Origin of the sequence: Paenibacillus sp. FSL H8-0168, from assembly GCF_038592955.1 — a bacterium.
GTDB lineage: Bacteria > Bacillota > Bacilli > Paenibacillales > Paenibacillaceae > Paenibacillus > Paenibacillus polymyxa_B.
Map to the genome: position 1 here is coordinate 4,377,892 of NZ_CP151948.1, position 115,343 is coordinate 4,493,234.

Sequence of the window (115,343 nt, forward strand, 5' to 3'; positions counted from 1 at the left end):
GAACCGATAAAAACCGTAGGTTTATCATTAGTCTTTTGCAGGGCTTGAGCCGCTTTTATCGCCGCTGCTTCATTTCCTTCAAGTACCTTCACCCGATAGCTGTCTACACTAAAACGAGCCGTACTGTCTGGCAGTCCCATCCAAGTTTGAAAACTGCCCCCACTGTTCTGTCCAACACTCAGACCTCCTGATGATTTCAAGGTTACAGCGGGGACTGTCGCTTTATATTTGCTACCTAGATCCGCAAAAATCACTACACGAATATCCTCTTGGGCGGCAGCAGCGTGAACGCCCGAAGACCAAGGTATGCACACTGTGGCTAATACCATAATCGCTGCTGCTCGTTTGGCCCGGCCCATCCATGCACCGAAATTACTTTTTCGGTTAAATGCTTCTCCACTCATTTCTGGCTCCCCCAATCTAGCTGTCTAGCACTTATATTGCGTAATTTATCGGGATCTCGACCCTTGTCTATCCCTTTAAATACATCGGCGGAATAAACCAAAATATGAACCCGCTCGAATCTTACTTACACTCTCACTTCCCTCAATCATCCGTCAGCCGATATCGTATTCACCATACTTGCGTGTAATCATGCAATGATTTTTTGAAAAGTGCATCATGTTTCCTAATCACCGTGGATCCGTTGGCATTGGGATTCCAAGGTGGCCATATGCCGCCGGAGTCACTGTTCGTCCCCGAGGTGTTCTTTGTAAAAGGCCAATTTGTAACAAATAGGGCTCGTACACATCCTCAATTGTCTGGCTCTCCTCACCAATGGTTGCAGCAATGGTGTCCAATCCTACAGGCCCGCCCCGGAATGAATGAATCATGGCCTTAAGCATTTTATGATCAATTTCATCCAGTCCGAGTGGATCTATTTGAAGTCTCTTTAGCGCCTCTGCAGCCAACTCAGAATGAATAATACCGTCTCCGGCAACCTGGGCAAAATCACGCACCCTTTTTAACAGTCGGTTAGCAATACGCGGGGTCCCCCGTGAACGCAATGCGATTTCCTCCGCCGCATCCCCAACAATCTCAATCTCCATAATATCCGCATTCCTGGACACGATGTAAGCCAGCTCGTCTGTCGTATAAAACTCTAATCGACTAATAACACCAAACCGGTCACGCAATGGCGCAGAGAGCAGCCCAGCGCGCGTAGTGGCCCCTATAAGGGTAAAGGGTGGCAAATCCAGACGGACCGAACGTGCACTCGGGCCTTTACCAATCATAATGTCCAGCGCAAAATCCTCCATCGCCGGATACATGACTTCTTCCACCGTACGATGAAGGCGATGAATCTCATCAATGAACAAAACATCACCCTCTTGAAGATTGGTCAGCAATGCTGCCAAATCTCCCGGCCTTTCAATTGCAGGACCTGAAGTCGTACGCAGATTAACCCCCAGCTCATTAGCGATAATATTAGCAAGAGTTGTTTTACCCAACCCAGGCGGTCCGTACAACAGTACATGGTCCAACGCTTCTTTACGCATTTTGGCCGCTTCAATATATACTTTCAGATTTTCCTTAACCTGATTTTGCCCGATATATTCATTTAGATAACGGGGGCGAAGGCTCAGCTCCGCCGTCTGGTCTTCCATCATCAAATTGGCGGAAATAATCCGGTCATCCATATTCCATCGCTCCTCTTTTCACCAGACATTTGTTAACGGACATCATCGTCCTATCCGGCAAACAACAGTTGCAAAGCCCGCTTCATCAAAATATCGGCAGATTCATCAGGTTTCGCATCTTTTTTCATTCTGCTCCATACCTTATCCAACTCAGCATCAGTGTAACCCAGCGCCTTGAGCGCCTCACGGGCCTCGCCCCAATATGAACCTTCGCCTTCTTCTACAACAGGCTCAGCAAACAATCCGGTTGCCATCCCCAACGAGCCAATACCGTCCAGCTTGTCTTTCAAATCCAGAATCATACGTTGTGCCGTCTTTTTACCGATCCCCGGTAACTTGGTGAGAAATGTGATATTCTCCTGATAAATCGCCGTTACCACATGAGCAGGCGTACCGCCTCCTAAAATACCAAGCGCAACACGCGGTCCAATACCAGATACATCAATCAGTTTCCGGAAAAGCTGCTGCTCCTCACGGGTCGCAAAACCGAACAGTAAAATAGCATCTTCCCTTACATGATGATGAATGTAAATAACCACTGGACCTTCAGTTTTGGCGAACGCGTAAGGATTCGGACAAAATACCCGGTACCCTACACCCTGCACATCTAAAACGACATATTCATTTTCCAAATGGGCCACAGAACCACGCAAGAAATCTATCATTTTCGCAATACCTCATTTAATTTTGAATTTAGTCCATAGGAGTGCGCATGACAAATAGCCACCGCCAAAGCATCCGCTACATCGTCCGGTTTGGGCACAACTTGAAGCTTTAGGAACATTCTAACCATTTCTTGTACCTGCTTCTTCTCAGCCTTACCATACCCTACAATAGCCTGCTTTACCTGCATCGGCGTGTATTCACCTATAGGCAAATTACGTTGTTTTGCAGCTAATACCAGCACCCCACGTGCCTGACTTACAGACATAGCGGTTGTAACGTTGCGATTAAAAAAGAGCTTTTCCAGTGCTACCGCATCAGGCTTATATTTATCTATTAATTGCAACATGCCTTCGTACACATGAAGCAGCCTTTCTTCTTCCGGTGTATGAGCCTCCGTCTGGATACAGCCATACTGCACAGGAACTACTTTACTGCCAATCTTGTCTACAAACCCGAAGCCCACAATGGCAATACCCGGATCAATTCCTAAAAAACGCAAAAAAATCTCTCCCCTATCGCTCAAACATGGCGTACCCAACCAAAAGCCAGCGTTATCCTGAATATAATTATGGTCAAATACCATATAAAGCGAACATATGTGTCGTTCTTTTCATTATAACAAAACTTTGTATCTAATAGAGGAAAAAATTTAAACGTGAGTAAAAACATAAAAAGAGACGCTTCAAGCCTCACCACATGGGCAATGCCTAACGTCTCGTAGTTGTAATCAATAGTGCTGCTTTAATACCCTTTGTGTTCGCTCCAGGGCAAAGTCACTAAAAGTGGAGATTACACTGTTATACTCATTTATATCCTGTACACGTATTCCCTGCTGAAGTTGTTTATATACCCCTTCTGGTAAGGCCGTCTCCATGGAACCCACATCCAATTGAAAAAAAGTGCGGATAACTTTTTCCTTTTTAGGTAGCCCTTCATACAATGTAAGCTGCCCGTCAGTGCTTAACCCCATGTATCCATGCTCTTTGCATGACTCTGACAAGTCTTCCACCCTGCGCTCCAGCCACACCTCTCCTTTGGTATTAAGTCGTCCCTTCCAATCGGGATGTTGCTTCAGTAAGGTCTCTAGCTGCTGTGAACTTAGCGTTCCCAAGGAAAGTGTTTCCGTACCACACACGTAGGTGGTTAACAGACGGGTCTTCCTGCTTATACCGGAAGCACGAATACTTTGCAATAGTTGCATCTGTGAGGAGTGATCTTCAGTTGGACTCAGATGTGGAGCCTCCTCCATGCTCTCCTCTGCCATGACGGTAGTAGCGAGTGGCTGTGACAACATAGCCTGCAAATAATTCGAAAACAGAATACCCAACCCTGCCAGCAAACAAGCCGCACCAAAAATGCTACAAGCCCACACTGTTCTTCTCCACTGTTTCCAGCGCCGTTTCATCTGTTTTTTCCAACTTAATCGCTTCACAGTAATCCCTTCCGTCCCACTTTTTGTGTTAGTGTGACCTGAGGATTACTGATTTATACAAAAAGATATGAATATAAAAAAAAGCCGCTGCTTCCAACGACTTTCCTTTTGAATCGGGATGACACGATTTGAACATGCGACCCCCTGGTCCCAAACCAGGTGCTCTACCAAGCTGAGCTACATCCCGAAATAGATGCCGGTGAGAGGACTCGAACCTCCACGGTTTCCCTCACGATTTTGAGTCGCGCGCGTCTGCCAATTCCGCCACACCGGCTTATGAAGTTAATGGCGCGCCCTGAGAGATTCGAACTCCCGGCCTTTTGATTCGTAGTCAAACGCTCTATCCAGCTGAGCTAAGGGCGCAAATATGGAGCGGACGACGGGAATCGAACCCGCGACCCTCGCCTTGGCAAGGCGATGCTCTACCGCTGAGCCACGTCCGCAATATCATTATATCCATGACATATAAGTTCATGAATGGTGAGCCATGAAGGACTCGAACCTTCGACACCCTGATTAAAAGTCAGGTGCTCTACCAACTGAGCTAATGGCTCCCAACAGGGTAATATAACTTTGTAAAAATGGCGGAACTGACGGGATTCGAACCCGCGATCTCCTGCGTGACAGGCAGGCATGTTAGGCCTCTACACCACAGTTCCATAGCAGTTTACATTCAAAAGTTAATTGGTTGCGGGGGCAGGATTTGAACCTGCGACCTTCGGGTTATGAGCCCGACGAGCTACCGAACTGCTCCACCCCGCGATAATATTAGGTACTGCTTTTTAAATAAATGGTGGAGGCTGAGGGGCTCGAACCCCCGACCCTCTGCTTGTAAGGCAGATGCTCTCCCAGCTGAGCTAAGCCTCCATACTACTTATGACCCGTAGGGGATTCGAACCCCTGTTACCTCCGTGAAAGGGAGGTGTCTTAACCCCTTGACCAACGGGCCATACAATAAAATAATTATGGCGGAGAGAGAGGGATTCGAACCCTCGAGACGCTTTTGGCGCCTACACGATTTCCAATCGTGCTCCTTCGGCCAACTCGGACACCTCTCCATATGGCTCCCCGAACAGGACTCGAACCTGTGACAACTCGATTAACAGTCGAGTGCTCTACCAACTGAGCTATCAGGGAATATTAATCATAAAGCTCTGCTTGGCGACGTCCTACTCTCCCAGGACCCTGCGGTCCAAGTACCATCGGCGCTGGAGGGCTTAACGGTCGTGTTCGGGATGGGTACGTGTGGAACCCCTCCGCTATCGCCACCAAACATGAATTTACATCGTAAATTCTACCGTACGGTTATTCAGTTCATCACTTATCGTGTGAATGAATAGCCATGCGCTTGTTGTATGTATTTCTACATACCTTCAAGGTTACACCCTGAAAACTGGATCCGAAACTCATTTGCGTTTTATTCTTAGGATAAGCCCTCGACCGATTAGTATTGGTCAGCTCCATGCATTACTGCACTTCCACCCCCAACCTATCTACCTCGTCGTCTTCAAGGGGTCTTACATACTGGGAAATCTCATCTTGAGGGGGGCTTCACGCTTAGATGCTTTCAGCGCTTATCCCTTCCGTACATAGCTACCCAGCGGTGCTCCTGGCGGAACAACTGGTACACCAGCGGTACGTCCATCCCGGTCCTCTCGTACTAAGGACAGCTCCTCTCAAATTTCCTACGCCCACGACAGATAGGGACCGAACTGTCTCACGACGTTCTGAACCCAGCTCGCGTACCGCTTTAATGGGCGAACAGCCCAACCCTTGGGACCTACTTCAGCCCCAGGATGCGATGAGCCGACATCGAGGTGCCAAACCTCCCCGTCGATGTGGACTCTTGGGGGAGATAAGCCTGTTATCCCCAGGGTAGCTTTTATCCGTTGAGCGATGGCCCTTCCATGCGGTACCACCGGATCACTAAGCCCGACTTTCGTCCCTGCTCGACTTGTAGGTCTCGCAGTCAAGCTCCCTTCTGCCTTTGCACTCTTCGAATGATTTCCAACCATTCTGAGGGAACCTTGGGGCGCCTCCGTTACTCTTTAGGAGGCGACCGCCCCAGTCAAACTGCCCACCTGACACTGTCCTCGCACCGGATCACGGTACCAAGTTAGAACCTAGATACGATCAGGGTGGTATCCCAAGGATGCCTCCTCTCAAGCTGGCGCTCAAGATTCTACGGCTCCCACCTATCCTGTACAGATCGTACCCAAATTCAATATCAAGCTGCAGTAAAGCTCCATGGGGTCTTTCCGTCTTGTCGCGGGTAACCTGCATCTTCACAGGTATTAAAATTTCACCGGATCTCTCGTTGAGACAGCGCCCAAGTCGTTACGCCATTCGTGCGGGTCAGAATTTACCTGACAAGGAATTTCGCTACCTTAGGACCGTTATAGTTACGGCCGCCGTTTACTGGGGCTTCGGTTCATAGCTTCGCCCGAAGGCTTACCACTCCCCTTAACCTTCCAGCACCGGGCAGGCGTCAGCCCGTATACTTCGCCTTGCGGCTTCGCACAGACCTGTGTTTTTGCTAAACAGTCGCTTGGGCCTTTTCACTGCGGCCCCCTCGGGCTATTCACCCTACCGAGGCACCCCTTCTCCCGAAGTTACGGGGTCATTTTGCCGAGTTCCTTAACGAGAGTTCTTCCGCGCGCCTTAGAATTCTCTTCTCGCCTACCTGTGTCGGTTTGCGGTACGGGCACCTTCTCCTGGCTAGAGGCTTTTCTTGGCAGTCTGAGATCATGACCTTCGCTACTACAATTTTCGCTCCCCATCACAGCCCAGCCTTAACGATGTGCGGATTTGCCTACACATCAGCCTCACTGCTTAGACGGACATCCATCAGTCCGCGTCACTACCCTACTGCGTCACCCCATTGCTCATAACGGATTACGGTGGTACAGGAATTTCGACCTGTTGTCCTTCGACTACGCCTATCGGCCTCGCCTTAGGTCCCGACTTACCCTGAGCGGACGAACCTTCCTCAGGAACCCTTAGGCTTTCGGCGGATCTGATTCTCACAGATCTTTTCGTTACTCATACCGGCATTCTCACTTGAATGCAGTCCAGCGCTCCTTACGGTACACCTTCAACCCGCATTCAACGCTCCCCTACCCCTGATGCAAGCATCAAGCCATAGCTTCGGTGGTGTGTTTAGCCCCGTTACATTTTCGGCGCAGAGTCACTCGACCAGTGAGCTATTACGCACTCTTTCAATGGTGGCTGCTTCTAAGCCAACATCCTGGTTGTCTGTGCAACTCCACATCCTTTCCCACTTAACACACACTTGGGGACCTTAGCTGATGGTCTGGGCTGTTTCCCTTTCGACAATGGATCTTAGCACTCACTGTCTGACTCCCGGAACTAAATCTATGGCATTCGGAGTTTGACTGAGCTTGGTAACCCTTGCGGGCCCCGCACCCAATCAGTGCTCTACCTCCACGATTCTTTTTTCCGAGGCTAGCCCTAAAGCTATTTCGGGGAGAACCAGCTATCTCCGGGTTCGATTGGAATTTCTCCGCTACCCCCACCTCATCCCCGCATTTTTCAACATGCGTGGGTTCGGGCCTCCAGTGCGTGTTACCGCACCTTCACCCTGGACAGGGGTAGATCACCCGGTTTCGGGTCTACGTCCACGTACTCATTCGCCCTATTCAGACTCGCTTTCGCTGCGGCTTCAGCTCTTCACCTTAACCTTGCACGGGAACGTAACTCGCCGGTTCATTCTACAAAAGGCACGCCATCACCCATAGATCGGGCTCTGACTTCTTGTAAGCACACGGTTTCAGGATCTATTTCACTCCCCTTCCGGGGTGCTTTTCACCTTTCCCTCACGGTACTGCTTCACTATCGGTCGCCAGGGAGTATTTAGCCTTGGCAGATGGTCCTGCCGGATTCATACGGGGTTTCACGTGCCCCGCACTACTCGGGATCCGTCTCGGAGGGAACAAGTTTTGAACTACAGGGCTTTTACCTTCTCTGGCGGGCCTTTCCAGACCTCTTCATCTAACCGGTTCCTTTGTAACTCCATGTGAGACGTCCCACAACCCCAAGGAGCAAGCTCCTTGGTTTGGGCTAATCCGCGTTCGCTCGCCGCTACTGACGGAATCACTATTGTTTTCTCTTCCTCAGGGTACTTAGATGTTTCAGTTCCCCTGGTCTGCCTCTATTCTGCCTATGTATTCAGCAGAAAGTGACTGTCGATGAAGACAGCCGGGTTTCCCCATTCGGACATCCCCGGATCAAAGCTTGCTTACAGCTCCCCGAGGCCTTATCGTTGTTCGCCACGTCCTTCGTCGGCTCCTGGCGCCTAGGCATCCTCCGTGTGCTCTTTGTAGCTTAACCTAGTATTTACATGGTAAATACGATTCGCTTTGAATTTCGGTTCAACACGAATGTGTGAATGAAATTCAAGGCAGCTACCTTTATTTCACTTGTTTACACAAGATCAGCTTAAAGGAATATTCTAAAACGCAATTTCGTTTCGGTATCCAGTTTTCAAGGTGCAAAGCTGTAAACAATCAGCTTTTTTTGAGAGTTTGAGCTCTCAAAACTGAGCAACGAGTGAGTAGTTTTTGAAGCTTACGCTTCATATTTGAATGTTTCCGTTGCAGGAAACGATTCTCCATAGAAAGGAGGTGATCCAGCCGCACCTTCCGATACGGCTACCTTGTTACGACTTCACCCCAATCATCTACCCCACCTTCGGCGGCTGGCTCCCTTGCGGGTTACCCCACCGACTTCGGGTGTTGTAAACTCTCGTGGTGTGACGGGCGGTGTGTACAAGACCCGGGAACGTATTCACCGCGGCATGCTGATCCGCGATTACTAGCAATTCCGACTTCATGTAGGCGAGTTGCAGCCTACAATCCGAACTGAGACCGGCTTTTCTAGGATTGGCTCCACCTCGCGATTTCGCTTCCCGTTGTACCGGCCATTGTAGTACGTGTGTAGCCCAGGTCATAAGGGGCATGATGATTTGACGTCATCCCCACCTTCCTCCGGTTTGTCACCGGCAGTCTGCTTAGAGTGCCCAGCTTGACCTGCTGGCAACTAAGCATAAGGGTTGCGCTCGTTGCGGGACTTAACCCAACATCTCACGACACGAGCTGACGACAACCATGCACCACCTGTCTCCTCTGTCCCGAAGGAAAGGTCTATCTCTAGACCGGTCAGAGGGATGTCAAGACCTGGTAAGGTTCTTCGCGTTGCTTCGAATTAAACCACATACTCCACTGCTTGTGCGGGTCCCCGTCAATTCCTTTGAGTTTCAGTCTTGCGACCGTACTCCCCAGGCGGAATGCTTAATGTGTTAACTTCGGCACCAAGGGTATCGAAACCCCTAACACCTAGCATTCATCGTTTACGGCGTGGACTACCAGGGTATCTAATCCTGTTTGCTCCCCACGCTTTCGCGCCTCAGCGTCAGTTACAGCCCAGAGAGTCGCCTTCGCCACTGGTGTTCCTCCACATCTCTACGCATTTCACCGCTACACGTGGAATTCCACTCTCCTCTTCTGCACTCAAGCTCCCCAGTTTCCAGTGCGACCCGAAGTTGAGCCTCGGGATTAAACACCAGACTTAAAGAGCCGCCTGCGCGCGCTTTACGCCCAATAATTCCGGACAACGCTTGCCCCCTACGTATTACCGCGGCTGCTGGCACGTAGTTAGCCGGGGCTTTCTTCTCAGGTACCGTCACTCTTGTAGCAGTTACTCTACAAGACGTTCTTCCCTGGCAACAGAGCTTTACGATCCGAAAACCTTCATCACTCACGCGGCGTTGCTCCGTCAGGCTTTCGCCCATTGCGGAAGATTCCCTACTGCTGCCTCCCGTAGGAGTCTGGGCCGTGTCTCAGTCCCAGTGTGGCCGATCACCCTCTCAGGTCGGCTACGCATCGTCGCCTTGGTAGGCCTTTACCCCACCAACTAGCTAATGCGCCGCAGGCCCATCCACAAGTGACAGATTGCTCCGTCTTTCCTCCTTCTCCCATGCAGGAAAAGGATGTATCGGGTATTAGCTACCGTTTCCGGTAGTTATCCCTGTCTTGTGGGCAGGTTGCCTACGTGTTACTCACCCGTCCGCCGCTAGGTTATGTAGAAGCAAGCTTCTACATAACCCCGCTCGACTTGCATGTATTAGGCACGCCGCCAGCGTTCGTCCTGAGCCAGGATCAAACTCTCCATTAAAGACCAACCGAAGCTGGTTTATAGAAAGAGCGATAAGCTCATGTTGAAACTGACGAGATAAAAATATCTCTTGTTTGATTTTGCGAACAAAATCGTTTTACTCACTCGTTGTTCAGTTTTCAAAGATCAAACCTGCATAATGTTTTACTCTGTTTCACCACCGCATCTCAGCGGCGACTTAAATAATATATCATGTTTTCTACGTCTTTGCAACACTTTTTTTCAAAAGAATTTTTTAATCAATTCTACTTTGTTTTCGTGTTGCTAACTATCTTGCAAAAGACAGCTATAAGAATATACCACAAAATTACGATAAAAGGCAACACCTTTTTTTAGTTTTTTTCTCATCTTTAAAATCACTGCATTTAAATAAAGAGACCATTATTCCCACAAGCAGAATAACAGTCTCTTTAACATTCATTTCTTCCTCTTAATAAATAATAAAGCCGGGCACTACCAGGAGGTTCCTCTCCTTTTACATATAGCCACGTCAGTCCTTAATCCACGGATTTTTACGCGAACGTGCATTATAGGATAAGGAGCGGGATTTTTGCTTTTTATTAGTAGCATTTTTACTGGAAACCTTGGCTTTGGATGTCTCTTCTTTGGATGTACTGCCAGAGCTGTCTTTTGATTTACCTTTACGCACGCTACGATCCCTTGGTTTAGAAGAAGAACCAACTTCATTTTGGGATGCAATAGTCAGATTGTTACCAATCTCCTGCGTTCCTGGAATTGCTGGTGCCGACTGGACGTTCTCTTCCCGGCATCCACAGTCTGGCATAAACATATAGGGTGTTGTATATCCCTCTAATGGATACATAGGTGCATTCCCATGCGCAAACGGATGATAAGGGGAATTCGCAGATTGTTGTCCTTGTAGTTGGCTATAGTCGGACACGTGCCCACCCGCAGGCGAACCATATGGAGGTCCTCCCCATGCCTGGCTCCATTGACTGCCCTGGACTGTACTCTCTGGATACTGCTGTGGATGCCCTTGATGGATAAATGGAGGATAGACAGGGTAGGATGCATTTTCAGACGCCTCATGACTCGGATAATATCCAGGGGCGCAGCAATCTGAATAGGCAGGATAAGGTATTGGATGGGCATTTATAGGTGGTGTCTGCACAGGCCCCCAGCACCATGGATGCTCACAATCATGATGATAGCCCTGATCAGAAACTACAGTAGGAGAGGCGTGTTCTGCTAAGGAGGTATTTATAGGCGCATTCCCCCAAGTTTGAGGAGACTCAATCCCCGGATACCACGAGTTCGGCATTGCATTTATTTGTGGGCTATAATCAAATGTCGGCTGTTGTATCGACCACTCGGAATTTACCATCGGCTCCGATTTTGTGCAGCCGCAAAATTTTTCAGCTACAGGTTGCTTCACAATAGTTGTAGGGAGCTGTGGCTTAGATGCGATGGGTTGGGTAACTATAGGTTGCATTTGAGGTGGAGCAGGTGGAGTAACTATGGGCTGCATTTGAGGTGGAGCAGGATTTACGGGTGCCATAGGAACTTCAGGCAGTTTCAATTCAGGAAGCTTAGGAGGATTCACTGTTTCTTTCGGCTGTGTCATCTCTTCTTTGGGGCTAGGCATATTCTCCTGCTTAGGCTGCGTCAACTCCGCCTTGGGCTGGGTAAGTTCTTGCTTGGTTGGGGATTCAGGTTTAGGCTGTGTCATCTCTTCTTTGACTGCGGTATTTTTTTTATTCTCAGTAAAATCAGACGTCTCTTCTTTGTAGTGTGGAATATTAACTGTTTCTCCAACCAGAAGTGCGTTCGGGTTTTTAAGCTGGGAATTGGCATCAATAATTAGCTTAAGCGGTACATTCCACGCCTTGGACAACTTCCACAATGAATCTCCTTGCTTAACCTTGTGTTGATATACCGTTGACGGCTGTGTTTCCATCGTAACAGGGTCTGTTGGAATTTTAATTTTCTCGCCGATACTCAACTGATTAGGGTCTGCCAATTGGGGATTGGCGGCAATAACTTTCTCCAGCGTCACATTATACTTCTGTGCCAGCAAGTACAGAGTGTCACCTTTTTTGACGATGTGTATTTTCACAGGTCACAAACCTCCTAGACTTTCGTTCGGGCGGGATAAACGCCCGGCTTCTGTTATTACATCCTATGCACCTCCCGGGCGAATGACCCCATACAAACAAAAAAATCCTCTCAACCGAATACTCACGCGAGCATTCAGTTAAAAGGATTCGGTTTTATTTTAGTCCTGCCACACTTTGTAGCCATCCTGATCCACGATCTTCCGGAACTCAGACAGGAGCTCCAAAGTCACTGGGCCAGCAACGCCGGAGCCGATCGTACGACCATCCACTTCATAAGCTGCAATAACTTCTGCCGCAGTTCCTGTAAAAAACACCTCGTCCGCAACATATACATCATGCAGTGTAAAAGGTTGTTCCTTAAGGGGGTATCCAAGCTTAGCACACAAATCGATAATAGCATTACGAGTAATCCCTTCAAGCGCCCCCAAATAGCAAGGAGGTGTATATAACACTCCGTTTTTGACAATGAAAATGTTGTCCGCAGAGCCTTCCGTCACATACCCTTGGGAATTGAGCATAATAGCCTCACCTACACCAGCATAGTTAGACTGGATCTTCACGAGGATATTGTTGAGATAGTTCAATGATTTAATCTTCGGATTCAAAGCGTCTGGGATGTTGCGACGCTGAGAGACAGAAATTGTCTTCAGGCCAGTCAAGTAAGCTTCTTCCGGGTAAATGGCGAGCTGCTCCACGATAATGATGACACTCGCCTTCGCACAACGAAGAGGATCTAAACCTAGATTTCCTGCACCTCGGGATACAATCAGACGGATATATCCGTTACGCATTTCGTTAAGACGAATCGTTTCAGCCATTGCTTCCAACATTTCATCAGGAGACAAAGGAATGTTTAACTGAATGGATTTCGCAGAATCATACAGACGCTCCAAGTGCTCCTTACATTTAAAAATATTCCCGTTATAGATACGAATGCCCTCAAATATACCGTCTCCGTACAAGAATCCATGATCATATACGGAAACCTTTGCGTTTTCCTTAGTCACATGCTGCCCATCCAGATAGATCCATTGTTCTGCCATTAAAACCACACCTCCGATTAATGTTCCTTTAAAATAGGTTCGATCGCTGCTTCAACATACTTGTAGCTTGGATAAGAGCCAAGAACACGTACATGGCACCCCAAAGCCTCGATCTCTGCAAAGGCTGCCGGAAGCAGCACGGAATGCAGAGATTCCAAAACTTCAATGTAAAAATAATAATTCCCCAATTGCTTTTTGGTCGGACGCGATTCAATACGGGACAGATTTAACCTGCGCCATGCAAATGCGGATAAAACCTGATGCAGCGCTCCCGGGAAATCCTGCGGCGGCGTGACCAAAATACTGGTTCGCTGACCTTCAGGCGTACCCGGGAGACTTATAGGTTGATGACCGATCAAGACAAAGCGGGTAAAGTTGTTATCGTGATCCGTCACTTTGCTGGCCAAAATATCCAATCCGTGTTTGGCAGCGGCAAGCTTGGTTCCGAGAGCGGTCCAGCCTTTACCGGGGTTATGTTTAACAATTTCGACGGCTTCTGCCGTACTTCCTGCACTCTCCAACTCGGCCTGAGGAGCGGAAGCCTGTATGAATTCTTTACACTGGGGAAGCGCCACAGGATGAGACATAATTTTGACCACTTTGCTCAAATCCAGCTTGTCCAAATCCTTCGTAAACTCACTACGATGTCCAATAAGATTTTGAATTGAAGGATATACCCATTCCGCCTGCATTTGAATGTCTACTTCATGTACAAGCCAGTCCATATGCAAACTTACAGAGCCATCAATCGTATTTTCAATGGGAATTACACTATAGTCTGCCTGTCCCTTGTCTACTGCCTGAAATACGTCCGCAATATGCTTGTAAAACAGTAATTCATGGGGCGTATCTCCTAACAAATACTTAATCGCTTCATGAGAAACGGTCCCCTCAGGAAGAAGTGCAATTCGTTTCATATCGTAAGTTCCCCTTTAATCATATCCATAAAAGGGAGTGTATTCCCTTCTGTATATACTTTAACTCCTTCACTCTCAGGGCGCAATTTTAAAACAGAAGCAGTGATCCCCTCTTTGTTCATGGTATCCGTTAAATACTGCTCCAGCTCCGCTTTCCGATTCACCCGTTGATCCGTCAATGCCAGCAGCGTCGGTCCAGCCCCACTGAGAGCCACACCCAAGGCACCATAATGGTGCGCATCCTGCAGGATCTCTGTCATACCCGGCACAAGCGCCGCACGGTAAGGCTGATGAAGCTGATCACGCATCGCTTCGGCAATTAAATCGGTTCTTCCCGACGCCAATGCTGCTACTAGCATGGAAGCATGACTTATATTATATACGGCATCCTTCAATGATACATGCGCGGGTAGAACCTCTCTGGCTTTCGACGTGGATAGCTGAAAATCTGGAATAACTACCATAACCTCCAGATTAGCATCCGGTTCAAGTCGTAAATGCCTAGCATGCTCGCCATCCCACATCGCTGTAATAATACCACCAAATAGGGAAGCTCCAACATTATCCGGATGTTTTTCAATGGCGCTTGCCATATCGAACAGTTTGGAATCCGGCAGAGGCGAGCCAATCAACGTATTGGCAGCGACCAAGGCGCCCACAATAGCAGAAGCGCTGCTACCCAAACCGCGGGTAAGCGGAATATCCGAGTACATCGAAATATCGAGCTCAGGAACAGATACACCTGCTTCCCGAAAAACCATTTGTGCTACCTTGAAAATCAGATTAGTTTTATCTTGGGGAACACCATTCATTTCATCTCCGTATAAATGAAAAGCCGTCTGTTCGGCCTCCTTCATTTCAATCCATGCATATAAGGACAATGCCATGCCCAATGTATCAAAGCCGGGACCCAAGTTGGCCGTACTCGCAGGCACACGCACTCTTGCTGTTTTTAAAACGGTCATACAGACAATTCCTCCTGCTTTTATTGACTATCCCTCTACTCGATATACGCTCTTGATGCGACGAATGACGTCTAAAGTTTCAAAATGCTCCAAAACCTTTTTCATACTCGCTTTACTGGCTAAATGAGTCACGATAATAATTTCAGCATCGGGGTTAACCTCATTCGGTTGCTGCACAACAGATGCCAGACTGACATTAAATTCAGCAAATACTTGCGTAATCCGTGCCAACACCCCTGCTTTATCATCCACATGCAGAAGCACGAAGTTTTTGAAATACACATCTTCGTCGTTACTAATTTTTTTAGGGTTGTAAGGAACGATGGCTTTAAGTCCATTGACACCAAGTTTGAGATTTTTCACTACAGCTACTAAATCAGCTACAACCGATGTTGCCGTCGGCATTTCACCTGCACCCGCACCATAAAACATGGTTTCACCCACTGCTTCACCATGCACATACACCGCGTTGAATACCCCGTTCACCGAAGCCAATGGATGCTGCTTGCGTACCATGGTCGGCTGAACGTTAATCGTAAATTCATCACCCTGACGCTCTGCAATGCCGAGCAATTTCATTTCATATCCTAGTTTTTTAGCAAAAGCAATATCTTCACTGGTTACCTTTGAAATGCCGCTGACACTTACATCCTTGAGCTCTACATTAGAGCGGAAACCGAGCGTGCCGAGAATTGCCATTTTACGAGCTGCATCCAGTCCTTCCACGTCTGAGGTCGGATCGGATTCAGCATACCCAAGCTCCTGCGCTTCCTTGAGAACTTCCTCGTACGAGGCTCCTTCCTGACTCATTTTTGTTAAAATAAAGTTGGTCGTACCGTTCACAATCCCCATAATGCGGGTAATACGGTCGGAGGAGAAACCTTCAATGAGTGTACGAATAATCGGGATACCACCTGCTACACTAGCTTCATAAAAAATATCACATTGCTTTTCCTGCGCCTTTGCCAATACTTCAGAACCGTGCAAAGCCATTAAGTCCTTGTTAGCTGTTACGATGTGTTTACCCCGCTCCAACGCTTCAAGAATGTACTCCTTCGTCTGATCAACCCCGCCCATGACTTCGATAATTACATCAATTTCAGGGTCTCGAATAACTTCCCATGGGTCCTCAGTAAGCTTGGCCGTGTCCACTTCAATGGAACGATATTTTTCTATGTTTTTTACAGCTATTTTTTCAATGATGATCGGTGAACCGACTTGTCTGCTCAAATCTTCCTGATTGCCTTCTACGATTCGAACGACTCCCGTTCCTACCGTCCCCAAACCTAACAATCCTACTTTGACCGGTTTCATCCATTCCCCTCCCGCAAACTTATATCTAATGAACTGTATTGCCTTAACCTTGCCCAATCAGGCGAACACGTTTGACTCCAGAGATGTCCTCCAAGCCCTCCAGTAGAACACCCAACTCTTCACTGAGTCTGGACATTTCTACCGAGATAACTACGTTGGCTCTGCCTTGCAGTGGAATACTTTGCTGGATCGTCAGCACATTGCCTCCGAAATCAGCCACTCTGCCAAGCACCCTGGACAACATTCCGGATTGATGTTCTAAATCAATAGAGATATTGACAATTCGCTCACGCTCCAGCTGGTTAACCAAATGTATGCCATCCTTATATTTATAAAAGGCGCTTCGGCTTAGCCCAACTTGCTCCACGGCATCATGCACGGTTTTAACATCTCCTGAAGCCAGTAGCAGTTTCACCTGTATGGTCTTAACAATAGCTTCAGGCAAAATATCTTCCCGTACCAAGTAATAGCGCTCTTTCAAGAACGTCCTCTCCTCAAAGACTTATGTTTTTATATAGAGGACATTATATCGAAACTCATGAAAATCGGCAAGCTAACAATGCAAAAAACGGCTACTGCCTTCTATAGAGTTTCCTATAGTACAGTAACCGTTCAGGTTTTAGACCTTTATTTGATTTTTAGTAGTAGCTGCTGCCTTCAACAAATTCGAACTCGAAATCAGCAATGCGTACAGATGTACCATCTTTGGCGCCACGCTTGCGTAACTCAGCATCCACACCCATGTGGCGTAACGTTCTTGCTAATTTCAAAATGGCATCATGCGAGTTCAACTGCATGCGCTTCATCATGCGCTCAATTTTAGGGCTCTGCACCACGAATGTGTCGTTTTCACGTACAATTGTAAAGCCATCGTCTTCTGCTGTATCCAACTTAAATACCTTACGTTCATTGACTTCTGCTACTTCCTCAACAACTGGCTCGTCCGGTATTTGATCCAGCAAATCAGCAGCCCGGTAGAGTAGTTCCTTCACACCTTGACGTGTCAGTGAGGAAATAGGCATGATTTCAAGATCAGGACGTATAGAAGCAATCTGCTCTTTGAAGTGAGCCAAGTTTTCTTCAGCTTCTGGCATATCCATTTTATTGGCCGCCACAATTTGCGGACGCTCAGCCAATGCTGCATTATATTGCTTCAATTCGTCGTTAATCTTAGTCCAATCTTCAAACGGGTCACGTCCTTCAGAGCCAGCCATATCCACGACATGGATAATAATACGCGTCCGCTCAATGTGCCGCAGAAATTCATGTCCTAGCCCAATACCTTCATGAGCTCCTTCAATCAAACCAGGCAAATCCGCCATCACAAAATTACGATGATCACCCACATCCACAACGCCCAAATTCGGAGTAATCGTTGTAAAGTGGTAGGCCCCAATTTTCGGTTTTGCAGAAGATACAACCGACAACAAGGTAGACTTCCCAACACTAGGGAACCCGACCAAGCCTACGTCAGCCATTACTTTTAACTCAAGCGTGATATAACGTTCTTGTCCCTCTGCGCCGTTCTCAGCCAACTCAGGCGCTGGATTACTCGGCGTAGCAAAACGGATGTTTCCGCGTCCTCCGCGTCCTCCTTTAGCTACGACGACTTGTTGACCATGACGTGTCATATCTGCTACTACTTCACCAGTATCATCATCTATGATGACCGTTCCCGGTGGTATACGTACGATCATGTGCTCCGCATTGGCTCCGTGTTGGCTTTTGTTGCGACCTTTTACTCCACGCTGGGCTTTAAAATGACGTTGGTACCGAAAATCCATCAAGGTACGCAAACCCTCATCTACACGGAAAATTACGTCACCACCGTTCCCTCCGTCACCACCACCTGGGCCACCTTCAGGAACGTATTTCTCACGGCGAAACGCAATTAATCCGTCTCCACCGTCACCGCCTTTAACAAAAATCTTCGCTTTATCTACAAACATGGTTACACCTTCCTTATGTCTGGCACTGCATCCGAATTTGAAGCATTTCGCCCGTAGGAAGCTTCTCTGTTCGAATGCGTTTACTTCCGGGTACGGATCTGACCTGCTTTAGGATATTCAAATCCGCAGGTATGTCACTTCCTTCAAAACGGACGATAACATCATTCTGATCCATACCGAAAAAAAGTGTCAATCTGCGCACTTCTCCCCAGGACGACCGGCCCCCGCCATATTGATACGCACGCACCGTTTCTATGACGGCCGAGGCAAGCGACTCGCCGTCTTCGGGAGACATGACAGCGTCTAACTTTAACTGCTCCTCAACCTGTACCGACAACTGTAAATTACCGGCGTTCACGCGAAAAGACTGCAAATAAAACACCAGTGAGGGAATACCCAACTTAGATATTTTACTGTCTTCCGCCACGCGCCCTTTTATTGTTTCCACATAAGCAACAGATTTATCATGCTTATTCATACGAATATATCCATAAAGCACCTGCAAGTCATTCATCCAGTCATGCCGATGATGGTTAAGCATTGAAATCGCTGTACGTTCAAAAGAACGCAAAGCAGCTTTCCGTTCATACTCAATCTGTCTTTGCGTATACCAAATACCAAAGCATGCAGCAACTACAGACCATACTGCTAATAAGATAATCGTTAATACTTTAGGATAGAGCAGTGAAAAAACCAAAGGAATCAGAATGGAACCCAACGCCAGATAAGGCGCTCTTATCCTCTGGAACATGGCTTCTCTCCGTTCTGCGAAATTAAATGGATTATTAAAGAACCTTAAATCCAGTATAGCACAGACTAACTTTCCAGTTCATTACCATCATGCAAAAAAGCCTCCGACAAAAGTGCCGGAGGCTTTTCAGCGTGTCTAAGCCGCTATTAAGCTTCTACAGTAGCTGCTACTGGAGCAACGTCGATCGGGTAGATGCTCACCTTTTTACGATCACGGCCCCAACGTTCGAACTTCACAACGCCGTCCACTTTCGCGAACAGAGTGTCGTCCTTACCGATGCCCACGTTCGTGCCCGGGTGAATTTTCGTTCCGCGTTGACGAACCAGGATGCTACCGCCGGTAACTGCTTGACCGTCAGCACGTTTCACTCCAAGACGTTTCGATTTACTGTCACGTCCGTTTTTTGTGGAACCTACACCTTTTTTCGATGCGAATAATTGAAGATCCAATGTCAATTTCAACATGATGTCTACCTCCTTCTTTGATTATTTTCTATTTGAATATACTTACCGTATGATTCAGCAATACTTGTCAGCATAATCACCATGGACTCCAGCAACAGTTGAACCTGTGCGTTCGCATCATGATAACTTTCAGGAGAAAGATACGCGCTTAAAAAGCCGTTTTCCATTTCCGTTTCCATCTCAACGTCCGTAAGAGCTCCAATCGAATTGACAGTTCCTACTGTTACCGCCGAAACGCCAGCACATACGATATCCTCGCCAGATTTAGCGAAATTTGCATGTCCTTTAACGGAAAATCCCTGTATGCTGCCATCCTCCAGTCGTGTAATACGCACGATAATCACTTATCGCACCCTCTTACGCTTGGATTTTTTCAATCGTCACTTTCGTGTACGGTTGACGATGACCTTGCTTCACATGGTAGTTCTTTTTAGGTTTGTATTTGTATACGATGACCTTTTGACCTTGACCATGTTTCTCAACTTTAGCTGTTACAGAAGCTCCAGAAAGAAGCGGTGTACCTGCTGTCAAGCCATTGTCGCCGGACACTGCCAGAACACGATCGAACGTTACAGTTTCACCATCATTAGCTTCCAACTTCTCGATAAACAATACGTCGCCCTCTTGAACTTTGTATTGCTTACCACCTGTTTCGATAATTGCGTACATTTGCTTGCACCTCCTTATGTCTCAGACTCGCCTAATAGCAGGTGGCAGATTCCCTTAGGATACTGCACTTCAGTACCTGATTGGAGCGGTTACAGCATGTGCAGCCAATCTTACGCATCACACATACTAAATGATTGTAGCACAAGCTTTGTACACATTCAACCTTTAGTTTTAAAATGATTTTTGGTTACGCATCGCTCTACACGAGCGTCTTTTCCTCACGCACTTTTTTGCGGGTCATTTCCAGCAAACCTAACCGCGTCCAACCAACAACATAAGATTTGGTCCGATCCTTCTTCAATCTTGCTTCCAGCACAGAGGATACTTCCCGACGGTTCTCCTCTTGTTCCATGTCAATAAAATCAATGATGATGATACCACCAATATCACGCACACGTACCAGGCGGGCAATCTCTTCAGCTGCTTCAATGTTAGTCCGGGTCACCGTTTCTTCCAGATTACTGCCTCCCGTAAACTTCCCGGTATTCACATCAATGACGGTTAATGCCTCCGTATGATCAATGACAATGTATCCGCCGCCATGCAGCCATACCTTTCGCGCAAAATCGCGTTCCAGCTGCTCATGAATGCCATAAGCTTTGAAAATTGTTTCTTCTGGACCACGAAATATACTTACATGAGCTTTCACAGGACCAATCTGTTGCAGCATTATTTCTGCATCCTTTGCTTGCTCTTCACTGTCAATGACCAGTTCATCCTGTTCAGGTGTAAACACATCCCGAATCAACCGCTGAACAATACTTAAATCCCGGTGTAATTCGCACGGAGCCGAGTGTTCACCAGCTTTACGCTGAATAGCCACCCACTGCTTACGCAGTTGATTTAAATCATTTTCAATCGCCTCTATACTCATGTCCTCCGAAACGGTACGGATTATGAGTCCTTCCTCACTTGTGCGTAGCTGCTCTCCCATTGCTTTCAAACGGGTACGTTCGCCCTCACGTTCGATCTTCTTAGATACGGCCACATAATCAGCACGGGGCATATATACGATCCAGCGACCCGGAAGTGAAAAATGAGTGGTGACCCTGGCTCCTTTACTACCAACAGCCTCTTTTAATACCTGCACTACAATTTCCTGCCCTACCTTTAACACTTCAGAAATGGATGGCTTTACCTCCGGCTGCTTGTCCAAATGAGCATGAAGTACGTCATCTACATACAAAAAGGCATTCTTTCGCTGTCCAATGTCAACAAAGGCGGCTTGCATACCTGGTAGCACATTGACCACCCTCGCTTTAAAAAAAGAACCTAGAATTCCCCGTTTTCGCGGTAGTTCAGCCGCATATTCAACCAATCGTCCCTCTTCCAACAGCGCCATTTGGGTCATCTGCTGCTGGCATTGTACAATCATTTGCTTCATGGTTTTTCAACCTCTCTGGATACAGCCTCTTCCTTAACTCATAAAACATTATTTGGGCTTGGGTTCTCCACCATCTGGCGGGCGTGTCGCAAAATAAGAGCGAATAAGACGTTGCTCCGGCAGTACGGCTACAATCCGTCCCTGTTCATTCATAACATAAACCATATGATACCGATCTCTTCTGAAAAGACGCAAAATAGGCTCCAAATGTTTCACTGGCAGGGATACAATAGGTAAGGCAATACTTCCCTTAGCTACTTCGTGGTAAAAAAGCTCGTCCCTCCCCAGCAAAAACCGTATAAAACGGTAAGGGATATTCCGATAATCCACAATATTAGAATAAAGCAAAAAAATCCCTACCGCCAGCAGATTTAAATGGATAGGTCCATTTTGCCTTAACAACGGCGAAATACCATATATACAAAATAGCAAACTCGTTACGATACTGGCTCTAAAAGTCCACACTAATGTGCGGTGATAAGAACAAGATAAGCTAATCAGTGCCTGCAATATTTTTCCACCGTCAAGTGGTAGAATGGGCAGCAAATTAAACAGTGCAATAACTGCATTCCCCTGAATGATATAATTTACATAATCATACTCCAGTCCACTCACATTTCTGAACCACAAAAGGATGATGATCATGATTCCGTTTTGCAGGGGCCCCGCTAGCGCAATGACAATCTCCTTCCACGCATTGAGCTTCCCCTGATCCTCAATGACCGCCACTCCTCCAAAGGGTAACATCTGTATGGAAAGCACCCGCGCACCCAACAACGAAGCAGCTGTCGCATGGCCTAGCTCATGAATAAATACCAATGTAAATAAAGTTATGATCTCGATAAAATGTCCAGTTAATATAGAGGTCAGCATAACCAATACAAACAGTGGATGTAGTGATAAGGTCACCCCTCGGACATTAATCAAGAGCTACCACTTCCGACGGGTCAATGTATTGATCCCCTCTCTGAACTGCCAAAAACAAAGTCGCCGCCTCGCTGCCGCTGTGACTTGCTGGCAGTACACCGATCTCATCTCCCTCCTGAACCCAGTCGTTCACTTTTAAGGTAGAGCGGGAAAGCCTTCCGTAAGTTGCTGTGATACCGCCAGTGTGTCGAATTGTAATCGAAATCCCGCTTTTGGGATGATTTAATATGTCTAATACTCGACCTGCATCTATACTTTTAACAGCGATTGCCCCGTTATCGGTAACATTCGGCGTAATTTCTACCCCTTTAAGGCTCAGTACAAAAGGCTGTGTTATATTGCCTTCAATCGGTGGAGAGCCCTTTCGACTTGCGTCTACCTTGTGCGTTTCATGCTCCTCGCCAAAAATCGGCAAAAAGGAAGGTGCTCCGTCAAAATAAGTTTCATACCATTGTCCGACGGCTGCAAAATCCATATCCTTATTCAAGGCATCCGCAATAAACATTCTCAAATTCACTGCATAGGGAATATCCCAACGAAACATTCCCCATACCATTCCAAATAACACCGTTGCTATGACTGATCTTCGCCAAAAGGAAGTCCAAAAAGACGGACCACGATTCGTCTCAAAAGATTGCTGCCAGCGTTGCCGTTCATTTTTCCACTCAGTTTCTGGGTCTCTGGGCGAGTTGGCACTGACTATAGGCATCGACTTCATATCTTTATCCCCGTGCCTGTTCTGATATATGCCAGAGGGATACATCTCCGCTTTGCTTCCCGCGATTAGCTGCTGTATACGTTCTTCTCTGCGCTGCTTGATTCCGGAATTTTTATTCATCCTGTTCAGCCCCCTCAGCGAGGTATGTTTGATACATCTTATGAGGACGGGCTTCAACTTATGTTGTCCGGTTCGGGATTACGCACCTAAAAATCAAAAAAACCGGCGCTAGCGCACCGGATATGTTTTGTATTTATGATATTTATGTAGTGACTCTAAATTTTGAGAAACCGTATTATAGGAATTTAAAAAGATAAACCAAAAACACTTAAATAAGATTATCACTTATTTAAGTGTCTAGTATTACAATTTTCTCATCCACCCATACCAAAAAACTTCTTAAAGCGTGTCATCACGCTTTTCTTCTGGTCCAGCTGCATGAGGGGCACTGTATCGCCCAAGATTCGTCTCGCAATGTTACGATAAGCAATCGCGGCCTGTGAATCTGGATTCATAACGGTAGGCTCCCCTGTATTAGCGGCTTTAATTACCATTTCATCATCCGGCACAATCCCAATAAGGTCTATGCTAAGCACTTGTAAAATCCCATCAATATCCAACATATCTCCGGATTTAACCATGCTATTGCGAATGCGGTTAACCACCAGCTTGGGTGATACCACATGTGAGCTTTCCAGTAAACCAATTACCCGGTCTGCATCGCGTACGGCTGCATTTTCCGGGGTGGTCACAACAATGGCCTGATCGGCCCCGGCAATGGCATTTTTAAAGCCCTGTTCAATACCCGCAGGGCAGTCGATCAATATATATTCAAAATCCTTTTTAAGCTCCAAAATAATATCCTTAACTTGCTCCGGCGTAACAGCACTCTTGTCCTTGGTTTGAGCGGCTGGCAGCATATACAGCTCCTCAAAACGCTTGTCCTTAACCAGTGCCTGATTTAAACGGCAACGACCTTCCGCTACATCAACAAGGTCATAAATAATCCGGTTTTCCAGACCCATCACAACGTCTAGATTACGCAAACCGATATCCGTATCCACCAAACATACCTTTTTGCCGAGCAGTGCAAGCGCTGTTCCTATATTGGCTGACGTCGTCGTTTTGCCGACGCCGCCTTTTCCTGAAGTGACGACGATAGCCTCTCCCATGTGCTACACCCCTTTGAACACGTTAAAATCGCGGCCCAGACGCACAATATTGCTCATTTTATCTATTTGCATAGCGCCATCCTTGAGATACGCAAATTCCATACCGGATTCACGTGTCTCCCATTCGTCTGGTGGACGGCTGATCATTTCGGAAATTCGCAGCTGTGTCGGTGCAAAATAGGAAGCCGCAATGATCGCTTCACTATTTCCCTCCATCCCTGCATGCGCCATGCCTCGCAAAGCGCCGAGGACATAAATATCACCAGTACATGTTATAATTCCACCCGGGTTTACATCTCCCAAAAAGAGTAGGTTCCCATTGTGATGAAGCACTTGACCAGAACGGATAATCCCTGTCACCGTGTGAATAGGGGGCTTTCCCTGCACTTCCACAGGCAGTCCAGGTGATTCTACAGACCTGATGAGCAGATTCCCCTTTTGCTTCAAGATCTCCAGAATACTTTCCTTCTGTTCCTCTGTCACTTCTCGGCTTCCCAGCTTAATATCCACATGAATGATCGGGCCTGTTAAAATATTTTGATGACTGTGCTCCAGCTTAAAACGCAGCTCACCTAGCAAATCCTCAAACTCGCATTGATCGTCCAGCAGGAATACCAGGCCATCTTTGATGCCTTTAATCGTGACATGATTCGATTTCACCGCCATTAGCCTGTCCCTCCTATCTCAATCATTTCGTCCCCGGGACGTCAAATCCCTGCTAACCCGGACAAAATGTGTGTAAAAAGACCTAGACGGCCTCTTCCTTTTTCACACGGGTACCCAAACGCTGCAATTGCTTGCGAACCGGGACATAAATGATGAGGGCGAACAGAAAATGGATAAATAAATCAGGAATCATATACTGAGCAAGTGCCCAATTGAAAGTCTGATGATTCAGCTGGAACAGCTGATCAATAGCAAAAAGCATAGAATCCAGCAGGAAACTACCAATCAACACGGCTGCCATCATAATGGGCATCGGCGCACGTCGTGCTGTAAAAACAAGCCCCAATAAGTATGCAGACAACCCCATTGCAAAAGAGTAAGGCCCAATGATAAACCCGTAGAACACTACATCATGAATAAGTCCAAAAACAATACCTAGCACCAATGCTGTATGACGGCTGTAATACACAGACACAAACAAGATCACGACATATACAAAATTCGGAACCATTCTTGAATGCCAACTATCCGGAAGAAGCCACGGAAGAATCGTCCCTTCAGCTATAAACAGTACAAACAGCAGCAGTATTAGAACCTGACCGCGCATCTTCATTATTCCGGTACCTCAGGAGTATAAAGGATGAGCAGTTCTTTCCAATCCACAAAGCTGGCTGCCGGTTTAATAATCGCTGTTCGTGTTTTGCCAAATTCCCCAACCTGAATCTTCTCTACCGTTCCAATCATTAGGTTTTTGCGGAATTTCCCACCTGCACCAGATGTAATAATCTGATCGCCCTTTGCGATTGGGTCTTTTTCTTCAATGCGAGTCATTTGAAATCTGTTCGTACCCGGATCATAGCTTTCAATCATACCAAACGATTGATTTTCCTTGCCCAAGACTGTCGCTGCAATAGCATAAGAATTCGGATTTTTAGGATCCAATGTAGTCAACAACGTAACGGTGGACGTAAAATTCCCAGTACGACTAATGACTCCTACAAATCCTTCAAGCGAACTGACTTCCTGACCAACCTTCGCTCCGTCCTTCTCACCAATATCAATCACAAGCGTTTTGGAATCATTGCTGACGCTGTTCACTTGAGCAACGCGATAATCATAATTATTTTTCGCCTTTTGCGTTTGGGTGAACTTCAGTTCATTCTGCAGTCTGGCATTTGTTTCAACATAATTATGGGTCTGAATCTGGTCACGAGTCAGCTTTGCCACAGCAATTTTTAATCGTTCATTTTCTTCGTAGATGCTGCGCATATTTCCGATATCTTCAAAGAAGCCCGCTATTGCTGAAGCGGGCCTGTAAAAGATACCTTGCACAAAGCCAATTGAATCTCTGGCGAACTTCTCGGGCCAAGTTAAGGAATTTCTCTGTCCAAGTGTAATCCCCATAAGGGCAATAAACAGAACGATTCCGATCAATAGAACAAATAGTCTTTTATTGCCAAACAGCTTAAACAGTTCCTACACCCCCGATTCAACGTTTGGAACGGACGGCAGAACTGCTGCGCGATTTGAACAAATGAATATTTTCCAGCGCTCTGCCTGTACCGATTGCCACACAATCCAGAGGATTTTCTGCTACGATCACCGGCATTCCGGTTTCACCTGCCAACAGCTTGTCCAGATTACGCAGAAGTGCTCCACCACCAGTCAGTACGATTCCTCTATCCATGATGTCCGCTGCCAACTCGGGAGGGCATTTTTCCAGTGTTACTTTGACCGCATCCACTATTGCATTGACTGTATCCGATAATGCTTCGCTAATTTCATCAGAAGTAATCGTAATTGTCTTCGGCAAACCTGTTACCAGATCACGTCCGCGGATTTCCGAGGTTTCCACTTGCTCTAATGGCATAGCTGAGCCAACTTCCATTTTCAGTTGCTCTGAAGTCCGTTCACCAATCATCAGATTGTATTGACGCTTTACGTATTGGATGATGGACTCGTCCATTTCATCACCTGCCACACGCACGGAGCGGCTTGTTACAATCCCGCCCAGGGAGATGACTGCCACCTCGGTTGTACCTCCACCGATATCGACAACCATACTTCCTGTTGGCTCCCATACAGGAAGATCAGCGCCAATTGCTGCTGCAAACGGCTCCTCTATCGTATATGCTTCTCTTGCACCTGCTTGCTTCGTCGCATCTTCAACAGCACGCTGCTCCACTGCAGTAATGCCTGAAGGCACACAAACCATCACGTTCGGATGACGTGGAAACAAAGAGCGTTGGGCTTGCGCCTGACGGATAAAATATTTGATCATCGTTGCTGTTGTATCAAAATCAGCAATGACACCGTCCTTCATCGGACGAATCGCACGGATATTTCCCGGTGTGCGACCGATCATTTTTTTCGCAGATTCACCAACAGCCTCAATGGTTTTTGTATCTGTACGCAAAGCAACTACAGATGGTTCACGAACCACAATTCCTTTACCTCTTACGTATACAAGCGTGTTTGCCGTCCCCAAGTCTATTCCCAAATCTTTTGTAAAGCCACCCAGCATGATGTAATCTCCTTTTCTCTTCCCTGAAATCTGTTATCCATGTATAAACGGTTTATTCAGGCCGGATTATCCGGTCGTGTTTAAATGTTTGATTTAAATATTATATTATATCAGACCTTGTTCCTTCAAACTTACAAAGGTCCCGTCCCCGATCACAATATGATCAAGCACGTCGATACCCACGATGTTGCCCGCTTCCATCAGGCGGCGAGTCAACTGAACATCCTCTGGGCTTGGCTTCGGATCACCGCTCGGATGGTTATGAGCGCAAATTATTGAAGCACTGCTGCATTTGATTGCTGCCCGAAATACTTCACGAGGATGCACGATGGCAGAATTCAGGCTACCCATAGATAGTGTTTCCTGAGCAATGACATGATTTTTAGTATTAAGGAACAAGCATACAAAATGCTCTTTCTGCAAATAACGAAGCTGCTCAAACAGCAGATCTGCCACATCCCGCGGGCAACTAATCACCGGGGTCTCCAAATGGCGAGACAATGCTAATCGACGCCCCAGTTCGATACCCGCTTTTAGCTGTATCGCTTTAGCATCCCCAATGCCCTTAATCTGGGTCAACTCGCTCAAGCTCATATCCACCAGTTGACGCAAATTTCCTGCCTGCTGCAAAATACGCTGCGCTAAATGCACCGAAGACTCATTTTGCGTTCCTGTACGCAGCAATATTGCCAGCAACTCCGCGTTGCTTAAGGCATCCGCCCCATATGTCATCATGCGCTCTCTTGGTCGTTCTTCATGGGGGAGGTCGCGAAGCATCAGTATTGGCGACTCCAGCATATGTTTATCCCCTTTATGGACGCAACACATTCACTCCAAAATCGGACAGCATGTCCGACAGCAAGGAAAGCGGCAATCCTACGACGTTAAAATAACAACCCTGAATAGATTCCACCAGCGTAGCACCCATGCCTTGAATGCCATACGCTCCTGCTTTATCAGACGGTTCACCAGTATTCACGTATGCCACAATTTGCTCTTGACTCAGAGGCTTCATTGTAACCTCCGTTTGGCGATGTCTGACAAGCATTTCGCCGGTTCCGGTATGTATGCAGGCTACCCCGGTGTACACACGGTGTGTTCTTCCCTGCAATGCAGTCAGCATGCGAACCGCGTCCGCATGGTCGGCAGGCTTGCCCAGTACCGAACCATCCAGCACGACAATGGTATCACTGCCAATCACCAGTCCGGCTTCCTTCGACTGAGTGGCGGTGTTCACGACCGCTTCGGCTTTGCGTGCCGCAAGGGTCTCCACGATTTGCTGAGGCGTCCAGCTCTCAGGCGTGCTCTCATCCGCATGACTCGGCACCACCTCAAAGGGGAGTCTCAAAAATGCGAGTAATTCCTTCCTTCTTGGTGAAGTCGATGCCAGAATAATGCGGGGCGTAATTTTCCCGTCCATAAGGGAAGCTCCTTTTCATCAGTTAGAGCCTGCGGTACAGCCAGAACGCGGCAATGATGCCGATCAGACTAAGCAGGCTCAATTCAAAATTTATCGTTATGTTGTAGCTGATAATATCCAGGTCCGCTCTCGGCGACCAAGATATCCTAGTGGGGTGGGTCAGAAAGGAAAGGAACTTGATCGATTGAAGAGCTTTGGCAATCCATGCACCCAAGAGCCAACCGAGCAACAAAAACAGTATAAGCATTCCTACATTTTTTTTCATCCTGATCTTCCCTCGCCATTTTTTGACACCTTCATTATTATACGGTGATTTGTACTGCAATACAAACAGAAATCCGGCAAGGGGAACTATTTCCAGTTCCTTGCCGGAAAATATGGTTAGTCTATTGTTTTATGAATTGGATAAATTCCTTCTCACGCAAAACATATTCCATCATGGAGGACTGAATCTCCCAAATGTGTTCCTTGGCTGTATTCTTATTGTATTCCCCAAGTGCAGAGATCGCGCTGTTCATCGCCTTTTCAAGTGAGGTTGCGGAAGCAACCGCTTCCTTTGGAAGACCGGTAGGAAGTGCAGTGATATTTTGTGTCCACTGCTGATGCAGGTCGTTCAGCTCCTTCATGTCGGAGGCTGGCACCGTATTCGCACCTCCTTCTCCCAGCAAGGTTGAGGAAAGTCCGCTCAACTTACCCACCAATGAACTACTTAACTGAAAAAAGCCAGTGAGTTTATCGCCTTCGCCTCCGTAAGCCGCTTTTTCGAATCCAGGCAATTCAAGCTCACGAACATACAATTCGACTCCTTGTGTTTTCAACTGATTGCTGAGTAACTTAGCTTGCTCCCTATCCGGTGATATTCCTGCATATACCCGGTTTTGGTCCTCGGTATCCCCTCCTGCTGCAATGCCTGCCTTCAACAGTTCTTCTTTTGCTTGTAAGGCCCGTTCTGGAGTGCTGAAAACCCCATATTGCAGCAAATAGTAGGTTTGTGGAGGTACCTGAGCCTCTATGACAGTGACAGGGACAGAATTCTCTTTTGCAGATATTGCATCCACACCAACGGATTCTTTAAAGACCGGTACAGCCTCCTCTACTGAGGGATCTGCTCCCGGGACCATGCCTCCTCCGTTAAACAGTAACAACATAATATATCCAAACATACCCCCGGTCACCAGTGCGCTGGCTACAGAACCAACCAGTTTCCATCTAGAAGGGTGGGGCGGACGTTTTCTGTACTCTTGGCCAGAATGATAAGCTTCCTCATTCTCTTCTAGGCTATCTGGTAGAACGTCCGCATCTGACCAAGAAGCCGCCGAACGGCCAAAGGGGTCATCCCATCCCTCTTGTACTCTTAATGTCGGAGCAAAGCGCCGACTTGAAATGCGTTTATTCAGATCCTCAGGCTCATTGAGCTCTGCTTCTTGCGTAGTTACAGCATTTTTATTCATTCCTCTAATTCGATCCGTTCCTTTTTGCGGGTTATCAGCTTGATGAAGCTTATCTTTTTGATATAACCCCTTATCTCTAATCGTTTCACGCTGTTCGTTCGTAATCGACTCGTTTTTGTACGGAAGCACCTGTAGCTTATCCTCCCGGCTTGTCTCCGGCAACTGTTGGTCGAACCGGAATGTCATCTTGGTCTTGTTCATGGATGCACTCCCTCCTTGTCCCATACTTCCTCATAGTCTGTTGTATGAGTCAAGCTAAGAATATATGCCCCAGCATTACAAAAAAAGGTATCCCGAAACACAGTCGTGTTCGGAATACCCTTGAATAAATGTAATTCATTGGCGTAACAGCTCTTTTTTATACGTATTACACTTGCTGTCCGCGAAGATGGCGCGCTAACGCGTCACCTGCTTTCCAAATATCTCCCGCTCCCATCGTCAGCACAAGATCACCCGGCTGTAATCGATCCTTCAACTCCTCGATCACGGCTTCTTTGGTCGGCAAATAGATTGCATTAGCATTGCTGTTTTGGACGATTAAATCCACGAGCTTGGAAGAATGCACGCCTTCAATCTGTTTTTCTCCCGCTGGTGAATAAATATCGGTAATGATGACTTCACTAGCCTCGCTAAACGCACGGCTAAACGCATCGAGCAGGAAAAAGGTGCGGCTATAGCGTTGCGGCTGGAATACAGCAATAATACGCTTGCCAGTCGCTCTCGCTGCGCTAATCGTAGCCTCAATCTCTGTTGGGTGATGCGCATAGTCATCAATAATCAGTATGTCATTGCTTTCACCTAGTACTTGAAAACGACGCTTCGCTCCGTGAAATTCTACAATAGTAGCAGCGATTTGATCGAATGGAATCCCTGCTTCCAAACAGGAAATCACAGTAGCCATCGCATTATACATGTTATGTTTACCCGGCACTGATAGTTCGATCGTTCCGAGTGCTGTTCCTTTACGGCTCATAGTGAAGCTTAATCGACGGTCACCTAATTGGATATCTGTCGCCATATAATCCGCTTCATGCTCCACTCCATAAGTAATGACCCGAGTCTGGAGCTGAGGCAACATTTCCCGGATGTTCTGATCATCTGCGCATACAATAGCCGCCCCATCCGGTCGAATTTGACTCAAAAACTGTACATAGGCACTTTTCAGACGATTAAAGTCGCCATCGTAATTTTCCAAATGATCCGCTTCAATATTGGTTACAATGCCTTGCCAAGGATGATATTGCAGGAAAGAACCATCACTCTCATCCGCCTCAGCAACGACAAACTCGCTTTTACCTGCTTTGGCATTCGTCCCCAAATTCGTGATTTCGCCGCCAATAATATACGTTGGATCAACGTTACATCTTTCCATAACCAGAGCGATCATGGAAGAGGTTGTCGTTTTACCGTGCGCACCCGCAACAGCTATTCCCTTCCGTTCGTTAAGCAAGCGAGCCAGCATTTGCGAACGATGCAGAGTTGGAATATTCAATTCCTCCGCTGCCACCCGCTCCACATTGTCACGTGACAATGCTGTTGAATAGACGACGATATCCGCGCCTGCAATATGCTCAGGTGTGTGTCCAATATATATTTTTGCGCCTTTTGCCGCCAGTTTTTCTGTCAGCTCCTGTGATGCCACATCTGAGCCAGTCACAGTATAACCCATCTCCAGCATGACCCGAGCAATCGCGCTCATCCCGTAGCCGCCGATACCGATAAAATGAACATGTTCCGAAGTAATCAACAAATTTCACCAACCTTTTTCCGAATCGGTTTGATACATAAGGGTAGCCCGTACATCCGCAATAAGGTACAGCGTGCCGGACACCACCCCCAGATCTTCCGCTTCCGTATGTGACTGAAGCAGGCCTAGAGCCTTTTTCCAGTCACCTTCTACAATTATTTTTAAATCCGTTTTGGCATAAGACGGCCGCAGCTTCTCCACGAGATGAGCCAATTCAGCGGCATTCATTTTGCGGCGAAAATCGGGCTCGGTCAGGATAAGCGTATCCACTAGTGGCAGTATATGCTGCAAGTATGCTTCATGATGCTTGTTTGACAGCATTCCCATCATTAAAACCAATTTTTTGTACGAATACACTTGAGGAAGACTCTTGGCCAGCGTCTGTGCTCCTTCTGGATTATGAGCTCCATCAAGGACAATCCTCGGCGAGGTACTGACTTGTTCGAGACGCCCTGCCCAGGCAGTTTGCCTAAAACCCTCCAGCAATTCTGCATCATCCAACACAAAAGCCATATACTGACGTAGGACCTCAAGTGCCATCATAGCTCCTGCCGCATTAGAACATTGGTGCTCGCCTAACAACGTGATGTCAATTTCCATATGTCGGAAGGGCCCCGCGAATGAAAAGGTTTGAGCTGTTTCATCCCCTTTTAGCCGTTCATACGTAAACTGTTCTCCTGCCAGGTACAAGGTAGCTCCTTGCTTTGTCGCCGTTTCACGTATGACCTGAATAGCCTCGGGTTGGGAAACACAACTGACGACAGGTACACCCGGTTTGATGATACCGGCCTTTTCCCTTGCAATCTGTTCGAGCGTATCTCCCAAGATATCCGTATGGTCATAGCCGACATTCGTAATAACCGAGACGATTGGATTCACGATATTAGTTACATCCATCCTTCCCCCGAGACCTGTCTCCCATACCACAACATCTGGGAAAGATACCGTAGCATAGTATAAAATAGCCAATGCTGTCGATACCTCAAACATCGTAGGTGATCCCAATTCACTATCTGCGATTTCTTTCACCAACGGATACAAGCGATTGGCAAGCAAAACCAGCGTTTCATCGGGAATATCGGTCCCATTGAATTGAAAACGGTTCGTAAATCGGGTGATGTACGGAGACGTAAAAGTTCCGACATCGTACCCACATTTCAGTAGCACAGAGGTCAGAAAGGCACAAGTTGAGCCTTTACCGTTGGTTCCCGCAATATGCACAAATTTCAGATGTCGTTGCGGATCACCCAATTTACTCATTAGCTGTTCAATTCGTTCCAATCCGGGTCTGATACCAAACGGAATCAAGCCGTTAATCCATTCCACTGCTTCATCATAGCTTTGTAAAGGAGCCGTGTCTCCGCCCCTGATCGTATCTGACATCCTCTTCACCTTCAGGTCATTTTATTGTGAGTGAAATTATCCCTTGAGTTCTTCAATACGTGCGATAACTTTAGCGCGCTTATCTGAGTAATCGGCTTGCTTGGCCTTCTCTTCCTCGATGACTTTAGCTGGTGCCTTCGCCACAAAGCCTTGGTTAGATAACTTTTTCTCCACGCGCTCCACTTCACTGTTCAAATGCTGAAGTTCTTTTTCCAGTCTGCTAATTTCCTGGGCAATATCAAGCAGTCCGGCCAGCGGCAGGTATAGCTCTGCGCCGCTAACTATAGATGTCATCGCTTTATCTGGAACGGTGAATTCTAATCCCGCGTCGAATTCAGACGTATTACAGAATCTACGTACATATTCCCCATTGCGGTTAATGATATCGAGAACGGCTTGATCACCGGGTTTTATGAGTAATTCAATTTTTTTACTCATCGGCACGTTGACTTCAGCACGGATATTGCGCACAGCGCGAATTACGTCGATCAGCAAATTCATTTCTGCAACTGCATCCTTATCCTCAAAAGAAGGATCATAAACAGGCCAAGCGGCCAGTGTAATCGTCTCTCCCTCATGCGGAAGATGCTGCCATATTTCCTCAGAGATAAACGGCATGAACGGATGAATCATGCGCAGTGTCCGATCCAATACATATGCAAGTACGGACTGCGTTTTCTTTTTCGCCTCTGCATTTTCGCCATATAGGGAAAGCTTCGCAAACTCGATGTACCAGTCGCACAAATCATCCCAAATAAAGTTATACAGAAGGCGGCCTGTCTCGCCAAATTCATAAGCATCTATTAGACGCGTGATGTCGCGTGAAGTTTCGTTTAGACGATGCAAAATCCAACGATCAGCAGTGCTTAAGTCACCAGTAATGTCTATATCTGCCGAAGTGACGCCTTCCAGGTTCATCAGCGCAAAGCGTGACGCGTTCCAGATTTTATTGGCAAAGTTTCGGGCCTGCTCCACCCGCTCCCAGCGGAAACGAAGGTCTTGCCCAGGCGTGCTACTGGTGGAAATCATATAACGCATGGCATCGGTACCATATTGGTCAATCACGTCAAGCGGATCAACACCGTTGCCGAGGGATTTGGACATTTTTCTACCGTCCGCATCACGAACCAACCCGTGCATAAGTACGTCCTTGAACGGAATCTCTTCCGTAAACTCCAACGCGGTAAAAATCATACGCGATACCCAGAAATAAATAATGTCATAGCCTGTAACCAAGACATTAGTCGGATAGTATCGTTTGAGGTCCTCTGTCTGCTCAGGCCAGCCCAGTGTCGAAAACGGCCATAAAGCCGAGCTGAACCAAGTATCCAGCACATCCTCATCCTGTTTTAGCTTTCTGCCAGCATACTCAGGCAAAGTTGTAGGGTCCTCCGCCGATACAATAACTTCTCCGGTTTCTTCATCGTACCAAGCCGGAATACGGTGTCCCCACCATAATTGACGGGAAATACACCAGTCACGCACATTTTCAATCCAATGCAGATAAGTACGTTCAAAGCGATCCGGTACAAAGTTTACGCCGTTGCCAGCCTTCTGCACTTCAATCGCTTTAGCTGCAAGAGGCTTCATTTCCACAAACCATTGTGTGGACAGATAAGGTTCTACAACTACACCTGTACGTTCGCTGTGGCCTACTTGATGTACGTGCTCTTCAATACGAATCAGTACACCCTGCTCTTTCAGATCAGCGACGATTTGCTTACGGCAATCGCTACGATCAAGGCCCTGATATTTGCCTGCTTCGGCATTCATCGTTCCCGTTTCGTCCATCACCGTAATTTGTGGCAGCTGGTGACGTTGTCCCATTTCAAAGTCATTCGGGTCGTGAGCCGGTGTAATTTTAACCGCGCCGCTACCGAAATCTTTATCAACGTAGTCATCCGCAATGACCGGAATTTCCCGTCCGATGATTGGGAGCACAAGCGTTTTGCCGATCATTTGCTTGTAGCGTTCATCTTCCGGGTGTACAGCTACAGCTGTATCGCCCAGCATCGTTTCAGGACGTGTAGTGGCTACCGTAATAAATCCGCTACCGTCTTTCAGTAGATATTGCAGGTGATACAGATTTCCGTTCACCTCTTTGTATTCCACCTCAATGTCCGATAATGCAGTACGTGCAGCAGGGTCCCAGTTAATGATGCGTTTACCGCGATAAATCAGACCCTTCTTGTACAGTTTAACGAATACCTCACGTACCGCTTGGGACAGTCCCTCATCCAGCGTAAAACGCTCACGAGAATAATCGAGAGAAAAGCCCATCTTTTCCCATTGGTTATGGATATTATCTAGATAAAGATCCTTCCACTCCCACACTTTCTCCAAGAACTTCTCGCGGCCCAAATCATAACGTGTCAGGCCTTCTTCACGCAGCTTTTGCTCTACCTTTGTTTGGGTAGCAATACCCGCATGGTCTGCCCCTGGCAGCCACAAGGCATCATACCCCTGCATCCGCTTGGCGCGAATAATAATATCCTGCAAAGTAAAGTCAAGAGCATGTCCAATATGCAACATACCTGTAACATTCGGTGGTGGAATAACGATTGTAAAAGGCTCTGCCTCTGGATGTTGCCCAGCGCGGAAATAGCCCTTCTCCATCCACGTTTTGTACCATTTTTGTTCTGCTGATTTTGGATCGTACGTTGTTGGCATTTCCAAGGTTGTCTTGTTGTCTTGTTCTGACATATCAGGATACCTCCATGATTTTTCAATTGGCAAATAAAAAAAGCCTTTCATCCTCAAAGGACGAAAGGCTGTTCTCTCGCGGTACCACCTTTGTTTCACCCCTTGTGTATGTATCCACTGATCCATTACACATGGTGTGACACTTTATGCAGATAACGGTTGCGGACCGGCCTTATTCTACCGTGAGCCTCTTATCTTCCGTAGGAATTAAATGAGGAACCGTTCAAACAGGCGACTCCCGGGTGACTTCGGCCAGTAGCTTCCTGCGGAACCTCACAGCGCTGCAATTCCACTCTCTGAAGGGCTTGCTGCCTACTCTTCCCGATCTCAGTCTTTCAATAACTATACCACATCATACATTTCCCATTGACTATAGTCAACACCCGCCGTGCATTTTTCAGCAACCGGATCAAGGGATATACAATACCTGTCCTTCTTCCACATGATGCTCCGCCAATCTGTTATACAGTTGAAGCTCACGTGTGCTGAGCTGATAACGGTCAGCTATGGTTTCCAGTGTATCCTCGCGCTGTACAATGCATAACCGCACCTTACGAAAAGGTGTTTCATCTTGTGTATGAAAAAAAAGGTTCTTCCACTTGGCATTCTCTCGCTCTTCTTCGGCTTTATGATCCTGATCCTGCGGCTCCTGCTCCAACTGCTGCTGGTATTCGGCTTCCTTCACCGAACGGCTGGATTGGAGCAATGATGAGTAGACAACCGGGTCTGGCTCGTCTGCCCCTTCATCCTTTTTACTGTTGAGCGCTACACGCATCTCTGGCTTATCCTCAGTAAAGGTATCATGGGCCTCGTGGTTAACCTGTTCTGACGCTTCAGGCCTGAAGTCGAAGTTATCTACTTGACTCGCTTCCAACTGTGTCTCCAGATAGACCTCGGACTCCGTGGCATGATGCGGTTCAGACAGCAAAGGTTCATATACTATATTAGGAGATGCGGAAGATACTTTAGGCTCATTTCCCCCTGCCCATGCTTCCTCTTGCTGAAATCCCCACACTTCCGGAGACCCATGCTCATGCTTGACCTCGGGAGAGCTGTCTTCAACTGCTTTGCCCGTCCAAGGCTCATAGAATCGGTTAGGATCTACTGCCGACTCATAAGCTTGCTGTTCCGACAATGACTTCTGTTCCTCATGGTCCTTAGACGGCTGTTCCCAAGAAACGGACTCCTGTTGTGCTGGCACTCTGTAGGAAGTTTCAGGATCTGTAACGTAATCGGAGGACGAGTCATTGGTAGAATAGGCCTCTGCATGATGATGCTCTCCATCGGCGGAAAGGGATTGAACCGGTTGCTCAGGTGCATGCACTACGGTAAATTCCTCATCCAGCCAAACCGCCGTCTCCTCCGCGTGCGAGCTTTCCACGCCATGCAAAGAAAGAACGCCTGTAATGTTTAGACTACGTAAAGAAAGCAGGTCCACATCAAAATTTTCAATCTCGACAGAGATATCTTCCAATCTCCCTACGCGGTTTAGCGGAATGGTAATTTCCACAGGGATCAAATGATGAAGCTCGCTCGTGATCTGTTCAGGTGTGCGGTACACGCCCTCCAGCAGCAAATGCCCTCGCAAAGCGGCATGGTCGCCGTGGGTTACAACCTGAATGCGTGGCAGAAGCTCAATTTCCTCCAACTCAGCAATCCCGGCAGCTTCCTCCGTCAAATGAATGCGTTCATAAATATCAAAACGCAAGCCTTGCGGCTGATCATTCTGTTGTTTGTTCAAGGATGGCATCCTCCTTTGGGCAGTCTCCGCACATCCTCTGACTTCTGGTCAGGCGCACGGAAACTCCATATTGCAAACCGTTTCTAGGTTCAAGTATATGCGCCAAAATAGAAGGCATGCCATCTTTTATAGCTGTTTGTGTAGCTTTTGAAAATCATCCGGCCAAGCATCCTCCACGGTAATCGTTTCGCCACTCAGCGGATGACGGAAGGTAAGACGCTCCCCGTGCAGCGCCTGCCTGCCAAAATCAGTAGCCCGCCCCCCGTATAATACATCCCCAAGCAACGGGTAGCCAGCATGACTAAGATGTACGCGAATCTGGTGCGTCCGGCCTGTCTCCAGCGTCAGATATACGAGACTCACTGCACTTGGACCGCTTCCCCATACTTCTCCGAGTTCAATATGGGTAACCGCCTTTTGCCCAGTTGGAGATACACGACGGCGCTGCTTATGATGCCTGTCCTTGCCAATCGGCCAATCCAACGTTCGCAGCGATGGGGGTACTTTCCCTCGTACCAAAGCTACATACCTGCGGCCTATATCCTTAGCTCGCATTTGCTCGTCCAGCTTGAGCAACGCAAATTCATTTTTGGCATATAGCACTGGGCCCGTCGTATCCACATCCAGACGATGCACATGCCGTACCGCCGCATGAATGCCATTCATCTCATAGTAGGATGCGACAGCATGATCCAACGTCAGCGGACCATCCTGCACAGCGCCGTCCGGATGTACTGCCATACCTGCCGGTTTATGCACTACCAGGCAAAAATCATCTTCATACAGTACCTTCAAATCATACCAACGAGGGGTGATTCCAAGGTTCATTACAGGAAAAAGGGCCAGCCGCAGCCGGTCCCCTGTAAGTTCAATCTCTTTTGCATGACGCAGTCTGCGCCACAGCTTTTCCGGTAATTCCAAACGATTCAGCAACCACTGATCTACAACATCAGCATTGTTTTTTTCCCCGTCTGTGATTTCCCGTCCTGGCGTGACTTCCAGCCACGGTCCTCTTCTTTTCCAGCCACCTTGCCAGCTCATAGACGTTTGAGCGCGCGATAGTTCGCCTCAATGGTGGCATCAATATCCTCTACCGTATGCACGCCCGACACAAACATACCCTCAAATTGAGATGGTGCCACACTGACTCCCTCATTCACCATTTCAGTAAAGTAACGGCGGAAGTGGTCCTGATTACTCGTTTTAGCTGTGTCAAAATTGACAACCTTTTCTTCTGTAAAAAATGGACAAACCATGGAACCCACGCGATTGATCGTGACAGGGATACCCAGCTCGCTCGCATTACGTTCGAATCCGGCTTGAAGTCTTGCTGCCCGCTCTTCCAGGCGATCGTATACTTCTGGCGTCAGCAATTTAAGTGTCGAATAACCTGCTGCCATAGCCAGCGGATTTCCGCTAAGCGTACCCGCTTGATAAATTGGCCCCGATGGAGCAATCTGCTCCAGAATATCCCGACGTCCGCCGTAAGCACCTACAGGGAGTCCACCACCAATCACTTTACCCAGACAGGTAAGATCCGGCGTCACACCAAAGCGACCTTGAGCCGAATGAAGTCCAACCCGGAATCCAGTCATCACTTCATCAAAAATCAGCAGACTTCCGTACTGCTGGGTTACCTCACGCAAACCTTCCAAAAATCCAGGCTGTGGTGGTACAACTCCCATATTGCCTGCTACTGGCTCGACAATAATTGCGGCAATCTCTTCGCCAAATTTCTCAAAAGCTAGCTTCACCGAAGCCAAATCATTATAAGGGACGGTGATGGTATGGGTGGCTACGACTTCAGGTACACCCGGACTATCGGGCAAGCCTAATGTCGCAACACCAGAGCCTGCTTTAATCAGCAAACTGTCCGCATGACCGTGATATGATCCCTCAAATTTAAGGATTTTACTACGGCTCGTAAATCCGCGTGCGAGTCGAATCGCACTCATAGTCGCCTCAGTTCCGGAGTTAACCATACGTACAATGTCCATAGAAGGAACACGCTCACATACGAGCTTGGCCATTTCGGTTTCTGCCAACGTTGGTGCGCCGAAGCTGGTTCCTTTTACAACAGCAGCCTGTAAAGCTTTAACCACTTCGGGATGTGCATGGCCCATAATAAGCGGTCCCCATGAACATACATAGTCTAAATAGGATTGACCATCAATATCATATACACGCGATCCTTCGCCATGGTCAATATATACAGGTGTAATCCCAACAGATTTAAAAGCCCGTACCGGGCTGTTAACGCCACCCGGAATGTATTGTTTTGCCTCATCAAAGGCTACTTTGGAGTTCGTATCCTTGCGCACTTTCCGTTGTTCGTCGATCAATCTGACCACTCCTATCTTCTGAAAATAGACTTATTGCTTCAACCATCTTGCCGCATCCTTGGCCGAATAGGTGATAATCATATCTGCACCCGCACGCTTCATGCTTGTCAGAATCTCCAGCACCATTGCTTTTTCATCAATCCAGCCTTGAAGAGCGGCTGCCTTGACCATGGCATATTCACCACTAACGTTGTAAGCCACCATAGGCAGATCAAATTGATCCTTAATCGTGCGCATCACGTCCAGGTAAGAAAGAGAAGGCTTCACCATCAGCATATCCGCACCCTCCAGCACATCAGACTCCGCTTCTCGCAATGCTTCACGTGCATTGGCAGGGTCCATCTGATAGGATTTGCGGTCACCAAACTGCGGCGCAGAATCTGCGGCTTCCCGGAAAGGACCATAAAAAGCAGACGCATATTTGACGGAATACGACATAATCGGAATATGTGAAAAGCCTTCCAGATCCAGCCCCTGCCGAATCGCTTGTACAAAACCGTCCATCATATTAGATGGCGCGATAATATCCGCACCAGCTCTGGCCTGAGAAACGGCTGTACGTACCAGCACCTCCAGAGATTCATCATTCAATACTTCACCGCATACCTCACCATCATGCTCATGCATTTGTACCATACCGCAGTGACCATGGTCCGTAAACTCACACAAACAAGTGTCAGCCACAACCAGCAGTTTGGGATAACGAGACTTGATCAAACGAGTAGCTTCCTGAACAATACCATCGTCCACAAAAGCCGAAGTCCCTACACTGTCTTTTGTTTCCGGTATGCCAAACAGGAGCACGGCGGGAATGCCAAGCTCACTAATCTCTTTCAGTTCTTCCTCCAGCCGATCCAGAGAAAAACGGTATACACCTGGCATAGAGCTAATTTCCTGTTTCACCCCAGTGCCAAATGTTACGTAGATCGGTTGGATAAAATCAGCGGGATTCAATACCGTCTCACGCACCATACTGCGAATTGCAGACGACTGACGCAAACGACGATGTCTAGTAAAAGGAACACTCATGAATACAAACCTCCATTTTTTATACATTCATTAGCAAAAACAAAAAATTATAATGTCATAAGAGTACTTGATCGTTTCCAGTCACATAACGATTGGATCAGACTTTCAATGGTTGCCTTCTCTGACATAAAACTCACAGTCAAACCGGCTTGGGTAGCTGTCTCACCGGTCAAAGGACCTATTACAGCAATCGTAACTCCCTCCAGCAGCGACAATGGATCATGGATCCCCATTTGCCTGAGCGCTTCCAGAAAAAAGGTGACGGTTGAGGAACTCGTAAACGTAATCGCATGAATGGCACGTTCCTCAAGCAGCTTGAGGAGCTCGTCATCCTGTGTGTTGGCTGCCAGCACAGTTTGATACAAATCAGCCTCGGTCACATGAAGCCCCATCTCCCTCAGCTTTTCTGGCAGCCACGGCCGTGCTAGATCACCTCTAGGTAGAAATACGTTCTGCCCTGCCTGCAAATCCTGCTCAAACCCTTCGAGCAAGCCTTCTGCCTGAAAAGGGCCTTCGATCTGTTCTGCCACAATTCCGTGTGTCCGAAGCGCAGCTGCTGTAGCTGGTCCGACTGCGGCAATACGAGCTTTGAACAGCATGCGTACGTCCTTGCCCTGTTCCTTTAAGTGCGTGAAAAAGTATTCAACTCCATTAACGCTAGTGAAAAACACCCAATCATATTCAGGTAGTCGCGCAAATGCCTCTTTAATTTCCTGTTTGGTTGACTCGTCCGAAGGGGCGACAGTCTGAATAACTGGAAATTCATAAGGCTCGCCGCCAAGCTCCTCAATCCGGTGAACCAGACTGCTGGCCTGCGCACGCGCGCGAGTAACCAAAATCCGCTTGCCAAACAAAGGCATGTCCTCAGCCCATTTTAACTGTTCACGTTGATTGACCACTTCTCCGACAACGATGACGGCGGGAGGTTGAAAATTCGCGGCCTTCACCTTAGCTTCAATATCCGCCAGCGTACCCACCAGCGTATCCTGCTCGGCGCGGGTCCCCCAACGGATCAAGGCAACAGGAGTATTTGACGGCTTGCCGTGTTTTATCAGCTGTTCACTGATATAGCCGATCTTGGCTACACCCATCATAAAGATCAGTGTGCCCGTTGCGTTCGTCACTTTATCCCAATGAATACTTTTGTCGAGTTTATCGGGACTTTCATGACCTGTAATGATAGACAGCGATGAGGCCATATCCCTGTGTGTGACTGGAATGCCCGCATAGGCGGGCACACTGATTGCTGATGTGATGCCGGGTATAATTTCATAAGAAATACCATGTTTACGCAGTAGCCCGGCTTCCTCGCCGACTCGTCCAAATATAGTGGGGTCTCCCCCTTTAAGACGAACAACTGTTTTTCCTTCCAAGGCCAAATCCACCAGCAGCTGATTAATTTCCTCTTGCTTCATGGTGTGACGATCTGGCAACTTGCCGACATAGATTTTTTGGGCACCTGGCTTCATCAATCCCAAGAGGCGCGGGCTTGCCAGTCTGTCGTATACAATGACATCGCCCAATTGAATGCATTCCCAACCCTTGACCGTAATTAATCTTGCGTCTCCTGGTCCTGCACCTACCAAATATACTTTTCCTGCCATGCTATCATCCCCTCACCTGCGCAAGAATCTGTTCCGCTCCTTTGGCTATCAAACTGGCCGCCACCGCTTCTCCCAGCTTTTGCGGATCATTTCCCTGGAGCGTTTCCTTCAAAATAACCTCGCCATCTGGCGAGCCTACCATGCCCGTGAGGCTGATTTCTTGACCAGCCCAGACCGCATGAGCCCCGATCGGCACTTGGCACCCCCCATTTAACACGCCCAGAAAGGTTCGTTCTGCCGCAACGGTAGCCGAGGTATCCCGATCGTTGTAAAGGCGCAGCAAGGCCAGTAGCTCTTCATCGCTCGCACGACATTCAATACCTAGCGCTCCCTGCCCGACTGCCGGCAAACAGTCTTCTTCCGGTATATAGGACGTAATTCGCTCTTTCCAGCCCATCCGATGCAAGCCTGCTGCCGCCAAAATGATAGCGTCAAAACCTTCCGTCTCCAGCTTTTTCAGACGGGAATCAATATTACCACGCACAGGCTCCAATTGTAGATCAGGTCGCATGGACTTGATTTGACTGGCTCTGCGCAGACTGCTCGTGCCCACCTTTGCCCCTTGAGGCAAATCCTCCAGGCTCTTGGCGCCCAATGTGATCAGGCAATCACGCGGGTCCTCACGGCGCGGCACAGCGCCGTTAACAAGCCCTTCCGGCAATTCGGAAGGCATATCCTTCATACTATGTACTGCCATATCAATCTCACCAGCCAGCATGGCCTGTTCAATTTCTTTGACAAAAAGCCCTTTGCCACCCACTTTGGACAAGGTTACATCCAATATTCGATCACCCTTGGTCAGGATTTTCTTCACGACAAATTGCAAATCCATTCCATGCTTTGCGCACAGCGCGTTCAAATCTTCAATGACATGCCCGGTCTGAGTTAACGCCAGCGCACTCTGTCTGCTGCCTACCACAATTGTTCGCATGTTATTCCTCCTGATTTTGCGCAATCCATAGGTCTATTTCTTTTTCGGTCCAAGCCATAAATTCATGACGCCGTATTTGATCCAAAATTCCGCTACTCGCCAAGCGCCTCAGTAGTTTGGTCCTTTGCTGTGGGGAACTTATCTTACGTTTGATGATCTGTCGCATATCGTGCATGAAATCCAGATATGGCTCGTATTCGCTACCAAACAACGTATTCAAAGCTGATGTAATATCAGTGGTCACAGCAGGGCCAGCCCCTTCTGTGGAAATACTAATCGTCAGTCTTCCTCGTCGAATGATACCCGGCGTTATAAAGTCTCCCTCTTCCGATCGATCCGCCACATTTACCAGTATACCCCTTTGTCTGGCCTCATGCGCAACCTCATAATTCACTTCTCTCTGGTTCGTCGCCGCATATACAAGAAAGGCTCCCTGGAGGTCACCCTCGCGATATACGCGATTTACCCAGTGGAGCTGCTTGTGATCCGCCAGAACCTGTAAATCCGGCGTTATATTCGGGCTAATGACGGTAATGAATGCCCCACTTTCCATCATCCCCTTTACCTTTCGTTCCGCAATCCTACCGCCACCTACAACACAACAGATCTTATTCTTACAATTCAACGAAATCGGGACAAAATGCTGCAAAAGGCTTTCACTCTCCCGTCCACTGATGAAATACAGACCAGGAATTCAGCAAAAAATTAAGAATCAATAGCGTGTAGCCCACCAATGCCCACTTTGCCATGACAAGCCCTGAACGCTGATTCAATCTTTTGCTCACTAAAAATATAATATACACGCACAAGGCAATCGCTGTCATCAGCACCTTGGTATCTAGCAAGAGACGCCAGCGTTCCTCGGCAATAATTGAAATAACGGCAACTACAATTGAGACCCCCAACAAAGGAGTACCAATCAACAGCGCCATATGCGTATACCGGTCCATCATTTCTAGACTCGGCAGGCGTCTGATCGTGTCATTCCATTTCTTTACTTTCAATTTACGATGCAAAAACAGATATAACCCCGAAAATACAGCTGCTACCGTCATTGCTACAAAACCAAGATTAGCCAGCGCAATATGAATCAGGAGCAGACCATGAACTGTATGCCAATTTCCAAGTGGGTTGTCGAGAGGCTCCATCCATATATTGTTGAGCACTAGCACTGCAAAACTAATAATATTAAGCAACAATACCGCAAATTCGGATCGCTGATAACGTGTCAGAATCAAAGAAATCAGTACCAAAATAACTGAGAACAGAAATAGAAAATCGTAGGTCACAAAAATAGGAAGATGCCCTTCATTCCAGGTTCTTATCCCCATATAAGCAAGCTGGAGCACCAGAACGACAACAAGAAGCCCTGTACCTGTCCGTTTAGCATTCGCATTGCGACGAATCCCATCCGAGAATACAAACAGAAGGCTCAGGGCAAAAACATAAATCATTGAATCATATATAAGCATGCCTGAAGCCACTTCTGTTCACCCACCTTTACAGGCTGGCCGGCGCAAACGACGCTGGCAAAGCCTGAGCCTGAACGGTTTTTTCATGAACACCGGCTTCCGGTTTCATTAACGCAGACGCATCGCTTTTATCTACTTTCTGAGCGGCGTCATCCAAACGATCCTCTAGAGCAAAAATATGGCTAAACATGTCTAGGGCCTCATTTCCCTGCTTTTGAACAGCCAGTTCCTTTACCCGATTGATCGGATCATGCATCATCTGATTCAGCATACTTTTCGTCAAGCGGCTAATCACTTTGCGTTGCCGTTCATCCAGCTCGGGAAGCTTATTGAACAAGCTTTCCAACGTATCCTGATGTACAGACTCCGCTTTTTCTTGTAATGCACGAATCACCGGACGCACTCCCATCGTTTTCAACCATTGATAAAACTCGCTAAGCTCATCTTCGATCATATGCTCGATTTTTGTAGCTTCGGTACGGCGCATTTCCAAATTGCTCTCCACGATCCCTTCCAGATCATCAATATCGTACAGGAAAACATTCTGTAATTCACCAATAGCCGGGTCGAGATCACGTGGAACCGCAATATCAATCATAAACAAAGGACGGGACTGTCGACGTTTCATACTTGCTTCAACCCGAGTCCGATCCAGAATATAACCCTGGGCACCTGTCGAGCTAATGACAATATCCACATCCGCCAACCGATTCATACCTTCCTCCATCGTAACCGGCGTTCCATGGAACTTGGAGGCAAGGTCTTCCGCACGGGACAAGGTTCGGTTTGCTACAATAACCTCGGCTGCTCCACCGCTGTACAAATGCTTAACGGTAAGCTCGCTCATTTTACCAGCACCGAGAATCAGTACCTTTTTATCGGTAAACATCCCGAAAATCCGTTTGCCCAGCTCAACTGCTGCATAGCTGACAGATACGGCACTTTCTCCAATAGACGTCTCCGAATGGGCACGCTTGCCCAATGTGACGGCCTGCTTAAACAACATATTAAACCACGTTGCCGTAATTTTCTGGGATTGAGCCTGAAGAAAAGCGTTCTTTACCTGTCCCAAAATTTGTGTTTCTCCGATTACCATAGAATCAAGGCCACAAGTCACACGGAACAAATGCCGAATCGCCTGCTCGTCCTCATATATATATAAATGTTGTGTAAATTGATCACGCGGAATACCAAACCATTGCTCCATAAAACTGCGTATAAAATAACCGCACATGTGAAGGCGGTCCACCACAACATATATTTCAGTCCGATTGCAGGTTGCGACAACTACGCCCTCCAACACACTTTTGGTAAGTTTGAGTTGTTCCAGCGCTTTTGGCAAATCTTCTTCTGCAAATGTAAAACGCTCTCTGACTTCCACAGGCGCCGTACGATAATTCAACCCAACAACGACGATGTGCATTGCAAATTCACCTGCCTAAACTGTAATAAGAATAACCACTGTTATCATAAACTATGTTAATTATATCACAGAAGTCCGAATCTCCTCCGGCTGTTTTATGAATTGTTTATGAAAATTGGATGACGTTCATGAACATCTAGCATGTTCTGTAAGATTTGATTTAGTGTAGACCACTTTTAAAACAAATAACCATGGAAATGTTCCATGGTTATAATATAGGACGCACAAATGGCTCCATAAAAGAACGATTTACACCAACTCAGCCAACTTGCACTCCGGTGATTCCACCTGAAGTTCTCCCAAGCCGCGAATCAGCTTCTTCGCATATGTTTTTTTCGGTTTTAGAACGGATACCAGGTAATCAATAGCCAGCTGCGGATCGACAGTCTCACCGCAAGTATAACAATCAATAGCGGCAAATCCTCTCTCAGGATACGTATGAATAGAGAGATGACTCTCCGACAACAGTACAAGCACGGTAGCTCCCTGTGGTTCGAATTGCTTGGATTGAACAGACATCACCGTTGCTCCGCAAGCTTCAGCTGCTTCAACTAATTGAGCCTCCAAAAACTGCGCATCATTCAGTAATTCAAACTCAACACCCCAAGTATCTACGGCAACGTGTCTTCCGAAAGTTGAGTACTCCAATTCCATCTTTCGGTTCCCCCTTCCTAGGAATAAAATGTTTGAAAAAATTTCATCCGCTAGGACCTACGTCATTCACTTCCCGAGGGAATAACCTCTCGCAACATTCAATGTCCTGAGTGAATCCTGGTTCCTATATTCATTTTCAACGAGATTAAAAATAACATCTATGTGCAGCAAATGCAATCATTTTTTTGGAATAAAAAAGCCCCTTTCGGTAAAGAAAGGGACTACACTGCATAACGATTCATTCCATGTATTCATGCCTTATTAAGCTTCCAGTGCAAATAATTTCGAGCAACTCATTCGAAGCTTGTGGTCAATCTGTTCCAACTCCGAGAAAGTACGCGCCAAATTCCGCTGGTCAAGCAACGAATTAATGAGATGATATACGTCTGATATTTCATTTTCGACGTTCTGATGCTGAAAAAGCTGTTGCAGTTCCTGAACCGTATTTTTATATTCAAATACCAGCCTGGAGCCTACGGCATTCTTCTCCATAATTTTACGAACCGTACCTTCATTATAAAAATACACCATAGTGAATCCTTGATACATTCGGTAAACGATGCCTTCGCCCTTAAAACGAACAAAAAGTTTGCGTATAAACAGGGTTAGTTGCGGATGAATTAAGCGGCAAGTCAATTCACACACAAACGCTCCCTCTTGGGCTTCAAAAAACAAATGAACTTCCTCACCCGCACTATGCTCCAGAACGATTTCCTGTCTTCCGTTATCTAGAACTTTAATATAGTAATGCACCTGGGGATCATCCACTGCCCGCAAAAATTCGTCCATTTGAGTTTCCGACAAGGTCAAAGTGGTTTTAACATACTCTGTGGCTAACCGCTGAGCCATACCAATCTCCTCAATTCTTTCCTGAACCTATAAGTTTAAGCTTTATGCTTTATTATACATCAGACCTACAACGCTTTTCTTGCACATCAAATCATAAATTTCCGCCATACATCGGAAATAAACGGAAAATGATAGGGTTGAGACTGCATTATACCCCATATCCTCACTCTTCTACTTAAATTCCACGAGTTCCTTTAGTTATTATATATTATTCCCACCATTTTAGTGAGTTTAATATTTTGTGAAGCCCGAATCATGAAAAAAGGACGCCCTCAAGGACGTCCCTAACCTTACAATTCCGTCTGCTCTTCGTCGTCATTCTCTATATAGCTGGAGATGACAGACCACAGCTCTTCCTTGCCCATACCTTCTTCGGATGAAAAGGGGATAAACAATCCCCCGGGAAGTATTCCGAGTTCCTGCTTGATTACCTTATAATGCTTTTCTCGCCGCGTTTTAGGGATTTTATCTGCCTTAGTGCCTACAACGCAGACTGGAAGCCCGTGATGGCGCAGCCAATCGTGCATCATGATATCGTCCTTGGACGGCGGATGACGCAAATCCACCATTTGAAGCACCAGCTTAAGTGGCTCACGCTCCAGCAAATAAGACTCAATCATCTGCCCCCAAGCCTTGCGAGACGTTTTGGATACCTTGGCATAACCATAACCGGGAAAATCGACAAAATAGAGGTCATCATTAATCCGGTAATAATTGAGTTGCTGGGTTTTACCTGGCGTAGAACTGGTACGCGCCAAATTTTTACGGTTAATCAACCGATTAATCAGTGAAGACTTTCCTACATTGGAGCGCCCCGCCAGAGCAATCTCTGGCAAAGCGTCCACAGGAAACTGATCGGGGCCAACCGCACTTATTATAAATTCTGCTTTTGTTACTTTCATTGTGTTCTTAATTCCTCTCTAATGTACCCTTGCCTGCTCAACCAAAGCATGCTTTAGCACCTGATCCATATGGGCAACGGGGACAAATTCAACATCCTGCCGGATACTGTCGGGAATATCCTTCAAATCCCGTTCATTATCTTTGGGAAGCAGAATTTTTTTGTAGCCTGCCCGATGGGCAGCCAGCGACTTCTCTTTCAAACCACCAATCGGCAATACTCGGCCGCGCAAAGTAATTTCGCCTGTCATAGCTACATCCTTGGATACATGACGGTTGGTCAAAGCTGAAATTAATGCGGTAGCAATAGTAATTCCCGCAGATGGGCCATCCTTCGGAATCGCACCCTCAGGAATATGAATGTGGATATCATTTTTCTCATAAAAGTCCAGTTCAATGCCCAGATCAACTGCTTTGGAACGAGTGTAGCTGAATGCCGCCTGGGCAGATTCCTTCATAACGTCTCCCAGTTTACCCGTAAGAATCAGTTTACCACTACCAGGTACGACCGTCACTTCAATCATCAGTGTTTCACCACCGACCTCTGTCCATGCCAAGCCTGTAACCGTACCGATCTGATCCTCCAGTTCTGCAACACCGTAACGGAATTTAGCGATACCCAAATAATCCTTCAGATTATCCGGTGTGATTTGAATCGGCCCTTCGCCACCAGATACAACGGACTTCGCCGCCTTGCGGCACAGAGAAGCCATTTGCTGTTCCAGATTCCGCACACCGGATTCACGGGTATATTCACGAATGACACGCAGGAGCGTATCCTCCCCGATGACCAACTGTTCCTCGTTCAAGCCATGCTCTCTCTTCTGCTTGGGCAATAGGTACCGATTGGCGATTTCCAGCTTTTCCAGTTCGGTGTAGCCTGGAATATAGAGTGTCTCCATACGGTCCATTAGCGGACGCGGGATGTTGTGTGCAGCATTGGCTGTCGTTACAAACATTACATTGGACAGATCAAACGGCAGCTCGACAAAATGGTCGCTGAACGTATTGTTTTGTTCAGGATCAAGCACTTCGAGCAATGCCGCCGATGGATCCCCCCGAAAATCGGAAGCCATTTTATCAATCTCATCCAGCAAAAATACCGGATTAGACGTTCCTGCGGTCTTCATCCCTTGAATGATCCGCCCCGGCATCGCGCCAACATAAGTCCGGCGGTGACCACGGATTTCCGCTTCATCCCGCACACCTCCGAGAGAAATGCGGACAAATTCCCGACCCATGGATTTGGCAATCGAACGGGCCAACGAGGTCTTGCCGACCCCTGGCGGGCCTACGAGACACAGAATCGGTCCCTTAATGGTCTTCACCAGCTTGCGCACAGCCAAATACTCCAATACACGTTCCTTCGGTTTATCGAGTCCGTAGTGGTCGTTATTGAGTACCTCTTCAGCTTTGACGATATCCAGATCATCATCGGTAAACTTGTTCCACGGCAAGCTTAACAACCAATCAACATAATTACGGATGACGCCACCCTCGGCAGAGCTTGCCGGCATTTTTTCCAGACGATCGATTTCCTTTTCGACCTTCTCCTTCACCGGAACAGGTAACTCCAGTTCACTTAGCTGGTTGCGCAGTTCCTCAACTTCTCCTGCGCGGCCTTCCTTCTCGCCAAGTTCCTTTTGAATCGCCTTCATTTGTTCACGCAGATAATACTCCTTCTGCGTCTTCTCCATTTGCTTCTTCACACGCTGGTTGATTTTACGTTCCAGCTCCAGTACTTCACGCTCATTGTTCAAAATATCCAGAAGCTTCTCCAGACGCTGAGTAACGTCGACCGTCTCCAGTATATCCTGCTTTTCCTTAATTTTAAGCGTCAGATGACTTGTAATCACGTCTGCAAGCCGCCCCGGCTCTTCAATATCGGATACCGCAGCGAGAGTCTCCGGTGTTACCTTTTTGGACAAGTTGATATAATGCTCGAACTGAGTTAATACAGTGCGCATAAGCGCATCCGTCTCAGGCTGTACGTTTTCTGCCTCGTGCAGCTCCTTCGCCATTACCTCGTAATATTCTTCATTGTCCGTATATTGAATAATCTCGGCGCGTTCCAGCCCTTCCACCAATACTCGAATGGTTCCATTAGGAAGCTTGAGCATCTGGCGTACCTTGGCTACCGTGCCGACTCGAAAGATGTCCTCTTGTGTAGGTTCTTCAATATTTACTTCTGATTGAGAACACAGGAGAATCAAATTGTCTTCAACCATCGCTTTTTCCAAAGCCTTGACCGATTTTTCCCGGCCCACATCGAGATGCAGAACCATGCTCGGGTAGACCAGAAGTCCTCTTAAAGGCAGCAAAGGAAAACGACGACCTTTTGTCTTGGTGGGTCCCATCGCTTTCGCACCTCCAGTGATTCTCAGGTTCCGGATTTTACAATCCTCACGTTGTTATCTTTCATATTTTATCAAATGTTTTATGAAAAAACCAATGAAAGGGTGGTTCATCAGCAAGATCCTGTATCTGATATCGTCCCGTTATGCGTTCCATCAGCCTGTAACAAGGAAGATTGGGATGGGCGAAAAGTCTCAATTGGCGCATGCACAGGCAAATCTGACGTCATCTCTTCCCCAAACACATGTCGGAACACTTCGGTAACTGACTGTACAGGAATGACTTTTAAACCCTCAATACCGTCAAAAAGAGCTTGCCAGTTGTCCTGCGGAATGATCACCTTTTTAGCTCCAGCCTGAAAAGCGGCTTCAACCTTGGCTAATACACCACCAATCGGTTTGACACGACCATGGATGCTAACTTCGCCAGTCATAGCAATTTCATGATCCACCGGAATTCCCCGCATCGCGGAAGCAATAGCTGTTGCCATTGCAATTCCTGCGGACGGGCCATCTACTGGCGTACCCCCAGGGAAATTGATATGCAAATCGTAATTCGATGGAGACAATCCGAGCGTACGCAAAACGGTTAGAACATTTTCCACAGAACCTTTAGCCATGCTCTTACGGCGCAGCGTGCGGGACCCACCTCCAATTTCTTCCTCATCCACGACCCCCGTAATATTATAAATTCCCTTTCCCTCAGGAACCGGAACTGCTGTAACTTCAATTTCCAGCAGCATCCCCATGTTCGGGCCATATACAGCTAATCCGTTAACGAATCCGATTTGCGGCAAGCCCGGTATTTTTCGGTCAGGACGTGGTTGAATTTGACTGCTGCCCGCTACCCATTCCACGTCGGAAGCATTGAGACGCTCCCTTTTCTCGGTAAGTGCCAAACCAGCAGCCAGCTGGATCATATTGACCGCTTCCCGACCGTTCGTTGCGTAACGCTGTACAACTTCTACCGCCTCAGGGCAAGGGCCAAAGCCTAGCTTGTGGACAGCATCCTCTGCAATACGAGCAATCTCTTGTGGCTGCAAGGCACGGAAATAAATCTCCATGCACCGGGAGCGAATCGCAGGTGGCAGTTCATGCGGCGAACGGGTCGTCGCACCTACCAAACGAAAATCGGCTGGCAAACCGTTTTGGAAAATATCGTGGATATAAGCAGGAGTGTTCGAATCTTCCGAGTTGTAATACGCACTCTCCAAAAATACCTTGCGATCCTCCAGTACTTTCAACAGTTTATTCATCTGCGTTGGATGCAGCTCACCAATCTCATCAATGAACAGCATACCCCCATGCGCCTTCGTCACAGCTCCGGGCTTAGGCTGCGGGATTCCCGCCACCCCCATCGCTCCTGCCCCTTGATAGATTGGATCATGCACTGAACCTATCAGCGGGTCCGCAATACCGCGCTCGTCAAAGCGGGCCGTCGTAGCATCAATCTCCGTGAATTTGGCATCTCCCTTGAACGGGGAGGACAGATTCTTCTTAGCCTCTTCCAGCACCACGCGTGCAGCAGCCGTCTTCCCTACACCCGGCGGGCCATAAATAATGACATGCTGCGGATTCGCACTACATAACGCTGCCTTGAGTGCGCGCAGTCCGTCCTTCTGACCCACGATATCCTGTAATGTGGCAGGACGTGTGCGTTCAGCCAACGGCTTTGTAAGTGAAATAGAGCGCAACTTGCGCAGCTTATCCAATTCCTTGCGGGATTCCCGATCCACCGCACTACGGTTCGTTTTCTGGCTCCGCAGGAGGTTCCAGAAATACAGACCAATTACAATCCCGAAAAACATTTGCACCAATAACAAAATCATAGTCAAGTCCATCGTATTTCCTCCGTTTCTCATCTCAGCAATTTGAAAAATGCCGCTCTATGAAAAACAGTATTTCCTTTTCCGCGATAGCTAAACGGCGGTCTTTCAAAAGATCAGAGAGAAATACAAAAACGCCGTGAAGAACAGTTCTGTAGCAGAGCTGCTCTCCACGGCGTTTAAATGATGACAATAGATTATGACTATGCCTCTTTATATAACTGCTTTGCCTACACCTTCTCGGCGGTATGACGTTCTTCACGTCCAGGGATTTTCCCTGTTTCCTCATAAGCCTTGACGATGATATCAATTTCTTTTTTCAATTCGTCGACCATATCAGCCTCTGGTACTTTGCGAATCATTTTTCCATAACGGAACAAAAGGCCTTCACCGCGTGCCCCAGCAATTCCGATATCAGCTTCCTTCGCTTCACCCGGGCCATTTACTGCACAACCCAGTACTGATACTTTAATCGGTACCTTGAGTTTTGCAATGTAGTCCTCCACCTCGTTGGCAATAGAGAACAGATCTATATCCAGACGTCCACACGTCGGACAAGAAATCAGTGTAGCTGCGTTTGTGATCAATCCAAATGTCTTGAGCAACTCACGTGCTACCTTCACTTCTTCCACCGGATCAGCACTGAGCGAAATACGCATTGTAGAGCCGATGCCTGAGGCCAGCAAAGCGCCCATACCTGCCGCGCTTTTAACCGTACCAGTAAAGAGCGTACCCGCTTCGGTAATACCCAGATGGAGCGGGTACTTAATAATTTCAGCGGCCTTCGTATAAGCTGCAATCGCCATAGGAACGTCAGACGCTTTCAGTGACACAATAATGTCATGGAAATCAAGTTCTTCCAGTATCCCGATATGATACAGTGCGCTTTCTACCATCGCTTCTGGCGTAGGGTAGCCATACTTATCAAGTAAATGCTGTTCCAATGATCCGGCGTTCACACCAATCCGAATCGGAATCCCTTTTTCCTTACATGCCTTCACGACAGCTTCCACTTTTTCACGTCGTCCAATGTTACCTGGATTAATGCGAACCTTATCAATTCCATTTTCAATTGCCAGTAGAGCCAGCTTGTGATTAAAGTGAATATCTGCAACCAACGGAATATGAATCCGTTTTTTTATTTCCTTAATGGCTGCGGCAGCTTCCTCATTGTTGACGGTAACCCGCACCAGTTGACATCCAGCTTCTTCCAAGCGAAGAATCTCGGCTACAGTCGCTTCCACATCTGCTGTTTTGGTTGTACACATACTTTGGATGATGACTTCATTGCTGCCGCCAATCGTCAGATTCCCGACTTTAACGGGACGTGTGTCTTGTCTTAAGAACATGTACTTTTCTCTCCCATTAACGCCAAACCTCCACCCCTTAAAACCTCATACAGGTTTAGTGAAGTGGAGATCCGGCTTCTCATGTTTTAGAGATCGCGAAGTATCAATCCTTAGGCGCTCTCTTCTTGTTTTTTATCCTTATCTGTACCACCGAGTTCCGGTGCAATTTTGTCTTTTACAACCTGCTCATTGATGACGCAAGTAGTCACATCCTCACGGGAAGGAACCTCATACATTACGTCCAGCATAATACCTTCGATGATCGCACGAAGGCCACGGGCACCCGTGTTACGCTTGATCGCTTCACGAGCAATGGCTTCCAGAGCATCTTGCTTAAACTCCAGTTGCACATTATCCAGTTCAAGCAGCTTCTGGTATTGCTTGGTTAACGCATTTTTCGGTTCGGACAGAATACGAACCAATGTGTTCTCATCAAGCGGCTCCAGCGTAGAAATTACTGGCAAGCGTCCTACAAATTCCGGAATCAGGCCGAATTTCAAAAGATCCTCAGGCAATACCATTGAAGTATATTCGCCTGGTTTCAGATCTTTTTGTTCGCTAGTAGCGTTGAAGCCGATAACCTTTTTACCGATACGGCGTTTGATCATTTGCTCCAGACCATCAAAGGCACCACCGCAAATGAACAGGATATTCGTGGTGTCAATTTGAATGAACTCTTGATGTGGATGCTTGCGACCGCCTTGCGGAGGTACAGAAGCAACTGTGCCTTCCAAAATCTTAAGCAACGCCTGCTGTACACCTTCACCCGATACGTCACGCGTAATGGACGGGTTTTCGGATTTGCGGGCTACTTTATCAATTTCGTCAATGTAGATAATGCCGCGTTCGGCTTTTTCCACATCATAATCGGCAGCTTGAATCAGTTTCAACAAAATATTTTCAACGTCTTCACCCACATAACCTGCTTCCGTAAGGGAAGTGGCATCTGCGATAGCAAAAGGAACGTTCAAAATTTTAGCCATGGTTTGCGCAAGCAACGTTTTACCCGAACCAGTAGGTCCAAGCATCAAAATGTTACTTTTTTGCAGTTCCACATCATCAATTTTGTTTTGAGTATTAATACGTTTGTAGTGATTATATACCGCTACAGACAACGATTTTTTCGCTTGATCCTGACCAATGACATATTGGTCCAGAATGTCACGGATTTGCATTGGTTTCGGAATGTCTTTCAGATCTACTTCTTCTTCATGACCCAATTCCTCTTCTACAATCTCCGTGCACAACTCAATGCATTCGTCACATATATATACGCCCGGTCCAGCAACAAGCTTGCGAACCTGATCCTGAGATTTACCGCAGAAAGAACATTTCAATTGTCCTTTTTCATCATTAAATTTAAACATAGAGCCACCCCTTTACAGATTAATCGGTTTAGACAGCACCTGGTCAATGATACCGTATGCTTTTGCCTCTTCCGCTTCCATGAAGAAATCCCGGTCAGTATCACGTTCGATTTTTTCGAGGGGCTGACCCGTACGCTCTACATAGATTTGATTCAGCTTAGCACGTGTTTTGATAATCCAGTCCGCATGAATCAGCATATCGGAGGCTTGCCCTTGAATGCCACCGAGCGGCTGATGGATCATGACTTCACTGTTGGTAAGCGCGTATCTCTTGCCTGGCGCACCCGCTGTGAGCAGCAACGAACCCATACTTGCAGCCATGCCTACACAGATCGTCGATACGTCCGGCTTAATGAATTGCATTGTATCATATATACCCATGCCCGCAGTTACAGAACCGCCTGGCGAGTTAATGTACAAATTAATATCCTTCTCTGGATCTTCCGCAGAAAGGAACAATAACTGTGCAATGACGAGATTGGCGACATCGTCATCAATCGGGCCACTTAGGAAAATAATACGATCCTTAAGCAACCGCGAGTAAATATCGTAAGATCGTTCTCCTCGATTCGTTTGTTCCACAACCATAGGGACGAGACTCATCACGACCAACCTCTTTTCTTTATTAAAATGAACACCTGTATTCATCCGCTTCCTTATGTCCCATTAAAACGGAAGCAGCAAGCATGAAACGTGAACACCTTACAAAATATTTTAACATGTTCAGAGTCTCGTGTCATATTTGCATGCGCTCATATATGCAGTGCGGGCTGTTTAAAGTACACTCTGCCGAGACCTTCTCATATTTAACCATGTTTCGTATGTATGTGCAAATATACGGTAGTGACTTATGTAAAACAAAAAACACGACTCACAGCACTTTCCATAAACGACTAAAATTTGGGTTACCAAAGGTAAAAATAAGGCACGTAACTTTCACTACGTGCCTTATCCCTATCTAATTGCTACGTTGCAGCTTGTTACAGCATACTCCGTATATTTTATCGTCTGAATTATTCAGCAGCTTCAACTGGCGCTTCTACTTCTTTGCTGTTTTCCACCAACAAAGCAATCGTTTTGCGCAGTGAAATTTCTTCTTTCAGGTTAGCGAACGAGCCGTTACCTTCCAGAATGCTGCGGATTTCCTCAACTGAACGTTTGTAAGCTTCAGCCATGTTTTTCAGTTCTTCATCAATTTCCGCTTCGGAAACTTCGATGTTTTCTGCTTTAGCCACTTGCTCCAGCACGAGGTTGTTACGTACGCGCTTCTCAGCATCAGCTTTCATTTGCTCTTCCAGGTCTTCCTTGCTTTGACCAGAGAATCCGAGGAACATTTCAAGGTTCATACCTTGGCTACGCAAACGGTTGTCGAAATCGCGAACCATGTTTTGCACTTCGCTCTTCACCATTGCTTCAGGAATGTCGATTGTTGCATTCTCAGCAACTTTCTCTACTACAGCACCCTCGCGGGCTGCTTTAGCTTCGTTTTCCTTACGATCCAACAATTGCTTTTTCAAGTCTTCCTTGAATTCAGCCAGTGTGTCAAATTCGCTTACATCTTTAGCAAATTCATCGTCCAGTTCAGGAAGAACTTTGCGTTTCAGTTCGTGAACCTTCACTTTGAATACCGCTTTTTTGCCAGCGAGGTCAGCAGAATGGTAGTTCTCAGGGAACGTTACTTCAACGTCCTTGGAATCGCCAGTGTGCAAACCAACCACTTGCTCTTCAAAACCAGGGATAAATGTGTTAGAGCCCAGTTCCAAAGAATACTTCTCAGCTTGTCCGCCTTCGAATGGTACACCATCCACGGAACCGTCGAAGTCAATAATAGCTGTATCACCGGATTGAGCAGCATCTTCATCAACGACAACCAATTCAGCATGACGTTGTTGCAGGCGCTCCAGTTCTTGAGCCAGTTCTTCGTCGCTTACTTCGAGTTTGCTTACAGGCACTTCTACGCCTTTGTAATCGCCCAAAGTCACTTCAGGTTTAACAGTAACCTTTGCTTTGAATTTGAAAGATTCGCCTTTAGCAAATTGATCAATTTCAACGTCAGGGCTGTCAACCGGGAAGATGTCTGTTTGCTCTACAGCTTGGCTGTAAGCTTCTGGCAACAGGATGTCAATTGCATCCTGGTACAGACTTTCAATACCATAGCGTTTTTCAAAGATAGGACGTGGTACTTTACCTTTACGGAATCCTGGTACACTTACTTGTTTTGCCACTTTATTAAAAGCTTTGTCGAGTGCAGCGGCTACACGATCCGCGTCAACCTCAACTTCAAGAACCCCAAGGTTCTTCTCTATTTTCTCCCAAGTTGCTTTCATTTTATGCTTTCCCCTCCAACAAAATCTTCACTTAGTTTTCATTACAATCAACGCACACAAAATAACCACTATAGTATATCTAACATTACTGTCTTTTTCAAGAGCAGCCCTTTGAATGCTTCACAGGTAAACGTTTCCGGTCATTAAGGAGTGTTCATTCCCGCCGCTACGAATAGTCGCATCGACCGATACGCCTGCTCAAAACGGAAGCGCAGCGCATCTGTAATACCATATATAGCACGGGTTTCTTCCTCATTATTATTTCCGTTCAAACTTTCCGAAACTGTCTGATGGAGTGCTGCAGCCCAAATATCCGGCATTCCGTCCTCTTCCACCAACATTGATCTATAATCTTTTGTACCGTATACCGCCATCACAAACTGTGACCACAACTCCTGTGCAAAATAGAATAGTGTAGGCTCGTGCACCTCAGTTTGATCGGCCACCCGTTCCAAAATACGCATAATAGACTCTGGAAAATCACCTGGCTGTAACGGAACCGTTTCAATGTCGATTTCCGCTTGTTCATCACCCCGTCTGATTTCTATCGTCCCTTCCATTCCGCGTCGTCGCATTGTCTGTAGAACACGGAATTGAAGTAAGGGATGGATTTCCCGTTCCGTAATCCAGCGAAGCAAGGCATCGTCGATTTCTGGCAGTTCCAGATAGGACAACTGCTCCAACGCTAAAATCGTCTGTTCGGATAAGGGTTCATCCATAGCCATCCGCAACAGCTTGTTGCCGTAGCCTGCATCCTGCTCCTGCTTAAAGCGTGCATGACGGCGAGCTAACTCTACTTCACTGACCTCTTCTTCCACAGCGTCCGTTACCGCCCCGCTGTCAGCGTACTGTGGAAATGCAGCCTCCAGCCATTGTAATAGAGCGTTCCATTCATCGTATTGCTTCTGCTCCTGTCCCTGACACTGCATTAAAAAACGCAGCATCGCCATCGCCTCTCCGTAACGTTCGTTTTCAAGCATCACAGTAAGTTGAATTTGATAATAGTCCAGTGTCTTCGGAAACAATACAATATTATTTTCTTTTGTCGTCACCTTGGAGTCCTTTATTCAAGGCACCCCCTCTCCTTCGCAAGCTCAAGTATTTGTAGATTATATGAGAAACAGTAGCCGAAGTCCAACCACTCGTCTTACACATATTCACCTGTATTCTAACATACCCTTTTATAAGGCAAAAAAAACTACGTCTACTCAGAATTTATGCTGTATAAAGCCTAAATAAGCGATATATGCAAAATAAGACTTGAATTTCTTTTATCCATATGATATATTAATATTCGCTTGAATTTTATGTCCCAGTAGCTCAGCTGGATAGAGCAACGGCCTTCTAAGCCGTCGGTCGGGGGTTCGAATCCCTCCTGGGACGTCATAACAAGAAGCCTCCATAATGGAGGCTTTTTTTGTTTTCATGAGATAAACCACGGGGGAACGTCGGGTCATCGGTATCGTTAGCCTATACTTCGCAGCCGACCATAGGGAGAGTATCTCTCTTAATAATTACACCAAAAATAGCTTCCGCAAGGGAGCTTTTTTTCATTATAAATAATGTAGAAAGATTAGTCTGCCCATCACTACTTTAGGCGCTGGTTTCAAGTCTCTACTCTTTCAAAAAAACGCAGAAATTGCTATCATCTATCATGTTGCACCATTTCAGGACCATTTTGATGAAAAACCTATGAAATCCAGCTAGAAGACATTTATAAGCTTATGTCAACAAAGGATATACAAATCACATCGCTTGACCGCGTGAATTAGCAAGGAGATTAACAAATGAAATTAATATCTTGGAATGTAAACGGCTTAAGAGCCTGTGTGACCAAAGGGTTTTATACTTATCTAGAAGAAACAAATGCCGATATTTTTTGCGTACAGGAAACCAAGCTTCAAGAAGGGCAGATCCTCATGGAGAACATGGAGGAATACACACAATACTGGAATTATGCTGAGAAAAAAGGATATTCCGGCACGGCTATTTTCACCAAAATCAAGCCGCTTTCTGTGCACTATGGCCTTGAAGAAAATGAAGAACCGGAGGGCCGAACCATTACTTTGGAATTCGAAAAATTTTATCTCGTCAATGTGTACACACCGAATACCAAACGGGACTTATCCCGACTACCCTACAGACTGGAATGGGAAGACCGTTTTCGCAGCTACCTGCAACAACTGGATGCTTTGAAGCCTGTCATCGTTTGTGGGGACTTGAACGTAGCTCATCAGGAGATCGACCTCAAAAATGCCAAAGCCAACTACGGAAATGCCGGATTTACGCCTGAGGAACGGGACAGAATGTCACAGCTACTAGACGCCGGATTTATAGATACCTTTAGATACTTTTATCCTGACCGGACGGATGTTTATTCCTGGTGGTCCTACATGCCAAAGGTGAGAGAAAGGAATATCGGCTGGCGGATTGATTACTTCCTCGTCTCGGAGAGACTTCGTCCGCTATTGATGGATGCGAGCATTGATTGTCATATTACAGGCAGTGACCACTGCCCTGTGATATTGGATTTGAAAGATATTTCAGCATAGGTCCCCCTGCCCTAACACAAGAATTTATGAAGTCTTAAAAAGCCGTCATGCTCTGTTATTGCAGCATGACGGCTTTAATTAATGGAGCTATTTCCCCAAATATACCTCGATACGGGAAATCAACCGCTCTCTCACATCTTGCGCCTCTTTTTGATCTAATACAGCCTGGCTTATCGTCTTCTTTTCGCCACTGGCGTAATGCAGTACATACTGGGTCACTATGCATTCCGGTGCATAAGTATCCTTGCGATCCGTATTAAAATAAGTCACCTGGCAGCTTCCGAGAAAACAGAAAGATAGCTCACCTGTAGCTGTGAACAGCCAGCCTGGCAGCTTGGGCTCCAGTCTCAAGGATAGGCCCCTATGATCATAGCCAAACGGTTGCCCGCCGGTCATCATCCATATCCACATATGAATAAATTCTGCCGTAGATCCGCTCAGCCTCGCAATATATCCCGTTCCATGCAAACTTGCATCAGGATTAGCAATACTAGCAATAAAGGAGCTGTTCTCCAGCGTGCTTCTTCCGTAGACCTCTGGGTCCATAAAAGGCGGTAACGCTTTTTTAATGTCTGAAAAAAATTCAGTGTATAGACCCGCCCTTAAACACTCAAGTAAATATTTATATTCCATATGCATAAATATAGATTCATTTTCTAGCCAACCCGGCGTAAAAGCTCTGGAACGACCGAGTTCAAACGGCTGCCCCGCCAGACTTTCATTCACCTTATACATGCCCAGCTTCCTGTCGTAAAGTCCACTCTGCCTGATTTGCCGATACAGCTTCTGCCCATTTACAATGTCACCAACCACTTTCATAGCCCGGGTCGGTCCCTCCAGAAAATATGGTGTATCCTTACGTTCGAAGGAATGTATGTTTACGAGCTTGCCCCCGCAGTCATCCTCCTGTACCTCGAATTCTCTGGCTTCATAATAAAAGAAGGTTGGGTATATCCCCTCACCGATAAGCAGAGCCTTATCCATCCCCTGTTGGAGCTTACGTTCAGCCTGGCGCAAAAACACCAGTACATCTTCAAACGCTAGTGGTGTTTCTGTTCCTTCAAATCCAAAACGAATCGATTCGCGGTACGCTTCTCTAGCATCCGAAATTCGTGACCAGAAGCTGTAATCCTTGCTTTCATTCCTGTAATCAGCCTCATCCGAAGCGTGGTAGTATTCCTCCATTGTGAGCCTTAGCTGTTGGATCAACTTAGCAACTTCTCGCGGCAACCGTAGCACAGAATCGCCCGAAAGCTTCACCTGTGTATTTATTAAAAATCTTACGAGTCTCTGTAATTCACACAGTTCACTGAATCCAGAAGCAAACAGCCCCGGAAGTCCGTTCATGGAATCATTCCATCCCGGCTTGCCCGCCTCCATCTCAATTCCCAAGCCCTCCGGGTCCAGCGTGGACAGCTTGATGGCTGCTAATGACAGCAGCTTTTCATATAAATTTGACTTATAAATCTCTCCGCTTCCATGTTCGGTTCGAACCCAATGAACATCGCGATCCCGGGCGTGCAGCTGAGCTTCTTTCTCCTTGCTCTCTACGACCGCCCCGTACTGACGGATACGTCCGTCCTTCATCTGCACGTATTTGTTTCGACGTGGCTGTACCCATGCCGGACTGTCGTAATACATGTACTCTCGGGTCGTTAGCAAGAGTTCCTCTTGTTTGTCTGGATAGATACTTAGATAACTTTCGATTAGATCCATGTTATATGTCCAATGGTCGATCCAGAAACCTTCACCAAAATCAGCCTCATAGCATTGTTCGGAATGCTTGAGAGCTTCGGTTACAAACGTCTCAACCGTTTGCTTTAGCGCGATGTTGTCATGAATGATATGTTGAATCAGCTCACCCGGGGTGAACGACGATTGAAAAAAAGCACGCAAAGACGAATGATCTGCCACCTCCACCTGTCCCAGCAACGGTTCCAGCTCTCGTATTTGAAAGCTACACCCCTTTACAACAAGCGGATTATAGCCGTCCGGCTGAATCAGGCTCATAAACAAACGGATATTGAAATCTCCTATGCCGGGGTTAAACCACACATCATTTCTCCGGTTCTGGTTTGCATCGCGAAAATTACCATTTCCTTGAGAATAATATCCCGCCTGGAGCTTAAAGAAATTATAGTCCCGTTCCAGATCCCCATGCTTGCGTGAAAATACATGATATACAAATGGTTGCTCAGTGCCGTTGTCCAGCAGCAATGGATAACCACCACGTAACAGGTTATCCAGATAGTTCTGACGGCAGTATTCGTCAAATAACGGAATGGATGTCCGCGTTGCCATTTCATCCGTCAACTCTTCGATCAACGCTTTGGCTTCCTCCGCCTTCCGCTCGATATAAGGCATGGTTGCGATTTCCGTAATCCGTTCATTGATAGAGTGAATATCATTCACATGCCCGATGATCGTACAGTGATTGACGGCAGTACCTGCCGCCAGTCGTGCTGTGTAGCCGCTAAACCCACAAGGCACTTTATTCGTCGTCACAGGCTGCTGTGAAACCAAGTCTTCGACGCGTGTTTGGATAAAGCGATCCGGGAAGGTCAGTGCCGTATTTTCACCAAATATTACGGACGGATCGACAATTGGACTCAATAGCCTGGTCTTGCCCTCCTCCTCCACAAAGCTGTACATAAAATGTCCCGCTTCAATTTGATGAATCTCACTTGTATCTGCTGTACTTCCACGTACCTTATAGTAAGGAATGCTATTGTTGAGATTATACACATCCATCCAGCTTTTCAGTGTATGTCCAAGCTCCTTGTATGCCGCATTATCAATACCGAAGGGCAGTACGGCAGGCATGCCGTCCAGCACCTCCAGTTCAAGCTCTTGAGCGGAATGATTGACAATCTCCACCTTGCGCACCAAAGCAGCGTAACTTTCATGAGGAAGTGTGAAATATTGCACACGCACCTCAAGCCCTGTGTCTGGATTAGAGCTGTGTATTTCCAGCATATGGCGGGATATCAGCATTTTTTGCTGTTCACGCTCCACAGGATGCACAGCCGAAAATGGCTCCACATAGCTCCACTCCCCCTGCATCTTCACCTTTAAAAACGTTCGAAAGCCATGTATCGGCACGAGACTATAGCTGCGGTTGGCCGGAAAAAACTCCATGATTGCTCCATTCTTATCCTCCACACCAAAGCTCGCAATTCCTTGTCCACGATTAACATAATACGCCCACAGAGGAATTCCCTGAACACCAGCAATACCGGGTAGAAAACTGGAAAAGGGCTTAGCCTGCGCATAATTCTCAATCACAAAACGTCCTTGATCGTCAAAATAATACTGCTGCATCGTGCACCCCTTTTCTATTTAAAACCCGTTATTCGCCATCACTTGCTTGAACCACAGCGCACTTTGTTTGGGTGTCCGTTCCTGCGTGTCGTAATTGATGTGTATAATACCAAAACGTTTGCTGTATCCCCAGGCCCATTCAAAGTTATCGAGGAATGACCAGACAAAATAGCCCTTAAGATGACCTCCCTCCCCAATAAAGCGATGGCATGCCTTTAAATGTTCCTCAATGTAATACTGACGTCCAATGTCCTCAATCTTTCCATTCACCAGTTCGTCCTTCATCGCTGCTCCGTTTTCCGTAATCAGGATGGGTAATCCCTTGGAAAAATCCTTCTCAATCCGCGTTAGCAGCTTATAAAAGGATTCAGGGTGAATCTCCCATCCCATATCCGTTACCGGTTCCTCTATGGAAACCTGCTCGACCTGAAGCAACGAAGCGTCTGTAGTCGCTCGAATGATACTGCGGGCGTAGTAGTTGATGCCCAAAAAATCCCCTGGCTGCTGAATCAGCTCCATATCACCAGGCTGTACAAAATCCAATCCATTCAAGTGCGCCCCGTACCATTCCACCATATCCTCAGGGTATTTCCCGTTAAACAATGGTTCGGCAAACCATCGATTAATAAAACCATCCCGCCGGACAGCAGCGGCTACATCTTCGGGGTGTTCAGAGGCTGCATCGACATGCTCCATGTTCAGCGTAATACCGATGTTGCCCGTCAGGCCCTTTTCCTTGTGTAAGTTCATGGCTATCCCGTGACACATCAGAATATGATGAGCGGCAGTAAAGGCTTCCCTCCAGTTCTCATGGCCGGGGGCATGCTCTCCTGTGCCATAGCCCAAAATAGAGGCGCAGTAGGGCTCATTTATCGTATTCCACCAGCTTATACGCTGTCCAAATCGATCCAAGATTACAGAAGCATACGTTTTAAAATGTTGGATAATCTCTCGCTGCGTCCAACCGCCTTCGTCCTCAATCCACTGCGGTAGATCCCAATGATACAGCGTCAGCATTGGAATTAGCCCGGCCGACTCAATCTCATCCAGCAGACGCTCATAGAAGAGCAACCCCTGTTCGTTAACCACGCCGGGTGCGGGAATAATGCGCGGCCAGGCCACGGAAAAACGGTAATGTAAAAAGCCAAGTTGCTTCATTAATTGCACGTCTTCCTTAAAGCGGTGAAAATGGTCACAAGCCACATCTCCGCAGTCCCCTCCTATCACCTTCCCGGGTGCTCGACAGAAAGTATCCCAAATAGAAGGCGTTCTTCCTTCCTCATCCACGCCACCTTCAATTTGATAAGAAGAGGTCGAAGTTCCCCACATAAACGTGGTGGGGAATGTATAGGTATTCTCACTCATACTTGGTATCATCCTTTCAGGAATCAAGACTTCACAGCTCCGGCCATTGCACCGCCGACAATAAAGCGCTGGAGGAAAATATACAAAATAACGAGCGGTAGTGTAACAATCAGAATGCCGCAAGCGAGCAGCGGCCAGTTGTTCATGTATTGTCCGTAGAAGGAGAACAATCCCTTGGTCACTGGCTGATAAGCAGGATCAGACAAATAAATAGTAGGACCTATAATGTCGTTCCACGCCCCAATCGCTGTCAAAATAATGCCTGTCGCCAACACCGGCTTCATCAGCGGGACAAGAATTGTAAACAAATATCGTGAATATCCGCACCCGTCCATGGCAGCCGCTTCATCCAGCTCTCGGGAGACAGACTTGATATACCCCACAAACATCAGAAAAGCGATGCCGGTACCTGTTGTTTTCAGCAAAATAAAACCAAGCTGGGTATTGTAAAGTCCCAGGCTATTAATGAGAGCAAATTGCGGAATCAGCGGATTCGGGAGATACATGGATATCAGGAAAAACACATAAAAGAAGGTGCTGTACTTAACGTATCCCCGCGCCAGCGGAAAAGCCGCAAACACGGATATAATCAGTGTTAATAACGTAGATACACCTGTATACAAAATGCTGTTCCACATATATTGAGAGAAGTTTCCTTTTTCCCAAGCATCCATGAAATTCTCCAAGCGTATACTCTTGGCTAGAGCTACAGGGTCCATCAGATACTCACTTTGAGTCTTCATCGATACATTAAAAAGGTAGAAAAGCGGGAACACATACAACGAAAGCATGAGCAGTACGATAATGTAGCTCAGTATTTTGGCTCCTTTGGTACTGCTCATTACATTTCCACCTCTCTTCTACGTAAGTAATACAGGGCAATCATAGATACCGTAAACACGAACACGAACTGGATCATAGCAACTGCGGAAGCAAGGCCGTAATCTGACGTCCCAGTACCAAAGGCAGTTGCATATACATCAAACGCAAGTGTCGTCGTGTTGAATTTACCACCTGTCAGCACATAAATAATGTCAAAGGTCTGCAATGCGCCGATAATGGACAGCAGCATATTGACGGTAAAGGAAGGCGCAATCATCGGAAAAGTAATATTTTTGAACGCTTTCCATCCAGAGGCACCGTCCATATACCCTGCTTCGTATAAGTCACTGGGGATAGATTGGAGTCCGGCTAAGAAAATAGTCATCGAGTAACCCATGTACATCCAAATTTGCACAAAAATAATTAACTCAAATGCAATATCGTAATCCCCGAAGAAGTTGGAGCTGGTTCCAAAAAAGTTCATCAAGGCTTGCGCAGGACCCCCAAGCGGATTGGCAAGCAGTTGCCAGATCAGGCCGGATACCGTTACCCCGAGCACAACCGGCAGGAAAAATACAGAGCGATACAACATATCCCCTTTGAGCTTTTTATTAATAAGGATGGCCATGAACAGCCCTACTGCGTTTTGAATCACAACCACCGCTACGGCAAAATATAAGGAACGGCCAATGGAAGCGATGCGATCTCCAGAGTCGGAGGAGGTGAAAAAGGTCGTGTAATTCTCGAATCCGATAAAATGCCACGTCTGCCCCGGAACCCCGGTAGCATCTGTAAAGGAAAAAAGCACGGTTACCATAGAGGGTCCAAAACCAAGAAGCAAATAGAGCAGCACCGGAATACTCAGCAAAAGATAGGGCATTATCCGGGCCGCACCCTTTCCGAAGGGATACATGGGTCTCACACCTTTTTACATTATTATGGGAGCTTTGCAGTTGCCCATTTGTTCTCCTGTAAAATCTATAGATTTATTTAGGGGCTGCCGCATCCCAGTCTGCCTGAGATTTCTGGGCAAGCTCCAAAGGCGTCTTTAACGGACCGGCAGGCGCCAAAAATTCCGCATGTACGCTGGCTTCCTTAATGTACTGTCCAACATTCTTACGATTGATAAACAGCTGATCCCAAGAGAGCTTGAAGTTTTCCAGTGAAGGCTGGATTTCATTAACAAAGTCGCTGCTTATCTTCACATCAGACTGTGTTGGCAAAAATCCAGCAGCGTTCACGAAATCGGTATAGTTCTGCTTCTCGGAGAGCATTTCAAGCCATTTGATCGCATAATCCTTGTTTGGCGATTTTTCCAATACCAGCCAGGTCATATCGTACTTGCCTGCAAGGTTTTTATTTTTGGCTGGATCGTTACTGCCCGGAATCGGGAAATAACCAAATTTCAGCTCTGGATTGGCTGTCTGGATCGTAGTTGCATCCCACGTACCATCCGCAATCATAGCTACACGTCCTGAAGCAAACAAACTTGGCAAGGTTCCATAGTCAATCCCCATAAATCCACCAATGGCGTTGTTCATCAAAACTTGTGTTTTTTCCAGCACTTCAAGCTGGGCGTGGTCTGTCAGCTTCGTCTTACCTGTCCACAGCCCTTTGATATACTCCAGCTGATCATCATGGATAGAGGCTTGAAGTCCTTGGACAGCAAGGTTAATAGGCCATACATCCTTACCGCCAAAACCAAGCGGCTCTACGCCATTATCCTTGAGTACCTTCATCACATTCACCAGTTCGTCCCATGTCGTCGGCACAGTAAGATTATATTTTTCAAAAATCTCTTTGTTGTAAAACAGACCTGTCAGGGCCACCTTTCCCATGTTTACGCCGTATACTTTGTCGTTATAGGTCATGGCATTTTTGACATCTGTAGGATTATAGTTTTTGATAAAAGCTTGATCCGACAGATCTGCAATGAGTCCTCCCTCAATCCACTGCTTCCACATCGGATCAGCAGCTCCCTTAGACCATTCCTGCGGTGCGCCTACGAAGCTGAATTTCAGAGGAATAATGTCTGCATCACCGGTCGAACCAGCATTCATACGCGTTTGCATCAGTTGATCATAAGTTGAATCAGCAGGAACCGTCGTATACTCCACCTGAACATCGGGATACTTATCTTCAAACTTTTTATTAAATTCCTTAATATAGTTATTAATATTTTCCTGCTGCCAATGAATAATCTTTAACGTGACCTTTTTATTCCCGTTCTGTCCAGCTTCACCACCTTTGCCGCAAGCGGCCAACACCACTATTAAAGCGGTTACAATAAGTAAAGAAAAACACTTTTTCAGCATTGCAAAATTCCCCCTGTACTCTTAGAATAAATGCATTTACTTTTACGAAAGCGGTTTAGTTAATTACAGCTACTATTATGTATCGGATAGCCTGTATTTGTAAATAGAGAATTGTAAATTATCAAATAAAACATAAATCACCGTTATTACTCCTTAAAATATTAGGCAACATCCTTTATTCACACTGTTGACTCGCTTCTATGAGGTAGCATAGAATACGAGTAATCATTAAGTTTGAAAAGAAAAGTCAATTTAACTAAATCAGTTTAGTTACGGAGGATTCCATGAATATAAAAACAATAGCTAGCATGGCAGGCGTTTCAGTGGCAACGGTTTCGAAAATCATTAACAATTACACAGACATCAGTGAGGAAACCCGACAGCGGGTACTTAAAATCATGGAGGAAACAGGCTATAGACCCTCCTCCTCGGCCAAAACGCTTGCTACCAAAAAATCTAATCTGGTAGGCGTTATATTTGCCGGCAAGCTGAATGTTGATTTTAGTCATCCTTTTTTTGTAGATATCATTAATGTCTTCAAAAAACAGATTGGCTTGCTCGGTTACGATCTGCTATTTTTCTCAAATGAGAAATTTCTGGATAATGGAGAGGACTATTTGGCTCGCTCGAAATATTTTTCAGTGGACGGGTGCATTATTATTGCTGGAGATGAGGTGGAGAAGAGTGTTTTTGATCTCGACGCCAGCCCTATCCCCTGCATCGGTGTCGATATTGAGCTAACCGGAGCTAGTTCCTGCTACATTATGTCCGACAATCAGAAGATTTCAATGAAAGTTGTTGAGCACTTTTACATGAATGGATACCGCGAAATGGGTTTTATAGGCATTGAACGCCCCTCCTTAGTTATTAAAGAGAGAGAGGATGCCTTTATCGCTTCACTAAAACGGTTTAGTCTTGATGTTAGACCTGAATGGGTCGTGTATGGTAAGGACTACGCGGCAGAAGATGGATACCAGGTCGCTAAGGCGTGGATACAGCAAGGAAATTTACCAAAAGCTATTTTTGCAGCTACCGACCTGCTTGCTTTTGGTGCCGTACGTGCTTTCAAGGAAAGCGGCTTGAGGGTACCCGAGGATATTGCTGTGGTGGGATGTGATGATATAGAAGCCTGTCGTTATACCGAACCTCCACTGACGACTGTAAAACAAGACAAGCAAAAAATAGGCCGTCTAGCCGCTATGGTGCTGTTTGACCTGATGAATAAACAAATGGATACGAAATGTATTAAAGTAGAGCCGGAACTAGTCATTCGTAGCTCCTGCGGAGCCCGGCAACATTGGAACCATACGAAGGTCAAGAGTTAGCATATGCCTTAAAAAAGATGACTCCTGATAAATTCAGAAGTCATCTTTTTGCAGTTTAATATTATAGACTCATCGCTTAATCTATTACTTGTAGGCCATCGTCGCATTCACAGCCTTTTTCCAGCCTTCATACAAGCTTTCACGTGTTGCTTCATCCATATTCGGGGCAAAAGAGGTTTCCACCCTCACCCGCTTGCGAAGTTCATCCGTACTCTTCCAATATCCAATAGCCAAACCTGCCAGACATGCAGCCCCCAGTGCCGTCGTCTCATGGATAACTGGCCGCTCCACTGTTGCATCCAAAATATCGCTCTGGAATTGCATCAGAAAATTGTTCAATACAGCTCCTCCATCCACCCGCAGCAATTTCACTGCAATACCTGAATCAATCTCCATGGCTGTAAGCACATCCTTGGTCTGATAAGCGAGTGACTCCAATGTGGCGCGGATAAAATGCTCCTTCGTGGTCCCGCGTGTCAAACCGAACATCGCTCCGCGCACCTCACTGTCCCAGTAGGGGCTGCCCAGTCCGACAAAAGCGGGTACAAGATACACTCCTTCCGTAGACGAAACACGGGCGGCATAGGGTTCACTATCCTTCGCTTCACGGAACATACGTAGCCCGTCTCGCAGCCACTGGATCGCCGACCCCGCTACAAACACACTCCCCTCAAGTGCGTATTGCACTTTGCCTTCCTCCAGTCCCCAAGCGATGGTCGTAATCAGGCCGTGCTTGGATTCCACTGGTTGATCCCCCGTATTCATCAGCATGAAGCAGCCTGTGCCGTAAGTGTTTTTGATCATCCCTTTTTCGTAACATGCCTGACCAAACAAGGCTGCCTGCTGGTCACCTGCTGCACCAGCGATCGGTACATTCTGACCAAAGAAATGATAATCCACGGTGTGCGCATATACCTCGGAAGAAGGTCTTACCTCAGGTAGCATGATTTTCGGAACACCCAGAATGTCCAGCAGCTCTTCGTCCCACTTTAGTTCATAAATGTTGTACATCAGCGTCCTGGCTGCATTGGAGTAGTCCGTTACATGTGCCGTTCCGCCGGATAGTTTCCAGATCAGCCACGAGTCAATCGTACCGAATAACAGGTCACCTCGTTCTGCCTTTTCCCGCGCGCCCTCCACATGGTCCAGTATCCACTTTACTTTAGTGCCTGAAAAATACGGGTCGATCAACAGGCCTGTTTTGCTGTGAAAAAGCTCCTCGTGCCCTTGCCGCTTCAATTCTTCACAGATGTCCGAGGTTTGGCGTGATTGCCATACGAGTACGTTATACACAGGCACTCCTGTATTTTTGTCCCATACAGCCACCGATTCTCGCTGATTGGTAATGCCGATGGCAGCCACTTGATTTGCTTTTACACCGGATTCGGAAAGACAGGAGGCAATGACCCCGAGAATAGAGCTCCAGATTTCATTCGCATTCTGCTCTACCCAGCCCGGATGAGGAAAATACTGCGGAAATTCTCGCTGAGCCGAGTACACTACATCTCCTTCGCTATTGAACAAAATTGCTCTTGAGCTTGTCGTTCCCTGATCTAGTGACAAAATATATTTTCCCATTGTTCATCTCTCCCCGTGTAAATCCATCGTTTTTACGCTGTAAGTTTGTGATCCATTTTATGATTTTTATAAGTTCGACTCATACGGAAGGTAATCAAGAGTACAACCACGATGATCCCTAGTAAAATCCAAAAAGCCGGAGTCACACTCCCCTTAAAAACGGCCTGATAAAATGGCCCTGCGAAAGATCCCCCCAATAGCGGTCCTATAACGGGCACCCATGCATATTTCCAGTTGGACGCCCCCTTACCGGGAATCGGTAGTAAATAATGCATCAGACGCGGCCCAAAATCCCTCGCTGGATTGATGGCATAGCCCGTTGTGCCTCCAAGGGATAAACCGATACTGACAACTAAAAAACCAACAATCAGCGGTTTCAGGCCGTCTGTAAATGAATTGGCGCCAAACGACAGTAAAGCAAGAACAAAGATGAAAGTACCTATCATTTCACTAAGCACGTTGCCAAACGGATGATCAATAGCTGGTCCTGTCGCGAATACACTGAGTTTGGCTGCTGTGTCCTCCGTCTCTTTCCAGTGGGGCCAATAATGCAAAATAACGATCACTGCACCTGCCATAGCTCCAAGAAGCTGAGCCACAATATAGCCGGGAACATCTTGCCATGGAAAACTACCCTGAAATGCCAACGCCAGTGTAACTGCCGGATTCAAATGCGCTCCGCTGATTTGACCCACTGCATACACCGCAATAGCTACCGCGAGCCCCCAACCCATTCCGACCACAATCCAGCCGGAAGCGTGGGCAAATGACTTTTTCAGGGATACCCCTGCGCACACTCCGCCACCTAGGGCAATAAGAATCATTGTCCCTATGAATTCGGCTGCGTATGGCGACATACAACCTACCTCCTCAATAGATCATCCGATTTTGATCGTTTTCATCGCACAAAAAAAGAAAAGCCATCACAAACCAACCCTGTGCTGTACCATGGGATGTCTGCGTGGCTCTCTTGTCTCCGTCACGATTATTAACTTAAATTTGATACTATATAAGCATGTAAGCGATGTCAACTGCGGATTTACGTTTCTTCATAGCTTAAAATAATCGTTGACCATGTTAGATTCTCCGATTTATGATGTGAAAAAATGGTTTAATGTGAGGATTTCAGGATGAATACGACACTCCCAAACTCGATGAAGAAGGGAAGAATGTTATGCTGAAATTTCTGCAAAAAATCGGCAAGTCGTTAATGCTTCCAGTAGCCACTCTACCCGCTGCAGGGATCTTGCAAGGATTAGCTCTGATTAATTATGAAACGGATATACCACTTGGTCCCGGAGTTGGCGGATTTCTGAATCATTATGTCACACCTTTTCTGAACGAGGGGGCGGGGGCCATCTTCGGTAACCTTGCGCTCATTTTCTCCATTGGTGTTGCCATTGGTCTGGCAGGCGACGCAGTAGCCGCATTATCGGCAGTCATTGCCTATATGGTGCTGACCCGTATTTTGGCGGCAGTGCCGGGTATATTTGCATATATTCCAGACGACGTCAAGCTGGACATGGGCGTATTGGGTGGTATTTTTATCGGTGGATGGTCTGCTTTTCTGTTTAAAAAATATCATAATATTCAGCTCCCGGATTGGCTTGGCTTCTTCTCAGGCAAACGCTTTGTCCCCATGATCACCGCCTTCACGACCATGATTCTGGCCATTCTGCTCGGTATGATCTGGAGTCCGATACAAGATGGGATTGCAGCCTTCGGCAACTGGATTGTCGGCTTTGGTGGAATTGGGTCGATGGTATTCATGGTTGCGAATCGGCTGCTGATCCCGCTCGGATTGCATCATGTGTTGAACTCGATCGCGTGGTTTCAAATTGGTGACTACACCAATGCTGCAGGTGAGGTTGTTCATGGTGACCTGACGCGTTTCTTCGCAGGCGATAAATCGGCAGGTATGTTCATGTCCGGCTTCTTCCCCATTATGATGTTCGCTCTGCCGGCAGCGGCCCTCGCATTCATTCATACAGCCAAACCGGAAAAACGTAAAGCAATCGCTTCCATCTTCATCGGTTCTGCGGTGGCATCATTCCTGACTGGAATTACCGAACCCCTCGAATTTTCATTTATGTTCATTGCACCATTGCTTTACGGCGTTCATGCTCTGCTGACAGGTCTGAGTGGCCTAGTCGTGTATCTCCTGGATGTCAAACTCGGTTTTTCTTTTTCAGCAGGACTCATTGACTATCTGGTCAATATGAAGCTCTCCACCCACCCATTGCGAATGATCCCAGTCGGGCTTGCCTTTGCCGGCGTGTATTACTTCCTGTTCCGATTCATCATTCTCAAACTCAACCTAAAAACTCCTGGGCGTGAAGACGATGTAGAAGACAGTCTCCTGTCTGAGGCTAACGAATCTGTACCCAATGGAAAGGCAAGCACCACATCCAACACTCAGTCCAGTCAGGCAGGCAAGGTACTAACTTACCTCGGCGGTTCAGACAATATCCAAAGCATTGATGCCTGCATCACGCGGCTGCGTCTTGTCGTCAAAGACGACAAAGCGGTTAACGATCAAGCTCTCAAGCAGCTCGGAGCGTCGGGAATCATCAGGCTTGGTAATGGTACCCTGCAGGTTATTTTCGGGACTCGGTCCGAAATTCTGAAAGATGAAATACAGCGGCTGATGTAAGTAAAAGGGTATCTCTTCAATCATCGAGATACCCTTTTGGGTTGCCGTCAATCTGCCAATAACTTAGGTACACCTAAATTATAGTATAATATATACGTTGTTACATGTACTATTTTCTTTTAGGTACTTATCTTAGATTGGTGCTGTGCGCTCTTTTTTTGTTTCAACAATAACCATTCACGACATACCTTTACCTTTATCTGCGCAAAGGCATAGACGACGCCGAAGGAGCAGGCCACAGTCGTCAGATAAACCAAAAGCAACGCTACAAATAAAGGAAGCTGACTTACCAAGTCACCGACCAAGCGCAGCACGATGACCAGAATGAATACGTTCGCTGTAAAGGCCCTGTACGCATAAGTAGAGAACCATTTGTAATAGGGAAGTGAACGGGAATTTACGCTGATCAAATGTCTTGCCAGCATGTAAATCAGGAAAATCACTACCAAACTGTACAAGGTCATGGACGGCTTCAGATAAATCAGATTGCCAAATGACATATGCTTGAATCCAAAGCTTAAAAATTCGCGATTTATCCAAATGAGAATAAGTAGCATCACCGGAATGAGTATGAACTGAATCCGTCGAAGCACCCCGTCAAATTTTCCCTTGAACACCCAAGCGATTCCGCCTAGTAGAGCATATATAAAATAGCTGACGAAAAAGCGGTCAAGGTATAGCAAACTGGACGCATAAGCTCCGTGGAATACATAGGTATAATACATCCATACCCAGGCGCCGAAGATTATAAAGCTCACAATAAGCAACGGAATGACCCGTAAAGGCTTAGCCAGGTACTTATAGCAGACGAAAATAATGACTGGCATCAGTAATTGAAATTGCAGCATCATCACTGTGTACCAATATTGCGGTGATGAATTACCGAGCACATAAGACTCAATGAGCGTCCAAAACGAAGTAACGTGTTGATTAACCTGTATGTGCGGGAAGAAGAGCAAGCTGGCTGACGCCCACAGAAAATAAGGAATCACGAGCTCGCTGAATTTTTCCTTGTAAAAATGTGATACCCTGGTATGCTGATTATTCATCACCATTCCATACACGATGGCAAAAATAAAGACTGGCGCGGTATATTTCACTAAATTATAAATAACGCCTAGTAAGGCCAGATCCGTGTTAGTGTGGGCATACTTCAGTAACATGCCCAGAACGCTTTGCAGGATCGCTCCGCTGACGGCAAACACCTTTAAGATGTCGCTTTCATTAATATTAACTTTTGGGCCGGTAGTGTTTTCCATAATACGCACTTCCCCTTTGAGAGCTTATGTTGGCTTACGTCAAATGGTCGTGCATTCCTCCCTTTTGCCGTTGGTATAGTACATCCATCATTGCCAAGGATTGCGGACGAGCTTCGGACCTGAAGAAGTTCGCAGCACCACGGTGCTGGTCCGTCTCTCAAGGATCTCGCGCAAGACGTAGGTGCCGTCCTTCACCTCCAATTGAATATCGATTCGAACGTCCAACTGCTCCAGCTTGCGCAAGAGGCCTTCAGCTGTAGAATAATCAATAGCCTCAGAACCATCTATTACGAGATCAAGATCACTGGTTGCCTTCACAGCGGGATATCCCGTCACTATTTCGAATCCTGCACTTCCTGCTGGTCCCCAGCGCCAATCCGCCATCATTTCTGCTACAACGTCCATCAACTGAAGAACAGGCTGTTGTCGTCTCTCTGTGGACAAGGAGTTCCACATCTGATGTTTCGCTATCGCGTAGGGAGACACGATCTGGCACACCCCCTTCGGGTCCAGAAATGCAGCTTCCCGTTGATTCCGTTCCTGTCCACGTACTCCGACGGGAATACAACCATCCGCCGACGGATCAGATCGGCGAACGACCACAAAGGGGGTCCGCCTCAGCGAGGCGGTTACCCACTCCTTGTCTTCATTTAAGGAGAGATATTTCAAATTGGACACTTCAATCAGATCATGTGGATGGATTACCATTGCTCCAAAAGCGCATCTCGAACGCTACGGGTTGCAGTCCGCCCGCCCGCCATAGCTTCCTTGGTCTGCAATCGGAAGCTAAGGTCACGGGGCGCTCCTTTCGTACTCTCGATAGCCTCGGAAACGGTCTTTTCCACGATGGCTACATCGCTGCTCTGTGGATCGTCTGCATGGATACCGCTCAGCATCTGATATAATGCCCCCAGAGTACTGTAGCTACGAACGTCGTAGGCCATAGCTGGAACCTTCTTGGTAGCTTCATCAAGCTCGGCAATCGTCCGCTTGGTAATTCGAGCAGCAGAAGCCTTGGACATGGCCTGAATATTGACCTTGCTGTCATCCAGTGCGATCAAACGATTCGATTGCAGCCCATGCGCGAGGAAGCCTCCGGAAATCGCGTTACCGACAATCACACCGATGACTGGATGACCTTCTAATCTAGCGGTTGCGTAAGCATCTGCACTTGCAGCCAGTGCAAGACTGATACCGACCATTTCTTCCTTATAGCCATAGGCTTGACTCGGTACATCAATGATGGCAATGATCGGACGTTTGGTTTCTTTTTTCTCATCTTGACGGATTGCGTCCCTAATAATTTGAGCCACCGTCCAGCCTTCAAGCATACCAACCTCGCCGTTTCTGACACGCGGGAATCGGTTGGAGGCATCCGGAACAATGGCGATATATCTGCACAATTGCCCGTTCTTTTCCACGTCGACCGCAAGTACTGAAGGAACATCGCTGACCGGGTGAGCAATGCCCGTCAAGCGGGAGAACCAGCGATAACCTCTACTGTCCGACATGTCGGTTGCGCCCTCTTTTGCCAGCGGGACAGGCTGCTTCACAGGCTGTATCTGCTTGTAAAATTCGCGATAACGATCAGGTGTCCAAGGTTCTGTAGGATCAAGATTTTTCAACAGGGTCAGATAGAAATCGATTTGCTCTGTTTTAGCAGGCTTCGCCGGTGCCTTGAGCGCAGTATCAATCGCTTCGATAACTGCATCCGTCGTATCTTCCACCATTTCGTCAATCAATCCGGTTTGGAAGCGCTGGTTGGCTCCGATTGTGTTCCAAATTAAGGCTTTGTCGCTTGAATCGAACTCCATAACCCCTGCTTCCTGCTCAATGACCTCCGGCCCGTTCAGACCGAGGCGCGCTTTCTTCGTAGCAATCAGAGTGGTAAACAATTCTGCAGTAATGGACATTCCCCCAAATGCCCCTACGCGGCCCGGGATCAATCCGATAACAGAAACGTATTTACGCAGGGCAACGATCTGGGTGGCAACCTCCGAAATCGACAACAATCCATAGTTCGCTTCCTGTAGCCGAACGCCTCCTGTATCGAAGATCATGACGGGATATAGTTTGTTCCCTCTCTTATTCTCTTCCAGTGCCAGTTCGAGCGCTCCGGAAATTTTGGCCCCGCTGACTTCTCCAATCCCCCCTCCTTGAAAAGCGCCTTCCATCGAAATGATCAAGACCTTCTGTTTGTGTATTTCGCCAAGAGCCAGAATGATCCCGTCATCGCTCTGAGGAACAATGCCTTGCGGCTCTAGGTGAGGGGATTGGATTTTGTCCAACGGCCCAAGTATCTCACGGAAAGTCCCTTCGTCCAGCAGCGCTTTGGCTCTCTCGCGTCCATTCAGCTCCACAAAACTATTCTGCATAATCCAGCACCTCCAGCACTTGCGTAAATCTAAGCATTACTACACCCGGAGTAGCTCCGAAGTCATGAACTGTAATATTGGCAGTAATCGGATAACGGTTAAAAAAACGGGTCAGGACATTCTCCCATACTTGTCCAAATCCTTCACTGCCTGTTAAAATGCTGACGTTGGTGGTCTGGCCTTTTACAGGCTCTACAATAATCTCCAAATCTCCCGAACCGACAACACCGATATGTGCCGGCTTACAGATGGGCTTCGCAGTCTGGTATTGAAACTGTAATTTTTCCATCCTTCAGAAACACCTCCAATTAAAAGTATCAATCGATAAGAAATAATGTGGCAGCTAGCAGGTCGGCACTGCCTCCGGGCGAGAGTTGTCTAACATTGCAATACTCGGACAAGCGGTAGAGCAGCTTTCTGCCAGACTGGGTTCTTAATCCGTCTGCTGCAAGGAACGCTGCGGACATTCTCTGAATCGCCATCAGATCCGTCAACTGACCGCGGTGCAGGATGCAGGTATCATCCACACTTGCCATCAAGGCCAATAAAGCTTCTATGCGTGCTTCCACCTCTGTCTTCCCACAAGCCCTGGCGCGCAGCAAAGCAGGCAAAGCTTCGTCCCGGATGTGTGGAAAGCCTAGCTTCGCTTCTTCCTCTGCCCCTACTACCGCGTATCTCTTCTTAACCGATTGTCCATTCGTCTGCTGCACCGGGCGATACCGGTCATGGAACGATGCGATTCTTCCTGCAATACTCATAATCTGATGTGGATCCCGTTCCCTTGGAAATGCTGCCCGTGCACTGGTTAAAAGGCCAAGGGCCCAAATGGCACCCTTATGTGTATTGATACCGTTCGTTGCACTGAGCATCACCTTCTCGCCCTCCCGTCCGATTAGAGCTATCTTTTCGCGCAAAGTCTGGTCCACCGGGTGAAGGTATGACACAATGGCTATTTCCCGAAACGTATCCTCCAATACTCTCGCGGATGCAAGCATTAGCTCGATGGACATATCTGTATGAGAGCCATTGTCTCTGGCATCGACAAGTCCAGGCTTGGGCGTAAGAAGAGCCTCTTCCATCAGTGCCTTTACAGCTTTGGCAGCCAGAGAAGCCGCGAAAGCTGTATGCTTCATCGTGAGCATGGCTTTAAGACCAGCTCCGGAATTTAGCCGGCGGATCATACAATCCGTCTGACCAATCTACGAGATCGTTAATCGTCTGTGCTGCCAGCATCGAGCGCTTGGCTTGTCTGCGCATGATCCCAAGATCCTCCGGATAGGCCACGATCCCTCTGTCACGCAACAGGCTTGCATCGCTTTCATTACTTTCCATTCCTAAAGGCGTTACGCCTCCGATTGCCGCGAGCGCCTTCTTTCTCTCCTCTATGCTGTCCGTCTTGTAGAGGTATGCAATGCCTTCCTCGGTAAGGACGTGGGTGACATCATCCCCGTAAATCATGACTGGCGTAATGGCAAGACCAGATTCATCCTTCACCTTGATGGCATCTAGCGAATCTACAAATACTGGCTTTTTGTTGGCACCGTATGTTTCAACCATCTGCACGACCAATTTCCGGCCTTTAGAGAGTTCCGTCGGGCGCTCGATCATGTCAAGCCAGGCAGGAGTCGCATGTCGCCGCCCCCGAGGATCATGCCCCATATTCGGCGCTCCTCCAAAACCGGACAATCTGCCGGAAGTAACGGTAGACGAATTACCTGCACAGTCCATTTGTAGCGTTGATCCGATAAACATATCTACAGCGAACTGGCCTGCAACCTGACACATCGCGCGGTTGGAGCGCATAGATCCGTCCTTGCCGACGAAGAACACATCTGAACGAGCCGCAATGTATTTCTCCATACCGACCTCGCCTCCAAAGCTGTGAATGCTTTCGACCCAACCCGATTCAATCGCCGGAATCAAAGTTGGATGCGGATTCAGGGCCCAGTGCTTGGCAATCTTCCCTTTCAGGCCAAGCTGTTCACCATAGGTCGGCAGCAAAAGCTCAATCGCTGCAGTATTAAAGCCAATGCCGTGATTAAGCGACTGCACCTGATGTTTTCCATAAATACCCTTGATCGCCATCATGCCCATCAGGATTTGCAGTTCAGTAATATTCTGCGGATCACGGGTAAACAGTGCTTCCAGTGCGTACGGTTTTTCGGCCTGTACAATGACGTCGACCCAGGACGCTGGAATATCGGTTCGCGGTAGCTCATCCACGATTTCGTTAACCTGCACGATTACGATCCCATCCTTGAAAGCCGCCGCTTCCACGATCGTCGGAGTTTCTTCCGTATTGTTTCCGGTATACAGATTGCCCTCGCGATCTGATTTGTCTGCCGCTACCAGCACCACATCTGGAATAAGGTCAATGAAGAGACGTCCGAACAATTCCAAATACGTATGGATGTCACCGAGCTTAAGTATCCCGTCATCAATCATTTGCGCAACACGCAGGCTTTGGGAGCCACTGTAGGAGAAGTCCAGCTTCCCGGCGATGCCCTTCTCGAAAATATCCAAATGTTCGGGTCTTGAAATGCTGGACATAATCATATGCAAATCATGCACTTTGCCAGGATCGACTTCCAGCAGCTTCTGGGAAAGGAAAGACGCTTGCTTCTGGTTATCTCCTTCCAGGACGACCTTCGCGCCTGGATCAATTAGCGCCTCCATCAGGTCGACAATTCGGGAGGAGTCGATGTATTTTCCGTCGAGCCACTTTTCCACCTTTCCTAACTTTTCCTGCTTTTTATCACGTTTTTGTGACCAGGATCGCAGTACTTTATTCATTCTTCTTGCTCCTTCCATTTTCTAATCAGATACTGAGTCGCTTCCAGACCGATTTCGTCCACGGCCATTTGCCGGGTACTCTTGTGGGCTTGCTTAACAAGTCTGGAAAGAGTATGGCCCGGCGGCATTTCGATGAAACAGTCAGCTCCCGATTCGACGCAGACAGCCGCCATATCCATCCACTGGACGGGATTTGCTACGTTTAGGGCAAGGTCCTCCGCAATTTTTTCCTTGGCTTTCGTCTTTCTGCCCGTATGATTCACCAAATAGGGTATTTGAGCGTCCCGCAAAGAAAAAGTGTGTATTTTCAGCAATAGCTTATTGGCTACCTCTGACATCAACGGGGAGTGTGAAGGAATCGGAACCTTCAGAAGCGCCGTTTTAGCGCTCCCAAGCTCTTTCACTTGCATAAATGCTTTATTTAACCCTACCAATGATCCGGATACGACGATTTGTTGCTCTGAGTTTATATTCGAGAGATAGACTGGCGTCGCCTCACTATGGGAGAGAAGCACGGCTTGTTGAACCTCTGCCTTCGTAAGCCCCATAATCACACCCATTCCATAGCCTTCAGGGAAGGCTTCTTCCATCAACCTGGCACGGAGCCATACGATCCGAAGCGCATCCTCGAACGAAAGAACTCCCGCGATGACCGCCGCAGGAAATGCACCAATGGAGTGCCCTGCCACGAATTGGGGCCGGATCCCCTGCTCGATCAACCGATAGGCTATTGCCGTCTCCTTAACGAAGAGTGCCGTCTGAATCCAGACCGTTGAGCCCATAGCCTTCTCATCATCACGCAGTTCATTTCCGATGATACTTGTTGCCTTTTTCACATACTCGGGCACATTTTGGAGCATTCCAGGAACCTGTGACCCCTGGCCGGGAAATGTAAAAACGATGTTCAGAATCTCACCACCTTTAGCGGATTCAATTTCTTACATTGTCAATTGTAATAAGTGAGCAAATACCTGTAAAATATATATATTCACATATAATCGATAACCTAATGGTTATAAAGGAGCTACTCCATAATGGATTATTTGCAGCTTAAGTATTTTCAAGTGACCTCGAAGTATGAACATGTCACACGTGCCGCGAACGAATTGTTTATCTCACAGCCTGCCTTAAGTAAAATGATTAGAAACCTGGAGACAGAATTGGGTGTGCAGCTATTTGACCGCGAAGGAAAACATATCGTACTGAATGAATATGGAAAGAAATTTCTGAAAAGAGTGAATCAGTCGCTCTCAGCGCTAGAGCAAGGCGTATCCGAAGTCAAAGAAATGAAGAACGAAAAGGTAGAGGTCATCACGTTATACGTCGCCGTTGGCTCTATGCTATTACCCAACCTTGTCGGTAAGTTTCGCGATCTCTACCCTCAAATTAGATTCAACCTGACCCAGCACCCTGCGATGGTGAAGAAAGGACTGGCGTACGATTTTGCGATTACGTCCGAAGAGTTGGCAGACAACGAGCATGCGATCCTGCTGGAGGAGGAAATTTTGCTTGGCGTACCAAATTCTCACCCTCTGAGCGCTCAGAACACCGTATTACTGAAAGATCTAGAGCATGAGAAGTTTATCAGCCTTACACCTGGTAATTCGCTTAGGAAAACAACGGACCGCTTTTTTACTCATATCCCTTTTGAACCGAACATCGTCTTTGAAAGTGATGATCCGGCTACGGTAAGAGGGTTGATTCAAACAGGACTTGGCATCTCCTTTATTCCTTCTATCCTGTGGAGGAACGTCGTAACCGAAGACATCAAGCTGCTTCAAATCAGGGAGCCTCGATGTATGCGAACAATCTATCTGTCCTATCCTGCTGGGGAACTGCACACTGATATAGAGAAATCGTTCTTCGAATTCATCATTGAATTTTTCCAGGATATTGCTCAGCATTGACGATTTAGATTCCTTTTGACATAATATCTGCCTTATTGTTTTATCATCCTTCGAATTAGTAGGAGCAATATCTTTAGAGTATTTAATTTCTATACATGCTTTGTTTCAATTTTTTTGTTTTTGGTTAAGTCAATGCACATAAATGGGTAACAGCTTCATATGATGGAGCTAAACCATTTACAACTTGTTTAGCAGGCAGATTATCTCAGACAGCAAGGAGGGAAATGATGTGAAGACAATACAATGGCTGGTATTATGTCTTGCTTTTCTCACGATGTTCAGTGCTTGTAGTGAACCCTCGTCCTCTGAAAGTCAATCATCTGAAACTAATTTGTCAAACGAAAAAAAGATAACGCTTACATTGTGGTACTGGAACCGTTCCATTGACGATGAACTACTCGCTCAGGCGGAAAAACAATTTCCCAACATTGAATTAAAAACTCAAAAAATAGGCGGTGACTTCAAAGCCAAACTGAAGACAACGCTCGCAGCCCGTTCCGGTGAACCAGACATCGTAGCTCTGAACGATTGGATGGTGGAGCTGTTCCCCAGTGCGGATCGTTTTTATGACTTAAGGGAACTCGGAGCAGACCGCTTGAAGGATCAATATTTGGAATGGAAATGGAATCAAGGGATCACTCCTGATGGTAAAATGATTGCATTTCCCATGGATACTGGGCCTACCGCCCTCTTCTACCGAAGTGATCTGTTTGAACAAGCAGGCTTGCCTAGTGATCCTGAAAAGGTTAGTGCCTCCATCCGCACATGGGATGATTACATGGCAGCCGGAGAACAACTTCAGCAGAAATTCGGAAGCCGTTCATTTTTGGCTGATAATATTGTAAACGTTTACAATCAAGTGCTCGCTCAGCACACAAACCTTTACTTCAAGTCGGATGGCAGCTACATCGGCAATCAATCTCCTGACATCCGTCTGGGCTGGAAAACCGCTGTCGATTTCCACAAGAAGCATCTGCTCGCCAATGCGGATGGCTGGACTCCCGAATGGAACGCTTCGGTCAATAACGGCAAAATTGCCTCTTTTGTAGGGGCTATCTGGATGAAGCAAGTTCTCACAGAGGCCGCGCCGGATACAGCGGGCAAATGGAGAGTCGCCCGTGCTCCTGGAGGAGACGGCAACCTGGGTGGTTCTTTCATTTCTATCCTCAAATCCAGCAAACATCCCAAAGAAGCCTTTGAAGTCCTGACCTGGCTGCAAAACCCGGAACACCAGCTGGAAGCCTACCACAAAATCGGACTGTTCCCGTCCACTCCCGGCGTCTATAACGATCCTATCATGGGGACACCCGAGCCTTTCTTTGGTGGTCAGGCCACCGGACTCATCTTTGCCACCTCCGCACGTCATGTGAAAAGCAGCTATTTCGGCGAGCGCTATCCTGTCATCCACGGCATTGTGACCCGTCGCCTTGCTAATGTCGCCAAGCAGGATGCCAATTCCGATGTATTATGGACGGAAACCATGGATCGAATCGAACGAGAATTACAGCGGTAAAAAACAAAATTCAAAAAAGGCGTGTGGACATTATGCTGAGAGAAATCTGGAAGCACCGTGCCGTTTATGCTGCGATCTCGCCGTTTTATCTGCTGTTTGGCATCTTTGGACTGTTTCCGATTGGTTTTTCATTATATCTAGCGTTTCACAAATGGGACGGGATCGGGGACATGACCTACAACGGCTGGGGCAACTTTCGCTACCTTGTGACAGACAATGAATTTTGGCAGGCTGTAGGCAACACCTTTGTGATCTGGGTGTATGCAACGATTCCGATGCTATTCTTCGCACTGATTATTGCCTTTCTGCTTTATGCCCCTTTTGTGAAAATGCGCACCTTATGGCGAGTTGGATTCTTCCTGCCCAATGTGACGTCTATTGTGGCTGTTGCCATCATATTTGGTGCCTTATTTGCCAACAATTTTGGATTTCTCAACTACCTTCTGCAACTCTTGGGACTACCCATGGTTCAATGGTTGAATGTGCCATGGGGTATCCAAATTGCCATTTCTTCTATGGTCGTATGGAGATGGATGGGCTATAACGCAATCATCTATTTGGCCGGACTCCAGAGTATTCCGCATGTGCTGTATGAGGCCGCCAAAATAGACGGGGCAACCGGAGCGCAAGCTTTTTTCCGCATCACTATCCCCATGCTGCGCCCAGTCATTCTGTTTACAGTCATTACGTCCACCATCGGCGGTATGCAGCTCTTCACCGAGCCACAGGTCCTGGTCGGTAATGACGGCGGTTCCGGGGCAAGTGGCATGACCATCGTTTTATACCTGTACCGCGAGTCGTTCATTAACAACTATTTTGGATATGGTGCAGCCGTCGGATGGGGCATGTTCCTCATCATTGCTCTATTCTCCATCATAAACTGGAAACTCGTTCAAGGTAAAAAATAACGATGGGAAGGAGCTTCACAACATGATGCAGACACGCGCAAAATCCTTTGTTTTATATGCCGGATTGTTGGTGGGAATCATCCTGTCGATGTTTCCATTTTACTGGCTGATCGTCATGGCAACTCGTACCACTTCAGACATCTATCGTTTTCCACCGCAATTGTGGTTTGGCAGCCACTTCTTGGATAACATAACGAGAGTATTACAACAGATTAATTTTGCCGGAGCCTTTTTTAATACCCTTTTTGTAGCCGGTTCGGTTACCCTATTAGTTCTGTTTTTCGATTCACTGGCAGGTTTTGCATTCGCCAAGTTTGATTTTCCGGGCAAAAAAGTGCTATTTATCGTTCTGCTAGCTACGATGATGGTCCCTTCACAACTTTCGCTTGTCCCCTCCTTTGTCATGATGGCCTCCTTTGGATGGGTAGGTACGTTCAAAGCGCTTATCATCCCGGGGATGGTAAATGCCTTCGGCATTTTCTGGATTCGTCAATATGCGGAAGAATCCATCCCAAAGGAGCTGCTGGATGCGGGCCGGATGGACGGATGCAGCTTTTTTCGACTGTACTTGAATGTAGCACTGCCTATTCTACGTCCTGCGTTCGCTTTTCTCGGCGCCTTTACCTTTATAGGAGCCTGGAATGATTATTTATGGCCGTTAATCGTCTTAACGGATGAGCGTAAATTCACGCTCCAGATTGCACTGTCACAATTGAACGGAATTTACAATACGGATTATGCGATGGTCATTGCGGGCACCCTGCTGGCTGTACTGCCACTTATTATTTTGTTTCTTTTTATTAGCCGCCAGTTTATTTCCGATCTTGCCGCTGGAGCGGTCAAAGATTAGATTTACTTGAATTCCCTTATTCATTTCATGTATAATAGTTAATCGTCATTTCAAATAGCTTACATGATGAAGTTAGGTATCCAACAGGCAATCAGGTTAAGCGATTTACGATTTGAACATGAACTATGAACTGAGGGGAACTTTCCAGATGAACAAATTCACATATTATAACCCCACCAAATTAATATTTGGAGACAATCAAATTGAAGAACTGCAGCAGGAGCTGCTGAATTACGGCAAAAATATTTTACTGATATACGGAGGCGGAAGTGTCAAGCGAAATGGTCTGTATGACCAGGTATTAAACGCGTTAGAGCCACTACATCTTAACATTCATGAATTGTCCGGCGTAGAGCCGAATCCGCGCTTGTCCACCGTTAAGAAGGGCATCGACATTTGCCGAAATGAAAACATCGACTTCTTACTTGCAGTAGGCGGCGGAAGCGTTATTGATTGCACCAAAGCCATCGCAGCAGGGGCTAAATATGACGGCGATGTGTGGGATATTATCAACAAAAAGCACATGCCGACCGAGGCTCTACCATTCGGCACCATCCTCACACTCGCCGCCACCGGTTCAGAAATGAATCCGGATTCTGTCATCACCAACTGGGAAACGAACGAAAAATACGTATGGGGCAGCGCGGTGACGCATCCGAAATTTTCGATTCTGGACCCAAAAAACACCTTCTCTGTGCCACGTGATCAGACGGTATATGGCATGGTGGATATGATGAGCCATGTGTTTGAACAGTATTTTCACAATGTTAAAAATACACCGTTGCAAGATCGTATGTGCTTTTCCGTGCTGCAAACCGTGATCGAAACTGCACCTAAACTGCTGGAGGATTTGCACAACTACGAGCATCGTGAAACGATTTTATATGCCGGAACGATTGCTCTTAACGGAACACTGCAAATGGGCTACTTCGGGGACTGGGCTTCGCATACGATTGAACATGCATTATCCGCTGTATATGATATTCCTCATGCTGGCGGTCTGGCGATCCTGTTCCCCAACTGGATGAGACATACGGTGGATCAGGATGCTGCACGCATGAAGCGGCTGATGCTCAGCATGTTTGATTTAGATACCACTGGTAAAACGGATAAGGAAATTGCTTTGGAGGGGATTGATCGTCTTAGTGCATTCTGGACAAGTCTCGGTGCCCCTTCCACCCTGGCCGATTACAATATTAATGATGAGCAATTGGAAAAAATCGCAAACATTGCAGCCCGTGAAATGGAATACGGAGGCTTTGGTAATTATAAAAAGCTAAATCAAGAAGATATTTTAGCTATTTTGCGTGCATCGTTATAACATTCAAAAGGGAGTGTCCTCAAGCCTCTGATGGCTGAGGGCACTCCCTTTTGGAATTTATGAATTAACCGTTTGTCCCTTTTCTTCTACTTGAATAGCTGCCCCTACACTGGCACCTGCAAGAATGCCCTTTTTCTTACTAGAATTCAGAGAATCCATATAGGTTCGGGTTTCCGCAACTACAATTCCTGATAAGCCGAGCAGTGCAATCAGGTTCGGGAAAGCCATCATTGCGTTAAAGATATCTGCCAGCAACCAAATCGCATCCAGTTTAATGAACGCGCCCCCGGCAACGAGTAGAATGAACAGATAACGGTATGGCTTAATCCACTTGACCCCAAGCAAGTATTCAACACAGCGTTCCCCGTAATAGTTCCAGCCGAGCATGGTGGTGAACGCGAACATAATCAGAATAATTGTGAGCAGTTCTGCCCCCAGCGGGAATGCGCTGGAAAATGCTTGCTGAGTCATCAGGCCCGCATCGGTAGGCCCGCTCCACACACCGCTAACCAGCAGCGTCAATCCGGTCATCACACAAATAACCATCGTATCAATAAACACGCCTGTCATGGAAATTAGCCCTTGCTCCGCAGGCCATTTGGTTTTAGCAGCTGCGGCTGCAATCGGTGCGCTCCCCAATCCGGCCTCATTGGCAAAAATACCTCTGGCTACCCCACTTCGCATCGCCAGCATAATCGTAGCTCCGGCAAATCCGCCCGTTGCAGATGTAGTTGAAAATGCCGAATGAAGCACCAGCGCGATTGCGGCAGGAAGTTGGTCAGCAAACCGAATCAGTACGATGAGACAGATCAGTACGTACAAGCCTGTTTTAAAAGGAACGACCTTCGTCGATACCTTGGCAATGCTTTTGAGTCCTCCAATGGTAACCAGTCCTGTAAGGATCGCAATAATCAGTGCCGTTACAATAGGCGGAACGCCAAAGCTGTTCTCGGTCGAAGATACAATCGCTTTGACCTGCGGAAACGTTCCAATCCCGAACAACGCTACCAGCATGCCCGAAAAAGCAAACAGCATCGCCAGCGGTTTAAAACGGCGTCCAAGACCTTTCTCAATATAATACATCGGGCCGCCGGAAAATTGTCCATTCCTATCTTTCACCCGGTATTTTACCGCAAGTACACCTTCCGCATATTTTGTCGCCATCCCAAAAAAGGCGGCAACGACCATCCAGAACAAGGCACCCGGCCCACCCAGCTTAATGGCTGTCGCTACGCCGACAATACTTCCTGTGCCAACTGTAGCCGCCAACGCTGTACTCAAAGCCGCAAAACTACTTACATCCCCGCTGCCTTCATTCGGGGCTTTACCGATCAGCTTGATCGCTAGGGGCAGGCGGAATACCTGCAGCATCTTCAAACGTATGGTCAGCCATAACCCCGTTCCCATGACAAGAATGATGAGAGGCGCCCCCCATATCCAGCTACTAATCGCTTCTAACACATGTACCAAATTCATTTCAACCCGCTCCTCCAGCATATTAGAAAACAAAAAAGAGTCAAATCCGCTGATTCGACTCCTGGAGAGGTTAAAGGCACGAAAAAATACAACCATCTTGTGCAGGTTTCTACCTCTAATAGCTCATAAAAAAGCCTAGGGCATTCCCTGTCACAGGTTATTCGCGTCTCTGTCCTTTTGCCTGAGAGTTTAAGCAGATGTTATCTGCGGTGCACCTTCGGCGCCCAATTAAGGGTCTCTCCAGAGTTCTGTCCGTTTACGGTCCCCGCTTGTTGCTGTAATCAGCCTAAGCACCTGAGAGTTTTGCCCCTTCGGTCGGAACCTTCGTTCCATCTCCCGCAAACATCAACCAGACATATGAAATTTTTATTCATTATACAGAAAACTTTCAGCTTATTACAAGTGAAAAATTTGTGAAGCCCTCTGAAATATTATTATTGTGTCTATAAAAAAGCGGGTACAGCAGATTGCATCCTTAGGATGTCCTCTTCTATACCCGCCCGAGATGATATGAAATTACAATTCTTCACCATTGGTTGCTATCACATTTTTATACCAGTTAAAAGAGTCCTTTTTGGAGCGTTTGAGCGTTCCGTTACCGTCATCATCCAGATCGACGTAAATAAATCCGTAGCGCTTGGACATTTCGGAAGTAGACATGCTCACAAGGTCGATAGGGCCCCAGCTGGTGTAACCAATCAGATCAACACCGTCGGCAATCGCTTCCTTCATTTGGGCAATATGCTGACGCAAGTAATCAATGCGATACGTGTCATGCACAGAGCCGTCTTCTTCCACCTTATCATACGCACCCAAACCATTTTCCACGATGAACAGCGGCTTTTTATAGCGGTCATAAAACGTATTCAGCGTAACACGCAGGCCGATCGGATCGATCTGCCAGCCCCAGTCGGAGGACTGCAGATACGGATTTTTCACGCCACCAATTAGGTTTCCTGCTGCTTTTTCGCCTTCTGGACCTGCAGATACGGTCAAGGTCATATAGTAGCTGAATGAGATAAAATCAACCGTATTATTTTTCAATATTTCGGCATCGCCTGGTTCTGTGTGTATTACAACATTATTTTCTTCAAAATAACGATTCATGTAGTTAGAATATTCCCCACGGGCATGCACATCCGTAAAGAACAGGTTCATCTGATTTTCATGCTGGGCTTTCAGTATATCCTCTGGGTTACACGTATGTGGATAGCTTTCAATACGTGCCAGCATACAGCCGATCTGAGCGCCCGGGATGATCTCATGTCCCCGTTTGGTCGCCAGTGCACTAGCTACAAATTGATGATGCAATGCTTGATATATCGCTTGTTGTTTGTTTTCTACACGGTCAATAACCACACCGCCACCGGTGAACGGACTCATGGTCATTACATTGATTTCATTAAAGGTCAGCCAGTATTTTACTTTATCCTTATAGCGCGTAAACACCGTTTCGGCATAATTTACGTAATGCTGTATGACTTCACGTCCCAGCCAGCCATTATACTTCTGAGTCAGACCTAGCGGTGTTTCGTAATGTGACAATGTTACCAAGGGCTCAATATTATACTTGCGCAGCTCATCAAATACATTGTCGTAGAATTGCAATCCTGCTTCATTCGGCTCGGCATCATAGCCATTCGGGAAAATCCGCGACCAGTGGATGGACATACGAAATACTTTAAAGCCCATTTCAGCGAATAATGCAATATCTTCTTTGTAATGGTGGTAAAAGTCTACACCTTCACGCTTTGGAAAACGTGCATTGACTTTGCCTGCCAAAATGTCTTCGAGTCGTTCGGACGAAATCTCTATAGCGTGATCGTTCTTGCGCTCTGCTTTGGGTACATAGGCAACCATGTCTGCGCTGGACAATCCTTTTCCATCTACGTCAAAAGCGCCTTCCAATTGGTTGGCTGCGGTTGCCCCGCCCCACAAGAAGTTTTTCGGAAACCCTTTTAGCGTCTTCGTCATAGTATAAAAACCTCTTTCCGTATTTAAGATTTTTACTTTGGTCAAGTCATCCCATCAAGTACTGCAAATATGAATCAATACCTAACGATAACCGTTCTCCTTTGAAATGCATTGACAGATACTTTAAAATAAACGTAATGCCTTCATAAGCATCCTAATCGTTGTAACGCGTTTCATGTCAAGAATTTATTTTTTTCTTATGTGAGGAGAAGCACCATGTCGAATCTTGATCAAATTGCAAAACTGGCGGGCTTTTCCAAAGCTACGGTATCCAGAGTATTAAATCAGTCCCCCCATGTTAGTCACGAAACAAGAGCTAAAATTTTGAAAATCATGCAGGAATTAGATTATGTTCCTAATCGAAATGCCATTTCTCTATCCAAGGGTCAGACGCTTCAGATCGGTATCATTACTTCAACTATTAATGAAATTGTTCTCGCTTTTCTGGACAGCTTTGTGGAAGTAGCGGGCCAATATGAATTTCAAACCATTATTTATACTTCGGGAGAAGACAAAAAGAAAGAGCTTCAAGCCTTTGAGGACTTAAAAAGAAAAAGAGTCGATGCGCTGGTCATCATTTCCTGCGTGAATGACACTGATTTTTTGAGCACCTATTGCAAATATGGCCCGATCGTGTCGTGGCAACGAATGGAGCATACCGATATTCGCTCCGTCGCTATGGATCAGTATGAAGGATATATGTTAGCGCTCAAACATTTGATACAAAAAGGCTATACTCGTATAGCCAATGCTTTTGGCCGTCCGAGCAGCATCAATACCCATAGTAGACAACGAGCCTACGAACAGATCATGAGTGAGCACAATCTGCCAGTGTTGCAACACTGGAATCACTCTTCTATTTATAATATCCGTGATGGCGAACAGGTCGTACGGAATTTGTTACAGCATCGGGACGAATTCCCAGAGGCTATTTTATGTGCTAATGATTATGTAGCAGTGGGCATTCTCTGCGAAGCACGCAGACAAAAACTGAACGTACCGGAAGATCTGGCAATTGTTGGATTCGATAACACGGAGCTGGCGCATACACTGGGGATTACAACGATTCAAAATCCTATCATGGCTCAAGCACAAAATGCCTTTTTCATGCTTTCCCCTCAGCTGATTGGACGCCAAATGAAGCTTCATTCGCTAGAGTACAGCCTCATTGAACGTACGACTACATAAGGTAACGATTTACTTGCAAATTAGGCAAAAGGGCCTTGATATGAAATATTTTTTGTCGAAAGAGAATAAAATATGTTGAAATCGCTTTTTTTTGTGCTACAATAGCACTATATCGAAGGATTGTGACCGGTGATGCGGGCAATGCCTGAGTTCAATTGAGTGCTATTGCTAACAATAGTATTGAATTGTGCTTAGGCATTTTTTATTGGTAAAGGATGGGAGGGGGAACTTCAATGATTATTGAGAAGGTGCTCAATAACAACGTCCTATTGACTAAAAACGATAAAGGTAAAGAGGTCATCGTGATGGGAAGAGGTATTTCCTTCAAAAAGGTGGCTGGCGATCAAGTCGATGATGATAAAATAGATAAGATTTTCATGTTAAATGAAAACGAGTTCACGGCTAAATTAACTGAGCTGCTGAACGATATTCCAGTGTCTCATCTGGAGGTCGTGAATGAAATCGTAACCCATGCAACGGAAGTGCTGGATACGGAGTTAAGCGATAATATTTATTTAACGTTGACCGACCATATTCATTTTGCCATACAACGGCAAGAAAAAGGACTGGCACTCCAAAACGCGATGCTGTATGAAATTAAACGCTTTTACAAAAAAGAATTTGCAGTTGGACTGGATGCTCTCCAAAAAATTGAAAATACGCTCGGAGTAAAATTGGGCGAAGATGAAGCGGGATTTATTGCATTGCATATGGTGAATGCACGAATCGACGGTAACGAAATGAAAGCTACGCTGAAAATGACTGAGATCGTCCAACATATCTTGAACATTATTACGTACCATTACGGGATTGTGCTGGATGAGTCTTCTTTTAGCTATTCAAGATTTTTGACACATTTGCAATATTTTGCGATGCGAGTGATTCGCAAAGAAGTCATTCACAGTGGCGAAGAATTTTTGTACAACCAGGTGAAGCAGACGTATACCGAAGCTTTTGCTTGTGCTCAAAAGATCAATGAGTATCTGGAAAAAACATACGATCAATATTTAAGCAAGGATGAATACGTATATCTAACTATCCATATTCATCGGGTAACTGAGCGTAATAACATATAAGACTAACAACTTCATACTTTCATCGTTCATGGATTGTGACTGGTAAGGCAGGCAAAACCTAAACTGATGGTGAAATCGACGTTCCTCTATAGGAGAGTGCGTAGTTTTCACCACGAGTTTAGGTTTTTCTTGTTTACGAGTTTAAAAAGATGCACGCCGGCGCATCTTAGCAACAGCTGTAAACAGTAAACCCTATCAGTAGCAAGAATAACCCATAAGGAGTTCTGAATATGAGTGATAAAGAACTATCTAAAAAAATAGTGACCCTCGTTGGTGGCGAAGAGAATGTCAATTCGGTATTCCATTGCGCTACACGCTTGAGATTTAAATTAAATGATCGTACAAAAGCAGACAAAGCCGCACTGGAAGCAACCCCTGGTGTCATTACAGTAGTGGAAAACAGCGGCCAGTTTCAAGTGGTCATCGGCAACAATGTAGGTCAAGTGTTTGAGCATATGATGGCAGAAACAAATTTACAGGATGCAGATAATCCAAATGCGAAAAAGGAAGATTCTTCCGAAAAAACGAATTTTCTTGGCAAAGCGGTCGATATCATTTCCAGCATTTTTTCTCCCATTCTCGGTGCTCTTGCCGGGGCGGGTTTGCTTAAAGGACTACTGGCGTTAATTTTATCTTTTCAATGGATTAATGATAAAAGCGGTACGTACCTGATCCTAAGTGCAGCTTCCGACAGTGTTTTCTATTTTCTACCTGTGTTTTTGGCTATTACATCGTCCCGTAAATTTAAGACAAACACCTTTGTATCGGTGGCAATCGCCGGAGCTCTGGTCTATCCAGCAGTTATAGCGGCGGTAAGCAATCCAGAAAGATTGGCGTTTCTAGGTATTCCGATCATTCTGATTAATTACAGTTCCAGTGTCATTCCAATTATTCTTGCGGTCTGGGTTCAGTCCTATGTGGAGCGCTGGTTCAATTCCTTTATCCATCAATCGGTTAAAAACATTATCGTGCCGATGCTTTCGCTCTTGGTCGTTATTCCGTTAACATTTCTGGCCTTTGGTCCAGTAGGTAACCTGATCAGTCAGGGCTTGGCAAACGGTTTTACATGGGTATACAACTTAAGTCCATTGATCGCTGGGGCTGTTGCCGGGGCATTTTGGCAAGTATTTGTTATTTTCGGCGTACACTGGGGCTTCGTTCCGGTCATGCTGTCGAATATTGCAACATTGGGCTATGACACGATGCTTCCGATGCTTACAGCAGCCGTACTTTCTCAGGCTGGTGCAACATTGGGGGTATTCCTGAAATCCCGGAACACTCAGATGAAGGCTTTGGCAGGTTCCTCTACACTGGCGGCTATTTTCGGGATTACAGAACCAACAATTTATGGCATAACTTTAAAATTGAAAAAACCGTTCATTTATGCTTGTATTTCCGGGGCAATCGGCGGGGCGATTATCGCTTCTGGCGGAGCGCACGCACAATCCTTTGCATTACCGGGTCTACTGGCGTTGCCGACTTATTTCGGACCTGGATTCTTGTGGGTAGTCATCGGTTTGCTCGTTGCCTTTGTACTCGCAGTTGTGTTGGTTATGATTTTGGGCTTTGAAGATCCAAAAGAAGAAACTGCAAAAACAGAAGCTGCACCCGTAAAGAAAGAAGTGGCAATCGAGAAAGAAATTCTCGTAAGCCCACTGCAAGGTAAAGTATTGCCTTTGGAACAATCTTCTGATGTTGCTTTTGCTTCAGGTGCTATGGGAAAAGGAATCCTCATTGATCCTACAGAGGGTGTGCTGACATCTCCTGTCAATGGAACGATTACAACAGTATTCCCGACCGGACATGCAATCGGTATTACTTCCAATGACGGAGCAGAAATTCTGATTCACGTGGGTGTGAATACAGTGAAGCTGAAAGGACAATTCTTTGACAAGCGCGTCAAGGAAGGCGATATGGTTAAGCAAGGACAATTGTTGCTTGAATTTGATATCGAGCAAATTAAGGCGGCAGGCTATACTACAGCTACACCAATTATCGTAACAAATTCCGCTCAATACCTGGATGTGTTGAACACAATGGAAACTGAAGTGAAGCGTGAGGATTACTTGTTGACTGTAGTGGTCTAACATTTAACTTTCAGACTAGAGCATTTTGCATAAATCCCAGGAACGTTTTCAAATCACCAGTATATAGATCGAAACGCTTTAGTTCGTCTATATATTGTACTTACAAGCGTTGGGAATCGAATTATGCAAAATGCTGACTAAAGAAGCTTTCCCAACAATGGAAAGCTTCTTTTTTTATACATAATGAGACAAGTGTTACAGCTAAAAATGGAAATATCATTTACTGTAAGTGTAAGATTGTAAAAAAAGGAGGATTTCTGTGAAAAAAGGATATATCGCCGGGTTAAGTGTCATTGTATTACTTATCATTGGTATCGCTATTTCAGCTGTAGCTAAATTTCAAGACCTGGAGCAGGTTGTTCAACAAAAAGACAAAGAAATCCAAGCGAGCAAAAGCAATTACCCGGAAATATATGACCACTTGAATGCGGTTACAGTTGATGGTTTTAAGCGTTTGATTCAACAGGATCAAAGTGTATTTGTCTATGTCGGCAGACCGAGTTGTGGCGACTGCAATCGGTTTGAGCCTAACTTTAACAAGATGATTGAGCAGTATAATCTAGGCTCTAAAATTACTTTTTTGAACGTTCACAAAATCCATAAGGACAAGTCCCAATGGAATAAATTCAAAGAGGATTACAACGTTAAATACACCCCCACCATTGCAGAATTCAGAAACGGCAAACTGGTTGATAAAATAGAATGGACACCTAAAAGAGACCTCAGTACGGACGCCGTAAAAGAGTGGCTGACTTCCAAGAAAATTATTTTATAAGTCTCTTTTCTATTCCTTTTATTACAAACACAAAGAACTGTTTATGCAAAAAAGGTATTCATGTCTATAATGCATGAATACCTTTTTTAGGAATGTACAGGTCATCTAAGCTCTAATAAAAAATAGTTCCTCCTACTCTTCACTGCGTTCTGATAAACGCTCATTCATATCTATCAGTCCCTATAATGGTAGGCACTTATAGAGTATGGTCGTCAATCGAATCAGGAAATTCATATCGGATAATATCTGTTTCGGATACGATATGTCCGATTTGTGACTCAATGAATTCTAAATCTCCCTCTACTGCCCCTATAAAATGCTTTGTACCGGGTTCTACGACGATAACCTCACCTGGGCTGACTATCTGTGTCACACCATTGATAGAGACACTTCCGGTTCCAGAAACTATGGTCCATACTTCTTTACGGTACTGGTGCTCATGATAGCTGATAAATCTTCCGTTCGATATGACCACGCGTTTGGTCACTGTCTGCAATCCACTTGCCGCCTGTTGATGGGATAATACAGTTTGCTTTCCCCAGAAGCGCTCCTCAAAACGCGGGCCGATTTCAATTTCCGCCACCATATCCTTAATTCCTGTTGACGACTGTCGGTCCGTAACCAGCACGCCATCTGGACCAGCAACGACAATAATGTCCGGGACATTCCAGATGCTAACCGGAATCTCCAGTTCATTGATGATATGCGAGTCATGTGAAGCCTCTGAAATATATCCCGGGCCACTTAGCTTCGAACTTACTTCCCGCACCAACGAATCCCATGTGCCCAAGTCTCTCCACTCTCCATGGTATGGAAGCACTGAGAGCTTATGAGTATGCTCTACTACTGCAATATCGAAGCTAGTTTTAGGCAAGTCTGCATAATTTGTCGAAAGAGAATTGTAGTCGGCTGGTAAACCCATTTGCTCCAGAATATCCAACAAAAAGCCCAGTCTAAAAGCAAACACCCCGCAATTCCATAAGGCCCCTTCGCGGATCAACGCTTCTGAACGGATCAGATCCGGCTTTTCTACAAATGAACTAACTCTATAATATGGCTGGTCAAGTGAAGAAGAGGCTGAAGGCACAATATATCCGTATTTATCAGAGGGCTCCGTTGGCGCAGCCCCCATTAATGCGATATGGCTTCCTGATTGCTCTAATATTGAAGGAAGCCTGCGCAGATGTTCAAAAAATTCATCCCCCGCATACCCGTCCACAGGCATGACCCCTACGATCTCGTCGCGTGATGCGCCTGCAACGTCATGCAAGTAGGCCGTAGCCAGGGAAATGGCCGGGAAGGTATCCCGCTGAGTAGGCTCCTCAATGACTACAGCACCTCCGCCAATTTGCCCCCGGATCAGCTCGGCCTGAGTTCCACTCGTCGAAAAATAGGCCTCATCTGCCAAATTCGCCTCATCTAATTGCCTCCATATTCGTTGCAACATGCTTTCTGGACGTTCATCATGACGTAAAATAGAAAGAAACTGCTTGGGGCGGTTCACATTGGATAAGGGCCATAGACGTTTACCCGAACCTCCAGATAATAAAATCATTCGCAAAGATGCAACCTTCTTCCTCTAAATTAATATTTTTCTTTCATTATAGGACTGTTCGATTTTCGCATTTCTGCCGAATACATAAGTATGTATTATTGTGGAAAATACATACTTATGCACTGCTATTGTATCTTTGTCTGTACAGGAGATGTCAGTCATGCCCATAAAAATACTCATCATTGAAGATCAAAAAAGTTTGGCAGATATGATTGCTCTTCATCTGCAGGAGGAAGGCTATCATACCGAGCTTATTTATGACTCTAAACTTGCAATTCCTACACTTATGCGTTTTAAGCCCGATATTATTGTGACCGCTCTAATGTTTTCCGGTAAAGTCGAATGTGCGCTGATCAGCCAAATCCGTCAATTTACCACAGTCCCTATGCTGGTCATCTCTAATAACACCCTGCTGAATATAAGAATAAAGGCTCTGGACGACGGAGCAGATGACTTCTTATGCAAACCATTCAGCCTGATAGAGTTAAATGCCCGCATCAAAGCCCTGCTGCGCCGCTGCGGCCCCAACATGCCCATTGAATCGCAAACGGTAACTCAAAAGCTTAAAAAGGTAAGGGTTTGGGTGAATGATTACCGTCATAGCCTGTTAGTCGATGACCAAGAAATAGAAGTCACTCAAATTGAATTTTCCATTATAAAAGAGATGTCCTGCAATCCAGGTAAAGTCTTTACCCGCAGCGAGCTGATGGATCGGATCAAAGGCGGAGATGGCGCTTATCTGGATCGTACCATCGACGTACATATTTCCAGCCTTCGCAAAAAAATAGAACGTGACCCTAAAAATCCTCAGCATATCCGTACCGTCTGGGGCAGAGGCTACAAATATGAGATGTAGCCGTATCATGGCTACCTATTTCCCCACTGAGCAGCTTGCTTTTTATGGAAGATTTCGCTTCTTCCATCGCCGATAAGGAAGAAAACAAGCTGCTCCACCCAGTATCCCTATGAGGAACAGTACCCAGCCGAAACGGTAGGCGGAAGCCAGAATAACGACGACTTTCCCGTTCCCGTTACCATTGGTAATGAATCCGGTAGTCACTCCATTGACGGACAGACGGGCTCGCTGATTTTCGCTACCTAGCCTGAACTCCCACAGTGGATTGGGTGATTCGGTCTCCCGGATCAGCACCTGTTCATGCGTTGGATTATATAGCGTAAAACTGCGTTCCATGGAATTTTCACGAGTTGCCTGAATGCTCTCCGATGCATGTGGAGCCATAAAAAAGGTATCCATATCCGTTCCCTCAAACAACGTAAACTGATCCACTGTAATCATGGCTTGATAAGGGATGATGGAATATTGCTTCATTTGAAATAAGCCTGACTGCTTCTTGTGCGCATGCGCCAAAATCTGAAACTGAATCAAGGCAGTTCCTGCCGGAGCCTTCACAATTTGATCATAATGATTCCATTGTTCCTTATCTCTCTCCTCCACCTCATCAATATAGGAGGTTTGGAGAACCTGGGACGCTTTATTCAAAAAAATGACCTTCATATGCCGACTTCCAATTTGTTCTGATCGCGCATCCAACTGAACGGCATACTCTTGCAGCGGCTCTGCCTTCATTTTCTTGGACGCATAAATATTCCAGTCACAGGAATAGCTAGGTGCGTAACGGATAGAGAGTCCTTCGTCCTTGATTGACAGATTCGTCTGCCCAGGTCGAATATCCGCCACACATCCGACATCCGTCGTGCTCAATGATTCCTTCGTATCCTCCCCCGGCATCACCGTCACTTCCTGCGCAGCCATTCGATGAATATCTCCAAAACGGCTCAATGACGGCACCTGACTATCCAGCACAAGGGTTAAGCGATACTTCCCCTTGGTTAGGAACAGATTTTTAAATTCGACTCGGCCGTAGTCGTTCAGCAGACCGGGAATTTGTATGATTTTCTTTGCAAAACCATCCTGATTGGGCACCGTTTCAATAACCTGCTTTTCGGATAAAGAGGTAGCAGGTAACCGCTTATACGACTCCTCCGTACGAATCGTTCTGGTCAGCACCTCTCCCGTCTCTTCATTCATCCACTTCATCGTTAATGACCCATGGTACCCTGCAGGTAGATTAGCCAAAATAGCTGTGGCATAGGTTCCCGTTTTTGCGACTTCCACATCCCTGCTTAACGTCCCCTTCTGATAGCTGATCCCCCGCCCCATACTAAGTCTTGGTAAAGCACGTTCCGTCTGCACATTGCCTTGGGCGTTAAAATCGTTCTCTGCCTCCAAGGTGAAAAAGAGCTTGCCCCGCTTCAATGCCTGCTCCACTGGAAAAGATAGCTGATCTAGCTGATCCACAGGCACAATCGCAAATTTATTGACCGCATTAAAGCCTTGCAGGTTATTAACCGTGACTGGAGTATCTCCTTTGGGAAAAACATGTTCTCCCAGGTCCACCCATTGAAATTGGTTTAAACTATCATCCTGAGTCTTGATACTAACCTCTTTGTCCGGCAGTGTGACTTGTAATTTCCCGCCTGCCTTATTCATAAACACTCTGGCATATACATGCGAGGTTTGAGGTTGATCCAGTTTTTTGTGCATCGTAAACGTGTTAGGCTTGCTATATTGCCCCAAATCACGCAGCTGGATATCATGAATCCACCAGTAATTTTTTTGCTGTGGACGCTGTAGGGTTAACAAATCCATTCGCATCCAATAGCTGCCGGGCGGCGACACGTATTCCCCGTAAAATTTCACACTGTCAAAATTATATCCCTCCGAAGGCGCCACGACATAGCTAACCCCCAGTTCACGCATTTGCTTATCGTAAAATCTCATTTTCACATGCATTTTGTTCGTCCCGCGACCGGAAACAGTAATTTGGAACTGATACGGATTATTTTCCTTGGCTTCCAGCAAACCCGATCTAGCGACCTGCCATATATTACTCGGGTCTCCCTTCATAATTTCGCCGTGCAGAGTTGGCACATCATTCAATTCCTCACGGGGATTAGCCTGCACACTGAACAACTGCGGGTTATCCGGCTTGAAGAAGGTTTCGGTCCGCAACATGGAATCAAAGTCCACGACCGTCTTCCCATCGATGCTGCTCATCTGATACGGGGCCACATCCAGCTTCTTACTGGCAAAGGTGACCGCAATCCCTGCATCCATTTCCATATCGAACGGAAAGTTCCGTATATTTTGGGAGGATAAATACCATAACCAATCGTTAGTCGAGGCAAAGGTTTTGGACCATTTTAAAAAGGCATTACCATCCTCAATAGCATCAAAAGGCCGTAAGTAATCCTCTGCTGGAAGCTGTGACAACAACAAGTCATTAAAGGACGCCGCTTCCACATAATCCCCTTTGTTAATCGTCTGGATGGTTTTTAGCTCAGGCTTTAACGCACTGAACAGCACTCCAAAGCGGCTAAAATCAAAACCAGGCAGATGGCTGTAGCTCTCCAGTCGGCTAAAACCGTAAGGTGTTACAATTTTACTCGCAAGGATATTCATATAGGGCGGTGTCTGATCGAGATTGAATATGGAAAATAGCCCGTTCTGGTACGTACGTTTCAGCCCAGTCTGACCTTCCAGCTGAGACAGGTGGAAATCCTGCCGCTTCTCCTGCCCCACATATTCATCATGGTAGACCAACTGATTGACCCCAAAGGTAGAGAACAGCCAGCCTAATCGGGAGCTTAATCCATTGTCCATGACATACTGCAGAAAATTCATATAGTATGTAATGCCGGGATCATTCCCCTCATGATGAAAAATCGTATTTTTAGGAGAAGAGTATACCTGAAAATCTCCGGTTGCCTTCTCGTTTGCGGTCTTCCCTTTATTCCATTTGGGCGTGGCTACTCCGTTATAGCTTTGAATCATATTGTCAGCAATCGGAAAGTATAATGCCTTGCTATCGAAACGATCTGGGTCAGTCAGCTTTTCAGCCATTTGACCATAAGCCTCCGGCACTTGTACCGGCTTGTAGTACCCCTCAATGAACTGAGTACGCAAGGGAGCAAAATATACCCCGAGGCACAAGACAACGATAATAACTGCCAGCCTTTTATATACACGCTGCAACGGGGATGATCCGAACCATTCCATAAATTGAATAACACCAAAGGTCAACAACACCCCGAAATTAAGGGCAATCAGTCCAATAAATTTGTTAGGATCACGGAAAACCGAACCAATCACAGGGGTTTTCGTAACCAAAATGACAAACCACTTGGCAATGGATGGGAACGTCGTCCCGGTAGCTGCAACCAGAAACAGCAACGTAAGTAGCGAGAAGATTAGAATGATCGGATTTTTATATGAACGTGTCACCATCGCATACCCGATCAATAGCAACAAAAATCCCCCTCCTACATAAAACATGCTAGGCAGTGAGGACAAGGAAAACATGGGCCACCAATAGCTCAGTAAATAACCCACATTATATAAACTGCTGTTGCGGCTGAACAGAGACAACGTATCCACGACGTTGATATTATGCTGAGACGCTTGAGCGTCCATCAACATGCTACCGACATATAGAGACAACCAATAAAAACTGAGCAGACCGAAAAAGACGCCAAAAATGATCCCTTTACGCAAAAAATTGCCGTATAACGGCTGCAAATAGGTGCGACCGGCCTTACGGTGGGTCCAGGTCAACTTGATCAATAGCAACATGGTGAACAAGCCCAAATAAATCATGCCGAAGAAAAAATAATGAATGGCCGCAGCACTAACAGTGAATACCGCAGCCAACAGAAACAGGTCGATCCAGTTCCGCTGATACAACTTGTGGGGATGATAGTTTTTTATTTGTTGAATTTGAAATTTGGGGTCCACCGCACTGAAAAAGAATCGCAGCATTAACGGAAACAAACTATATCCACAGAGCAAATAAATATGCTGGATGCGGAAAATAACCCACGGATTCAGCGCATAAAACAACGAGCCGACCATGATGGCAAAAATACGGGTCTTCGTAAAGCTTGGTGAATAATACACGCTGACCAATCGCTTGGCAAAGGCATACATCGAAAATGCCGAAACAAATAACAAGCCTGTAATAAACGACTTGAGCAAGACCGGGCCGCTTTCGTCAAATAAGAGTGACAGTCCATAGAAGGGCAAGATGTACAGGATACGTGGAGCATTGAACAAGGTCGAGGTAGACCATCGCTCGTTCCATACCCCGGTTATTTCCTCCAGATACCGATGAGAGGTGGCTCCAAAAGCAATGTCGCTAAACACAATTTGCCCTGGTCCATAGATGGGTGCAAGATATGCAACAATCGCAATCAGCATCAACATCATTGCCGCCATATCGTAACGGTAGCGAAATATCCATTTTTTCATGCTTGTCCCCCTCTCTTAAACTTCTCGTATATCTGTCGGTTATCTTGGCCCTATCTTCTCAAACGAACGATTGCCTGCAAGCCCTGGTCGGTATTACGCAGCTTTAAACGACCGCCTATGGTCTTCAGGTATGCATCCATATGATACAGGCTGAACGTATGCTCCTGCGAGTTTTGGGAATAGTCTGGCTGAAAATAACTCCAACGCATTTTATCATCAATCCCGCCGCCCGTGTCTTCAATGATAATAATAATTTCTCCTTCTTCCAGCCGTGAACTAACCTTGAGCACTTGAGATTGCCGTTTGGACCGCAGACCTGTTCGGCCCTTTTCCTGATCGTCAGGCTGCTCTTCACCTTGGCCCATGGCCTGCACTGCATTTTCCAGCAGCCCCTGAATCGTTTTGTACAGCATGGGTGCTTGTGCTGCAATGGATGGAACAGGCTCTTGCCGCAAGATCACTTGAATGTTCTTCATGTTCAATGAACGGTTCGCCCATTTCAGCGACTCAGACAATACTTCATTCATATCTGTAAAGCTAATTCCACTATTATCATGCATCTTCTCTTCCAGCTCATCGCGCAAGCTACGAACTCCCGTCAGTAACTCTCCCAGTGAGGATTCCTGTCTGAGACGACCCTGGATGAAATTTTCATTCAACTCGCGAAAATACTCCAGTTCCTCATGAGAGGCTCCTTTTCCCTGACTCGAAGCCGCTTCAAAGCGGTTTGCTAGATCATGATAAAATCCCAGTAGCTTCAAATCATCACCGCCTGTGAGACGGCTAGTCTGCTCTTGCAGCTCTTGTAGTTGCTGCTCAATCGTCTGCATTAACGGCAAATAATAGGTGTCCTGCTGCTGTCGCATATCTTCATCTCGCCGTTGGTCACGCACCTGATTGTTCACGATGGCATCCTTTACAATCCGTTTGCGGAACTGTATGAGCATGGCCCACAGAATGAACAATATCAAAACCATGACCATCCATAACTGTTTGCGAAAGGAGTTGATTCGCTGAGCTGTATCCTCACTGACATCCTTAACCGATATGTAAAGGGCCTCTTCCCCAATGCGGCTGAATCCTATTCCGTGTTTCTCTCCGCCATCTTCGATGATACCTGTATTGCCTTCCAGCAACCTACGGGTTACGCCCGTGATGTCCGTTCGGTTAATATCCGAAGTACTTCGGGAAGCTACGACCTTAAATTGACCGTTATAAAATAAAGTCTCATGCTGGTTAATCGGTTTACTTTTAATAATCCCGCTGAGCATATCAGCGTCAACCGTGCGCACCATAAAACCGCCCAGCTGCGCCCCTTGAATCCTGCATGCTATATACTGGGCAGGCTGATGATCCTCTGTCACAAAAGAGCTTACTGCACAACCATTTTGCAGCCATTTAATCTGCTGGACTACACTTTTCATCTCACGATTGTCTCGTCCGACCATCACATGATACTGCTCATCCAGCACATAAAAGGCCCCGCTTTCACGCTTAAAACCCTCAGGGTACTGGCGTGTTCCCTGATTCAGCATATCTCTGCCCAGACTGGACGACAGCTCCTTCAGTTCAGCCTGCCATGCGGCATAACGCTCGGTTATGCTGCTAGAAAGTTCCTGTACCTCATACTGGAGCTGTTCGTTCTGAATCTCCGCCAAGTGAACACTGAATTGTCGCACGACAAACCATTGAAGCACAGCGGCCAAAAACACTGTCACACCCAGAACGATCAGGTACAGGATCAGCTTTTGCCAACCTGGTTTCAACAAAGCCCATTGTTTCATGCTTCCCTGTCCCCTCCATTTTGTTCAAGACGGCTCAAAATAGCCTGCATCAGGCATTCCAGCTCGTAGCTGACCAGCGGTAGCCGTGCGCACAGCAACCGGGGAGTGCGACGCTGGAGGGCAGCAAACCTCGCAGCGGTTTCCGTTGCCCCGTCCGTCAGTAGGATCAACTCGCATGTTTTTGCGATATATAAGCGATCCAGCTCTTCCTCGCCGTATTCTCGCAGATCAACAACGTAAATATCATGACGATCGTCCATATGCTGAAGTGCGCTGGAGACAGCCAGGGTTACCCCTGTATGCCGTGCAGCATGATACTGATGAAGGAGACGCATACCTTTTTCCCAGAGGGCATGTTCAGCCGAATCAAATCGTTCACAAAAAAGACGCAACGCCCGTTCTGTATTGACATCTTTCAAAAATGCCAAAACGCTGATATTATACATGTAGTTCCTCATTTCTTACTTCCTGATTGGAGTTGCGCAGTTCTTATGACACCCCAAAACATTCTATTTGTTGACGACAGCCCTATGGTTCTGTCCCTGCTTGAACGGACCTTGACGCAAGAAGCATTTACCTTACATACCGCTCACACACCCAAAGAAGCCTTACAAGTGCTGGAACAGCACCCAATTGATGTGGTCGTTTCCGATCTGCTCATGCCTGGTCTGGATGGGATTACCTTCCTTCGCATGATTAAGAAGGATTATCCACATATCGTACGAATCATTTTGTCTGGTCACCTGCATACGCAGTCCATTTTATCGGCGATTAATCAAGTCGGTGTGTTCCGTTTTTTGACGAAACCGCTGGAGCTGGATGATGATACGCTAAAAAAAATACTGTATGAGGCGCTTGATCAGGCCAAACTCAACCGAAATAGCCTGCATGCAGAACAGAACGTAGCTTCCGACCTGTCAGCATTTATAGACAGCATTTTGAACGCTCCGTACCGACCCTATGTGCTGCTGAATGAACAAGATATCGTAACCGCTGTACACATTGCACTCGCTGAGCTGTATCCTGTCGGCTGCTCACTACGTCATCCTGACGGGGAAGGTATTCAGTTAACCACGCATTCATTATATATACCGTATGAGGAGTCGGAATCTTCCGATCCCGACTTGTACACGCTGGATACACTGACCCTCGGCCATTCATCGTTACGCCTTATCCGCCTTAGCGAGATCGCCTGAGTGACGGGTGCCGCCCTTTAACACGGCGGCTACCCCAATCACAGTCAGGCATACATACATCCACAACATCCCCATCGTCAGCAAGGGGTGACGGATATAGCTTTTCATATTCCCCCATGTATACAGCACCGGACGGAAGAAATACCAACGTTCCAGCGCCTTTCGCAATCCGCCCTCTTCAGATGACATCGTACGATCCATCACCGAAAAGTAGTAGGCTTTTTTACGTAATACATCGTGCAGATACACCTGTTTTTCATCATGGTATACCCGTGTAAATACCGCCCGGCGAATAACTCCGCCAGACTCTATATAACGCAAGGTTGGCTGTATTTCTTCAAAAGCAATCTGCTCCGCATTAAAACCGCCCGTCGATTCATAAGCGCTCATTCGCCAGAAGCGTGCCGCTTCAATGGAGCGTTTTCCCAAGGTCTCACCCGCATTGTTAATCACATTTCGCTCAAAAACTTTCACTTTGGAAAAAAAATTGTCCGCTTCCGAATACGCCTCCTCCGGAATGACCAAGGCGCCAATATCCTGATGATCGTTAAAAAAGTCGATGCTCTGCTGAATCAGATGTTCGGCTAAAATCATATCGGAATCCAATACAAATATGTATTCGGCCCCCAAGTGTTTTGCTTCCTCAACCGCCCTGACCCTAGCGACTCCCCGCTCCCCATGGGGAAGCTCCAGTACCGTTACGGGTACTGAACTCCCTGCCGACAGCATACGAATCGTCTCGACGGTCCGGTCATTGGAGCCATCATCAGCAATTACAATATGCAGATCCTTGTAATTTTGCCCCATACAGCTTCGCAAACAAGGCTCTATCGTCCGCTCATTGTTGTACGTGGAGAAGAGAATGACCACTTTGTCCACTCTGTTCCGCCTCCTCTACCCAATCTTCCATCAACTGCTCAAACGCAGCAGCCGTATGATCAAAATGGAATCTTAACGCATATTGATACGCCCGCTCACGGATGGCCATGTAATCTTCGCCGCCCTTCGCTGCTCTTTCCATTTGTTCAGATAATCCCCGGATGTCGCCGTGAAAGCATAGATACCCGCTTTTTCCGAAATCCGTTGCATCCACCAGCCCCGGTGAATTGCTGACAATGCTGGGCGTTCCAACGGCTGCCGCTTCGGTAATCGTCAACCCCCAGCCTTCACGCAAGGAAGGAAACACCAGCGCGTGGGAACGACTCATCAGCTCCAGCTTATGCTCTGCTGAAACAAATCCGTAAAAGGTAATATCGGCTTGCGATTGCCCCTGTTCATCCGGTTCTCCGTATGTTAATCCATATCGTTTCATAATCGGCAACAATTGTTCTGCCACATAGGTTTTATCGGTTTTTCCGGCAATCCATAACATAGCCTGAGGGAACTTTTCCTTGAGCTGCCCAAAGGCCTCAACAACCAGATCAATGCCTTTATATTTGACGAAGCGCCCAGCATACATGAAGGTCGGATTAGGCTCCTTCGTTAAAAATTGTTCGCGCGGCCAATGATCAAACTCAATGCCTTCCGGTAAAAGATGGACACGATCCGGGTGAAAGCCCAGCTTAAGTAGATCGTATCGAGTAGACGGAGATACCGTAAGCGTCCGATCCTTACGAGCCAGCTTAAGCATCAAGGGCTCCATATGAAACCCAATAACATTTAGCGGGAATTTGGCGTTCTCAAACCATATCTCCCTTGTTAGCTGATGTATGAAAAAGATCCGCTTGGATGCCTCCACCCAAAATCGGGTAAAGAATTGATGCGTATTTGCCTGGTTAATCACATAATCGATCTTCCTTCGATGACGACGGTAATAGCGCATCGCATAATAAATAACACTGTATATGTTCCCTTTTCGAATATACGTAATACCGTCAATAACTTCATGCTCAGACATCCCCTCAAATTGAGGTGAAAAATGAATGAATTGGAAGCGGCCTTGCTGTGAGCGTTTAAGCATTTCGTGGGTGAAAATTTCTGCTCCCCCGCTTTTAGGTGAACGAATGTCACGCCAGGAAAGCAATAGAACTACGGTTTTACCGTCCTGTTCATGTATGGTATTCATGGGGTAAATCCCCCTTTATCTTTATTTTGAACAAATGCACATAGGCGTCTATCACAAAGTAGAGAGCCATAGCTCCGTAAACAATGAACTCAGATAGCAAAAAATCTACCGGGTCTGTGTGGGCTATATGAAAGGCTACTAATAAGGCCGCGGCTCCTGCCATCAGACTAAACATAAATTTGCGTCTGCCCACCAATACGTGCACATGCACAAAAAACAGTACGATGGAAAATAGCCAGTACACCCATCCTCCCCATGGAATATAAGTCTTGGCCGATTGGTAAGAGGCTCCGAATAATATGGGAATAGAGGATGGGAACACAAAGGTCGTGCCCACATATACACAGATCGCGGCTACAGCCATTAATCCGGCATAGACGGCAATCAACTTGCCCAAAGCTTGGCGGTCATGCCCCTGCGCACCGATCTTTGGAATAAAGGCAGCAATGAGGCTATACGAAACGTAATAGACCAACTGGCTGTACTTCAGCGCAATGGCATAGCTGCTGGCCTGCTCGGGAAAGTAATGCTGTACATACAACATGTCGATGGAGATGCAAAACAAAATAAATAAATTCGTCATAAGGCTATCGGTGAAATCCTGACCCAATGATTTCCATAGCCCAGAAGGGATATGTTCTCCACTGTATGTGAAAAGGGACAAGCCGCGAGCCGAAACGATCCAGCCGTGGAGCAGCGACAGCAACATTCCTCCACAGCTCGCTAACAGTAGGGCTTCCAGCTTTAACCCCAGTGCAGCCAGAACAAAAAACAGGCTCAGCTTCCCTAATACCTCAATGTAATAGTTCACATTGAGCGCCAACATGCGTTCCCTGCCCTGTAAATCTCCGCGGCACGAACTCACAAGAATATGCAGTCCGATCAAGCCATACAGCATGAACAGCGGGCCGGATTCGACGCCTAATAGCGAACGCAGTAACGGATGAAAGATGAGTAAAATGATCATGGCAAGCACGGTTAGCACCAGAGGTGCTTTGAGTAATAGAGAACCGAGCGGTAAGCTTCGTAGCGCAAGCTTTTGGTCTCCCTTAGAGACCAGTTTGGCAGTTAATAGCTGGATGGATAAACCCAAAACGGATAAAAGCGCAAAAAGCGCCAGCAGCGCATTCGCCTGGCCATAAGCTTGTCCGGTAAGATACCAGCTCGCTGCAATGTGGAAGAAAAAATTAAATCCGTTAAGCAGCACATTAAAGAGAGGAAACATCAACGATCGTACTCGGTTGTTCACGTTGTTATCTCACCCGCCGATCCAGTCGCCAAATATCAATGATGGAGCGCAAAAAACGAATAGAATCCTTCCAGACATGGATGTGCGAGCCATCCCTGTCAATACATTTGACGGGTAATTGCAGCACACGAAGCTGGAGTCGCTTGGCAATAAACATCATTTCCAAATCCAACGCCAGTCCGAGCTGTTCCTTTAAATGCGGAAACATTCGCTTCACTGCAACCGAACTCATCACTTTAAGCCCAGTCTGGGAATCCACCACACCTGTGGGTAAAAAAGGACGGGAAATGACTCGCTTACCAAAGCTGACGACAGATCGCAATAAAGATCGATTCTCAGCGGTCATATCCTTGGTTCCGATCACGACATCATAATAGCCCTGCTGAACAACATTAATCATTCTGGCAATATCCTCAATAAAAAAGGAGTCATCTGCGTCCACAAATACGTAGTAATCCGCACCAATGGTCCGCATCCCTTCCAGATACGTCCCTGCCTTACGTGTATTGCGTCCCAATTCCCTTGTTTGAAGCAGCGGGCTAAGATTCTGATTAATCCGGTTTACGGACAAGTCCGTGGCTGCCTCCAGCGCTTTAATCAAGGCATTCGTACCATCGTAGCTGCCATCATCAATGAGATAAATCGAACCTTCAATAATATGGCTGCGGATAAAGACCTGCAATCGTTCAGCAAAGGTTTTGACATGAACAAAACGTTGCTCTTCGTTATATACAGACAAGATAAATGCAATATGTTGGCTTTTGGTCGAATACTCGGGATAGAGCAAGCTTTGTATTTCCGAGAGCATTTCTTCGTTGTCATTGGCTTGCCAAAATAGCAGCCGCAAACGACCTACTCCGATGATTTGCACCATATGCTGATCACTGAACGGAAATGTTACATCCGTCACCAGTAACAATGGCATTTGCGGAAATTGGCTACGGATCTGATTGGCTTTCCGTACTGCCTGCCCCGGCTCCCTATAATCAATCAGGCAACAACATGCGTTCTCGTAGACTGAAGCTGCCTCCGTGTCCTCGCACTGTATAAATTGGTAAAAACAAATCACATTGGGATAATCAATAGCCCTGTCATTATCGCTAAAAATGGCTATAGGTCCCTGCACACAAACCTCTCCTTTTCCTCCGAATAGTTCTATTTTGTTGAAAAAGAATTAAGAATGTTTGCTTATAGGGATTAAATTAATGTCCAAATGCTTCATATTTTCTTAACAAAATAGCTGACACTCCATGATATATATGGAGATAAGAGAAGAAAAACTAATTTTCATATTTGATAAAAACAGAGCACTTAGACCTGATTCATTAGAACCAAAGTCATCAGGAATGGTTAGCGAGTCTATATTGAAAGTTAGTTCTTTTATATCGTTAGAAAGAAACAAATATGGTTATTTTGTCATAGATAAATGCAAGAATAAAACATATTTGCACGTCCATACTATGGACAACATGTCATCTTTCGTTATGAATAGTTATGAAAATGAAGAGAAGGAAGGTCTTTCTATGGAAGCATTTTATGTCAATCGCGATGGGTCATTATCTACTCCATTACGGGGAAAGGATGTGTTGGCAAATCCCCTTTTGAACAAAGGTGTCGCTTTTACAGAAGAAGAACGCAAGGAGCTGGGTTTGGAAGGAATCCTTCCTCCAACCGTCCTTTCATTGGAGAAACAGAGCGTACGGGCATATCAGCAGTTTCTGGCACAACCCACCATGCTGCGAAAAAATGCTTCTCTCAACGACCTTCACAACCGAAATGTCGTACTCTACTACCGGCTGCTAACCGATCATTTGAGTGAAATGCTGCCCGTAGTCTACACGCCGACCGTAGGAACCGCGATTCAAGAATATAGTCACGAGTACAACCGCCCTGGAGGCATATATTTGTCGATAGATAACCCGAATGGCATTGGACAAGCATTCTATAATTCCGGTTTGAGCGGCCATGATGTGGATCTGATCGTCGTGACAGATTCCGAAAGTATTTTAGGGATTGGTGACTGGGGAGTCGGGGGGATTAACATTGCTATCGGCAAGCTTGCAGTGTATACGGCTGCGGCAGGCATTCATCCCGGGCGGGTGCTGCCAATTGTACTAGATGTAGGTACAAATAATGAAAAGCTGCTGAATGATCCACTGTACATCGGAAACCGCCATAAACGGGTTCGCGGAGAAGCCTATAACCAGTTTATTGATACTTTTATCAGCAAAACGTTAGCGCAATTCCCAAAGGCGCTTTTACATTGGGAAGACGTGGGCAGCGTAAATGCACGCCATATTATAGGAAAATACGGTCAAAGCATACTCACCTTCAACGATGATATACAAGGTACAGGAGCGGTGACCTTGGCTGCGATTCTTTCGGCGGTGGGTGTCACCAAGACTCCGCTGCGTGAACAAAAAATACTTGTTTTCGGCCCAGGGGCAGCAGGAATCGGTAATGCTGATCAAATTCGGGGTGCTATGATCGAGGACGGCCTTTCCGCAGAAGATTCCTTCAAGTCCTTTTGGGCCTTTGATTATCGCGGGCTGTTAATGGAAGATATGGAAGACGTATTGGAATATCAGAAACCGTATGTGCGCAAAAAGGATGAAGTCAGCTCATGGACCCGGTCGGGTGACGGCAAAATACCACTGCTAGAGGTCATCCGTCAGGTGAAGCCTACGATATTGATTGGAACTTCCGGTGTAGCAGGTGCCTTTTCTGAAGAGATCATCAAGGAGATGGCAAAACATGTAGAACGCCCGATCATTATGCCCATGTCCAATCCTACAAACCTTGCAGAAGCAGTACCCGAGGATTTGATCCGGTGGACCGATGGCAAAGCACTGATTGCAACCGGAAGTCCTTTTGAGCCCGTCACCTATAACGGTACGAAATTTGAGATTGGACAGGCGAACAATGCCTTTGTTTTTCCGGGACTGGGTCTGGGTGCGATTGTGGTTAAAGCCAAAAGGATTACCCCTGCGATGTTTACAGCGGCAGCAGTTGCTGTTGCCAATGGTGTAGATTCGAATACGCCTGGCGGTGCGCTACTCCCTCATATCCGAAAATTACGCGAAGTTTCGTACGCTGTTGCGATTGCGGTTGCAAAAGCCGCGATACAGGATCAGGTAGCTCAGGCGCACATTTCAGATGTGGAACAAGCTATACGAGATGCAATGTGGAAACCGGAATATGCCAAGGTCAAAGCTGTGGAAAGTGTAATTCATCACCCTCACTAAGCTCAAAACACCTAACTAGAGGAAATTTCATATTTTGCACACTATGTTTGACATAGCGTATGAACGTATGTACAGTAATAGTCAAAAGAATAGAAGTCCACTAGGGGAGCCGCTATGGCTGAGACAAGAACGTATCTTGGACCCTTTGAACCTGATCTAGTTCGTACTAGCGTAGGAAAGTGGAGCCTTCGTATATAAGGTTTCAAGCGTTTTTTGCGTATTGGGCCTATTGTTGAAGCCGCTCCCATTTTTCCGGGGCGGCTTTTTAGCGTTGTTCCGGAATTATATTCTTACAGGACTTCTTGCTCTTCAATTTGATGGAGGTGGGGAAATTGAGTTTTACACAAGAACTCCGTCGGCAGGCGGACGGCATTTTTCAAGCGATTTTTGAGCACCCCTTTGTGAGAGGTATTGCTGAAGGAAGTTTGACAAGGGGACAGCTGATTCACTATGTAAAACAGGACTTTGAATATTTGAACGCCTACATGCGGATATACGGCATCGCAATCTCCAAATGCACCAATCGGGAGGATATGGCTGTATTAAATGAACAAATCTCTTTTATTCTCCACAGCGAGGTTCATCCGCATCAAAATTTCTGTGCTGTCGCAGGGGTGACCTATGAAGAGTTGCAGGGATATCCGCTCGCTCCGTCGGCTCATCACTATATCCGTCACATGCTGACGGTTGCGCATGAGGGTAGCCTGGGCGAGATCTTGGCTGTGCTGCTGCCATGTATGTGGACGTATGCCGAGATTGGTCGCAGGCTGCTGGATGAAGTAAAGCCGGATGAGTCTCATCCGTTCTATGAATGGATTGGCTTCTATGGAGACCAGCTTGATGATACAACACTCAAGTTCCGAGAACGTGTAGATGCTTGGGCGAAAGACGCAACGGCTGCTGAGCGGGAGCGGATGATTGAGCATTTTATACTGAGCTGCCAGCTGGAATATAAGTTCTGGGATATGGCTTATAAGCAGGAAGAATGGCCGGTCCAGATGCAGGCAGCGGTCTTGGAATAGTCAGCCTGGCGATTCGATGCGTGAAGTACGGTTAATGCCCTGTTGAACCACCAACTATAGAGAGGATAATCATTATGAGTACATGGAAAAAAAGTTATTCGGATCTCCTGACGAAGGTACAAAACAGCAAACCCCTCGTTCACAATATGACCAATGTGGTAGTCACCAACTTTACGGCCAACGGTCTGTATGCATTGGGCGCCTCCCCGGTGATGGCCTATGCACCTGAGGAAGTAGCAGATATGGCAAAAATAGCAGGCGCCGTCGTGTTAAACATCGGTACACTGAACCGCGAACTGGTGGATGCCATGATCATTGCTGGACAATCGGCGAATGCACACGGTGTTCCGGTGCTGCTAGATCCGGTCGGTGCGGGAGCAACGAGCTTTAGAACTGAATCGGCACTGCGAATCCTGAGTGAAGTCAAAATCTCATTGGTGCGGGGCAATGCAGCCGAAGTCGCACATCTTGTTGGAGAAGCGCGTGAGATTAAAGGCGTAGATGCCGGTGACAGTGCTGACAGCGACCATGTCGATCTGGCAATTCGGGCTGCTCGAACGCTCAATACGATGGTTGTCATTACTGGAAAAGAGGACGTCATCACCGATGGGGCCGAAGCACGAATGATTAGCGGCGGAGACGCGCTCCTCACGAAGGTAACCGGAGCAGGCTGTCTGCTGACCTCTGTGTTAGGTGCCTTTGCAGCTGTTGAACCCAACCTGCTGCTCGCAGGTACAGCAGGTTTGGCATTTTACGGTGCAGCAGCTTCTCGAGCCGCAGCACGTACCGCAGAGCTGGGGCCCGGCAGCTTCCAGATTGCCTTTCTCGACGAGCTGGCCAAACTGCATACAGGTTCACTAGAGGGGCATGTCTCGATCCATGAAGCCGGAACAACAGCAGCAGGTGGTGCGCGATGACAGACGTTCGTGTACCCAGAGCGCTGACGATTGCTGGTTCGGACAGTGGCGGCGGGGCTGGAATTCAAGCTGATCTCAAAACCTTTCAAGAACTTGGCGTGTACGGCATGTCGGCTATTACAGCCGTTACCGTACAGAATACCTTAGGAGTCCACGGCGTATATCCGCTACCAGAGGAAGCAACAGCAGAACAGATCGAAGCCGTAGGATTAGACCTTGGAGTGGATGCCCTGAAGACTGGTATGCTGTTTAATGCCGGCATCATCCGTCTTGTGAGCGAGCAGATCCGAAAGTTCGGCTGGAAAAAGGTCGTCGTCGATCCCGTGATGATTGCCAAGGGAGGCGCTGAACTGCTGCAACTGGAAGCGGTGCAGGCTTTGAAGGACGACCTGCTCCCCTTGGCACTGGTCGTTACACCGAATATCCCGGAGGCGGAAGCCCTGACAGGGATAAGTATCCATACGATGGAGGATCGCCGCGAGGCTGCGAGACATATTAGCAGTATGGGACCAAAATTCGTTGTGATCAAGGGTGGCCACGCTGACGAGAGCGAGAGCAGCGGACAAATTGTTGACCTGCTTTTTGACGGAACCGCCTTTATAGAGCTGAGCGGCAAGCGAGTACGGACTGTCCATACACACGGAACAGGGTGCACTTTCTCGGCAGCGATTACCGCGGAATTAGGGAAAGGGATGTCTGTACCGGAGGCTATCTCGAATGGTAAAGCCTTCATCCAGGCGGCGATTGAGGATACGTTGTCTCTGGGACAGGGACACGGCCCAACCAATCATTGGGCCTACCGACGTCGTCAGGAGATGCTTCTATGAGCGGCAGAATATTGTCAGAGGTGGTGCGCCGCCATCTACAGATATACCTGGTGCTTGGAAGCGTGAATTGCCTCGCGGAACCAGGCTGGGTCGTGCAGGAGGCTCTGGCTGGCGGGGCAACCATGGTCCAGTTCCGAGAAAAGGGTCTCGGCGCGTTAACGGGCGTTCCTATGTTCGAACTCGCGCGCCAGCTACAGGAACTGTGCCGTCACGCTGGTGTCCCCTTCATCATCAATGACAATGTGGAGTTGGCTCTTGAACTGGACGCCGACGGTGTTCACATCGGTCAGGACGATGAATCCGCCGATTCCGTCCGCGAGCGAATCGGAAATCGAATTTTAGGCGTCTCCGCCCATACCATTGAGGAAGCACGTCGAG

93 protein-coding genes, 12 tRNA genes, 3 rRNA genes, 2 riboswitches and 2 other annotated features (2 of these 112 only partly in view) are annotated in these 115,343 nt (G+C 46.8%); of the genes, 20 read left to right on the top strand and 88 right to left on the bottom strand.

The window, feature by feature from the left end:
* The 64 genes from MHI21_RS19250 to MHI21_RS19565 form a co-directional block, all read right to left on the bottom strand.
* Positions 1-404 carry the start of a SpoIID/LytB domain-containing protein gene (locus MHI21_RS19250; protein WP_341163303.1) on the bottom strand. It extends 1,690 nt beyond the left edge of the window, so only the first 404 of its 2,094 coding nucleotides appear in the window; it begins with the start codon at positions 402-404; its stop codon lies off the left edge, out of view.
* Between the two features lie 228 nt (positions 405-632).
* The gene (ruvB, locus tag MHI21_RS19255) at positions 633-1,640 is read right to left on the bottom strand and encodes a Holliday junction branch migration DNA helicase RuvB (protein WP_023989937.1); all 1,008 of its coding nucleotides are present in this window, start codon (positions 1,638-1,640) and stop codon (positions 633-635) included.
* 50 nt (positions 1,641-1,690) lie between these two features.
* On the bottom strand, positions 1,691-2,305 hold the full coding sequence (ruvA, locus tag MHI21_RS19260) for a Holliday junction branch migration protein RuvA (RefSeq protein ID WP_061829382.1): 615 nt from the start codon (positions 2,303-2,305) through the stop codon (positions 1,691-1,693).
* The gene (ruvC, locus tag MHI21_RS19265; protein WP_013311580.1) at positions 2,302-2,805 is read right to left on the bottom strand and encodes a crossover junction endodeoxyribonuclease RuvC; all 504 of its coding nucleotides are present in this window, start codon (positions 2,803-2,805) and stop codon (positions 2,302-2,304) included. Before ruvC ends, ruvA begins: the two co-directional genes overlap by 4 nt.
* A 228-nt stretch (positions 2,806-3,033) precedes the next feature.
* The gene (locus MHI21_RS19270) at positions 3,034-3,738 is read right to left on the bottom strand and encodes a BofC C-terminal domain-containing protein (RefSeq protein WP_165178740.1); all 705 of its coding nucleotides are present in this window, start codon (positions 3,736-3,738) and stop codon (positions 3,034-3,036) included.
* Between the two features lie 113 nt (positions 3,739-3,851).
* A tRNA-Pro gene (locus MHI21_RS19275) sits at positions 3,852-3,925 on the bottom strand.
* A gap of 7 nt (positions 3,926-3,932) precedes the next feature.
* Positions 3,933-4,012, bottom strand: a tRNA-Leu gene (locus MHI21_RS19280).
* A gap of 12 nt (positions 4,013-4,024) precedes the next feature.
* Positions 4,025-4,101: transfer RNA gene (locus MHI21_RS19285), tRNA-Arg, on the bottom strand.
* Between the two features lie 5 nt (positions 4,102-4,106).
* A tRNA-Gly gene (locus MHI21_RS19290) sits at positions 4,107-4,181 on the bottom strand.
* Positions 4,182-4,216: 35 nt separating this feature from the next.
* A tRNA-Lys gene (locus MHI21_RS19295) sits at positions 4,217-4,292 on the bottom strand.
* 28 nt (positions 4,293-4,320) lie between these two features.
* Positions 4,321-4,397: transfer RNA gene (locus MHI21_RS19300), tRNA-Asp, on the bottom strand.
* A gap of 26 nt (positions 4,398-4,423) precedes the next feature.
* Positions 4,424-4,500: transfer RNA gene (locus MHI21_RS19305), tRNA-Met, on the bottom strand.
* A 29-nt stretch (positions 4,501-4,529) separates the two neighbouring features.
* Positions 4,530-4,605: transfer RNA gene (locus MHI21_RS19310), tRNA-Val, on the bottom strand.
* A gap of 10 nt (positions 4,606-4,615) precedes the next feature.
* Positions 4,616-4,687: transfer RNA gene (locus MHI21_RS19315), tRNA-Glu, on the bottom strand.
* A gap of 17 nt (positions 4,688-4,704) precedes the next feature.
* Positions 4,705-4,796, bottom strand: a tRNA-Ser gene (locus MHI21_RS19320).
* A gap of 3 nt (positions 4,797-4,799) precedes the next feature.
* A tRNA-Asn gene (locus MHI21_RS19325) sits at positions 4,800-4,875 on the bottom strand.
* A gap of 19 nt (positions 4,876-4,894) precedes the next feature.
* Positions 4,895-5,011 (bottom strand): 5S ribosomal RNA (gene rrf, locus MHI21_RS19330).
* A gap of 151 nt (positions 5,012-5,162) precedes the next feature.
* A 23S ribosomal RNA gene (locus MHI21_RS19335) occupies positions 5,163-8,088 on the bottom strand.
* A gap of 286 nt (positions 8,089-8,374) precedes the next feature.
* A 16S ribosomal RNA gene (locus tag MHI21_RS19340) occupies positions 8,375-9,930 on the bottom strand.
* The 16S, 23S and 5S rRNA genes sit together here with 11 tRNA genes alongside, the layout of an rRNA operon.
* A 490-nt stretch (positions 9,931-10,420) precedes the next feature.
* Positions 10,421-12,007, bottom strand: a complete 1,587-nt coding sequence (locus MHI21_RS19345) for a LysM peptidoglycan-binding domain-containing protein (protein ID WP_342418748.1) — start codon at positions 12,005-12,007, stop codon at positions 10,421-10,423.
* Between the two features lie 159 nt (positions 12,008-12,166).
* Positions 12,167-13,051 (bottom strand): branched-chain-amino-acid transaminase, encoded by an 885-nt coding sequence (gene ilvE / locus MHI21_RS19350; protein WP_061828802.1) that lies wholly within the window; start codon positions 13,049-13,051, stop codon positions 12,167-12,169.
* Between the two features lie 17 nt (positions 13,052-13,068).
* The gene (pheA, locus tag MHI21_RS19355) at positions 13,069-13,968 is read right to left on the bottom strand and encodes a prephenate dehydratase (protein WP_342418749.1); all 900 of its coding nucleotides are present in this window, start codon (positions 13,966-13,968) and stop codon (positions 13,069-13,071) included.
* The gene (gene thrB, locus MHI21_RS19360) at positions 13,965-14,933 is read right to left on the bottom strand and encodes a homoserine kinase (RefSeq protein ID WP_341163299.1); all 969 of its coding nucleotides are present in this window, start codon (positions 14,931-14,933) and stop codon (positions 13,965-13,967) included. The genes pheA and thrB overlap by 4 nt, the downstream gene beginning before the upstream one ends.
* 27 nt (positions 14,934-14,960) lie before the next feature.
* Positions 14,961-16,247, bottom strand: a complete 1,287-nt coding sequence (locus MHI21_RS19365; protein WP_069290208.1) for a homoserine dehydrogenase — start codon at positions 16,245-16,247, stop codon at positions 14,961-14,963.
* Positions 16,248-16,290: 43 nt separating this feature from the next.
* Positions 16,291-16,728: an ACT domain-containing protein gene (locus MHI21_RS19370; RefSeq protein WP_013311587.1), complete on the bottom strand. Its 438-nt coding sequence runs from the start codon at positions 16,726-16,728 to the stop codon at positions 16,291-16,293.
* Positions 16,729-16,885: 157 nt separating this feature from the next.
* Positions 16,886-18,196, bottom strand: coding sequence for a GTPase ObgE (gene obgE / locus MHI21_RS19375; RefSeq protein WP_061828806.1), 1,311 nt, complete (start codon positions 18,194-18,196; stop codon positions 16,886-16,888).
* A 13-nt stretch (positions 18,197-18,209) separates the two neighbouring features.
* Positions 18,210-18,947 carry a Spo0B domain-containing protein gene (locus MHI21_RS19380; RefSeq protein WP_165179235.1) on the bottom strand — a complete coding sequence of 246 codons (738 nt, stop codon included), beginning with the start codon at positions 18,945-18,947 and terminating at the stop codon, positions 18,210-18,212.
* 146 nt (positions 18,948-19,093) lie between these two features.
* Positions 19,094-19,411 (bottom strand): 50S ribosomal protein L27, encoded by a 318-nt coding sequence (rpmA, locus tag MHI21_RS19385; RefSeq protein WP_039272574.1) that lies wholly within the window; start codon positions 19,409-19,411, stop codon positions 19,094-19,096.
* Between the two features lie 5 nt (positions 19,412-19,416).
* Positions 19,417-19,755, bottom strand: coding sequence for a ribosomal-processing cysteine protease Prp (locus MHI21_RS19390; RefSeq protein ID WP_013311591.1), 339 nt, complete (start codon positions 19,753-19,755; stop codon positions 19,417-19,419).
* Between the two features lie 13 nt (positions 19,756-19,768).
* Positions 19,769-20,080, bottom strand: a complete 312-nt coding sequence (gene rplU / locus MHI21_RS19395; protein ID WP_013311592.1) for a 50S ribosomal protein L21 — start codon at positions 20,078-20,080, stop codon at positions 19,769-19,771.
* A 13-nt stretch (positions 20,081-20,093) separates the two neighbouring features.
* Positions 20,094-20,181, bottom strand: a sequence feature (ribosomal protein L21 leader region).
* Positions 20,182-20,279: 98 nt separating this feature from the next.
* Positions 20,280-21,464, bottom strand: a complete 1,185-nt coding sequence (locus MHI21_RS19400) for an Rne/Rng family ribonuclease (protein ID WP_342418750.1) — start codon at positions 21,462-21,464, stop codon at positions 20,280-20,282.
* 48 nt (positions 21,465-21,512) lie between these two features.
* Positions 21,513-22,391, bottom strand: a complete 879-nt coding sequence (locus MHI21_RS19405) for a M50 family metallopeptidase (RefSeq protein WP_165179233.1) — start codon at positions 22,389-22,391, stop codon at positions 21,513-21,515.
* The gene (locus MHI21_RS19410) at positions 22,384-23,229 is read right to left on the bottom strand and encodes a M23 family metallopeptidase (RefSeq protein WP_341163295.1); all 846 of its coding nucleotides are present in this window, start codon (positions 23,227-23,229) and stop codon (positions 22,384-22,386) included. The genes MHI21_RS19405 and MHI21_RS19410 overlap by 8 nt, the downstream gene beginning before the upstream one ends.
* A 254-nt stretch (positions 23,230-23,483) precedes the next feature.
* Entirely contained in the window at positions 23,484-24,281 is a 798-nt protein-coding gene (gene minD / locus MHI21_RS19415; protein ID WP_061828810.1) for a septum site-determining protein MinD, read from the bottom strand.
* Between the two features lie 3 nt (positions 24,282-24,284).
* Positions 24,285-24,947 (bottom strand): septum site-determining protein MinC, encoded by a 663-nt coding sequence (gene minC, locus MHI21_RS19420; RefSeq protein WP_013311597.1) that lies wholly within the window; start codon positions 24,945-24,947, stop codon positions 24,285-24,287.
* Positions 24,948-25,029: 82 nt separating this feature from the next.
* Positions 25,030-25,560 (bottom strand): rod shape-determining protein MreD, encoded by a 531-nt coding sequence (gene mreD / locus MHI21_RS19425; protein WP_069290212.1) that lies wholly within the window; start codon positions 25,558-25,560, stop codon positions 25,030-25,032.
* Positions 25,560-26,381 (bottom strand): rod shape-determining protein MreC, encoded by an 822-nt coding sequence (mreC, locus tag MHI21_RS19430; RefSeq protein WP_043882320.1) that lies wholly within the window; start codon positions 26,379-26,381, stop codon positions 25,560-25,562. The genes mreD and mreC overlap by 1 nt, the downstream gene beginning before the upstream one ends.
* 55 nt (positions 26,382-26,436) lie before the next feature.
* A complete protein-coding gene (locus MHI21_RS19435; protein ID WP_013311600.1) occupies positions 26,437-27,471 on the bottom strand; it encodes a rod shape-determining protein in 1,035 nt (344 codons plus the stop codon).
* Positions 27,472-27,576: 105 nt separating this feature from the next.
* A complete protein-coding gene (gene radC, locus MHI21_RS19440) occupies positions 27,577-28,269 on the bottom strand; it encodes a DNA repair protein RadC (protein ID WP_025722728.1) in 693 nt (230 codons plus the stop codon).
* Between the two features lie 13 nt (positions 28,270-28,282).
* Positions 28,283-28,891 (bottom strand): Maf family protein, encoded by a 609-nt coding sequence (locus MHI21_RS19445; RefSeq protein ID WP_061828812.1) that lies wholly within the window; start codon positions 28,889-28,891, stop codon positions 28,283-28,285.
* Between the two features lie 22 nt (positions 28,892-28,913).
* On the bottom strand, positions 28,914-29,156 hold the full coding sequence (locus tag MHI21_RS19450) for a DUF4321 domain-containing protein (protein WP_023989955.1): 243 nt from the start codon (positions 29,154-29,156) through the stop codon (positions 28,914-28,916).
* Positions 29,157-29,277: 121 nt separating this feature from the next.
* Complete coding sequence (locus MHI21_RS19455; RefSeq protein ID WP_165179230.1) at positions 29,278-30,543, bottom strand: SPOR domain-containing protein; 1,266 nt, start codon at positions 30,541-30,543, stop codon at positions 29,278-29,280.
* A gap of 166 nt (positions 30,544-30,709) precedes the next feature.
* Positions 30,710-32,089, bottom strand: coding sequence for a UDP-N-acetylmuramate--L-alanine ligase (gene murC / locus MHI21_RS19460; RefSeq protein ID WP_013311605.1), 1,380 nt, complete (start codon positions 32,087-32,089; stop codon positions 30,710-30,712).
* Positions 32,090-32,095: 6 nt separating this feature from the next.
* Positions 32,096-33,472, bottom strand: a complete 1,377-nt coding sequence (locus MHI21_RS19465; protein WP_341163293.1) for a folylpolyglutamate synthase/dihydrofolate synthase family protein — start codon at positions 33,470-33,472, stop codon at positions 32,096-32,098.
* A 36-nt stretch (positions 33,473-33,508) separates the two neighbouring features.
* The gene (locus MHI21_RS19470) at positions 33,509-36,175 is read right to left on the bottom strand and encodes a valine--tRNA ligase (RefSeq protein WP_342418751.1); all 2,667 of its coding nucleotides are present in this window, start codon (positions 36,173-36,175) and stop codon (positions 33,509-33,511) included.
* A 53-nt stretch (positions 36,176-36,228) separates the two neighbouring features.
* Positions 36,229-36,513, bottom strand: a binding site (T-box leader).
* A 71-nt stretch (positions 36,514-36,584) separates the two neighbouring features.
* A complete protein-coding gene (locus tag MHI21_RS19475) occupies positions 36,585-37,916 on the bottom strand; it encodes a LysM peptidoglycan-binding domain-containing protein (RefSeq protein ID WP_342418752.1) in 1,332 nt (443 codons plus the stop codon).
* Between the two features lie 126 nt (positions 37,917-38,042).
* Positions 38,043-38,957, bottom strand: coding sequence for an RluA family pseudouridine synthase (locus MHI21_RS19480; RefSeq protein WP_342418753.1), 915 nt, complete (start codon positions 38,955-38,957; stop codon positions 38,043-38,045).
* Positions 38,954-40,258 carry a glutamate-1-semialdehyde 2,1-aminomutase gene (hemL, locus tag MHI21_RS19485; RefSeq protein WP_025722720.1) on the bottom strand — a complete coding sequence of 435 codons (1,305 nt, stop codon included), beginning with the start codon at positions 40,256-40,258 and terminating at the stop codon, positions 38,954-38,956. The genes MHI21_RS19480 and hemL overlap by 4 nt, the downstream gene beginning before the upstream one ends.
* 30 nt (positions 40,259-40,288) lie before the next feature.
* Complete coding sequence (gene hemB, locus MHI21_RS19490; RefSeq protein WP_341163291.1) at positions 40,289-41,287, bottom strand: porphobilinogen synthase; 999 nt, start codon at positions 41,285-41,287, stop codon at positions 40,289-40,291.
* A gap of 47 nt (positions 41,288-41,334) precedes the next feature.
* The gene (gene cobA / locus MHI21_RS19495) at positions 41,335-42,891 is read right to left on the bottom strand and encodes a uroporphyrinogen-III C-methyltransferase (RefSeq protein WP_103050161.1); all 1,557 of its coding nucleotides are present in this window, start codon (positions 42,889-42,891) and stop codon (positions 41,335-41,337) included.
* 4 nt (positions 42,892-42,895) lie between these two features.
* Positions 42,896-43,822 carry a hydroxymethylbilane synthase gene (gene hemC / locus MHI21_RS19500; RefSeq protein ID WP_061828815.1) on the bottom strand — a complete coding sequence of 309 codons (927 nt, stop codon included), beginning with the start codon at positions 43,820-43,822 and terminating at the stop codon, positions 42,896-42,898.
* 1 nt (position 43,823) lies between these two features.
* On the bottom strand, positions 43,824-44,471 hold the full coding sequence (locus MHI21_RS19505) for an NAD(P)-dependent oxidoreductase (protein WP_165179223.1): 648 nt from the start codon (positions 44,469-44,471) through the stop codon (positions 43,824-43,826).
* Between the two features lie 7 nt (positions 44,472-44,478).
* The gene (gene ccsA / locus MHI21_RS19510) at positions 44,479-45,306 is read right to left on the bottom strand and encodes a cytochrome c biogenesis protein CcsA (RefSeq protein WP_061828817.1); all 828 of its coding nucleotides are present in this window, start codon (positions 45,304-45,306) and stop codon (positions 44,479-44,481) included.
* A gap of 16 nt (positions 45,307-45,322) precedes the next feature.
* Positions 45,323-46,717: a glutamyl-tRNA reductase gene (gene hemA, locus MHI21_RS19515; protein ID WP_069290219.1), complete on the bottom strand. Its 1,395-nt coding sequence runs from the start codon at positions 46,715-46,717 to the stop codon at positions 45,323-45,325.
* A gap of 249 nt (positions 46,718-46,966) precedes the next feature.
* Positions 46,967-47,365, bottom strand: coding sequence for an adenosylmethionine decarboxylase (gene speD / locus MHI21_RS19520; RefSeq protein WP_025365654.1), 399 nt, complete (start codon positions 47,363-47,365; stop codon positions 46,967-46,969).
* A 267-nt stretch (positions 47,366-47,632) separates the two neighbouring features.
* Positions 47,633-48,220 carry a non-ribosomal peptide synthetase module gene (locus MHI21_RS19525; RefSeq protein ID WP_134904425.1) on the bottom strand — a complete coding sequence of 196 codons (588 nt, stop codon included), beginning with the start codon at positions 48,218-48,220 and terminating at the stop codon, positions 47,633-47,635.
* A 290-nt stretch (positions 48,221-48,510) separates the two neighbouring features.
* Complete coding sequence (gene yihA / locus MHI21_RS19530; protein ID WP_061828820.1) at positions 48,511-49,122, bottom strand: ribosome biogenesis GTP-binding protein YihA/YsxC; 612 nt, start codon at positions 49,120-49,122, stop codon at positions 48,511-48,513.
* A gap of 18 nt (positions 49,123-49,140) precedes the next feature.
* Positions 49,141-51,477 carry an endopeptidase La gene (lon, locus tag MHI21_RS19535; RefSeq protein WP_061828821.1) on the bottom strand — a complete coding sequence of 779 codons (2,337 nt, stop codon included), beginning with the start codon at positions 51,475-51,477 and terminating at the stop codon, positions 49,141-49,143.
* 110 nt (positions 51,478-51,587) lie between these two features.
* Positions 51,588-53,315 carry an ATP-dependent protease LonB gene (lonB, locus tag MHI21_RS19540; protein ID WP_061828822.1) on the bottom strand — a complete coding sequence of 576 codons (1,728 nt, stop codon included), beginning with the start codon at positions 53,313-53,315 and terminating at the stop codon, positions 51,588-51,590.
* A 215-nt stretch (positions 53,316-53,530) separates the two neighbouring features.
* A complete protein-coding gene (ispG, locus tag MHI21_RS19545; RefSeq protein WP_025718670.1) occupies positions 53,531-54,649 on the bottom strand; it encodes a flavodoxin-dependent (E)-4-hydroxy-3-methylbut-2-enyl-diphosphate synthase in 1,119 nt (372 codons plus the stop codon).
* 110 nt (positions 54,650-54,759) lie between these two features.
* A complete protein-coding gene (gene clpX / locus MHI21_RS19550; RefSeq protein WP_013311623.1) occupies positions 54,760-56,016 on the bottom strand; it encodes an ATP-dependent protease ATP-binding subunit ClpX in 1,257 nt (418 codons plus the stop codon).
* Between the two features lie 12 nt (positions 56,017-56,028).
* The gene (gene clpP / locus MHI21_RS19555) at positions 56,029-56,619 is read right to left on the bottom strand and encodes an ATP-dependent Clp endopeptidase proteolytic subunit ClpP (protein ID WP_016324659.1); all 591 of its coding nucleotides are present in this window, start codon (positions 56,617-56,619) and stop codon (positions 56,029-56,031) included.
* Between the two features lie 410 nt (positions 56,620-57,029).
* Positions 57,030-58,343, bottom strand: a complete 1,314-nt coding sequence (gene tig, locus MHI21_RS19560; RefSeq protein WP_342418754.1) for a trigger factor — start codon at positions 58,341-58,343, stop codon at positions 57,030-57,032.
* 143 nt (positions 58,344-58,486) lie between these two features.
* Positions 58,487-59,323, bottom strand: coding sequence for a hypothetical protein (locus MHI21_RS19565; RefSeq protein WP_043882563.1), 837 nt, complete (start codon positions 59,321-59,323; stop codon positions 58,487-58,489).
* Positions 59,324-59,652: 329 nt separating this feature from the next.
* On the opposite strand from MHI21_RS19565, the gene MHI21_RS19570 reads away from it, so the two are divergent.
* Together MHI21_RS19570 and MHI21_RS19575 are read left to right on the top strand one after the other, a co-directional pair.
* Positions 59,653-59,726, top strand: a tRNA-Arg gene (locus tag MHI21_RS19570).
* A gap of 404 nt (positions 59,727-60,130) precedes the next feature.
* Entirely contained in the window at positions 60,131-60,895 is a 765-nt protein-coding gene (locus MHI21_RS19575) for an exodeoxyribonuclease III (protein WP_160789894.1), read from the top strand.
* An 87-nt stretch (positions 60,896-60,982) separates the two neighbouring features.
* Here the strand turns inward: MHI21_RS19575 and MHI21_RS19580 are convergent, their stop codons facing one another.
* The 5 genes from MHI21_RS19580 to MHI21_RS19600 all read right to left on the bottom strand — a co-directional run bounded on the left by MHI21_RS19580 (position 60,983) and on the right by MHI21_RS19600 (position 68,718).
* Positions 60,983-64,216 carry a cellobiose phosphorylase gene (locus MHI21_RS19580; RefSeq protein ID WP_342418755.1) on the bottom strand — a complete coding sequence of 1,078 codons (3,234 nt, stop codon included), beginning with the start codon at positions 64,214-64,216 and terminating at the stop codon, positions 60,983-60,985.
* A gap of 18 nt (positions 64,217-64,234) precedes the next feature.
* On the bottom strand, positions 64,235-65,581 hold the full coding sequence (locus tag MHI21_RS19585) for a GH1 family beta-glucosidase (protein ID WP_342418756.1): 1,347 nt from the start codon (positions 65,579-65,581) through the stop codon (positions 64,235-64,237).
* 23 nt (positions 65,582-65,604) lie between these two features.
* Positions 65,605-66,423 (bottom strand): carbohydrate ABC transporter permease, encoded by an 819-nt coding sequence (locus tag MHI21_RS19590; protein ID WP_103050151.1) that lies wholly within the window; start codon positions 66,421-66,423, stop codon positions 65,605-65,607.
* A complete protein-coding gene (locus MHI21_RS19595; protein WP_103050150.1) occupies positions 66,423-67,316 on the bottom strand; it encodes a sugar ABC transporter permease in 894 nt (297 codons plus the stop codon). The genes MHI21_RS19590 and MHI21_RS19595 overlap by 1 nt, the downstream gene beginning before the upstream one ends.
* A gap of 73 nt (positions 67,317-67,389) precedes the next feature.
* Positions 67,390-68,718 (bottom strand): extracellular solute-binding protein, encoded by a 1,329-nt coding sequence (locus MHI21_RS19600; protein ID WP_342418757.1) that lies wholly within the window; start codon positions 68,716-68,718, stop codon positions 67,390-67,392.
* A gap of 284 nt (positions 68,719-69,002) precedes the next feature.
* Here MHI21_RS19600 and MHI21_RS19605 point away from each other — a divergent pair, with 284 nt between their 5' ends.
* A complete protein-coding gene (locus tag MHI21_RS19605) occupies positions 69,003-70,043 on the top strand; it encodes a LacI family DNA-binding transcriptional regulator (RefSeq protein WP_342418758.1) in 1,041 nt (346 codons plus the stop codon).
* A gap of 84 nt (positions 70,044-70,127) precedes the next feature.
* On the opposite strand, the gene glpK is transcribed toward MHI21_RS19605, so the two are convergent.
* A complete protein-coding gene (gene glpK / locus MHI21_RS19610) occupies positions 70,128-71,621 on the bottom strand; it encodes a glycerol kinase GlpK (RefSeq protein ID WP_061828827.1) in 1,494 nt (497 codons plus the stop codon).
* Positions 71,622-71,653: 32 nt separating this feature from the next.
* Entirely contained in the window at positions 71,654-72,478 is an 825-nt protein-coding gene (locus tag MHI21_RS19615; protein ID WP_342418759.1) for an MIP/aquaporin family protein, read from the bottom strand.
* Between the two features lie 317 nt (positions 72,479-72,795).
* Between MHI21_RS19615 and MHI21_RS19620 the strand changes: the two genes are divergently transcribed.
* Positions 72,796-74,274 (top strand): PTS transporter subunit EIIC, encoded by a 1,479-nt coding sequence (locus MHI21_RS19620; RefSeq protein WP_342418760.1) that lies wholly within the window; start codon positions 72,796-72,798, stop codon positions 74,272-74,274.
* Between the two features lie 119 nt (positions 74,275-74,393).
* Here MHI21_RS19620 and MHI21_RS19625 read toward each other — a convergent pair whose 3' ends face one another.
* The 7 genes from MHI21_RS19625 to MHI21_RS19655 form a co-directional block, all read right to left on the bottom strand.
* Positions 74,394-75,533 (bottom strand): acyltransferase family protein, encoded by a 1,140-nt coding sequence (locus MHI21_RS19625; protein WP_342418761.1) that lies wholly within the window; start codon positions 75,531-75,533, stop codon positions 74,394-74,396.
* An 87-nt stretch (positions 75,534-75,620) separates the two neighbouring features.
* Positions 75,621-76,241, bottom strand: a complete 621-nt coding sequence (locus MHI21_RS19630) for a malonate decarboxylase holo-ACP synthase (protein ID WP_342418762.1) — start codon at positions 76,239-76,241, stop codon at positions 75,621-75,623.
* Complete coding sequence (mdcD, locus tag MHI21_RS19635; protein ID WP_342418763.1) at positions 76,235-77,908, bottom strand: biotin-independent malonate decarboxylase subunit beta; 1,674 nt, start codon at positions 77,906-77,908, stop codon at positions 76,235-76,237. Before mdcD ends, MHI21_RS19630 begins: the two co-directional genes overlap by 7 nt.
* Positions 77,898-78,197: a malonate decarboxylase subunit delta gene (locus MHI21_RS19640; RefSeq protein ID WP_342418764.1), complete on the bottom strand. Its 300-nt coding sequence runs from the start codon at positions 78,195-78,197 to the stop codon at positions 77,898-77,900. Before MHI21_RS19640 ends, mdcD begins: the two co-directional genes overlap by 11 nt.
* A gap of 28 nt (positions 78,198-78,225) precedes the next feature.
* Positions 78,226-79,050 (bottom strand): triphosphoribosyl-dephospho-CoA synthase, encoded by an 825-nt coding sequence (locus MHI21_RS19645; protein ID WP_342420227.1) that lies wholly within the window; start codon positions 79,048-79,050, stop codon positions 78,226-78,228.
* Between the two features lie 4 nt (positions 79,051-79,054).
* Complete coding sequence (mdcA, locus tag MHI21_RS19650) at positions 79,055-80,701, bottom strand: malonate decarboxylase subunit alpha (RefSeq protein WP_254326813.1); 1,647 nt, start codon at positions 80,699-80,701, stop codon at positions 79,055-79,057.
* Positions 80,698-81,561 (bottom strand): acyltransferase domain-containing protein, encoded by an 864-nt coding sequence (locus tag MHI21_RS19655; RefSeq protein ID WP_342418765.1) that lies wholly within the window; start codon positions 81,559-81,561, stop codon positions 80,698-80,700. Before MHI21_RS19655 ends, mdcA begins: the two co-directional genes overlap by 4 nt.
* A 174-nt stretch (positions 81,562-81,735) precedes the next feature.
* Between MHI21_RS19655 and MHI21_RS19660 the strand changes: the two genes are divergently transcribed.
* The 5 genes from MHI21_RS19660 to MHI21_RS19680 all read left to right on the top strand — a co-directional run bounded on the left by MHI21_RS19660 (position 81,736) and on the right by MHI21_RS19680 (position 87,200).
* The gene (locus MHI21_RS19660) at positions 81,736-82,608 is read left to right on the top strand and encodes a LysR family transcriptional regulator (protein WP_341163276.1); all 873 of its coding nucleotides are present in this window, start codon (positions 81,736-81,738) and stop codon (positions 82,606-82,608) included.
* A gap of 229 nt (positions 82,609-82,837) precedes the next feature.
* On the top strand, positions 82,838-84,121 hold the full coding sequence (locus MHI21_RS19665; RefSeq protein WP_342418766.1) for an extracellular solute-binding protein: 1,284 nt from the start codon (positions 82,838-82,840) through the stop codon (positions 84,119-84,121).
* 32 nt (positions 84,122-84,153) lie between these two features.
* On the top strand, positions 84,154-85,029 hold the full coding sequence (locus MHI21_RS19670) for a sugar ABC transporter permease (RefSeq protein WP_165179212.1): 876 nt from the start codon (positions 84,154-84,156) through the stop codon (positions 85,027-85,029).
* A gap of 22 nt (positions 85,030-85,051) precedes the next feature.
* Complete coding sequence (locus MHI21_RS19675) at positions 85,052-85,879, top strand: carbohydrate ABC transporter permease (RefSeq protein WP_023989996.1); 828 nt, start codon at positions 85,052-85,054, stop codon at positions 85,877-85,879.
* Positions 85,880-86,027: 148 nt separating this feature from the next.
* Positions 86,028-87,200, top strand: coding sequence for an iron-containing alcohol dehydrogenase (locus tag MHI21_RS19680; RefSeq protein ID WP_342418767.1), 1,173 nt, complete (start codon positions 86,028-86,030; stop codon positions 87,198-87,200).
* 57 nt (positions 87,201-87,257) lie between these two features.
* Here the strand turns inward: MHI21_RS19680 and MHI21_RS19685 are convergent, their stop codons facing one another.
* Positions 87,258-88,676: a sodium:alanine symporter family protein gene (locus MHI21_RS19685; RefSeq protein WP_023989998.1), complete on the bottom strand. Its 1,419-nt coding sequence runs from the start codon at positions 88,674-88,676 to the stop codon at positions 87,258-87,260.
* 159 nt (positions 88,677-88,835) lie between these two features.
* Positions 88,836-88,930, bottom strand: a riboswitch (glycine riboswitch).
* Between the two features lie 262 nt (positions 88,931-89,192).
* Entirely contained in the window at positions 89,193-90,650 is a 1,458-nt protein-coding gene (locus MHI21_RS19690; RefSeq protein ID WP_342418768.1) for a glycoside hydrolase family 1 protein, read from the bottom strand.
* Between the two features lie 216 nt (positions 90,651-90,866).
* Between MHI21_RS19690 and MHI21_RS19695 the strand changes: the two genes are divergently transcribed.
* The 4 genes from MHI21_RS19695 to MHI21_RS19710 all read left to right on the top strand — a co-directional run bounded on the left by MHI21_RS19695 (position 90,867) and on the right by MHI21_RS19710 (position 95,776).
* Complete coding sequence (locus MHI21_RS19695; protein ID WP_165179209.1) at positions 90,867-91,838, top strand: LacI family DNA-binding transcriptional regulator; 972 nt, start codon at positions 90,867-90,869, stop codon at positions 91,836-91,838.
* 233 nt (positions 91,839-92,071) lie between these two features.
* Positions 92,072-92,914, top strand: coding sequence for a PRD domain-containing protein (locus MHI21_RS19700; RefSeq protein WP_165179208.1), 843 nt, complete (start codon positions 92,072-92,074; stop codon positions 92,912-92,914).
* A 230-nt stretch (positions 92,915-93,144) separates the two neighbouring features.
* Positions 93,145-95,001 carry a beta-glucoside-specific PTS transporter subunit IIABC gene (locus tag MHI21_RS19705; RefSeq protein ID WP_341163269.1) on the top strand — a complete coding sequence of 619 codons (1,857 nt, stop codon included), beginning with the start codon at positions 93,145-93,147 and terminating at the stop codon, positions 94,999-95,001.
* 259 nt (positions 95,002-95,260) lie between these two features.
* Entirely contained in the window at positions 95,261-95,776 is a 516-nt protein-coding gene (locus tag MHI21_RS19710; RefSeq protein ID WP_341163268.1) for a thioredoxin family protein, read from the top strand.
* A 196-nt stretch (positions 95,777-95,972) separates the two neighbouring features.
* Here the strand turns inward: MHI21_RS19710 and MHI21_RS19715 are convergent, their stop codons facing one another.
* On the bottom strand, positions 95,973-97,331 hold the full coding sequence (locus tag MHI21_RS19715; RefSeq protein ID WP_341163777.1) for a sugar phosphate nucleotidyltransferase: 1,359 nt from the start codon (positions 97,329-97,331) through the stop codon (positions 95,973-95,975).
* 160 nt (positions 97,332-97,491) lie between these two features.
* Here MHI21_RS19715 and MHI21_RS19720 point away from each other — a divergent pair, with 160 nt between their 5' ends.
* On the top strand, positions 97,492-98,187 hold the full coding sequence (locus tag MHI21_RS19720) for a response regulator transcription factor (RefSeq protein ID WP_023990005.1): 696 nt from the start codon (positions 97,492-97,494) through the stop codon (positions 98,185-98,187).
* A gap of 42 nt (positions 98,188-98,229) precedes the next feature.
* Here the strand turns inward: MHI21_RS19720 and MHI21_RS19725 are convergent, their stop codons facing one another.
* Genes MHI21_RS19725 through MHI21_RS19735 form a run of 3 tightly spaced genes read right to left on the bottom strand, consistent with a single transcriptional unit; the run spans position 98,230 to position 104,890 of the window.
* Entirely contained in the window at positions 98,230-102,660 is a 4,431-nt protein-coding gene (locus tag MHI21_RS19725) for a hypothetical protein (protein WP_342418769.1), read from the bottom strand.
* Between the two features lie 50 nt (positions 102,661-102,710).
* Positions 102,711-104,444, bottom strand: coding sequence for an ATP-binding protein (locus tag MHI21_RS19730; RefSeq protein ID WP_342418770.1), 1,734 nt, complete (start codon positions 104,442-104,444; stop codon positions 102,711-102,713).
* On the bottom strand, positions 104,441-104,890 hold the full coding sequence (locus MHI21_RS19735; RefSeq protein ID WP_023990008.1) for a hypothetical protein: 450 nt from the start codon (positions 104,888-104,890) through the stop codon (positions 104,441-104,443). Before MHI21_RS19735 ends, MHI21_RS19730 begins: the two co-directional genes overlap by 4 nt.
* Positions 104,891-104,935: 45 nt before the next feature.
* On the opposite strand from MHI21_RS19735, the gene MHI21_RS19740 reads away from it, so the two are divergent.
* On the top strand, positions 104,936-105,640 hold the full coding sequence (locus MHI21_RS19740; RefSeq protein ID WP_069290230.1) for a response regulator: 705 nt from the start codon (positions 104,936-104,938) through the stop codon (positions 105,638-105,640).
* Here the strand turns inward: MHI21_RS19740 and MHI21_RS19745 are convergent.
* Genes MHI21_RS19745 through MHI21_RS19760 form a run of 4 tightly spaced genes read right to left on the bottom strand, consistent with a single transcriptional unit; the run spans position 105,608 to position 110,080 of the window.
* Positions 105,608-106,519 (bottom strand): glycosyltransferase family 2 protein, encoded by a 912-nt coding sequence (locus MHI21_RS19745; protein ID WP_341163265.1) that lies wholly within the window; start codon positions 106,517-106,519, stop codon positions 105,608-105,610. The genes MHI21_RS19740 and MHI21_RS19745 overlap by 33 nt on opposite strands.
* Positions 106,479-107,705 (bottom strand): glycosyltransferase family 4 protein, encoded by a 1,227-nt coding sequence (locus MHI21_RS19750; protein WP_341163264.1) that lies wholly within the window; start codon positions 107,703-107,705, stop codon positions 106,479-106,481. Before MHI21_RS19750 ends, MHI21_RS19745 begins: the two co-directional genes overlap by 41 nt.
* Positions 107,689-108,954 carry a transporter gene (locus MHI21_RS19755; RefSeq protein ID WP_342418771.1) on the bottom strand — a complete coding sequence of 422 codons (1,266 nt, stop codon included), beginning with the start codon at positions 108,952-108,954 and terminating at the stop codon, positions 107,689-107,691. Before MHI21_RS19755 ends, MHI21_RS19750 begins: the two co-directional genes overlap by 17 nt.
* Positions 108,955-108,958: 4 nt before the next feature.
* Positions 108,959-110,080 (bottom strand): glycosyltransferase, encoded by a 1,122-nt coding sequence (locus MHI21_RS19760; protein WP_342418772.1) that lies wholly within the window; start codon positions 110,078-110,080, stop codon positions 108,959-108,961.
* Positions 110,081-110,477: 397 nt separating this feature from the next.
* Between MHI21_RS19760 and MHI21_RS19765 the strand changes: the two genes are divergently transcribed.
* The 5 genes from MHI21_RS19765 to thiE form a co-directional block, all read left to right on the top strand.
* Positions 110,478-112,199, top strand: a complete 1,722-nt coding sequence (locus tag MHI21_RS19765) for an NAD-dependent malic enzyme (RefSeq protein ID WP_342418773.1) — start codon at positions 110,478-110,480, stop codon at positions 112,197-112,199.
* Positions 112,200-112,291: 92 nt separating this feature from the next.
* Positions 112,292-112,394, top strand: a riboswitch (TPP riboswitch).
* Positions 112,395-112,531: 137 nt separating this feature from the next.
* On the top strand, positions 112,532-113,221 hold the full coding sequence (gene tenA / locus MHI21_RS19770; protein WP_209949759.1) for a thiaminase II: 690 nt from the start codon (positions 112,532-112,534) through the stop codon (positions 113,219-113,221).
* Positions 113,222-113,295: 74 nt separating this feature from the next.
* On the top strand, positions 113,296-114,138 hold the full coding sequence (gene thiM, locus MHI21_RS19775; RefSeq protein ID WP_209949758.1) for a hydroxyethylthiazole kinase: 843 nt from the start codon (positions 113,296-113,298) through the stop codon (positions 114,136-114,138).
* Entirely contained in the window at positions 114,135-114,965 is an 831-nt protein-coding gene (thiD, locus tag MHI21_RS19780) for a bifunctional hydroxymethylpyrimidine kinase/phosphomethylpyrimidine kinase (RefSeq protein WP_209949757.1), read from the top strand. Before thiM ends, thiD begins: the two co-directional genes overlap by 4 nt.
* Positions 114,962-115,343: the 5' portion of a thiamine phosphate synthase gene (gene thiE, locus MHI21_RS19785; protein WP_209949767.1), read on the top strand. It continues 332 nt past the right edge of the window; the window shows 382 of its 714 coding nt (coding positions 1-382); it begins with the start codon at positions 114,962-114,964; the stop codon falls past the right edge of the window. Before thiD ends, thiE begins: the two co-directional genes overlap by 4 nt.

Coding starts and splice junctions, on each gene's coding strand:
- ruvB (WP_023989937.1), bottom strand. CDS start 1,640: ATGGATGACCGGATTATTTCCGCCAATTTGATGATGGAAGACCAGACG.
- ruvA (WP_061829382.1), bottom strand. CDS start 2,305: ATGATAGATTTCTTGCGTGGTTCTGTGGCCCATTTGGAAAATGAATAT.
- ilvE (WP_061828802.1), bottom strand. CDS start 13,051: ATGGCAGAACAATGGATCTATCTGGATGGGCAGCATGTGACTAAGGAA.
- pheA (WP_342418749.1), bottom strand. CDS start 13,968: ATGAAACGAATTGCACTTCTTCCTGAGGGGACCGTTTCTCATGAAGCG.
- thrB (WP_341163299.1), bottom strand. CDS start 14,933: ATGACCGTTTTAAAAACAGCAAGAGTGCGTGTGCCTGCGAGTACGGCC.
- MHI21_RS19365 (WP_069290208.1), bottom strand. CDS start 16,247: ATGAAACCGGTCAAAGTAGGATTGTTAGGTTTGGGGACGGTAGGAACG.
- obgE (WP_061828806.1), bottom strand. CDS start 18,196: ATGTTTGTAGATAAAGCGAAGATTTTTGTTAAAGGCGGTGACGGTGGA.
- MHI21_RS19380 (WP_165179235.1), bottom strand. CDS start 18,947: ATGTTCCAGAGGATAAGAGCGCCTTATCTGGCGTTGGGTTCCATTCTG.
- rpmA (WP_039272574.1), bottom strand. CDS start 19,411: ATGTTGAAATTGACATTGGATCTTCAATTATTCGCATCGAAAAAAGGT.
- rplU (WP_013311592.1), bottom strand. CDS start 20,080: ATGTACGCAATTATCGAAACAGGTGGTAAGCAATACAAAGTTCAAGAG.
- MHI21_RS19400 (WP_342418750.1), bottom strand. CDS start 21,464: ATGAAGCAAATGATTGTACAATGCCAGCAGCAGATGACCCAAATGGCG.
- MHI21_RS19410 (WP_341163295.1), bottom strand. CDS start 23,229: ATGAATAAAAATTCCGGAATCAAGCAGCGCAGAGAAGAACGTATACAG.
- minD (WP_061828810.1), bottom strand. CDS start 24,281: ATGGGAGAGGCTATCGTCGTCACTTCAGGAAAAGGCGGCGTCGGCAAA.
- minC (WP_013311597.1), bottom strand. CDS start 24,947: ATGGCGGTGAAATCGAATCATGTCACGATTAAAGGCATCAAAGATGGC.
- mreD (WP_069290212.1), bottom strand. CDS start 25,560: ATGAAGATGCGCGGTCAGGTTCTAATACTGCTGCTGTTTGTACTGTTT.
- MHI21_RS19435 (WP_013311600.1), bottom strand. CDS start 27,471: ATGCTGGGTGGCTTTACAAAAGATTTGGGAATAGACTTGGGGACGGCA.
- radC (WP_025722728.1), bottom strand. CDS start 28,269: ATGCTGGAGTCGCCAATACTGATGCTTCGCGACCTCCCCCATGAAGAA.
- MHI21_RS19445 (WP_061828812.1), bottom strand. CDS start 28,891: ATGGACGGGAAAATTACGCCCCGCATTATTCTGGCATCGACTTCACCA.
- MHI21_RS19450 (WP_023989955.1), bottom strand. CDS start 29,156: ATGAAAAAAAATGTAGGAATGCTTATACTGTTTTTGTTGCTCGGTTGG.
- MHI21_RS19455 (WP_165179230.1), bottom strand. CDS start 30,543: ATGAACAAGACCAAGATGACATTCCGGTTCGACCAACAGTTGCCGGAG.
- MHI21_RS19465 (WP_341163293.1), bottom strand. CDS start 33,472: ATGTCAGATACGATCAGGGGCGGAGACACGGCTCCTTTACAAAGCTAT.
- MHI21_RS19470 (WP_342418751.1), bottom strand. CDS start 36,175: ATGTCAGAACAAGACAACAAGACAACCTTGGAAATGCCAACAACGTAC.
- MHI21_RS19480 (WP_342418753.1), bottom strand. CDS start 38,957: ATGAGCTGGCAAGGTGGCTGGAAAAGAAGAGGACCGTGGCTGGAAGTC.
- hemB (WP_341163291.1), bottom strand. CDS start 41,287: ATGAGTGTTCCTTTTACTAGACATCGTCGTTTGCGTCAGTCGTCTGCA.
- cobA (WP_103050161.1), bottom strand. CDS start 42,891: ATGGCAGGAAAAGTATATTTGGTAGGTGCAGGACCAGGAGACGCAAGA.
- hemC (WP_061828815.1), bottom strand. CDS start 43,822: ATGCGAACAATTGTGGTAGGCAGCAGACAGAGTGCGCTGGCGTTAACT.
- hemA (WP_069290219.1), bottom strand. CDS start 46,717: ATGCACATCGTCGTTGTTGGGTTGAATTATCGTACGGCGCCTGTGGAA.
- MHI21_RS19525 (WP_134904425.1), bottom strand. CDS start 48,220: ATGGCTCAGCGGTTAGCCACAGAGTATGTTAAAACCACTTTGACCTTG.
- yihA (WP_061828820.1), bottom strand. CDS start 49,122: ATGAAAGTAACAAAAGCAGAATTTATAATAAGTGCGGTTGGCCCCGAT.
- lon (WP_061828821.1), bottom strand. CDS start 51,477: ATGGGACCCACCAAGACAAAAGGTCGTCGTTTTCCTTTGCTGCCTTTA.
- lonB (WP_061828822.1), bottom strand. CDS start 53,315: ATGGACTTGACTATGATTTTGTTATTGGTGCAAATGTTTTTCGGGATT.
- ispG (WP_025718670.1), bottom strand. CDS start 54,649: ATGTTCTTAAGACAAGACACACGTCCCGTTAAAGTCGGGAATCTGACG.
- clpX (WP_013311623.1), bottom strand. CDS start 56,016: ATGTTTAAATTTAATGATGAAAAAGGACAATTGAAATGTTCTTTCTGC.
- clpP (WP_016324659.1), bottom strand. CDS start 56,619: ATGAGTCTCGTCCCTATGGTTGTGGAACAAACGAATCGAGGAGAACGA.
- tig (WP_342418754.1), bottom strand. CDS start 58,343: ATGAAAGCAACTTGGGAGAAAATAGAGAAGAACCTTGGGGTTCTTGAA.
- MHI21_RS19565 (WP_043882563.1), bottom strand. CDS start 59,323: ATGCTTGAAAACGAACGTTACGGAGAGGCGATGGCGATGCTGCGTTTT.
- MHI21_RS19575 (WP_160789894.1), top strand. CDS start 60,131: ATGAAATTAATATCTTGGAATGTAAACGGCTTAAGAGCCTGTGTGACC.
- MHI21_RS19580 (WP_342418755.1), bottom strand. CDS start 64,216: ATGCAGCAGTATTATTTTGACGATCAAGGACGTTTTGTGATTGAGAAT.
- MHI21_RS19585 (WP_342418756.1), bottom strand. CDS start 65,581: ATGAGTGAGAATACCTATACATTCCCCACCACGTTTATGTGGGGAACT.
- MHI21_RS19590 (WP_103050151.1), bottom strand. CDS start 66,423: ATGAGCAGTACCAAAGGAGCCAAAATACTGAGCTACATTATCGTACTG.
- MHI21_RS19595 (WP_103050150.1), bottom strand. CDS start 67,316: ATGTATCCCTTCGGAAAGGGTGCGGCCCGGATAATGCCCTATCTTTTG.
- MHI21_RS19600 (WP_342418757.1), bottom strand. CDS start 68,718: ATGCTGAAAAAGTGTTTTTCTTTACTTATTGTAACCGCTTTAATAGTG.
- MHI21_RS19605 (WP_342418758.1), top strand. CDS start 69,003: ATGAATATAAAAACAATAGCTAGCATGGCAGGCGTTTCAGTGGCAACG.
- glpK (WP_061828827.1), bottom strand. CDS start 71,621: ATGGGAAAATATATTTTGTCACTAGATCAGGGAACGACAAGCTCAAGA.
- MHI21_RS19615 (WP_342418759.1), bottom strand. CDS start 72,478: ATGTCGCCATACGCAGCCGAATTCATAGGGACAATGATTCTTATTGCC.
- MHI21_RS19620 (WP_342418760.1), top strand. CDS start 72,796: ATGCTGAAATTTCTGCAAAAAATCGGCAAGTCGTTAATGCTTCCAGTA.
- MHI21_RS19625 (WP_342418761.1), bottom strand. CDS start 75,533: ATGGAAAACACTACCGGCCCAAAAGTTAATATTAATGAAAGCGACATC.
- MHI21_RS19630 (WP_342418762.1), bottom strand. CDS start 76,241: ATGGTAATCCATCCACATGATCTGATTGAAGTGTCCAATTTGAAATAT.
- mdcD (WP_342418763.1), bottom strand. CDS start 77,908: ATGCAGAATAGTTTTGTGGAGCTGAATGGACGCGAGAGAGCCAAAGCG.
- MHI21_RS19640 (WP_342418764.1), bottom strand. CDS start 78,197: ATGGAAAAATTACAGTTTCAATACCAGACTGCGAAGCCCATCTGTAAG.
- MHI21_RS19645 (WP_342420227.1), bottom strand. CDS start 79,050: ATGCTCACGATGAAGCATACAGCTTTCGCGGCTTCTCTGGCTGCCAAA.
- mdcA (WP_254326813.1), bottom strand. CDS start 80,701: ATGAATAAAGTACTGCGATCCTGGTCACAAAAACGTGATAAAAAGCAG.
- MHI21_RS19655 (WP_342418765.1), bottom strand. CDS start 81,561: ATGCTCCAAAATGTGCCCGAGTATGTGAAAAAGGCAACAAGTATCATC.
- MHI21_RS19660 (WP_341163276.1), top strand. CDS start 81,736: ATGGATTATTTGCAGCTTAAGTATTTTCAAGTGACCTCGAAGTATGAA.
- MHI21_RS19670 (WP_165179212.1), top strand. CDS start 84,154: ATGCTGAGAGAAATCTGGAAGCACCGTGCCGTTTATGCTGCGATCTCG.
- MHI21_RS19675 (WP_023989996.1), top strand. CDS start 85,052: ATGATGCAGACACGCGCAAAATCCTTTGTTTTATATGCCGGATTGTTG.
- MHI21_RS19680 (WP_342418767.1), top strand. CDS start 86,028: ATGAACAAATTCACATATTATAACCCCACCAAATTAATATTTGGAGAC.
- MHI21_RS19685 (WP_023989998.1), bottom strand. CDS start 88,676: ATGAATTTGGTACATGTGTTAGAAGCGATTAGTAGCTGGATATGGGGG.
- MHI21_RS19690 (WP_342418768.1), bottom strand. CDS start 90,650: ATGACGAAGACGCTAAAAGGGTTTCCGAAAAACTTCTTGTGGGGCGGG.
- MHI21_RS19695 (WP_165179209.1), top strand. CDS start 90,867: ATGTCGAATCTTGATCAAATTGCAAAACTGGCGGGCTTTTCCAAAGCT.
- MHI21_RS19700 (WP_165179208.1), top strand. CDS start 92,072: ATGATTATTGAGAAGGTGCTCAATAACAACGTCCTATTGACTAAAAAC.
- MHI21_RS19705 (WP_341163269.1), top strand. CDS start 93,145: ATGAGTGATAAAGAACTATCTAAAAAAATAGTGACCCTCGTTGGTGGC.
- MHI21_RS19715 (WP_341163777.1), bottom strand. CDS start 97,331: ATGATTTTATTATCTGGAGGTTCGGGTAAACGTCTATGGCCCTTATCC.
- MHI21_RS19720 (WP_023990005.1), top strand. CDS start 97,492: ATGCCCATAAAAATACTCATCATTGAAGATCAAAAAAGTTTGGCAGAT.
- MHI21_RS19725 (WP_342418769.1), bottom strand. CDS start 102,660: ATGAAAAAATGGATATTTCGCTACCGTTACGATATGGCGGCAATGATG.
- MHI21_RS19730 (WP_342418770.1), bottom strand. CDS start 104,444: ATGAAACAATGGGCTTTGTTGAAACCAGGTTGGCAAAAGCTGATCCTG.
- MHI21_RS19735 (WP_023990008.1), bottom strand. CDS start 104,890: ATGTATAATATCAGCGTTTTGGCATTTTTGAAAGATGTCAATACAGAA.
- MHI21_RS19740 (WP_069290230.1), top strand. CDS start 104,936: ATGACACCCCAAAACATTCTATTTGTTGACGACAGCCCTATGGTTCTG.
- MHI21_RS19750 (WP_341163264.1), bottom strand. CDS start 107,705: ATGAATACCATACATGAACAGGACGGTAAAACCGTAGTTCTATTGCTT.
- MHI21_RS19765 (WP_342418773.1), top strand. CDS start 110,478: ATGGAAGCATTTTATGTCAATCGCGATGGGTCATTATCTACTCCATTA.
- thiM (WP_209949758.1), top strand. CDS start 113,296: ATGAGTACATGGAAAAAAAGTTATTCGGATCTCCTGACGAAGGTACAA.
- thiD (WP_209949757.1), top strand. CDS start 114,135: ATGACAGACGTTCGTGTACCCAGAGCGCTGACGATTGCTGGTTCGGAC.